The 112,437-nt window shown below is 73.9% G+C and carries 112 protein-coding genes, 1 pseudogene and 1 riboswitch (1 of these 114 only partly in view); of the genes and pseudogenes, 57 read left to right on the top strand and 56 right to left on the bottom strand.

Features of this window, described 5'->3' with window-relative positions; translation table 11 throughout:
- The 5 genes from BD833_RS07955 to BD833_RS07935 form a co-directional block, all read left to right on the top strand.
- Nucleotides 1-207: the final stretch of a glutamine synthetase family protein gene (locus BD833_RS07955; protein WP_166532594.1), read on the top strand. Its footprint begins 1,134 nt before the window's first position; the window shows 207 of its 1,341 coding nt (coding positions 1,135-1,341); the start codon falls outside the window, past its left edge; it ends in the stop codon at nt 205-207.
- A gap of 118 nt (nt 208-325) precedes the next feature.
- Nucleotides 326-1,066, top strand: coding sequence for a type 1 glutamine amidotransferase (locus BD833_RS07950; RefSeq protein ID WP_166532593.1), 741 nt, complete (start codon nt 326-328; stop codon nt 1,064-1,066).
- A complete protein-coding gene (locus BD833_RS07945; protein ID WP_166532592.1) occupies nt 1,063-4,197 on the top strand; it encodes a bifunctional [glutamine synthetase] adenylyltransferase/[glutamine synthetase]-adenylyl-L-tyrosine phosphorylase in 3,135 nt (1,044 codons plus the stop codon). The genes BD833_RS07950 and BD833_RS07945 overlap by 4 nt, the downstream gene beginning before the upstream one ends.
- A 94-nt stretch (nt 4,198-4,291) precedes the next feature.
- Entirely contained in the window at nt 4,292-5,386 is a 1,095-nt protein-coding gene (locus BD833_RS07940; protein ID WP_166532591.1) for an AMIN-like domain-containing (lipo)protein, read from the top strand.
- Nucleotides 5,387-5,434: 48 nt separating this feature from the next.
- Nucleotides 5,435-5,761 (top strand): CDGSH iron-sulfur domain-containing protein, encoded by a 327-nt coding sequence (locus BD833_RS07935; RefSeq protein ID WP_208092423.1) that lies wholly within the window; start codon nt 5,435-5,437, stop codon nt 5,759-5,761.
- A 20-nt stretch (nt 5,762-5,781) separates the two neighbouring features.
- Here the strand turns inward: BD833_RS07935 and BD833_RS07930 are convergent, their stop codons facing one another.
- Complete coding sequence (locus BD833_RS07930) at nt 5,782-7,329, bottom strand: methyl-accepting chemotaxis protein (protein ID WP_166532590.1); 1,548 nt, start codon at nt 7,327-7,329, stop codon at nt 5,782-5,784.
- 223 nt (nt 7,330-7,552) lie between these two features.
- Here BD833_RS07930 and BD833_RS07925 point away from each other — a divergent pair, with 223 nt between their 5' ends.
- The gene (locus BD833_RS07925) at nt 7,553-8,446 is read left to right on the top strand and encodes a bile acid:sodium symporter family protein (RefSeq protein ID WP_166532589.1); all 894 of its coding nucleotides are present in this window, start codon (nt 7,553-7,555) and stop codon (nt 8,444-8,446) included.
- 84 nt (nt 8,447-8,530) lie between these two features.
- Here the strand turns inward: BD833_RS07925 and BD833_RS07920 are convergent, their stop codons facing one another.
- Complete coding sequence (locus BD833_RS07920; protein WP_166532588.1) at nt 8,531-9,544, bottom strand: iron-containing redox enzyme family protein; 1,014 nt, start codon at nt 9,542-9,544, stop codon at nt 8,531-8,533.
- A 75-nt stretch (nt 9,545-9,619) separates the two neighbouring features.
- Between BD833_RS07920 and BD833_RS07915 the strand changes: the two genes are divergently transcribed.
- From BD833_RS07915 to BD833_RS07890, 6 genes are all read left to right on the top strand, one after another.
- Nucleotides 9,620-10,465, top strand: a complete 846-nt coding sequence (locus BD833_RS07915; protein WP_166532587.1) for an SDR family NAD(P)-dependent oxidoreductase — start codon at nt 9,620-9,622, stop codon at nt 10,463-10,465.
- Between the two features lie 125 nt (nt 10,466-10,590).
- Entirely contained in the window at nt 10,591-11,175 is a 585-nt protein-coding gene (locus BD833_RS07910; protein WP_166532586.1) for a hypothetical protein, read from the top strand.
- Nucleotides 11,176-11,251: 76 nt separating this feature from the next.
- On the top strand, nt 11,252-11,389 hold the full coding sequence (locus BD833_RS07905) for a hypothetical protein (RefSeq protein WP_166532585.1): 138 nt from the start codon (nt 11,252-11,254) through the stop codon (nt 11,387-11,389).
- A gap of 32 nt (nt 11,390-11,421) precedes the next feature.
- Nucleotides 11,422-11,961, top strand: a complete 540-nt coding sequence (locus BD833_RS07900; protein WP_166532584.1) for a DUF1353 domain-containing protein — start codon at nt 11,422-11,424, stop codon at nt 11,959-11,961.
- 86 nt (nt 11,962-12,047) lie between these two features.
- The gene (locus BD833_RS07895; RefSeq protein ID WP_166532583.1) at nt 12,048-13,607 is read left to right on the top strand and encodes an alpha/beta hydrolase fold domain-containing protein; all 1,560 of its coding nucleotides are present in this window, start codon (nt 12,048-12,050) and stop codon (nt 13,605-13,607) included.
- Nucleotides 13,604-14,713 (top strand): L-dopachrome tautomerase-related protein, encoded by a 1,110-nt coding sequence (locus tag BD833_RS07890; protein WP_166532582.1) that lies wholly within the window; start codon nt 13,604-13,606, stop codon nt 14,711-14,713. Before BD833_RS07895 ends, BD833_RS07890 begins: the two co-directional genes overlap by 4 nt.
- Before the next feature lie 77 nt (nt 14,714-14,790).
- Here the strand turns inward: BD833_RS07890 and BD833_RS07885 are convergent, their stop codons facing one another.
- Both BD833_RS07885 and BD833_RS07880 read right to left on the bottom strand, forming a co-directional pair.
- The gene (locus tag BD833_RS07885; RefSeq protein WP_166532581.1) at nt 14,791-15,933 is read right to left on the bottom strand and encodes a glutathione-independent formaldehyde dehydrogenase; all 1,143 of its coding nucleotides are present in this window, start codon (nt 15,931-15,933) and stop codon (nt 14,791-14,793) included.
- A 205-nt stretch (nt 15,934-16,138) separates the two neighbouring features.
- Nucleotides 16,139-18,307 (bottom strand): cutinase family protein, encoded by a 2,169-nt coding sequence (locus BD833_RS07880; protein ID WP_166532580.1) that lies wholly within the window; start codon nt 18,305-18,307, stop codon nt 16,139-16,141.
- A gap of 535 nt (nt 18,308-18,842) precedes the next feature.
- On the opposite strand from BD833_RS07880, the gene BD833_RS07875 reads away from it, so the two are divergent.
- The 4 genes from BD833_RS07875 to BD833_RS07860 all read left to right on the top strand — a co-directional run bounded on the left by BD833_RS07875 (nt 18,843) and on the right by BD833_RS07860 (nt 21,416).
- Complete coding sequence (locus BD833_RS07875; protein ID WP_166532579.1) at nt 18,843-19,100, top strand: hypothetical protein; 258 nt, start codon at nt 18,843-18,845, stop codon at nt 19,098-19,100.
- A gap of 86 nt (nt 19,101-19,186) precedes the next feature.
- Entirely contained in the window at nt 19,187-19,462 is a 276-nt protein-coding gene (locus BD833_RS07870) for a hypothetical protein (protein WP_166532578.1), read from the top strand.
- Complete coding sequence (locus BD833_RS22655; RefSeq protein WP_208092422.1) at nt 19,459-20,610, top strand: tyrosine-type recombinase/integrase; 1,152 nt, start codon at nt 19,459-19,461, stop codon at nt 20,608-20,610. Before BD833_RS07870 ends, BD833_RS22655 begins: the two co-directional genes overlap by 4 nt.
- Nucleotides 20,607-21,416, top strand: a complete 810-nt coding sequence (locus BD833_RS07860; RefSeq protein ID WP_166532577.1) for a hypothetical protein — start codon at nt 20,607-20,609, stop codon at nt 21,414-21,416. The genes BD833_RS22655 and BD833_RS07860 overlap by 4 nt, the downstream gene beginning before the upstream one ends.
- Before the next feature lie 294 nt (nt 21,417-21,710).
- Here BD833_RS07860 and BD833_RS07855 read toward each other — a convergent pair whose 3' ends face one another.
- Both BD833_RS07855 and BD833_RS07850 read right to left on the bottom strand, forming a co-directional pair.
- Complete coding sequence (locus BD833_RS07855; protein WP_166532576.1) at nt 21,711-22,226, bottom strand: type II toxin-antitoxin system VapC family toxin; 516 nt, start codon at nt 22,224-22,226, stop codon at nt 21,711-21,713.
- Between the two features lie 16 nt (nt 22,227-22,242).
- Complete coding sequence (locus BD833_RS07850) at nt 22,243-23,034, bottom strand: hypothetical protein (protein WP_166532575.1); 792 nt, start codon at nt 23,032-23,034, stop codon at nt 22,243-22,245.
- Between the two features lie 577 nt (nt 23,035-23,611).
- Between BD833_RS07850 and BD833_RS23210 the strand changes: the two genes are divergently transcribed.
- Complete coding sequence (locus BD833_RS23210) at nt 23,612-23,740, top strand: hypothetical protein (protein ID WP_279536005.1); 129 nt, start codon at nt 23,612-23,614, stop codon at nt 23,738-23,740.
- A gap of 14 nt (nt 23,741-23,754) precedes the next feature.
- On the opposite strand, the gene BD833_RS07845 is transcribed toward BD833_RS23210, so the two are convergent.
- On the bottom strand, nt 23,755-23,964 hold the full coding sequence (locus tag BD833_RS07845) for a hypothetical protein (protein ID WP_166532574.1): 210 nt from the start codon (nt 23,962-23,964) through the stop codon (nt 23,755-23,757).
- A gap of 390 nt (nt 23,965-24,354) precedes the next feature.
- Between BD833_RS07845 and BD833_RS07840 the strand changes: the two genes are divergently transcribed.
- Entirely contained in the window at nt 24,355-24,564 is a 210-nt protein-coding gene (locus BD833_RS07840; protein ID WP_166532573.1) for a hypothetical protein, read from the top strand.
- Between the two features lie 42 nt (nt 24,565-24,606).
- On the opposite strand, the gene BD833_RS07835 is transcribed toward BD833_RS07840, so the two are convergent.
- Nucleotides 24,607-25,035 carry a hypothetical protein gene (locus tag BD833_RS07835; RefSeq protein ID WP_166532572.1) on the bottom strand — a complete coding sequence of 143 codons (429 nt, stop codon included), beginning with the start codon at nt 25,033-25,035 and terminating at the stop codon, nt 24,607-24,609.
- Nucleotides 25,032-25,550 (bottom strand): ImmA/IrrE family metallo-endopeptidase, encoded by a 519-nt coding sequence (locus BD833_RS07830; RefSeq protein WP_166532571.1) that lies wholly within the window; start codon nt 25,548-25,550, stop codon nt 25,032-25,034. Before BD833_RS07830 ends, BD833_RS07835 begins: the two co-directional genes overlap by 4 nt.
- Before the next feature lie 129 nt (nt 25,551-25,679).
- On the opposite strand from BD833_RS07830, the gene BD833_RS07825 reads away from it, so the two are divergent.
- Complete coding sequence (locus BD833_RS07825; protein WP_166532570.1) at nt 25,680-25,979, top strand: hypothetical protein; 300 nt, start codon at nt 25,680-25,682, stop codon at nt 25,977-25,979.
- A gap of 219 nt (nt 25,980-26,198) precedes the next feature.
- Here BD833_RS07825 and BD833_RS07820 read toward each other — a convergent pair whose 3' ends face one another.
- The 7 genes from BD833_RS07820 to BD833_RS07790 all read right to left on the bottom strand — a co-directional run bounded on the left by BD833_RS07820 (nt 26,199) and on the right by BD833_RS07790 (nt 34,505).
- Nucleotides 26,199-27,572, bottom strand: coding sequence for an HNH endonuclease family protein (locus BD833_RS07820; RefSeq protein WP_243737521.1), 1,374 nt, complete (start codon nt 27,570-27,572; stop codon nt 26,199-26,201).
- 170 nt (nt 27,573-27,742) lie between these two features.
- Nucleotides 27,743-30,445, bottom strand: coding sequence for a hypothetical protein (locus tag BD833_RS07815; RefSeq protein ID WP_166532569.1), 2,703 nt, complete (start codon nt 30,443-30,445; stop codon nt 27,743-27,745).
- Nucleotides 30,446-30,963: 518 nt separating this feature from the next.
- Nucleotides 30,964-31,929 carry a coiled-coil domain-containing protein gene (locus BD833_RS07810; RefSeq protein ID WP_166532568.1) on the bottom strand — a complete coding sequence of 322 codons (966 nt, stop codon included), beginning with the start codon at nt 31,927-31,929 and terminating at the stop codon, nt 30,964-30,966.
- Nucleotides 31,926-32,411, bottom strand: coding sequence for a helix-turn-helix domain-containing protein (locus tag BD833_RS07805; protein WP_166532567.1), 486 nt, complete (start codon nt 32,409-32,411; stop codon nt 31,926-31,928). Before BD833_RS07805 ends, BD833_RS07810 begins: the two co-directional genes overlap by 4 nt.
- Complete coding sequence (locus tag BD833_RS07800; protein WP_481748695.1) at nt 32,411-32,926, bottom strand: phage terminase small subunit; 516 nt, start codon at nt 32,924-32,926, stop codon at nt 32,411-32,413. The genes BD833_RS07805 and BD833_RS07800 overlap by 1 nt, the downstream gene beginning before the upstream one ends.
- A gap of 199 nt (nt 32,927-33,125) precedes the next feature.
- Nucleotides 33,126-33,515 carry a hypothetical protein gene (locus tag BD833_RS07795; protein WP_166532566.1) on the bottom strand — a complete coding sequence of 130 codons (390 nt, stop codon included), beginning with the start codon at nt 33,513-33,515 and terminating at the stop codon, nt 33,126-33,128.
- Nucleotides 33,516-34,316: 801 nt separating this feature from the next.
- Nucleotides 34,317-34,505, bottom strand: a complete 189-nt coding sequence (locus BD833_RS07790) for a helix-turn-helix transcriptional regulator (protein ID WP_243737541.1) — start codon at nt 34,503-34,505, stop codon at nt 34,317-34,319.
- 122 nt (nt 34,506-34,627) lie between these two features.
- Between BD833_RS07790 and BD833_RS07785 the strand changes: the two genes are divergently transcribed.
- Together BD833_RS07785 and BD833_RS07780 are read left to right on the top strand one after the other, a co-directional pair.
- On the top strand, nt 34,628-35,290 hold the full coding sequence (locus BD833_RS07785) for a hypothetical protein (RefSeq protein WP_166532564.1): 663 nt from the start codon (nt 34,628-34,630) through the stop codon (nt 35,288-35,290).
- Nucleotides 35,290-36,393, top strand: a complete 1,104-nt coding sequence (locus tag BD833_RS07780; RefSeq protein WP_166532563.1) for a site-specific integrase — start codon at nt 35,290-35,292, stop codon at nt 36,391-36,393. The genes BD833_RS07785 and BD833_RS07780 overlap by 1 nt, the downstream gene beginning before the upstream one ends.
- Nucleotides 36,394-36,396: 3 nt before the next feature.
- On the opposite strand, the gene glnA is transcribed toward BD833_RS07780, so the two are convergent.
- Complete coding sequence (gene glnA / locus BD833_RS07775) at nt 36,397-37,830, bottom strand: type I glutamate--ammonia ligase (protein ID WP_166532562.1); 1,434 nt, start codon at nt 37,828-37,830, stop codon at nt 36,397-36,399.
- A gap of 190 nt (nt 37,831-38,020) precedes the next feature.
- Here glnA and BD833_RS07770 point away from each other — a divergent pair, with 190 nt between their 5' ends.
- Entirely contained in the window at nt 38,021-38,443 is a 423-nt protein-coding gene (locus BD833_RS07770) for an RDD family protein (RefSeq protein WP_166532561.1), read from the top strand.
- A 10-nt stretch (nt 38,444-38,453) separates the two neighbouring features.
- Nucleotides 38,454-39,032, top strand: a complete 579-nt coding sequence (locus BD833_RS07765; protein WP_166532560.1) for a GNAT family N-acetyltransferase — start codon at nt 38,454-38,456, stop codon at nt 39,030-39,032.
- Nucleotides 39,033-39,087: 55 nt separating this feature from the next.
- Here BD833_RS07765 and BD833_RS07760 read toward each other — a convergent pair whose 3' ends face one another.
- The 3 genes from BD833_RS07760 to BD833_RS07750 all read right to left on the bottom strand — a co-directional run bounded on the left by BD833_RS07760 (nt 39,088) and on the right by BD833_RS07750 (nt 42,173).
- Nucleotides 39,088-39,939: a DUF4191 domain-containing protein gene (locus BD833_RS07760; protein ID WP_208092420.1), complete on the bottom strand. Its 852-nt coding sequence runs from the start codon at nt 39,937-39,939 to the stop codon at nt 39,088-39,090.
- Nucleotides 39,940-40,001: 62 nt separating this feature from the next.
- Nucleotides 40,002-40,976 carry a lipoyl synthase gene (gene lipA / locus BD833_RS07755; protein WP_166532559.1) on the bottom strand — a complete coding sequence of 325 codons (975 nt, stop codon included), beginning with the start codon at nt 40,974-40,976 and terminating at the stop codon, nt 40,002-40,004.
- Nucleotides 40,977-41,078: 102 nt separating this feature from the next.
- Nucleotides 41,079-42,173 (bottom strand): hypothetical protein, encoded by a 1,095-nt coding sequence (locus BD833_RS07750; RefSeq protein WP_166532558.1) that lies wholly within the window; start codon nt 42,171-42,173, stop codon nt 41,079-41,081.
- 112 nt (nt 42,174-42,285) lie between these two features.
- On the opposite strand from BD833_RS07750, the gene BD833_RS07745 reads away from it, so the two are divergent.
- Nucleotides 42,286-43,215 (top strand): LLM class F420-dependent oxidoreductase, encoded by a 930-nt coding sequence (locus BD833_RS07745; RefSeq protein WP_166532557.1) that lies wholly within the window; start codon nt 42,286-42,288, stop codon nt 43,213-43,215.
- A gap of 48 nt (nt 43,216-43,263) precedes the next feature.
- Here the strand turns inward: BD833_RS07745 and BD833_RS07740 are convergent, their stop codons facing one another.
- Entirely contained in the window at nt 43,264-44,310 is a 1,047-nt protein-coding gene (locus BD833_RS07740; RefSeq protein ID WP_166532556.1) for a class I SAM-dependent methyltransferase, read from the bottom strand.
- A gap of 164 nt (nt 44,311-44,474) precedes the next feature.
- Between BD833_RS07740 and BD833_RS07735 the strand changes: the two genes are divergently transcribed.
- Together BD833_RS07735 and leuS are read left to right on the top strand one after the other, a co-directional pair.
- A complete protein-coding gene (locus BD833_RS07735) occupies nt 44,475-45,191 on the top strand; it encodes a winged helix-turn-helix transcriptional regulator (RefSeq protein ID WP_166532555.1) in 717 nt (238 codons plus the stop codon).
- Between the two features lie 258 nt (nt 45,192-45,449).
- Nucleotides 45,450-48,353, top strand: coding sequence for a leucine--tRNA ligase (gene leuS, locus BD833_RS07730; RefSeq protein ID WP_166532554.1), 2,904 nt, complete (start codon nt 45,450-45,452; stop codon nt 48,351-48,353).
- Between the two features lie 112 nt (nt 48,354-48,465).
- On the opposite strand, the gene BD833_RS07725 is transcribed toward leuS, so the two are convergent.
- The 4 genes from BD833_RS07725 to BD833_RS07710 are packed head-to-tail and all read right to left on the bottom strand — an operon-like array spanning nt 48,466 to nt 51,615.
- Complete coding sequence (locus tag BD833_RS07725; protein ID WP_166532553.1) at nt 48,466-48,849, bottom strand: PPOX class F420-dependent oxidoreductase; 384 nt, start codon at nt 48,847-48,849, stop codon at nt 48,466-48,468.
- Nucleotides 48,849-49,502, bottom strand: coding sequence for a lipoyl(octanoyl) transferase LipB (lipB, locus tag BD833_RS07720; protein ID WP_166532552.1), 654 nt, complete (start codon nt 49,500-49,502; stop codon nt 48,849-48,851). The genes BD833_RS07725 and lipB overlap by 1 nt, the downstream gene beginning before the upstream one ends.
- Nucleotides 49,503-49,522: 20 nt before the next feature.
- A complete protein-coding gene (locus BD833_RS07715; protein WP_166532551.1) occupies nt 49,523-50,257 on the bottom strand; it encodes a Type 1 glutamine amidotransferase-like domain-containing protein in 735 nt (244 codons plus the stop codon).
- The gene (locus tag BD833_RS07710; protein ID WP_166532757.1) at nt 50,257-51,615 is read right to left on the bottom strand and encodes an NAD(P)/FAD-dependent oxidoreductase; all 1,359 of its coding nucleotides are present in this window, start codon (nt 51,613-51,615) and stop codon (nt 50,257-50,259) included. Before BD833_RS07710 ends, BD833_RS07715 begins: the two co-directional genes overlap by 1 nt.
- 115 nt (nt 51,616-51,730) lie before the next feature.
- On the opposite strand from BD833_RS07710, the gene BD833_RS23205 reads away from it, so the two are divergent.
- Nucleotides 51,731-53,353: a serine/threonine-protein kinase gene (locus BD833_RS23205; protein ID WP_166532550.1), complete on the top strand. Its 1,623-nt coding sequence runs from the start codon at nt 51,731-51,733 to the stop codon at nt 53,351-53,353.
- 16 nt (nt 53,354-53,369) lie between these two features.
- On the opposite strand, the gene BD833_RS07700 is transcribed toward BD833_RS23205, so the two are convergent.
- The 3 genes from BD833_RS07700 to lpdA form a co-directional block, all read right to left on the bottom strand.
- Nucleotides 53,370-54,275: a TIGR01777 family oxidoreductase gene (locus BD833_RS07700; protein WP_166532549.1), complete on the bottom strand. Its 906-nt coding sequence runs from the start codon at nt 54,273-54,275 to the stop codon at nt 53,370-53,372.
- Between the two features lie 86 nt (nt 54,276-54,361).
- The gene (sucB, locus tag BD833_RS07695; protein ID WP_166532548.1) at nt 54,362-56,269 is read right to left on the bottom strand and encodes a 2-oxoglutarate dehydrogenase, E2 component, dihydrolipoamide succinyltransferase; all 1,908 of its coding nucleotides are present in this window, start codon (nt 56,267-56,269) and stop codon (nt 54,362-54,364) included.
- Between the two features lie 46 nt (nt 56,270-56,315).
- Complete coding sequence (gene lpdA, locus BD833_RS07690) at nt 56,316-57,695, bottom strand: dihydrolipoyl dehydrogenase (RefSeq protein WP_166532547.1); 1,380 nt, start codon at nt 57,693-57,695, stop codon at nt 56,316-56,318.
- A 156-nt stretch (nt 57,696-57,851) separates the two neighbouring features.
- Here lpdA and BD833_RS07685 point away from each other — a divergent pair, with 156 nt between their 5' ends.
- Nucleotides 57,852-58,184: an oxidoreductase gene (locus tag BD833_RS07685; RefSeq protein WP_166532546.1), complete on the top strand. Its 333-nt coding sequence runs from the start codon at nt 57,852-57,854 to the stop codon at nt 58,182-58,184.
- Between the two features lie 107 nt (nt 58,185-58,291).
- On the opposite strand, the gene BD833_RS07680 is transcribed toward BD833_RS07685, so the two are convergent.
- Nucleotides 58,292-59,803 carry a leucyl aminopeptidase gene (locus BD833_RS07680; RefSeq protein WP_166532545.1) on the bottom strand — a complete coding sequence of 504 codons (1,512 nt, stop codon included), beginning with the start codon at nt 59,801-59,803 and terminating at the stop codon, nt 58,292-58,294.
- A 155-nt stretch (nt 59,804-59,958) separates the two neighbouring features.
- Between BD833_RS07680 and gcvT the strand changes: the two genes are divergently transcribed.
- Nucleotides 59,959-61,077, top strand: coding sequence for a glycine cleavage system aminomethyltransferase GcvT (gene gcvT / locus BD833_RS07675; RefSeq protein ID WP_166532544.1), 1,119 nt, complete (start codon nt 59,959-59,961; stop codon nt 61,075-61,077).
- Between the two features lie 22 nt (nt 61,078-61,099).
- On the opposite strand, the gene BD833_RS07670 is transcribed toward gcvT, so the two are convergent.
- From BD833_RS07670 to BD833_RS07655, 4 genes are all read right to left on the bottom strand, one after another.
- Nucleotides 61,100-62,239 (bottom strand): YihY/virulence factor BrkB family protein, encoded by a 1,140-nt coding sequence (locus tag BD833_RS07670; protein ID WP_166532543.1) that lies wholly within the window; start codon nt 62,237-62,239, stop codon nt 61,100-61,102.
- Between the two features lie 102 nt (nt 62,240-62,341).
- Nucleotides 62,342-62,614 carry a DUF4235 domain-containing protein gene (locus BD833_RS07665; protein ID WP_166532542.1) on the bottom strand — a complete coding sequence of 91 codons (273 nt, stop codon included), beginning with the start codon at nt 62,612-62,614 and terminating at the stop codon, nt 62,342-62,344.
- Nucleotides 62,611-63,096 carry a DUF3618 domain-containing protein gene (locus tag BD833_RS07660; RefSeq protein WP_166532541.1) on the bottom strand — a complete coding sequence of 162 codons (486 nt, stop codon included), beginning with the start codon at nt 63,094-63,096 and terminating at the stop codon, nt 62,611-62,613. Before BD833_RS07660 ends, BD833_RS07665 begins: the two co-directional genes overlap by 4 nt.
- Nucleotides 63,093-63,527: a phage holin family protein gene (locus BD833_RS07655; protein ID WP_166532540.1), complete on the bottom strand. Its 435-nt coding sequence runs from the start codon at nt 63,525-63,527 to the stop codon at nt 63,093-63,095. The genes BD833_RS07660 and BD833_RS07655 overlap by 4 nt, the downstream gene beginning before the upstream one ends.
- A gap of 122 nt (nt 63,528-63,649) precedes the next feature.
- Between BD833_RS07655 and BD833_RS07650 the strand changes: the two genes are divergently transcribed.
- The gene (locus tag BD833_RS07650; RefSeq protein ID WP_166532539.1) at nt 63,650-63,862 is read left to right on the top strand and encodes a hypothetical protein; all 213 of its coding nucleotides are present in this window, start codon (nt 63,650-63,652) and stop codon (nt 63,860-63,862) included.
- A gap of 75 nt (nt 63,863-63,937) precedes the next feature.
- Here the strand turns inward: BD833_RS07650 and BD833_RS07645 are convergent, their stop codons facing one another.
- From BD833_RS07645 to BD833_RS07635, 3 genes are read right to left on the bottom strand one after another with little or no spacing between them, the layout of a single operon-like run.
- Nucleotides 63,938-64,921 carry an aldo/keto reductase family protein gene (locus tag BD833_RS07645; protein WP_166532538.1) on the bottom strand — a complete coding sequence of 328 codons (984 nt, stop codon included), beginning with the start codon at nt 64,919-64,921 and terminating at the stop codon, nt 63,938-63,940.
- Between the two features lie 11 nt (nt 64,922-64,932).
- Nucleotides 64,933-65,742 (bottom strand): MBL fold metallo-hydrolase, encoded by an 810-nt coding sequence (locus BD833_RS07640; RefSeq protein WP_166532537.1) that lies wholly within the window; start codon nt 65,740-65,742, stop codon nt 64,933-64,935.
- Nucleotides 65,743-65,782: 40 nt separating this feature from the next.
- The gene (locus tag BD833_RS07635; protein ID WP_166532536.1) at nt 65,783-66,400 is read right to left on the bottom strand and encodes a DUF3043 domain-containing protein; all 618 of its coding nucleotides are present in this window, start codon (nt 66,398-66,400) and stop codon (nt 65,783-65,785) included.
- A gap of 152 nt (nt 66,401-66,552) precedes the next feature.
- Here BD833_RS07635 and BD833_RS07630 point away from each other — a divergent pair, with 152 nt between their 5' ends.
- Nucleotides 66,553-66,900, top strand: coding sequence for a HesB/IscA family protein (locus BD833_RS07630; protein WP_166532535.1), 348 nt, complete (start codon nt 66,553-66,555; stop codon nt 66,898-66,900).
- A 252-nt stretch (nt 66,901-67,152) separates the two neighbouring features.
- Here the strand turns inward: BD833_RS07630 and asnB are convergent, their stop codons facing one another.
- Genes asnB through BD833_RS07615 form a run of 3 tightly spaced genes read right to left on the bottom strand, consistent with a single transcriptional unit; the run spans nt 67,153 to nt 69,835 of the window.
- Nucleotides 67,153-69,084 carry an asparagine synthase (glutamine-hydrolyzing) gene (gene asnB, locus BD833_RS07625; protein ID WP_166532534.1) on the bottom strand — a complete coding sequence of 644 codons (1,932 nt, stop codon included), beginning with the start codon at nt 69,082-69,084 and terminating at the stop codon, nt 67,153-67,155.
- 51 nt (nt 69,085-69,135) lie between these two features.
- Nucleotides 69,136-69,477: a DUF3817 domain-containing protein gene (locus tag BD833_RS07620; protein ID WP_243737520.1), complete on the bottom strand. Its 342-nt coding sequence runs from the start codon at nt 69,475-69,477 to the stop codon at nt 69,136-69,138.
- On the bottom strand, nt 69,467-69,835 hold the full coding sequence (locus BD833_RS07615; RefSeq protein WP_166532533.1) for a metalloprotease: 369 nt from the start codon (nt 69,833-69,835) through the stop codon (nt 69,467-69,469). Before BD833_RS07615 ends, BD833_RS07620 begins: the two co-directional genes overlap by 11 nt.
- A gap of 277 nt (nt 69,836-70,112) precedes the next feature.
- Here BD833_RS07615 and ctaC point away from each other — a divergent pair, with 277 nt between their 5' ends.
- From ctaC to BD833_RS07600, 3 genes are all read left to right on the top strand, one after another.
- A complete protein-coding gene (gene ctaC / locus BD833_RS07610) occupies nt 70,113-70,988 on the top strand; it encodes an aa3-type cytochrome oxidase subunit II (RefSeq protein WP_243737519.1) in 876 nt (291 codons plus the stop codon).
- Nucleotides 70,989-71,039: 51 nt separating this feature from the next.
- Nucleotides 71,040-71,444: a cytochrome c oxidase subunit 4 gene (locus tag BD833_RS07605; protein ID WP_166532531.1), complete on the top strand. Its 405-nt coding sequence runs from the start codon at nt 71,040-71,042 to the stop codon at nt 71,442-71,444.
- Nucleotides 71,445-71,567: 123 nt separating this feature from the next.
- On the top strand, nt 71,568-72,311 hold the full coding sequence (locus BD833_RS07600; protein WP_166532530.1) for an SDR family NAD(P)-dependent oxidoreductase: 744 nt from the start codon (nt 71,568-71,570) through the stop codon (nt 72,309-72,311).
- 115 nt (nt 72,312-72,426) lie between these two features.
- Here BD833_RS07600 and qcrB read toward each other — a convergent pair whose 3' ends face one another.
- The 4 genes from qcrB to ctaE all read right to left on the bottom strand — a co-directional run bounded on the left by qcrB (nt 72,427) and on the right by ctaE (nt 76,765).
- The gene (gene qcrB, locus BD833_RS07595) at nt 72,427-74,109 is read right to left on the bottom strand and encodes a cytochrome bc1 complex cytochrome b subunit (protein WP_166532529.1); all 1,683 of its coding nucleotides are present in this window, start codon (nt 74,107-74,109) and stop codon (nt 72,427-72,429) included.
- Entirely contained in the window at nt 74,109-75,221 is a 1,113-nt protein-coding gene (gene qcrA, locus BD833_RS07590) for a cytochrome bc1 complex Rieske iron-sulfur subunit (RefSeq protein ID WP_208092419.1), read from the bottom strand. The genes qcrB and qcrA overlap by 1 nt, the downstream gene beginning before the upstream one ends.
- Nucleotides 75,222-75,294: 73 nt before the next feature.
- Complete coding sequence (gene qcrC / locus BD833_RS07585; RefSeq protein WP_243737518.1) at nt 75,295-76,137, bottom strand: cytochrome bc1 complex diheme cytochrome c subunit; 843 nt, start codon at nt 76,135-76,137, stop codon at nt 75,295-75,297.
- A 7-nt stretch (nt 76,138-76,144) separates the two neighbouring features.
- The gene (gene ctaE / locus BD833_RS07580) at nt 76,145-76,765 is read right to left on the bottom strand and encodes an aa3-type cytochrome oxidase subunit III (RefSeq protein WP_166532528.1); all 621 of its coding nucleotides are present in this window, start codon (nt 76,763-76,765) and stop codon (nt 76,145-76,147) included.
- A 131-nt stretch (nt 76,766-76,896) separates the two neighbouring features.
- On the opposite strand from ctaE, the gene BD833_RS07575 reads away from it, so the two are divergent.
- Nucleotides 76,897-77,325 (top strand): response regulator, encoded by a 429-nt coding sequence (locus BD833_RS07575; protein WP_166532527.1) that lies wholly within the window; start codon nt 76,897-76,899, stop codon nt 77,323-77,325.
- Nucleotides 77,322-78,386 carry an anthranilate phosphoribosyltransferase gene (gene trpD / locus BD833_RS07570; protein WP_166532526.1) on the top strand — a complete coding sequence of 355 codons (1,065 nt, stop codon included), beginning with the start codon at nt 77,322-77,324 and terminating at the stop codon, nt 78,384-78,386. Before BD833_RS07575 ends, trpD begins: the two co-directional genes overlap by 4 nt.
- Before the next feature lie 47 nt (nt 78,387-78,433).
- Here trpD and BD833_RS07565 read toward each other — a convergent pair whose 3' ends face one another.
- A complete protein-coding gene (locus BD833_RS07565; RefSeq protein WP_166532525.1) occupies nt 78,434-78,721 on the bottom strand; it encodes an Lrp/AsnC family transcriptional regulator in 288 nt (95 codons plus the stop codon).
- Nucleotides 78,718-80,499, bottom strand: coding sequence for a DEDD exonuclease domain-containing protein (locus BD833_RS07560; protein ID WP_166532524.1), 1,782 nt, complete (start codon nt 80,497-80,499; stop codon nt 78,718-78,720). Before BD833_RS07560 ends, BD833_RS07565 begins: the two co-directional genes overlap by 4 nt.
- Before the next feature lie 168 nt (nt 80,500-80,667).
- Here BD833_RS07560 and BD833_RS07555 point away from each other — a divergent pair, with 168 nt between their 5' ends.
- From BD833_RS07555 to BD833_RS07540, 4 genes are all read left to right on the top strand, one after another.
- Nucleotides 80,668-80,976: a hypothetical protein gene (locus BD833_RS07555; protein WP_166532523.1), complete on the top strand. Its 309-nt coding sequence runs from the start codon at nt 80,668-80,670 to the stop codon at nt 80,974-80,976.
- Between the two features lie 199 nt (nt 80,977-81,175).
- A riboswitch (cyclic di-AMP (ydaO/yuaA leader) is annotated at nt 81,176-81,355 on the top strand.
- Nucleotides 81,356-81,455: 100 nt separating this feature from the next.
- Nucleotides 81,456-82,454, top strand: coding sequence for a C40 family peptidase (locus tag BD833_RS07550; RefSeq protein ID WP_243737517.1), 999 nt, complete (start codon nt 81,456-81,458; stop codon nt 82,452-82,454).
- Between the two features lie 154 nt (nt 82,455-82,608).
- The gene (locus BD833_RS07545; RefSeq protein WP_166532521.1) at nt 82,609-83,874 is read left to right on the top strand and encodes a M48 family metallopeptidase; all 1,266 of its coding nucleotides are present in this window, start codon (nt 82,609-82,611) and stop codon (nt 83,872-83,874) included.
- Entirely contained in the window at nt 83,871-84,992 is a 1,122-nt protein-coding gene (locus tag BD833_RS07540) for a glycosyltransferase family 4 protein (protein WP_166532520.1), read from the top strand. Before BD833_RS07545 ends, BD833_RS07540 begins: the two co-directional genes overlap by 4 nt.
- 34 nt (nt 84,993-85,026) lie before the next feature.
- Here the strand turns inward: BD833_RS07540 and BD833_RS07535 are convergent, their stop codons facing one another.
- Nucleotides 85,027-86,820 carry an AMP-dependent synthetase/ligase gene (locus BD833_RS07535; RefSeq protein WP_166532519.1) on the bottom strand — a complete coding sequence of 598 codons (1,794 nt, stop codon included), beginning with the start codon at nt 86,818-86,820 and terminating at the stop codon, nt 85,027-85,029.
- Between the two features lie 153 nt (nt 86,821-86,973).
- Between BD833_RS07535 and BD833_RS07530 the strand changes: the two genes are divergently transcribed.
- The 5 genes from BD833_RS07530 to BD833_RS07510 all read left to right on the top strand — a co-directional run bounded on the left by BD833_RS07530 (nt 86,974) and on the right by BD833_RS07510 (nt 90,390).
- Nucleotides 86,974-87,405 carry an SRPBCC family protein gene (locus BD833_RS07530; RefSeq protein WP_166532518.1) on the top strand — a complete coding sequence of 144 codons (432 nt, stop codon included), beginning with the start codon at nt 86,974-86,976 and terminating at the stop codon, nt 87,403-87,405.
- A gap of 5 nt (nt 87,406-87,410) precedes the next feature.
- Complete coding sequence (locus tag BD833_RS07525; RefSeq protein ID WP_166532517.1) at nt 87,411-88,559, top strand: ArsA family ATPase; 1,149 nt, start codon at nt 87,411-87,413, stop codon at nt 88,557-88,559.
- A complete protein-coding gene (locus BD833_RS07520; RefSeq protein WP_166532516.1) occupies nt 88,556-88,942 on the top strand; it encodes a hypothetical protein in 387 nt (128 codons plus the stop codon). Before BD833_RS07525 ends, BD833_RS07520 begins: the two co-directional genes overlap by 4 nt.
- The gene (locus BD833_RS07515) at nt 88,939-89,928 is read left to right on the top strand and encodes an ROK family glucokinase (protein WP_166532515.1); all 990 of its coding nucleotides are present in this window, start codon (nt 88,939-88,941) and stop codon (nt 89,926-89,928) included. Before BD833_RS07520 ends, BD833_RS07515 begins: the two co-directional genes overlap by 4 nt.
- Nucleotides 89,929-90,024: 96 nt before the next feature.
- The gene (locus tag BD833_RS07510) at nt 90,025-90,390 is read left to right on the top strand and encodes a YciI family protein (protein WP_166532514.1); all 366 of its coding nucleotides are present in this window, start codon (nt 90,025-90,027) and stop codon (nt 90,388-90,390) included.
- Nucleotides 90,391-90,414: 24 nt separating this feature from the next.
- Here BD833_RS07510 and BD833_RS07505 read toward each other — a convergent pair whose 3' ends face one another.
- The 3 genes from BD833_RS07505 to BD833_RS07495 are packed head-to-tail and all read right to left on the bottom strand — an operon-like array spanning nt 90,415 to nt 93,165.
- On the bottom strand, nt 90,415-91,659 hold the full coding sequence (locus BD833_RS07505) for an ornithine cyclodeaminase, nickel-pincer nucleotide-dependent (RefSeq protein WP_166532513.1): 1,245 nt from the start codon (nt 91,657-91,659) through the stop codon (nt 90,415-90,417).
- Nucleotides 91,660-91,675: 16 nt separating this feature from the next.
- On the bottom strand, nt 91,676-92,356 hold the full coding sequence (locus tag BD833_RS07500; RefSeq protein ID WP_166532512.1) for a hypothetical protein: 681 nt from the start codon (nt 92,354-92,356) through the stop codon (nt 91,676-91,678).
- The gene (locus BD833_RS07495; RefSeq protein WP_208092417.1) at nt 92,353-93,165 is read right to left on the bottom strand and encodes an alpha/beta hydrolase; all 813 of its coding nucleotides are present in this window, start codon (nt 93,163-93,165) and stop codon (nt 92,353-92,355) included. The genes BD833_RS07500 and BD833_RS07495 overlap by 4 nt, the downstream gene beginning before the upstream one ends.
- 109 nt (nt 93,166-93,274) lie before the next feature.
- Between BD833_RS07495 and BD833_RS07490 the strand changes: the two genes are divergently transcribed.
- The 5 genes from BD833_RS07490 (at nt 93,275) to BD833_RS07470 (ending at nt 96,854) form a co-directional block, all read left to right on the top strand.
- The gene (locus BD833_RS07490; protein ID WP_243737516.1) at nt 93,275-94,036 is read left to right on the top strand and encodes a lysophospholipid acyltransferase family protein; all 762 of its coding nucleotides are present in this window, start codon (nt 93,275-93,277) and stop codon (nt 94,034-94,036) included.
- 101 nt (nt 94,037-94,137) lie between these two features.
- Nucleotides 94,138-94,587, top strand: coding sequence for a RidA family protein (locus BD833_RS07485; RefSeq protein ID WP_208092415.1), 450 nt, complete (start codon nt 94,138-94,140; stop codon nt 94,585-94,587).
- Nucleotides 94,584-95,072: a polyadenylate-specific 3'-exoribonuclease AS gene (locus tag BD833_RS07480; protein WP_166532510.1), complete on the top strand. Its 489-nt coding sequence runs from the start codon at nt 94,584-94,586 to the stop codon at nt 95,070-95,072. The genes BD833_RS07485 and BD833_RS07480 overlap by 4 nt, the downstream gene beginning before the upstream one ends.
- A gap of 52 nt (nt 95,073-95,124) precedes the next feature.
- Complete coding sequence (locus BD833_RS07475; protein ID WP_208092414.1) at nt 95,125-96,336, top strand: PucR family transcriptional regulator; 1,212 nt, start codon at nt 95,125-95,127, stop codon at nt 96,334-96,336.
- 221 nt (nt 96,337-96,557) lie between these two features.
- Nucleotides 96,558-96,854, top strand: a complete 297-nt coding sequence (locus BD833_RS07470) for an STAS domain-containing protein (RefSeq protein ID WP_166532509.1) — start codon at nt 96,558-96,560, stop codon at nt 96,852-96,854.
- Nucleotides 96,855-96,959: 105 nt separating this feature from the next.
- On the opposite strand, the gene BD833_RS07465 is transcribed toward BD833_RS07470, so the two are convergent.
- Entirely contained in the window at nt 96,960-99,113 is a 2,154-nt protein-coding gene (locus BD833_RS07465) for a methyl-accepting chemotaxis protein (protein ID WP_243737515.1), read from the bottom strand.
- Nucleotides 99,114-99,571: 458 nt separating this feature from the next.
- On the opposite strand from BD833_RS07465, the gene BD833_RS07460 reads away from it, so the two are divergent.
- The 3 genes from BD833_RS07460 to BD833_RS07450 are packed head-to-tail and all read left to right on the top strand — an operon-like array spanning nt 99,572 to nt 102,491.
- On the top strand, nt 99,572-100,909 hold the full coding sequence (locus tag BD833_RS07460) for a class II 3-deoxy-7-phosphoheptulonate synthase (protein ID WP_166532508.1): 1,338 nt from the start codon (nt 99,572-99,574) through the stop codon (nt 100,907-100,909).
- The gene (locus BD833_RS07455; RefSeq protein WP_166532507.1) at nt 100,906-101,952 is read left to right on the top strand and encodes a threonine aldolase family protein; all 1,047 of its coding nucleotides are present in this window, start codon (nt 100,906-100,908) and stop codon (nt 101,950-101,952) included. Before BD833_RS07460 ends, BD833_RS07455 begins: the two co-directional genes overlap by 4 nt.
- A 29-nt stretch (nt 101,953-101,981) precedes the next feature.
- Nucleotides 101,982-102,491: a hypothetical protein gene (locus tag BD833_RS07450; RefSeq protein WP_166532506.1), complete on the top strand. Its 510-nt coding sequence runs from the start codon at nt 101,982-101,984 to the stop codon at nt 102,489-102,491.
- A gap of 18 nt (nt 102,492-102,509) precedes the next feature.
- Here the strand turns inward: BD833_RS07450 and BD833_RS07445 are convergent, their stop codons facing one another.
- From BD833_RS07445 to BD833_RS07435, 3 genes are all read right to left on the bottom strand, one after another.
- A complete protein-coding gene (locus BD833_RS07445; RefSeq protein ID WP_243737514.1) occupies nt 102,510-103,421 on the bottom strand; it encodes a deoxyribonuclease IV in 912 nt (303 codons plus the stop codon).
- Between the two features lie 13 nt (nt 103,422-103,434).
- The gene (pknB, locus tag BD833_RS07440; RefSeq protein WP_166532505.1) at nt 103,435-105,423 is read right to left on the bottom strand and encodes a Stk1 family PASTA domain-containing Ser/Thr kinase; all 1,989 of its coding nucleotides are present in this window, start codon (nt 105,421-105,423) and stop codon (nt 103,435-103,437) included.
- 82 nt (nt 105,424-105,505) lie between these two features.
- Nucleotides 105,506-106,657, bottom strand: a complete 1,152-nt coding sequence (locus BD833_RS07435) for an alpha-hydroxy acid oxidase (RefSeq protein ID WP_166532504.1) — start codon at nt 106,655-106,657, stop codon at nt 105,506-105,508.
- Between the two features lie 13 nt (nt 106,658-106,670).
- Here BD833_RS07435 and BD833_RS07430 point away from each other — a divergent pair, with 13 nt between their 5' ends.
- The 3 genes and pseudogenes from BD833_RS07430 to BD833_RS23395 form a co-directional block, all read left to right on the top strand.
- Complete coding sequence (locus tag BD833_RS07430) at nt 106,671-106,994, top strand: Rv2175c family DNA-binding protein (RefSeq protein ID WP_166532503.1); 324 nt, start codon at nt 106,671-106,673, stop codon at nt 106,992-106,994.
- Between the two features lie 43 nt (nt 106,995-107,037).
- Nucleotides 107,038-107,403 carry a lycopene cyclase domain-containing protein gene (locus tag BD833_RS07425; protein WP_166532502.1) on the top strand — a complete coding sequence of 122 codons (366 nt, stop codon included), beginning with the start codon at nt 107,038-107,040 and terminating at the stop codon, nt 107,401-107,403.
- Nucleotides 107,301-107,609 (top strand): annotated as a pseudogene (locus BD833_RS23395) (hypothetical protein); the annotation flags it as partial. The gene BD833_RS07425 and the pseudogene BD833_RS23395, both read left to right, overlap by 103 nt.
- Here BD833_RS23395 and BD833_RS07415 read toward each other — a convergent pair.
- The 3 genes from BD833_RS07415 to BD833_RS07405 are packed head-to-tail and all read right to left on the bottom strand — an operon-like array spanning nt 107,606 to nt 111,195.
- Nucleotides 107,606-108,559: a phytoene/squalene synthase family protein gene (locus tag BD833_RS07415; RefSeq protein ID WP_208092413.1), complete on the bottom strand. Its 954-nt coding sequence runs from the start codon at nt 108,557-108,559 to the stop codon at nt 107,606-107,608. The pseudogene BD833_RS23395 and the gene BD833_RS07415 sit on opposite strands and share 4 nt — an antisense overlap.
- Entirely contained in the window at nt 108,556-110,067 is a 1,512-nt protein-coding gene (gene crtI / locus BD833_RS07410) for a phytoene desaturase family protein (protein WP_243737513.1), read from the bottom strand. The genes BD833_RS07415 and crtI overlap by 4 nt, the downstream gene beginning before the upstream one ends.
- Nucleotides 110,068-111,195, bottom strand: a complete 1,128-nt coding sequence (locus BD833_RS07405; protein ID WP_208092412.1) for a polyprenyl synthetase family protein — start codon at nt 111,193-111,195, stop codon at nt 110,068-110,070.
- A gap of 203 nt (nt 111,196-111,398) precedes the next feature.
- Here BD833_RS07405 and metF point away from each other — a divergent pair, with 203 nt between their 5' ends.
- Nucleotides 111,399-112,310 carry a methylenetetrahydrofolate reductase [NAD(P)H] gene (metF, locus tag BD833_RS07400; RefSeq protein ID WP_166532500.1) on the top strand — a complete coding sequence of 304 codons (912 nt, stop codon included), beginning with the start codon at nt 111,399-111,401 and terminating at the stop codon, nt 112,308-112,310.
- The last annotated feature ends 127 nt before the right edge of the window (nt 112,311-112,437 follow it).

The raw sequence follows: 112,437 nt of genomic DNA, 5'->3' as shown, positions 1-112,437 counted from the left end.
GACACCGAGCGGCGCGCGGCCGGGTACGAGGACCTGCCGGTGTCGCTGGGCGAGGCGCTCACCGCGATGCAGGGCAGCGAGCTGGTCGCGGAGACCCTGGGCGAGCACGTGTTCTCGTTCTTCCTGCGCAACAAGTGGGAGGAGTTCAACTCCTACCGGCAGAACGTCACGCCCTTCGAGCTGCAGCGCTATCTCCCCGGCCTGTGATGACCCGCTCCCGGGGTGCTGCTCGTGCCCTCCGGGTGCTGCAGCGCCCCCGGAGCGCGGACAACACCCGGAGAGCGGGGGCGAGAGGGCTCGCCTCGCGGCCACTAACCTCGACCGCGTGACCTCCCGCGGCCGCCTGCTTGTCGTCGTCCCGAGCGAGACCGACCCGCCCGCGCGGCTGGGGGAGTGGCTGCGCGCGGCCGGCCTGGAGCTCGACGAGCGGCACCTCGGCACCGGCGACCCGCTGCCGGAGAGCCTGCAGGGGGTCGACGGCCTGCTCGTCCTCGGCGGCCCGCAGTCGTCAATGGACGACGAGGCCACCAGCCCGGAGCTCGTCGGCGTGCGCGCGCTGCTCCGCCAGGCGGTCGAGGCGGACCTGCCCACCCTGGCGATCTGCCTGGGCGCCCAGCTGCTGGCACAGGTGGGCGGCGGCAGCACCCGCGTGGGCGTCGACGGGCCCGAGGTGGGCGCCACGCTGGTGGCGAAGCGGGACGCCGCGGACGCCGACCCGGTGTTCGGCCCGCTGCCGCTGTCGCCCGACGTCATCCAGTGGCACCACGACGAGATCGACCGGCTCCCGCGCGGCGCGACCCTGCTGGCGAGCAACCCGCACTACCCGAACCAGGCCTTCCGGCTCGGCGCGCACGTCTACGCGCTGCAGTTCCACATCGAGACGACGCCCGAGATGGTGCGCGCCTGGGCCGCCAGCGACCCGGTCGGCGTCGCCGCGCACCCGCTGGACGTCGAGACCCTCTGCGCCCGTGCGACCGCCGCGCACGACGACGTCGCCCAGGCCTGGGAACCGTTCGCCGGGCGGTTCGCCGCCCTGGTCCGGTCGCGGGCCGAGGCCGCCGCGTGACGGTCCCGCAGGCGGAGATCCCGCGCCGGGCGGTCGTCCGGCTGGTCCGGTTCGGCTTCGAGGACGGCGAACGCGCGGCGCGCCTGCTCTCGGACCCCGCGCTCGGCCTGTGGGACCTCGAGCGCAACGAGCCGGCCGACCCCGAGGCCGGCCCTGTCGTCGCCGCCCTCGCCCGCGCCGGTGACCCCGACCTCGCGCTGCGCTCGCTGCACCGGGTGATCGAGGCCCTGGATGCCGAGGACGGCTCGGGGGGCGCGGCGGCCACGCTGCTGGCCCGGCTGCGCGGCTCCGGTCAGCTCCGGGGCCGGCTGCTGGCCGTCCTGGGTGCCAGCTCCGGGCTGGCCGACCACCTCGCCGCGTACCCGCTGGACTGGGAGGTCCTCGACGACGAGCACGGGCCGAACCGGCCCACCCCGCAGGCGCTGGAGCGGCAGCTGCTCGCAGCGGTCGGCGCCGATCCCGACGACCCCCCGTGGGGCGTCCGGCTCGGCAGGGGCGCGCCGGACGCCGGGCCCTCCCGGATCGCGGCCCTGCGGCACGCCTACCGCAGGGCGATCCTGTCCCTCGCCGGGCGGGACCTCGCCGACGGCGTCCCGGCCGAAGAGGCCGCCGCCGAGCTCGCCGACATCGCCGCCGCGGTGCTCACCGCCGGCCTCGCGCTCGCCGTCGCCGAGCAGCCCGACGACGCCCCCGCCTGCCGGCTGGCCGTCATCGCGCTGGGCAAGACCGGCGGCCGGGAGCTGAACTACGTGAGCGACGTCGACGTCGTCTTCGTCGCCGAGCCGGTCGATCCCGCCGGGCCGGACGGTTCGGAGGCCGATACCGGCCCAGCGATCACCAGCGCCACCCGGGTCGCCGCCGCACTGATGCGGATCTGCCGCGAGGCCGCCTGGGAGGTCGACGCCGCGCTGCGCCCGGAGGGCAAGGCGGGTGCGCTGGTGCGCACCGTCGCCGGGCACGCCGCCTACTACGAGCAGTGGGCCGACACGTGGGAGTTCCAGGCGCTGCTGAAGATGCGCCCGGTCGCCGGCGATCCCGACCTCGGCCGCGCCTACGTCGAGGCGCTGTGGCCCCTGGTGTGGAAGGCGGGGGACCGGCCCGGCTTCGTCGGCGAGGTGCAGGCCATGCGCCGCCGGGTGGAGGCCAACATCCCGCCGGCCCAGGCCGCCCGGGAGCTCAAGCTCGGCCGGGGCGGCCTGCGCGACGTGGAGTTCGCCGTCCAGCTGCTGCAGATGGTGCACGGCCGGGGCGACCCCAACCTCCGGGTGGGCGGGACGCTGCCGGCCCTCCTGGCGCTGTCGGCCGGCGGGTACGTCGGGCGGGAGGACGCCGCCACGCTGATCGCCTCCTACCGGTTCCTGCGCACCGTCGAGCACCGGCTGCAGCTGCTGCGGTTGCGCCGCACGCACCTGCTGCCCACCGACGAGCAGCAGCTGCACTGGCTGGCCCGCGCGCTGGGCTACAAGCCCGACCACCGCGGCGGCGCGGTCGAGGTGCTGCGCGCGGAGCTGGCGCTGCACACCCGCGAGGTGCGCCGGCTGCACGAGAAGCTCTTCTACCGGCCGCTGCTGTCCGCGGTCGCGCGCGTCCCCGGGGAGCAGCTGCACCTGGGCTCCAAGGCGGCCGGTGACTGGCTGCGGGCCCTCGGCTTCGTCGACCCCGACGGGGCGCTGCGGCACCTGGCCTCGCTCACCGGCGGCGTCTCCCGGTCGGCGTCGATGCAGAAGTACCTGCTGCCGGTGCTCCTGCAGGCGTTCGCCTCCTGCCCCAACCCCGACGCCGGACTGCTGGCCTACCGGCAAGTGAGCGAGGCCCTCGGCGGCAACCAGTGGTACCTGCGGCTGCTGCGCGACGAGGGGCAGGTCGCCGAGCGGCTGGCCCAGCTGCTCGGCTCCAGCCAGTACGTCGCCGCCCTGCTCACCCGGACGCCCGAGGCGCTGCGCCTGCTGTCCGACGACGCCGAGCTCGCGCCGCGATCGGCGGCCACCCTGGCCCACGCGTGGCGGCAGGCGGCCGGCCGGGCGTCGGATCCACCGGCCGGCATCCGGGTGATCAGGGGGCTGCGCCGGCAGGAGCTCCTGCGGATCGCCTCGGCCGACCTGCTGGGCCGGCTGGACGTGCACGAGGTGGGGCGGGCGCTCACCGACGTCGCCGTCGCCACGCTGCAGGCGGGGCTGGACACGGCGCTGCGGGCGCACGCCGAGGAGATCGGGGTTGACGTCGCCGACCTGCCCGCGGACCTCGCCGTCATCGGCATGGGCCGGCTGGGCGGGGGAGAGATGGGCTTCGGGTCCGACGCCGACGTCCTCTTCGTGCACCGGGCCCGGGCGGGCGCCGACGAGACGAGGGCCGCGGCCGCGGCGAACGCCGTGGCGCACACCCTGCAGCGGCTGCTCGCCGAGCCCGCGCCCGACCCGGCGTTCGAGATCGACGCCGACCTGCGGCCGGAGGGCCGGCAGGGCTCGCTGGTCCGCAGCCTCCCGGCGTTCCGGGAGTACTACGAGCGCTGGATGTCGGTGTGGGAGGTGCAGGCGCTGCTCCGGGCGGTTCCCGTGGCCGGCGACGAGGCCCTCGGTGCGGCGTTCGTCGAGCTCGTCGACCCGATCCGCTACCCGGCCGGCGGGCTGTCCGCCGAGCAAGTCGCGGAGATCCGCCGGATCAAGGCGCGGGTCGAGCGCGAGCGGCTGCCGCGCGGCGCCGATCCGGCCACGCACACCAAGCTGGGCCGGGGCGGCCTGGCCGACGTCGAGTGGACCGCCCAGCTGCTGCAGCTGCAGCACGCCGCGGAGGTCCCGGCGCTGCGGGTGACCGCGACCCCCGGTGCGCTGGACGCGCTGACCGCCGCCGGAGTGCTCGACGCCGAGGGGGCCGGTGCGCTCCGCGCCTCCTGGGAACTGGCCACCCGCGCCCGCAACGCCGTCTTCCTGGTGCGCGGCCGCCCCAGCGACCAGCTGCCCCGGCCGGGGCAGGAGCTCGCCGGGGTCGCGCGGGCCTGCGGGTACGGCCCGGACGACGACCCGGGGATGTTCCTGGAGGACTACCGCCGCACCACCCGGCACGCCCGGACGGTCGTCGAGCAGGTCTTCTACGGGCAGCCGCCGCAGGGCGGAGCGCCGACCGCCGGCGCATGACGATCCGGTGGCGTTCACCGGGGCGCGGTTCGGCCCGGCCGGGCCTGGCAAGGGGATGGGGAGCCCTGTCCCCGAGCCCATGTCAGGACGTGCGATGCGCCTCGCCGGTGCCGGAGTCTGCGCCGCTCTGCTCCTCCTCACGTCGTGCACGACGGACGACAGCACCTCGCCCGAGGCCGTCCCCACCCCGTCGTCGCCGACCGCGACCGAGCGGGAGGACGACCCGGCCGGCCCGACTCCGGACGACGGACCGGGTGCGGCGCAACCGGTGGGCGACGGGAGCACCGCCGAGGCCGACGTCCCGGGGAACGGGCCGCCGGTGGCGCTCACCGAGGTGGAGCTCGCTGCCCACGACGGCTTCGACCGGGTCGTCTTCCGGTTCGCCGGCGAGGGGGACCCCGGCTGGGAGGTCGGCTACACCGAGCAGCCGCGGTCGCAGGGGTCGGGAGGTCCGGTGGAGGTGCCCGGTGGGGCGGCCCTGGGCATCACGCTGACCAACATCGCGCTGCCGGGCGATGCCCCCGACGGCGTGCAGCCCTGGGAGGGCGGATCCCCGCTGACCGTGGCCGGTGCGAACGTGCTCGACACGCTGGTCGAGGACACCCTGGTGGAGGGCCGCTACACCTTCTTCGCCGGGCTGGACCGGGAGCGACCGTTCGCGGTGGGTGCGCTGAGCTCGCCGCAGCGGCTCGTGGTCGACCTGCTCGCGGAGGAGCCGGCTCCGGCCGCGGCGCTGTCGCAGCGCTGCGAGAGCCCGGCCGGCTTCTCGGTCGCCTATCCGGCGTCGTGGTCGGTCAACTCGGGGCTGACCGTGCCCGCGTGCACGCGGTTCGCCCCCGAGCCGTTCACCGTGCCGGCCGGCACCGACGCCCGGGTGGGAGCGATCACCGCCTCGGTCGAGTCGATCCCGTTCGAGGCCGTCGTGGCCCCGGGCGCCGCCGAGGAGCTGAGCCGGGAGGAGACCGTGGTCGACGGCCGCACCGCGGTGCGGATCGAGCGCGTCTCCGCGGGTGAGGGCCTGTGGCCTGAAGGGGTGCGGAGCACCAGCTACGTCGTCGACCTCGGTGGGGGCGAGGAGGGGCCGCGCACGCTGGTCGTCAACACCATCGACCTGCGCGAGTTCGACTACTCGGCCAGCGTCGAGGTCCTGGACCGCATGGTGCAGACCCTCGAGTTCACCGGGGCCTGACCCGGGGTGGCGGCGCGGGCCCCCGCGCCACCAGGGCATGCTGGGGGCGTGTCGGGATCACTGCCGGTCGGGCCGGAGCTGCCGGAGGACGTCGAGGCCGGGGGAGAAGCGCCCGCCGGGCGCGCCGACGGGGCCACCATCACGCCCTACCGGGACGGCCCGCTGCTGGTCCGGGGGAACTTCCGGCTGGTCGACCAGGACGGCGCCGAGATCGATCCGGGCCGGGAGACCATCGCCCTCTGCCGCTGCGGCAAGTCGGGCATCAAGCCGTTCTGCGACGGCTCGCACAAGCGCTCCGGGTTCTCCGCACCGAGCACCCCCAGCCGGCCGCGACCGGCGGCGCAGATCCTGCGGGAGGGCCGCCGGGAGGGCTGAGCCTCCCGGCGGCCGGTGGATCAGCGGGCGGCGTCGAACGCCTGCGCCATCCGGACCTGCTCCTCGAGGATCTCGCCCATGCGGGCCTGGACGGCGTCCAGCTGCTGGATGACCTGGCTGGTCGCGCTGATCCCGGAGGACACCGACTCGGTGCCGGCCTGGATCCCGGCGATCTGCTCGGAGACCTTGCTGGTCGCCGCCGCGGTCTCGCGCGCCAGCTCCTTGACCTCGTTGGCGACCACGGCGAAGCCCTTGCCCGACTCGCCGGCGCGGGCGGCCTCGATGGTGGCGTTGAGGGCCAGCAGGTTGGTCTGGTCGGCGATCGTGGAGATGATGCGGATGACGTCGCCGACGGCGGCCGAGGCGCTGGCCAGCCCCTCCACCTGGGTGGTCATCGACGACGCCTGCGTGACCGCGCTCTCGGCGACCCGGCCGGCGTCGTCGGCCGCCTCGCGCAGCCGGGAGACGGTCTCCAGCAGCGCGCGCGAGTTCGCCTGGTCGGCCGCCGCCCGGCGGAGCATGTCCAGCCGCTGGGAGACCAGCTGCTGCACGTTGCGCAGCGCGGAGGACCGCGACTCGGAGAGGTCGATCGTCTCGGTCACGAAGAAGTCCATGGTGCCCACGACCCGTCCCTCGCAGACGATCGGGAAGCAGACGCCCGAGCGCACGCCGGCCCGCTGCGCGGCCGGGGCCCGCACGCAGTCGGTGACCTCGGCCAGGTCGCGGACGAAGACCAGGTCGCGCTTGCGCCACGCGCGACCGGACAGGCCCACGCCCTCGGCGAAGCTGGCCGCGAGGGTGACCTGCCGGAACTCGTCGCCGGCGGATCCCGACTCGACCGAGAAGCGCAGCACCGCGGCCTCCTGGTCCAGTGCCCAGTAGGAGCCGTACGCCCAGCCGAAGGCGCTGCGCACCGTGTCCAGGGCGACCCGGATCGCCTCCGGCTCGTCGCGCGCCTCGCCGACCTTGCCGACGACGACGGTGACGGCCTCGCGGTCGTCGAGGGTCTCCCGCAGGGCGGCGGTGGTCAGCGCGCTGCGCCGGGCGTGCGAGATCAGCCGGCCGAGGACCTGCCACTTCTCGGCGCGGCCGCCGAAGAACGGCAGCTCGTCGCGGCTGTAGTACTCCAGGACGGCGGTGACGCGGTTGCCCTCCACCACCGGGAGGAAGCAGCCCTGCCGGGCGCCCGTGGCCTGGGCGGTGGCCCAGCGCACACAGGTCTCGGTGGAGGTGCCGGCGTCCATGAGCACCGGGGTGCGCCGGCGCAGGGCCTCGCCGCCGTAGCCGGCGTCCTCCGTCAGGGCGGCGTCGGCGGGGATCGTCGCGGCCATGGCGGGGGCGCCGGCGCCCTCGGCGACCCGCAGCGTGAAGCCGCCGCGGCCGTCGGGCAGCCAGGCCCCGCCGTAGCACAGGCCCAGGGCGTCGACCAGCACGGCCATGATCCGCTGGTGTGCCGCCAGCTCGGTGGAGACCTCCCCGTCGAGCGCGGCGATCACCCGCTCCAGCGCCTCGACGTCGCGTGGCTGCTCCACCGGTTCCGCCAGCCGCCGCATCTCGCGCTTGCGCATGCCGTCCCTCTCCCTCCCCCGGGGACCGGGCGCCCCGTGGTGCGCGGTCCGATCGCGGAAGAGGTTTCGGTCCGCAGCGGTGCATGTTGAGCCGGAACTCCATCGGACGCCCCTCCGGGTGGTCCCCGGCGCGGGGGGTGCCGGGATGTGACCTGGATCGCGCAGGATGCGGGGACCAGTTCCCCGCGGCGCGCCCGTGCGCCCGGTCCCGATCGGAGGTCCGGTGGACTCCTCGCTCAGCACCGTCGCGCTGCCCGTGGCGCTCGCCGTCGTCATGTTCGGCCTCGGGCTGGCCCTGACCCCGGCGGACTTCGTCCGCATCGGCCGGCAGCCCCGGGCCGTGGTCGTCGCCCTGGCCCTCCAGCTGCTGGTCCTGCCGGCGCTGTGCCTGGGGCTGGTCCTGGCCTTCGGCCTGCCGCCGCTGCTGGCGGTCGGCATGATGCTGCTCGCGGCGTCGCCCGGCGGCACCACCGCGAACCTGTTCAGCCACCTGTACCGGGGCGACGTCGCCCTGAACATCAGCCTCACGGCGATCAACTCGGTGATCGCGGTGGTCACCCTGCCCCTGGTCACGAACCTGGCGGTCGGCTTCTTCGACCCGCCGGACGCCGGCACGCTCGGGCTCCAGTTCGGCAAGACGCTGCAGGTGTTCGCGATCGTGCTCGTGCCGGTCGCCCTGGGCATGCTGGTGCGCCGGTCCGCCCCGGCCTTCGCCGACCGGATGGACAAGCCGGTGCGCATCCTGTCGGCGGTCGTCCTGGCGCTGGTGATCCTCGGGACGATCGTGGCGGAGCGGGAGAACGTGGGGTCCTACCTGGCCGACGTCGGGCTCCCGGCGCTGGTCTTCTGCCTGTGCAGCCTCACCCTGGGGTTCCTCGTGCCGCGGCTGCTCGGCATCGGGCGCGCGCAGGCGGTCGCCAGCTCCTTCGAGATCGGGGTCCACAACAGCACGCTGGCCATCGCCGTGGCGATCAGCGTCCTCGGCAGCGTCGAGCTCGCGGTGCCGGCCGCGGTCTACGGCGTGCTGATGTTCCCGGTCGCGGCGGTCTTCGGCTGGGCGATCACCCGCCGGAACGCGCCGGCGGGGGACCGGGAGGACCCGGTGCCCGCCGGCTGATCCCCAGGCGGCGGGAGCATCGGCCGCCTTCCAGCGCCTCGGTCCGCTCCTCGCTCGTTCCTCCCTGCGATGCTCCCGAGGCTGTCAGGCGGCCAGGTCGGCCTGCGGGCGCAGGGCCGAGCGGCCGGCCTGCCAGGCGCCCAGCAGGTGGGTGGCCGCCAGCCCGTCCAGGGCCAGGGAGGTGGCCGCGCCGAACAGCACGTCGGCGGCGAGCCCGGGCTCCTCGGCGACCAGCGAGCCGCACATGTCCACCGAGGCGATCTGCTCGTGCACGGCGTCGGCCTCCACGTGCTCGTCGTAGAAGACGGTCGTCCGCTCGTCGAAGCCCAGGCGGCGCAGCCCGGCCGAGTACCGGCGGCTGGGCTCCGACGAGGTCATCTCCACCGCGGTGAGGTGGCCCAGCGCCGCCCCGCGCCGACGGCGGTGCAGGCCGAACAGGGACATCGTGTTCACCGAGGCGAACGCGACCGCCGGGGCCTCGTCCCAGAGCGCGCCGTACCCGGCGTCCAGGTCGAGGTCGCGCATCAGGCCCGCGAACAACTCGCTGTGCATGCGCTCGGCGGACCCGCCGCCGTACTCGTCGGCCTGGATCTCCACCATCGCCGCCTTCGCCCGCCCGGACAGCCGCGGGATGGCGAACGTGTGCGGATCGGCCTCCTTGAGGTGGTACACCGACCGGAGGACCAGGTACTCCCGCCACTGCTCGAGCGAGCCCTGCTTGGACAGGTAGGACGACAGCGAGGGGCCGTCGTCGGCGGCGATCAGCGCCGTCAGCTGCTGGTCGATCGGCCCGTCGGTGACCGGCACGTCGCCCACCAGGTCCCGCAGCGCCGCCTCGTGCCGCCGCTCGAGGCCGGCCCGCGCCCCGATCAGCGCTGGGTTCCACTCCCAGTCGTCGGAGACGCCGTCGAAACCGCGGTAGTGCAGCTCGTAGCAGACGGCGAGGGCGAGCTGGAGGTCGTCGTCGGTCAGGGCCTCCGCCGGGCCGGCGGCCGCCCGCCGGGCCTGCTCCAGCGTCGCCGGCGACAGCTCGGTGCGGGTGGCGAGGTCGGAGACGAGGGCCTCGCTGAGCGGGCCCCGTGGCTCGGGAAGGCGCATGATCACCAGCATGCCCACCGGGCGCGCAAACGATGCGCCCGTGGATGGGATGTCGCCCACGGGTAGTAGCGGGGCATGACCCCTCTGCTCGATCGCGTCGTCCTGGTCACCGGTGGCAGCGCCGGCATCGGCCGTGCCACCGTCGTCCGGCTGGCGTCGGACGGGGCGCGGGTGGTGACCTGCGCCCGGAACGGGAACCGCCTGCGGGAGGCGTTCGGCAGCATGCCGGGGGTCAGCGCGACGGTGGCCGACGTGGCCGAGGCGGAGGGCCGGGCCGCGCTCCTCGAGCACGTCCTGGCCGAGCACGGCCGGCTGGACGCGATCGTGCACAACGCCGGGCAGGGCTGGGCCGGGCTGCTGGAGGACATGCCGGCCGACGCCGTGCAGCGCATCGTCGCGCTCAACCTCACGGGGGTGGTGGAGCTGACCAGGCTCGCGCTGCCGCACCTGCTCCGGTCCGCCGCCGAGCGCGGGCGGGCCGACGTCGTGCTCATGTCCTCGGTCGCCGCCTGGTCCCAGGTGCCACCGCTCACCGTCTACTCGGCCACCAAGGCCGGTGTGCAGGGCTTCGCCCGGGGGCTGCGCCGGGAGGTGGTCGCGCGCGGGGTGCGCGTGCACACGGTCAACCCGTTCTTCGTGGCCACCGAGTGGCTGGCCCGCGGGCACGGGCACCCGCCGCTCACCGACGCCGACGCCCGGGGCCGGCTCTCCCGCGGCATCGGTCCCGAGCGGGTGGCCGACCGGGTCGGCGAGGTGCTGCAGGCCTCGCGGTCGAGGACGGTCACCGTGCCGCGGTGGGCCGGGGTGGCCCGGCTCGGGGAGCTGCCGCCGGTGAACCGGGCGCTCGATGCCGGGCTCTCCTCGGCGGCCGGGCTGATCCGGGCCGGGGCGGCGCGCGCGGTCCGGAAACGGGTCCGCTGACCGGCCGCGGCGAGGCACCCGGACCGTCGCGGCCCTAGCTCGATCCGGTTCACGAGGTTCCGAATCCGGCGGAACTGGTTACCCCTCCTGCCGACCCGGTCCCCGTCAGGAAGCAGGTACGCAGCATGCGACACCTCCTCGCCGGCGTGACGTCCCTGCTGTTCCTGGCCGGCTGCGCCTCCACCGCGGGCGATCCCGCCGCCGTGGGCGCACCTCCGGCGCCCCAGGTGGCGGACGTGGGTGCGCTGGCCGACCAGGTGGCCACCGGGCGGACCGCCGGCTGCGAGAACCCGGCGGGCTTCGAGGTCGTCTACCCGGCGGACTGGTCGGTCAACTCCGGCGCGGTCGTGCCGCCGTGCAGCTGGTTCGACGCCGCGGCGTTCACCGTGCCCGAGGCCTCCGACGTGCGCACCGCCGCGATCACCTTCGCGGTGCGGCCCGCCGACGAGATGGTTCAGCCCTGGCCCGACGTGACGGCGTCCGACGCCGTGGACGTCGGCGGGCGGACGGCGGTCCGCGTCGAGCAGGTGAGCGGGCCGGGGCTCTACCCGGTGGGGACGCCGATCACCAGCTACGTCGTCGACCTCCCCTCCGGCGAGGTCCTCGTGGCCAGCACCGTGGGGCTGCCCGGGTCCGACCACGAGCGGGACGTCGCGGTGCTCGACGCGATGATGGACTCGCTGCGCTTCGCGGCCGCCCCGCTGGTCTGACACCTCCCGCGGCGCGTCGCCGGCCCGGTAACCGGCCGCTCCTGGGCGGGGACGGCGGGCCAGGCATGATCCGGGCGTGACCTCGTCGCGGCGCCGCGCCCACCTGCTCGCCCGCACCTGGTGGACGGTGCAGCTGTCCCGGTTCGTCGACCGCAGGCTGCCCAGCAGGGACCGGCCGCAGGCGGACGCGCCGGCCGACCGGGTGCTGCGCTGAGCGCGGGGCGAGGGCGACCGGAGCCGGCCGGGGTGCCGTTCGAGTCCGGGCCCGTCGTCGTCCGGCGGCTGGACGACGAGTGGTGGGCGGTCGTGGAGCCGCTGGTCTACCACGGAGCGCGGGACCGGTTCGTCGTGCCCGCCGGGTTCCCCACCGACTTCGCGACGGTGCCGCGGGTGGTGGTCTGGCTGGTGCCGCGGTTCGGCCGCTACACGGCCGCGGCGATCCTGCACGACTGGCTGTGCACGGTCGGGATCGCCAGCGGTGCGGTCACCGCCCGGGAGGCCGACGGCCTCTTCCGCCGGGTGATGCGGGAGAGCGGCGTGCCGGTGGTCCGCCGGTGGCTGATGTGGTGCGCGGTGCGCTGGGGCGCCTTCGGCGACCCGGTGCGCGGGGCGGGCTGGTGGCGCAGCGCGCCCGGGGTGCTCGCCATCTCGCTGCTGGCCGCCCCGGTGGTCCTGCCCCCGGCCCTGGTGATCACCGTGGCGCTCGCGGTGTACGGCGCCGTCGAGGCGGCCGTCGGGCTGGTCACCGGGTCCCGGCCGGAGGACGTCACGTCGTTCCGCACCTGAACATCGGGGGCGGTCGTGTTCGTGCCGGAGCGGGCGGGTAGGCGGTGGGGGACCAGACCGTGCGCGACCGGACTCCGGAGGCTCCCGTGGCCCTGACGTACCCGACCCAGCCCGGCGACATCGACCACCTCATCGCCGACGACCACGCCGCCGTCGAGCGGCAGTTCCAGCACCTGGAGGCCGGCCGCGGCAACCGGCGGGTGCTGGTCGACCAGATCTCGCTGCAGCTCGGGCTGCACGCGTTCGCCGAGGAGACGGTGCTCTACCCGATCTGGCCCGAGATCGGCATGACCGACGAGCACGAGGACGCCGAGCACGAGCACCAGCGGATCAAGGAGCTGCTGGTCGTCCTGGGCCGCACCGAGCCCGGGGAGACCGAGTTCGAGCAGGCGCTGAGCGACCTGATCGGCCTGGTCCGGCACCACGTCCAGGACGAGGAGGGCGAGGAGCTGCCGGAGTTCCGGTCCAAGGCCGGACCCGAGCGCATGGCGGAGCTGGGCAAGGAGTTCCTGGCGGCCAAGCGCCAGGCGCCCACCCGGCCGCACCCGCACGCCCCCGACGAGGGCATCGCCGAGCGGATCGCCGGCTTCCTCGCCAAGCCGGTGGACCAGGTCCGCGACATGCTGTCGGGGAAGCAGAAGGAGGGCGCCACCGACCCCTCCGGGCTGCTCGACCCGCAGGCGCAGGCGATCGTCGACGCGCACTCCTCGCTCGGCCCGCTGCCGTTCGAGATCCTCACCCCCGACCAGGCGCGCAAGCAGCCCGGCCCCAAGGCGGCCGTCCAGAAGGTCATGGCCGAGCGGGGGATCGAGGGCCCCGAGCCGGTCGGCTCCGTCGACGACGTGCTGATCCCCGACGGCGCGGGCGGCCAGCAGCGGCTGCGGGTCTACAAGCCCGCCGGCACCTGGCCCGGCGCGCTGCCGATCATCATGTGGATCCACGGCGGCGGCTGGGTGCTGTTCGACATCGACGACCACTACGACGACTCCTGCCGCGGACTGTGCAACAAGACCGGGGCGATCGTGGTCACCCCCGACTACCGGCGGGCCCCGGAGGCGGTCTTCCCGGCCTCGCACGACGACGTCCTGACCGCCTGGACCTGGGTCCGGGAGAACGCCGCGGTGCTCGGCGGCGACCCGGCCCGCATGGCCATCGGCGGCGAGTCCGTCGGCGGGAACATGGCGCCGGCGACCGCGCTGACGCTGGCGGCCAACGACCAGCCGGTGCCGCTCGCGCAGGTCTGCGTCTACCCGCTCACCACCGGCGAGCAGTTCGGCGAGTCGATGGAGGACGCCGCCGACGCCCGCCCGCTGAACCGGCCGCTGCTGTCGTGGATGGCGATGCACGCCTTCGAGGGCAAGCCGGAGGCGGCGCAGGACCCGCGGATCGCGCTGCTGGACTGGACGCCGGCGCAGCGGGCGCTCATGCCGCCCACGCTGGTCATCACCGACGAGCGCGACGTGCTGCGCAGCCAGGGCCAGCAGTTCGCCCGCGACCTGGAGGCCGCCGGCGTGCCCACCACGCACCGGTACTACGAGGGCGTCATGCACGAGTTCTTCGGCGCCGCCGCCGTGCTGGACAAGGCCGAGCAGGCCCAGCAGGAGGCGGCTCAGCACTTCCGGCGCGCCTTTGGCACGGCGGCATGAGCGCGGGCGGGCAGGTCCCTGCCGAGGAGACGCTGGGGTCGCTGGAGTTCGTGCACCTCTTCGAGGGGGCGATGCCGACCGGGGTGAGCGTCTCGCACACCGGCCGGGTGTTCATCTGCTACCCCAAGTGGGGCGACGACGTCGGGTTCACCGTCGGCGAGCTGCGGGACGGCGAGATGGTGGCCTTCCCCTCCCCGGAGCTCAACGACAACCGGTCCGATGCGGACGCCGAGCGGCTGGTGTCGGTGCAGAGCATCGTCGTCGACCCGGCCGACCGGCTGTGGCTGCTGGACACCGGCAGCCCGATGTTCCAGCCCACCGAGCACGGCGGGCCCAAGCTGGTCTGCGTCGACCTGGCGACCGACCAGGTGGTGCAGACCATCGTGTTCCCGACCGACGTCGCGCTGCCCACGACGTACCTCAACGACGTGCGGTTCGACCTGCGCCGGGGGGCGGCGGGGACGGCGTACATCACCGACTCCTCCGACCAGGGGCCGAACGCGATCATCGTGGTGGACCTGGCCACCGGGGAGAGCTGGCGGCGGCTGCACGAGCACCCCGCCACCAAGGCGGTGCCTCCGCCGGACCTGCGGATGGTCGTGGAGGGCCAGGAGTTCATCGAGCGGGCCGAGGACGGCAGCACCTCCCCGATCTGCATGGGCGCCGACGGCATCGCCATCACCGCCGACGGCAGCCGGTTGTTCTGGTGCCCGATGGCCGGCCGCCGCTGGTACAGCGTCTCGGTCGACGCGCTCACCGACCGGTCCGTCGACGACGACGCGGTCGCGGCCACCGTGGTGGACGAGGGCGACAAGGGGTGCGTCAGCGACGGCCTGGAGACCGACGACCAGGGCCGGCTCTACGTCACCGACGGCGAGCATGACGCCATCCACCGCCGGCTGCCCGACGGCAGCTGGGAGACCGTGGTGCACGACCCGCGGCTGCTGTGGCCGGACACGATGTCGGTGGCCGCCGACGGGCACCTGTACGTCACGGCCAACCAGCTGTACCGGCAGGACAAGTACCGCGGCGGGCAGGACCAGCGCCGCAAGCCCTACGTGCTCTTCCGCACCCCGATCGACGCGGGCCCGGTCCGGCTGCGCTGAACCGGTCCGCACGGACGACGACGCCGCCCCCTCAGGAGAGCATCCGGAGGGGGCGGCGTCGTCCGTACGGGAGGCGGTCAGCCGCCGGGGTGCAGCAGCACCTTGGTCCAGCCGCTGTCGCGGTCGTCGAAGTGCTGGTAGCCCTCGACGGCCTGGTCCAGGCCCAGCTCGTGGGAGGTGATGAGGCCGGGGTTGGCGCGGCCGGCGACGATCAGGTCGCGGAGCTGCCGGTTGTACCGCTTCACCGGTGCCTGTCCGGTGCCCATGGACTGCCCCTTGGTGAAGAAGGTGCCGAACTGCCAGGGGATCCGACCCTCCTTGGCCAGGTCGCTGGTCGCGCCCGGGTCCTGCGGCATGTAGACGCCGACGACGCCGATGCCGCCGGTGGAGCGGACCACCTGGGCCAGGTTGTCGAGCACCAGCTCGGGGTGCTCCTCGCCGGTGGCGTCGTGGGCCTGGTAGCCGACGGCCTCGACGCCCCGGTCGACGCCGCGGCCACCGGTGGCGTCCATCAGCTGCTCGACCGGGTCGGCGGCGCTGAAGTCGATCGGCGTGGCGCCGAACTTCTCCGCCAGGGCGAGCCGGTCGGTCTCCTTGTCGACCACGAAGACCTGCGAGGCGCCGCGGATCATCGCGCTGTGCGCGGCCATGAGCCCGACCGGTCCGCCGCCGAAGACGGCCACCCGGTCACCGACCTGGAATCCGGAGAGCTCCACGCCGTGCCAGCCGGTGGGGAAGATGTCCGACAGCATCGTGAAGTCGTTCTCGTGCTCGGTTCCCTCGGGCAGGTGCAGCAGGTTGACGTCCGCCCACGGCACCCGCAGGTACTCCGCCTGCCCGCCGTCGTAGGGGCCCATGTTGGCGTAGCCGTACGCGGCGCCGTCCATGCCCTCGGTGGGGTTGGCGCGCAGGCAGAACGACGTCCACCCGGTCGTGCAGTTGCGGCAGGTGCCGCAGGCGATGTTGAACGGCACCGACACCCGGTCGCCGACGGCGATCCGGTCCACGCCCTCGCCGACGGCCTCGACGACGCCCATGTTCTCGTGGCCGAGGACCTTGCCCTCCTCCACGGAGGTGCGGCCCTCGTACATGTGCAGGTCCGACCCGCAGATGTTGGTGGTGGTGATCCGGATGATCGCGTCGGTGGGGGACTGGATCGTGGGGTCCGGGACCTCCTCGACGGTGACGTTCTTCGGTCCGCGGTAGACGACGGCTCGCATGGTCGCTCCTGTCTGTCGGGCGGCCGGCTGCGCAGACGTGCAGGCGCGGACGGCGACCGGGGGGAGGGCTGCCGGAGGCGGGGTGGCGCCCGTCCGGGCGCGGCGCCCGACGGCGGCCTTCGAGACCCCCGGGCCCTACCCGGCGTCCGGTCGTGCACACCCGGATCGCGCGCGACCGTTCAGCCGCCCGGGTCGGGCCGGCGGGTCAGGCAGCGGCCAGGAAGCGGTCGATCGCCTCGGCGAGCTGGGTGTGCCCGGCCGCCGTCGGGTGCACGCGGTCGGCGGACATGCCGAAGTCCGGCAGCGCCGACAGATCGGCGAACGCGTGGCCCTGCGCGGCCGCGACGTCGGCCATGGTCTGCACGTAGGCCTGCCAGGCGGCGGCGGGCACATCGGTGCGCGGCGGGTACCCGACGATCAGCACCGACGGGTCGGGGCCGACCTCGGGGCTGCGGAGGTGGCCGATCGTCGCGGTGAGGTAGTCGCGGAACTGGGCCGCGGTGAACCCGGCGACGACGTCGTTGTAGCCCAGCGCCACCACGACCAGGTGCGGCGCGGCGTGCGCGACGGCCTGGCCGTGCTGCGCCGCGGTGGGCCGGTTGGCGTAGTCCTCGGCCTGCCACCCCGAGTGCGCGGCCTCCCACAGCCGGACGCCGGCGGCCTCGTCGCCGTCGTAGACGCTGATGCCCTCGACGAGCACCGTCCGGCCGCTGGTGTTGGTGAGCGTCACCGTGTGCGTGCCGCGCGGGAGCGCGGGGGACGTCCAGCTGCCCCCGTCGCTGGGGGTGCTGCCGCCGCCGGCGGTCGCGACCGGCGTGCCCGGGCCGCCGTCGACCGAGACGGTGATCGTCCCGGTGTTGAGGCTGCTGGCGTAGTGCAGCTCGAAGGAGGTGCCGGTGAAGCTGGTGGTCATGGAGTTGCCGGCGCCGGAGGGCATGTGGTTCGCGCGCATGCCGAGGCCGTACTGCGAGCCGAGCGTGGACGCCCCGGCGAGGGTGAAGCGGTCGACCATGCCCCCGGCGGCGTAGTAGGCCGGCACGTAGCCCTCGCCGCCGGCGACGCCGGCCGGCTGGTAGCGCTGCCGCAGGAGGCCCAGCAGCTTGTCGACCCACCGGTTGCCCTTGCCGACGTCCCGGCCCTCGGCGACCGAGTCGCCCACGACGACCACGTCGAGCGGGCCGCGCCCGGCGGCGCTGTCGGCGCGGGCCGCGCGGAAGGCGGCGAGCGCCGCCCCGTTCGCCGGGGGCGGGGTCGTGGTCGGGCTGGTCGTGGTCGGGCTGGTCGTGGTCGGGCTGGTCGTGGTCGGGCTGGTCGTGGTCGGGCTGGAGGTGGTGGTCGGCGTCGTGGTCGTCGGGCTCGTCGTGGTCGTCGGGCTCGTCGTGGTGGTCGGCGAGGTGGTGGTCGGCGAGGTGGTGGTCGGCGACGTGGTGGTCGGCGGCGTCGTGGTCGGCGACGTGGTGGTCGTGGGAGTGGTGGTCGTCGGGGTCGGCGTGGGGCCGACCTGGATCGAGGCGGCGATCTCCCGGGCGGTCTGCAGCAGGAGCGGTCGGTACCCGGTGCCGGTGTGCACCGCCGTCGCCTCCTTGAGCGCGGACAGCGACGGGCTGACGCCGCGCTGGAGGAGGCGCACCGGGTCGAAGTCGCAGCCGACGTCCCGGGTGAGGCACAGGTCGAACACCCGCGGCGCCGCCGCGACGTCGCGCCCCGGGGGCTGCAGGACCGTGCGCACCCCCTGGGCGCCCGGGAGCGCCGTCCCGAGGCGGGTGGCGGCGGTCTGGCCCACCCGGTCGCCGTCGGCGACGAGGACGGCGGCGGTGACCCGGTCGAGCAGCGCCGTGCGACCGTCGTCCGCGAGCCGGGCGAGCGCCCGGTGCAGCACCATGGCGCCCTGGGAGTAGCCGGCCAGGACGAACGTCGCGCCCGGGCACCGGGTGTGCAGTCCGACCATCTGGTCGACGGCCGACGACACGCCCGCGTCGACGCTGCGGCTGTACGCGCCGAGGCGTTCGGTCTCGTAGCGGTCCATCGCGGCGGCCCGCCGGGCGGGATCGGCGAGCGCGGTGAGCTCGCTCCGGGTCGGGGTGAGCACGCCGGCCGCCGTGGGGGAGTGGGTGACCGGCAGGTTCGCGATCGACAGCCCGCTGCCGTGCCTGGCCCGGAGCTCGCGCTCGAGCCCGTCGGCGAAGTAGTCGGTGTTCGTGCCCATCCCGCGGTTGGCCGTGGTGACGCTCTCCGCGGAGCCACGCGCACCGACGATCGCCACCGCCGGGCAGTCGCCGGGCTCCGCGCCGGCGGCGAGGGTCACCGCGGCGGACGAGGTGAGCAGCGCGACGACGCTCCCGACCGCCAGCGTGCTGCGACGTGCAAACCCCACGACACGACCCCCCGTGACCGGGACGGGCACCGCGCGGCGGGCGAGGGCCGCCGGGTGCGCATCCGCCTGAGGCCGCGGACGCTACGCCGCCGAGCGGTCCCCGGCTACGGCCCCGCGTCCGGCCCGGGCGATGCGCTGCCCGGACGCACCGCGGCCCCCGACCTCGGGAAGGTCGGGGGCCGCGGTGTCAGCGCTCGGGATCAGATGTCGTAGTACATCGCGAACTCGTGCCGTTCCGTTGGGGACCGTTGGGAAAAGGTGACGCAAGCCTTTGAGCTGCGGTTTCGTCCATCGGAACCGTTGGCGGCATGTGCTGGTGTGTGGCAAGTCTGCGGACTCTGTGCGGACTCGCTGCGGACCAGTGGACACCCCACCGCCGGCCGGACAAGATGCAAGACGGCCCCGCCTCGGTGTGGAAGACCGAGACGAGGCCTTGATCCCTCACCCTCCCTAGAAGGACGAGAGACCCATGGACGACGCTACTGAGGTCAGCGCTGCCCGTCGCCACCCTGACGAGCGACACAGCGACTGGTGCATGACCCGCGATCACCAGGGCGAGTGCGCCTGGATCGTCGGCTACGTGCCGGCGGCCGCCGGCGACTTGCTCGTTGAGCTCCGGCAGCAGCCCGGCTACGACGCCCGGATCGAGCTGGTGACCGCCACCGGGACGGTCACGCTGTCCTGGTCGGCCGCCGAGGCGCTGGCGCCGCTGCTGCTCGACGCAGCGGCCGAGAGCACCGGCGACATCGGCCCCGTGCCGTCCCTGCCGGCGCCTTCGGGCGGCGAGCGATGAGCCAGCCAGCTCCGGCGGATGCGCAGCCCGCGGACTGCCCGGCCTGGTGCGAGTACAGCGGCCACCACCTCGACGAGTGGGAGACCGTGATCGACACCGGCCTGCCGATCCGGTACCACGAGGCCACGGTCGCCCCGGCGCCGGATGCACCGGTCTGGGCCTACCTCCTGGCCGAGGAGGAGCTCCACGCCGACGGCCGCGTGCTCGGCCAGCTCTTCATCGATGCCGGGGTGAACGAGTTTCAGGACGGGAAGCGGCTGCACGGCCTCACTGCCGAGCAGGCGCGTGCCTTCGCAGCATTGCTGACGAGGGCGGCCGACCGGGCAGACGAGATCACCGGTGGCGGTGCGCCGTGTCGATGACCGCGAGGCCGCTCCCGGAGCGCTGGCGGGAGCCGATCGCGAGCTGGGAGGCCCGACTGCGCGCCGATGGGTTCGCGGACGGCACCATCCGCGACCGGATGCGCTCGGTCCGGCGCGCTGCCCACGCCTTCGCCGGCTGCCCGTGGGACGTGACCGCGGAGCGGCTGGAGGCCTACGCCGACCAGCAGCCGTGGTCGCGGCAGACCCGCGGCACGTGGCTGCGAACCCTCCGGCTGTTCTACGAGTTCGCCGTGACGAAAGGGTGGACGGACCGGACGCCCACCCCGGACCGGCACGCTGCTCTGGTGCGGCAGCCAGCGGCCACGATCTGGTCTGCAGAGCTGGCGTCGTGGGCGAGCTGGCTGGGCGCGTCCGGGCAGAGCCAGCAGACGATCCGGCAGCGGACCTATGTCCTGCGCCGGCTGGCCTGTGCGCACCCGCAGTGGGGGCCGTGGGATCTACAGCTGGACGACCTCGCCGGCTGGATGGGGTCACTCCGGGTTGGCCCTGCTGCGCTGCGGGTGGCCCGGCAGAGCCTGCGGGCCTTCTACCGGTGGGGCGTGGCCACCGGCCGCATCACCGCCGACCCGTCGGCGGAGCTGCCCGCGGTGCGCCACCCCCGGGCACTGCCCAGGCCGGTGCCGGATGCGGTGATCCTCGCCGCGCTGGACGGGGCCGAGGGGCGCCAGGCGGACGCCATCGAGCTCGGCGCCGTCGCTGGCCTGCGCCGGTCGGAGATCGCTCGCGTCCGCACCGAGGACCTGGTGCAGCGACCGGACGGATGGTGGCTGCGCGTCCTGGGGAAGGGAGGCGTCGCCCGGGACGTCCCGCTGCCGCTCGAGCTGGGCGAGCGGCTGGCGGCCCGGCCGCGGGGCTGGCTGTTCCCCAACGGCCGCGGCGGGCACGTCACGCCGGCGCACCTGGGCAAGGTCATGCGGGAGCGCCTGGCCGACCACTGGACGCCGCACACGCTGCGGCACCGGTTCGCCAGCACCGCCTACGCCGCCGAACGGGACTACCGGGCCGTCCAGGAGCTGCTTGGGCACGCCAACGTGAACACCACGATGATCTACACAGCGGTTCCGGGGGGCGCAAGACGAGCAGCGGTCACCGCCGCGGCCACGTTTCGAGGGAGGGAGAGCGCATGAGCCCGTGGGGTCCCGACTTCGCCGCCTGGACGCCGAACGACTGGGCCGCCTTCGGGACGAACGCCACGGCGCTGATCGCCCTCGCAGCCGGGTTCGTTGCCTGGCGTCAGCTCCGCGAGGCCCGGCGTCTGCGCCTGGAGCAGGCACAGCCCTACGTGGTCTGCTTCGCCGAACGCACACCCGGGCATGACCAGGGGCTGGACATCGTCGTCCGCAACTTCGGGACGACCGTCGCTCGTGACGTCACGCTGACGGTGACGCCACCACTGCTCCGGTCGGGCCGACCCGACGAGCCACCGGAGGAGGTGGCGCTGCCGAAGCAGCTGCCGGTGCTCGTGCCGGGGCAGGAGTGGAGGACCTTCTGGGATCTCGGCTCCAACCGCGCCCAGGCAGAGAAGCTGGTCAGCCGGCACGAGGCCGTGGTGAGCTACCGGGACAGCCAGGGAAAGTCCCTTCCGCCGACGCCGTCCGTGATCGACTGGGACGACTTCTCCGACAGCACGTGGCTGATCACCTACGGGATGCACGAGGCGGCCACCGCGCTGCGCGAGCTCAGCAAGACGGTGGCCAGCTTCAAGTACCGCGGCAACGGCGGGCTGGCGGCTTACGTGCGGGACGCTGACGCGATCGACCAGCGTCTGCTGCAGCAGCGCGAACAGCGCCGCCGCCAGCACGAGGAACTCGAGGCCGAGGTGAAGGAGGCCCAGGCACGCTGGCGCCAGGCGCAGGACGCACAACAGGCGGAAGGCTCAGGCGAGCAGGGCGGGGGCGGCGCAGCCCCATCTGGACTCGCAGGCCCCGGCTGACGCTTCTCGGTACGGTCAGGGGCATGGCGACGACGGAACCGGTGCGGGACGGACGCTGCCCCCAGTGCAACAGTCGGGTCCGGCCCCTGCACTCCGGTTCGGCTCCGGTGCTCGACAGCAGCTTCACTGCCCCCATGTGGGTGCCGAAGGTCTGCACCAACCAGCTGTGCGAGTGGGTGGAGCCAGAGCCGAACTGAGCCCCCGCCGGTCCCACGGTCCGGCGGGGACTCAGACGGCGGCGGGTCCCGGATTGACGACCGTAGACGTGCCGCGCCTCGGCCAAGCGCCGTAGCGCTATTGCCCCTCGCTCCCGTCCGGGCGCGGCGCGCCCTCGGACGTCTCCCGTGGCGAGAACAGCTCGCCCTGAACTGCTGTGAGCATCTGCGGTCGCTGGCAGTGCAGGGCACCTAGCACGTTGAGCTTGAGCAAGTCCTTGTCCCAGGTGTACAGCGTCGAGCAGCGCGTCGCCAGGCCCGCCGCTAGCACGCAGGCATCGCCGCCGCTCAACTGGTGCTGCTGCCCCAGCCGAGCTGCCTGGGTGGCCAGCCGCTGGTCGACGTCGACGACCAGGAAGCGGTTGTCGGTTACCCACTGTTCGAACCGAGCAATGCTGGCCGCCCGACGAGCAGCGTCAGCTTTGGCCGGCGGCCGCATGACCGGCGCTCCTCCGATCTCAGCGATCACGGATGCGGCGATGACAAGCTCATGCTGCCCCGCCTGGGCAGCCTCCAGCACCCACAGGCTCGGTTCCAGTCGCCCGGCCGGATCCGTCTCGCGCGCGAACACGGACAGGAAGACGGAGGTGTCCACGCAGACACGGCGGACGTCAGCCACCGCGCTGAAGCCGCAACCACTCGTCGTTGCTTATGCCGTCTGTCCAGTCGGGATCGAACATCCCGACGAGTGCTCGAGCAGGCTCAGGCGGGCGCCGCTCAACGAGCTCGAGATCCTCAGCGCGGATCGAGGTCTTGTGGCCAGCAGTGTTGCGACGCACCTCGCCCCAGATCACCACGTCCCGCTCGATGGCGGCCACCATCCGCGCCTGCAAGGACTCGGGATACCAGACCCGCACAGGGCGGCCACTGGACTCGTCGGTCAGGCCGACCTCACGCCGGTTTCCGCGAGAGAGATAGCGGTCGATGCGCCCCCGGACAGAGCCGAAGGACACTTCGGTTTCACTGAGCGACTCCCGAGCGTGGTTCAGCACCGAGCCACTCAAGGTGATCCAGTCGTCCGGGCGCTGCCGATCGATGATGATGTCCACAGCCTCGACGCCCTGCAGACCGACGATGTCACCGATCCTCAGCAGGTTGCGCAAATCCTCCTGATTCCACCCGGCCGGTGCGCCCGCTCGCTCGTGGAGCGAGCCGATACCGCGGCGGACCAGCTGGAGCCGCTCGACAGACTCGCGCGTGACCGCACCTCCAGGGCGGACGGCAACGTCCAGGCTGCCGGTCCGCAGGAGGCTGACCGCCCACACCGGGGCGGCGCTGTCCTCACCTGCTGCCGGCGGGTCGCCAAGGAGGCGCAGCAGGGCGGTCAGACCTGCTGCTAGTGCGGTGGCGTCGATGAAGCCCACGGCGCCCTTGATGTGCAGTCCCAGCTCGTCGTCAGCCACGTCGAGTCACCTCCCTCTCCCTGTCGTCTCGGCGGAGTCTCTGGCTTTCCAGTGACAAGTCTGGCCTGCTGAGGCCACTGTGGCGGCGCTTGGCCAAGCCGTCACCTGACCAGGCGACTACGTGAACTCGCCACAAGGGCGTCGGAGCCCATCGGGGCCCCCACGACGCCCTTCGACGACGCTCGCTCAGGTAAACGACCCCTCGCGTAAGCGCACCACGAAGCAGCCCACGTGAGCGACGTCGGTACCTGACCTGTAGGCAGCGATCTGTCGCACCTCGACTCCGGAGGTGTCCTGCACAGCGTCGCCGACTGCGGTTACGCACCATCCGGGCGAACTCGGCCCCGGAGTCGTCGAAGCGGTGCACGCGACGGGACGTCGACTCCCCCCGGCGGAGGACGGTGTGGATGACGTCGCCGCCGACAAGGGTCTTCAGACCTGAGTGACTGGTCGACGAACGCCCGGTTCCCGCGAATGGCCTTGGCCAGCTCGACCGAGCCGGCCGGCGCGGCACCGTCGGCGTGGAGGGCTGGGACAGGGCGGCGACCGCGCGGGGCACGTCGTCGCCGCCGTCGCCGTGACCGCGCAAGTCGCCGATGGCACGCTCGCAGCCGACCTCCCGGCCGGCACCTACGAGCTGGCCCTGTCCCTCAACACCGCCGACGGCGAGCGGGTCCGGCAGACAGAGACGGTGTCGCGGGAGTAGCCCGGAGGGGGTCATCAGGCTGGGCGGACGCCACCTGCGTGCAGTACCCGGTGGGCGGGGATTACCTCGACCGTCGGCTCGCCCTGTGGTCGGGTCTCCATGTACAGCCACCCTGGAGCGAAGCAGGCGCGAATGTGGCTGGACATGCGCATCCCGCTCGTCGTATCAACCTGCAGCGACTCGATGATCACGACCGGGCCCAGGCCGAGCTGTTCGAGGGTCATGCCCCCATCCTTGAGCGCGCCGCATCAGGCCGCCACCCGCCGAAGCGGAGTCGCCCTAAGGGGCCGCCAACGGCCATGCTGGCGGGATGCCAGCCGATTGCGCCGTCGACTTCCGCGGTGAGGCCTGCGGCGTGCTGGCCCTCGGCCGCTGCTCCACCTGTGGTCGCGCCTTCTGCATGACCCATCAGGGTCGCGAACCCACGGGGGCCGTGTTCATCGACACTTGCTCGTCCTGCGTCGAGTCGGGTGTCCGCCGCCGGCGCTTCTGACAGGCCACTACCCGCGTGCCCATGGTGGAGTGCGCACAAGAAGTGGACCTTGTGCCTCAAGCGGCCCCGTACGGCATCCTGACGTCACCCACGGAGGCCGGCCGCTAGCTAGCCTGCGGCCGTGACCGACAACACCTCATGGCAGTACCGCCTCAGCGAGTTGCGGTCACCAGAACCAGGAGTGATGCAGGCGCACCTCGACGAGTGGGCCGCGGCCGGGTGGGAGCTCCTGAGCGGTAGCACGGTGACCATGCTTTTCGAGAAGCCGGGATCACACCGCTGGACCGGGGTCGTCTACTCCATGTGGTGGCGTCGGCCAGTCGGTCCCTGACTCGCCCAGAGGGGGCGCTCCGAGCGACTACGGCGCGAACGGTCAGGCGCCCGGGCCCGCAGGCGTGACGAGCGGCCAGAGCGTCTTGAACGCGACTGCGAAGATGAAGAGCAGGATGAGCGCGACGACGATCACCCTCAGGGTCATGTCGGCGACGGTGCAGAAGCGGTACAGCCACTTGTGGTCGGTCTGCGCCTTCCGGACCTTCGGCTGAGAGTTCTTGCCCTCGTAACTGGCTTCCGCCACCTGGCAGAAGTAGTCGAAGAACGGTGACCGCTGCAGCAGGTGCCCGAGGAACCGAGCGCCGCCCGCGGTGGGGTCCTCGTAGTTGGGCGGCTCGACCACATCGCCCTTCTGCGGGGCCTTGGCCGCGGGGCTGACGTCACTGGCGTTCTTCGCGAGGCGGCGAGCACCGCCCGCGGGCGCCTCCTGCTCGTCGTCTCGCAACGGGTCGGGGAGGTCTTCCGTCATGCCTTCAGCAGCTGCCGCCGGTACTGCGCGGCGGCGAGAGATACCCCGAAGTGCGCGGCGATCTGCACGTCGTTCCGGCCACGCGCTCGCTCGGCGCGCAGTTCCGGCTCCGGCATCAGCAGGGCACCGGCGAAGTGGTTCGCGTAGACCTCCCGCGGGTTGCCCCGGTCGACGTCGGACCGACGGTCGACGTAGTCCATCTCGGCTGCGGTGCCCGGGCCCTCGGCGTGGTCGACGTAGTGTCCGAGCTCGTGGGCCGCGGTGAAGCGGTAGCGGGCGGCCGGCTGGTCTCGGTCGATATAGATCTGGGTGCCCTTGTCGCTGCCGAAGATCAGCCCGAGGACGTCGTTGCCCAGCTCCGCGGAGAAGACCTCCACCCCCATGTCGCGTGCGATCTGCACGGGGTCGACGGGGATGAAACGCTCGCGCCAGAACTCGTCGAGGACCTCCCGAGCCATCTCCTCGGCGGCGTCTCGGATCTCCTTGACGCTCATCTGCTCCAGCTCGGTGGGCATGGTCGGGCCTCCTCTCGCCGTCGCCGGGGATGCTAGTGGGAACGTCTGACCGAGGCTCAGCACTCCTACAGCGCTCCGCACGACCATTTCGGGCGACCCCGAGACGCCCCCGTCTCCTAAGGTCGAGGCATGGATCTCAGCAACCTGCAGCCCGGAGCGATCTACAACACCGGCCAGGTGTACATCGCCAACCCACTGTCCGATCGACCGATCGGCTACCAGTCGTGCCGGATCCGCCTCGAGGACGGCTGGTGCTACATCGAGCTCAACCACTCGGACGCCGAAGGCCCCGGTACGGACGTGTATCCCGCCAGCCAGATCGCTGGGATCCTCAACCTCTACGGGCCTATCGCGGGACCTGCCCGCCCTGAGGACGCACGCCCGTCCGGCGAGCACCTGATCCTGCGCCCGCCAACGCCCGGCGCCTGATCGAACGCGGGGGCTGCGCAAGCGCGCCGCCTGTGGACAAGCCGGTGCGCAACCCTCAGGGCCCGGCACGATGACATCGTCGGCGAGGTCACCCGCCCCGCGGCTACGTCACCCCCCCACGCAGGTCCGGTAGCCGCCGGCCGCAGCGCCACCGATAGCACGAACGCCCCACCCCCTGCTCGGGGGTGGGGCCCTTTCCGTGTTGGAGCAGTGCAGAGATCAGCCAAGGCTCTCGCAGGCCAGACCGTCCTGGTCGCTGCCGTCGAGGCCAGCCACATCCCCGTACGCCGGGAAGTAGGTCTCGTACCAGGCCTGGGCCTGGGCGTGGCTCGAGAAGTCGCTACAGTTCTTCGAGTCGCCCGGGTTGCCCACCGGGGCCGGAGCAGGCGGCGCTGGAGCGGGTGCGGGCACGGGAGCAGGAAGCGGGGCAGGCACCGGCGCGGGCTTCGGCGACGGCTTCGGTGCCGGTGCCGGGGCGGGCGCCGGCGGGGCCGCGGGCTGGCGCTCCGGCACATCGACGACGACCCCGGCCGGGAGCCGCTGCTCCGGGCACGACGACAGGACCGTCGCGATCGCGTTCTTCTCCGCCTGCGTCATCCACAGCGCATAGGTGGCCTTCACCGCCACCTGCCGGGCCACGTACTCGCACCGGTAGCCGCGCGCCGGCGGCAGCCACGTCGCCGCGTCACCGTCGCCCTTCTGCATGTTCAGCGGCCCGTCGACGGCGAGCAGGTTCAGCGGGTCGTTGGCGAACGCGCGTCGGCGGCTCTCGTCGAGCTGCTGCGCGCCCTTCTGCCAGGCGTCCGACAGCGCCACCACGTGGTCGATCTGCACGTCCGAGCTCGTGTCCTGCCCACGCTGGAAGGCGATGGTCTTCCCCGAGTACGGGTCGGCAAGGGTGCCGGTCAGCACCACGCAGCTGCGGGTGCCCGGCTTGAAGGTCTCGGCCTGGAGGTCGCGCTTCAGGACGTCGTTGCGGGTGTCGCAGCCGTTCCGGTCGGTGTCCAGCCACCCGGAGCCGAACAGGTCGCGGTCGTAACCCGTGCGGGGTGCGCGGCCTTTCACCTCGATCGCGGCGAGCGCGGCCAGCGCGGTGGTCTCGCCTGCGGAAGCAACTGCCTGCGCGGTCGCCTCATCGGCCAGGGACGCCCCTACGGCCACCCCACCGGTGTTGACCTGCTCGTCCTCTGCGGCTAGAGCAGCCTCAGCCGCCTGGATCGCCTCCTCCTCGGCCAGCTCCGCGGCGTCGGCCTGCGCCCTCGCCTCCGCAGCGGCCGACTTCTCGGCCGCCTTGGATGCGGTGCCGGCCGTGTCCGTCTCGGCTTCAGTCGGCGCCCCGATAGCCCCGCCCGCCAGGAGCACGACGACACCGATGGCCGCGATCCCCTTGACGGCCTGCCGAGGCTCGGCGACGAATGGGCCCCGCTTGAAGAAGAGCCCCGCCAGCGCAGCAAGCAGCATGACCAGGCCGATCATCACCAGCCCGCCCGACCATCCGCCTGAGATAAAGCCGACGACCACCAAGCCGAGAGAGATCAGCGACCCGATCCCCGGCCGTGGGCGGTCGCCCTGATTCAAGTCCTTGCTGACCACGTCATCCCCGCTCGTTGGAACCGAAACCGGAACGTAGCGCTATGGGGGCGGCGAATCACAGAACCGAGATGCGGACGGCCACTCCAGTCACTCGCGCCCGGCCAGCACCCACACCGGGGGCCCGACGGGGGGCAAGGCCCTGGGCGTTCGACTGGCGGGGCACGGTGGCGTCAGACGCGACCCGTCCGCGCCTGCATCTCCAGCCGGCGCACAGCAGCGTCCGCGAGCCGCTGCTCGTCCATCCCGGGAGACGGGTGGACGTGCTGGACCACTGGAGGCGGTGCCGCGGCCGCGACAGAGCCAGAGCGGGACGGCTGTGCGGCCACGTAGCCGCCGGCGGCGAACCGCCCGGCCGCGGCCGCGGCCCGAGAGCCGCCCTGAGCCACCGCCGTGAACCGGACCTGCCGCTCGGCCAGCTCGGTGAACCGCGCGGCCGCCGCGGCCCAGTCGCCGCGGTTCACCGCGTCCATGCCAGGCCGCCCCACCGCCGCGGTCATCATGGCGCGAGTGACGTACTCGCCGTTGGACAGCCAGGCGGGGATCGAGTCCGACGTCCCCGTGCCCGGCCCGCGGATGTACCCACCGGACGCGGCAGCAACGCCAGTGTGCCGGCCCGTGACCGCGACCTGTTCCCGCAGCACACGGACCCGCTGGGTCACCACCGACTCGCGGTTACGAGCGGTCTGGTTCAGCGCGTACTCGGCGGCCGCCGTCTCGGCGTGCAGGCGCACGTTGCCGTCCGGGAGATGCTCGATGCGGAAGCCCAGCCTCTCGAACTGGGCGATCTGCTCGGGCGCAGGCGAGCGGACGTCGACGTACTTGGAGTTCGGCACGCCGATCACCTCGGCGCCCAGCTGGCGGAACTGCGCCGACGCGACCGCCCCGGCGTCAGTGCTCTGCTGCAGCGCGGCGATGGTCGTGTGCAGCGACGCGGGGAAGCTGTCCCCCATCGTGTCCCGCAGCCGGAGGAGCTCGGCGAGCGTGCTGGCCTGGGCGGCGGCGTTCCGCTGCATCTCCGAGGTGTTCGCCGGAAGTGCGTCGGCAGCGGCCTGGCCGAACGCCTCGGCCTGCCGCAGCATCGCCTGCTCGACCTGGAGCGCGGCGTCGGCGGCCTCTTCGGATGCTGCGCCGTGCTCGCGGACGGCGGCGGCCAGCCCCGCCACGGCACCCTCGGTGGCGTCCACCGACATGCGGTAGGCCAGGTCGGAGTTGGCGGCCGCGAGCTGTTGCTCGGACTGGGCGATCATCGCCTGGGTGACGCCGTGGATGGCCCGCTCCACCTCGCCTTCGGCGGCCGCGAGGGAGCGCTGGGCTGCCTCCAGGGTCCGAGCGGCCCCCTCTGCCTCGTTGCTGGTCGGGCCGAACTCGTCGACGGCCCTTCGCAGCGCGTCGGTGGCGACCGTGACGTCCTCCTGGGCCCGGGCGCCGGCGTCCAGCGACTGGTACCACTGGTCGTAGGAGTCGGTGGCGCCCTCCACGGTGGGGATGAGATCACCGATCGTGTAGCCGAACGCGCCCATGTTCTGCACCCACCCGGGCAGGTCGACCAGGAGGCCACCTGTCCGCTCGTGGAATCGCTGCACGTAGGTGCCCGCGGCCTCGGCCTGGTCGCCGCCGGCCCGGAACGCGCGGCCCAGGGCACGGTTCGCTTCTTCGGCTGCCTGCCCGGCTTCCACCCACGCGACGAGGCCGGCGGCGGCGAACCCGATCCCGAGAGCGGCCGGCCCGGCGGCGCTTGCCACGCTCCCGAGGCCCCGAGACAGGTTCCCGGCCAGGCCTGCGGCCGCACCGCTCTTGGCGGCGTAATCGCCGAGCTTCACCGCGAGGGTGTCGAGCGTGGCGGCCGCTCCGCGGGCGGCCTTAAGCGCCAGCAGCCCGGTGGCGACGGCGGGGAGCAGAGGTCCCAGCGTCTTGAGCACGTCGACCGCGACTCCGGTGGCGTCGGCGAGAGCTGGCAGGACGTCAGCAGCCAGTTCCGCGCCTTGGCCGAGGATCTCTCCGAGTGCGGGGAGCATGTTCTCCAGGACCCGGCCCAGGGCGGCGAACGCCTCGCCAGCGGCGGGAGAGTGCTCGCTGATCGAGTCGAGGAAGCCGGTCACCCCGAGTCCCACGGAGCCGAGGAAGCTCTGCAGTCCCTCGAACACCGGCTCCGCGTCCGACACCGAGCGCACCAGGCCCGGCATAGCGTTCATCGCGAGCGCGATCACCCCGTCGGTGAGGTCCTCGACTAGGGGCGCGGACTCGGCGAAGGCAGTGCGCAGCTGGGGCCGCAGTCCGTCGACGGCAGCACCCATCCGATCGGCCATCCGCGTGTAGACGGGCACGAGCACTGCAGCGTCGGCGACCGCGCCGTCCCGGATGTCGGTCCCGAGCTGGCTCCACGCCTCACGGACCTCCAGGGTCTGAGCGGCCGCGACCGCGCCGATCCCGCCCATCAGCGTGCCGGCGGCCACGGTGACCGCCGGGGCGCCGGCGGCCAGTGCGGCACTCACGCCGGCAACGATGAGCGGCGAGTTGCGGGTCAGGCTCTGGTTGATGCCCTGCGCCAGCCGACCACCGGTCCGGCGGCCGGCGCCCTCGGCGACCGGGTCCAGCCCAGCGGCCGCGATCTCCATCGCCGAGGCGAACTGGCCGCGGGCGTTCCGCAGCCGACCGGCCGAGTCCCGCACCAGCCCATCGGCGTAGGCACGGCCCGCCGCGCGCCCCGCGGCGGCGGTCACATCGGCGGCGTCGGCCAGGCCCTTCTTCGTGCCGACGGTGAGGGCCGCGGCCCCGCTCTCGCCGGCGGACCGCATCTCGGCGGCCATCCGGCGCGGGAACGCGCGGAGGTCGGGCTCGACGAGGATCTCGATGCGACCACCGGGCGCGGTCACGGAGCACAGCCTTCCTGTGCTGCTCCGCACAGGTCACGGCCGCAGGGGCGCCTGTTCCGAGGGCGGCAGCCTCCGGGGCGGAAATGGGGGATCACGGGGCTGGTTCCTCCTGGTTGCGACGGTTGGCATCCTTCTCGGCTGGCAGGTCGTGGTCCCTGGCTGATCCACGTCGAGCACGCCGGCCGCGGCGAGTCCGTCGCGGCCTGGGGCTCGACTCCCTGGCCGGGATGTCGGCCGCGTTTACGGTGTGCTGGCGGTCCACCGGAGCGGTGTTCGTCGTGCCCGGTGCACCAGCTGTCGCGGTGTCGTCGCGGGTCACGACCTCTGGTCTGTCGACGATCACCGTGCGCTCCGGCGGCCGAGTGCACGTTCCATCTGCCGGATCGCGTCGGCCACGTCAGGACTGCGCTCGAGGGCGTCCTGTGGGCCCTTCGGCGCGGTGATGCGCCGGCCTCCTCGGCGCTCCATGTCGATGCGAGCCCGGTCGATGACCGTCCGGTCCGGACGGGATGTGTCGCTCACGGCTGGTCCACTACCGCGAGCCGACCGGGGGCGGGGTCCCGGTACGGAAACGGTTCCGGTGCGCCGGTCCCGAACGGCGCAGCGCGGGAACCGACGGCTCGCGGCGATCCTGCTGTCGGGCGGATCACTGGCCCGGTGTCGAAAACATAGTCGGGCTTCGGAGGTGGCGCCTGCTCGGTGGGCGAGCTCTCCAGTCCGACCAGGCGTCGCAGGCGCTCCCGTTCCGACTCTGCGTGCCTGGCGGCCTGGCGGCCGAGGTCGTCGCGCAGTTCGTCGACGCGCAGAGCGGCTCGAGCGGCGTTGCCCCTGCTCGACGCGGCGAGTTCAGCGGCCTGAGTCGCCTTGTCCGCCGCGGATGCCGCCGCCGCCGCCGCGGCATCCGCCGCCGCCTTGGCCGCCGATGCTGCCTCCGCGTCCCGGGAGGCCCGTCCCTCGACGCGGGAAGCTTCGGCTTCGGCGCGGCCCAGCTGCAGGCGTGCGAGGCGCTCCTTGGCCTCGGCCAGCCGGGTCGGGACGACGACCTCGGCCTCCGGACGCAACTGCAGGAACCGCTCGGTGTCGGCTCGGGTGATCGCCTCGTGCAGGGCCGCGAGGATGTTCTTCTGCAGCGACTCCATCTCCTGAACGGCCTGCTCGGCGCCGGCCAGCTGGTCATCGTCCTTGAACTCCGTGGTGGCGGTGTCCAGCGCGAGGCACAGGGCTGCCCGGCGGACCCTGGCCTGACGGACCGCCATCGCGCGGTTGAACTGGGTGGCGTACTGGGCGAAGGTCGTCTCCAGCGAGCGCGCTTCCGACTGGATGGCCTCGAGATGGTCGGCGTGGACCCTGCCACGGGTTGCTCGCTCGAACTGGGTCAGCGCCTTCGACAGGTCGATCGGGCCCTCGGTGTCGAGCTGCTCGTCGACGGCCGCCAGGAAGCGCTCACTGGCGTTGAGGTGGTCGGTCTGCGGCTGTCCGCTCATGCTGCACATCCCTTCGTGGCCGGAAGGCCGGCGATGTAGGTGTCCAGGTCCTGCACACGAACTCGGGTGGCGCCGAGCAACTTCACGGCCGGCAGGACGCCGTCGGCGATGAGGCGCTTCACGGTGCGTTCGCTGCAGCCGAGCGCTGTCGCGGTGTCGTCGAGGGACAGGAGTTTCGGTGCCATGGCGGGAGCGTGACGGACCGTCCACAAGTCGCGCAGCGGTGTCCCGTCCTGGCCCGCGGTGGCCCGATCCGCGAAGAGCTGCCGCATCGCTTGCAGGGCGTGCAGTACGCCGGGCTGCGGAGCGACGGAGCGGCCTTGCTCGGTCCTCGTGAGCCAGTTGAGGTGGACACCGAGCGCGGTGCCGAGATGCCCGGCGAGTTCGGCCGGCACGTCGAAGACCAGCGGATGAGTGACCGCGGGCTTCCGTCTCACCGAATCGGGGGCGGTGCGGGAGTCGTCATCGAGTGACCGGTGCATCAGTCGTCCTCCGCCCGGTCGCCAAGCGGCGAAGGACGTCGGCGGGGCCCCAGCGCTTCCCGCGGATCCGCTGATGCCGGGTCGACAGCACGCAGGTGGCCGTACCGGTGTCGAGCTCCCTCTCCAGGCCTGCCGCTGTCGGCGGCGCCGTCCTCGCCGGGGTCGGTGAACTGGATTCGCAGGCGCTGGCGGTCCTCGGGCGTGGAGCCGTACTTCGCGACGCGCAGCCGGATCTCTGCGGCCCACTTCATCTCGCCCTCCGACCACATGCGGTGATGCATCAGGGCGGTGTCGAGTAGGAAGCTCCAGTCCGAGGCGGTGAACGTGTGGGCCAGCGGCCAGCTCTTCCAGTCTCGCCACCAGGCCCGTGTGCGCGGATGCCAGTCGACGTCCCGCGGCAGGGCCGGCTGCCTTGCAGGCTTGGCGGCCACCTCCTGCACCCCGCCCCGACGCCGGGCATCGCGTGGACGGGACAGGCGCCCCGGATCCTTGGGTGGGAACCCTCGACCGGCCATCACCGACCGCCCCCGGAGGGGTGTCCCGGAGCCACCGCCGGCTGGGGCAGGGCGAAAGTCCCAGAGTTGCGCGGCCCACCTTCCGCAGAACCGGCGGTCAAGGGATCGGCGGGGTGGGGGAGGGGGTGCCCCCCCACCCCCTGCGCCGCCCTCAACTCGCCCAGGGGCGCGTCAGCTGGCCGACGGCTACCCGAGCAGCTCACTGCTGACCTCCTTCAGATGCGGCGCGGGTCAGCTGCTCGCGCACGGGGATTCCTTCTGCCTCCGCCAGCACGATCAGCGGCTGCACGACGTCCGTCGCGATGCGTTGCAGGGCGGCGATGGCGATGTAGCTGAGCTCGTGCACACCGACTTCGCCGATCAACTCGCAGGCCAGCCGGTCCAGCTCTGCCGGGTCGTTGCTCGCGACCGCGAGTGCGTAGCTCAGCCGTGCCGCTCGTCTTCGCACGATGTCGAGGTTCATGACGCCGAACGGCTCGCCGTTGCTGTCGGCCAGGAGGTGGTGATGCAGGTGCATGAGGTTCTCCCGCTGGAGGTGTGCGCCGGGCTCGGTGAGCAGGGATCGGTCAGGGGACAGGGGGCAGATCACGCCGGCCTCCGGTGAAGCGCGGCACGGATCTCTCGCATCGCGGCCGCACGTGCTTGCTCGTCCGCCAAGCGGGGCACCTGCTTCCGAGCGCGTTGCTCGATCTGTATGCGGACATGCGGTCGACAGACCAGGCAGGGACGTGCCCGGCCGTCGACGGTGTCGGGCAGCCAGCCGTTGCGACAGAGTGCGTCGTGGGGCTCTGCCGGCGCCTGGGCGTCGTCTTCCACGAGTTCGCCGGTTCGGTCGTGACGGCTCATGCGGTCGCTGCCTTGGCGTCAGCGGCGCATCCGCGACACGGACGCAGGAGGGCGTGCACGGCGCATCGGCCCGATGCTGGAACTGTCCCCCGGGGGACAACTCCCAGGGACACCCCCGGGGGACTACCCGACGGGACCCGGGACGGGACGGGATTCCCGAGAGAACAGCCATCCGCGCATGACTCATGATGCTCGCCGCGAGCGTGTGCACGCTGCCTCGCCTTCTTCGCGGTCTCTCGGGCGCGGCTGCGCTCGACCTGGTCGCGCTCGAGCTGCCACTCCGGGAAGCGCAGACCCACGAACCAGACATCCCCCCGCTCTTCCCACCAGCCAGCGCCGACCAGCTCGGCGACAACCGGGCAGTCATCCGGTGCCGAGACGTCGACGGCCGGCGAGAAGGCGAAGCGGCGCAGATCCCGCTTCGGGACCAGAAGATCGAGCAGGCGGCGGTTCGACCAGCCAAGCGCGTCGACGTGGGTGCGGACTGCGGCATCCGAGAGGTCAGCGACGGCGTCGCCGAACTCGTCGCCCAGCTTGGTCCACATCAGACAGCCGGGGCGCCGCCGGCGGACGTGGCAGCCTTCTGGGCCCGGAGCCAGGACTCCACGTCGCTCCGCTCGTACACCACGGACCTCCCGATCTTGAACGAGGTCGGCCCCTCGCCACGCCACCGCCAGTAGCGCAGGGTCTCGATCGGTCGCTGGATCAGCTCAGCGACCTGAGCTGTCGTCATGAGGTCGTTCATGCCTCATCCCTTCTGTCTCGACGGGATCCCCCGTCACCGTTGACAGCTTGGGGTCGTTGTGGTGAGGTTGTCCTCGTCAAGAACGAACCACTATTTACGGTGAGGCTGCAATGGCGTTGACCGGTCACGAGCGGGTGGCCTTCCGACTTCGCGGACTGCCAATCTCTGACCAGCCGACCGAGTGGCAGAGCGGGCCCGTCACGTGGCAGGGCAGGCACGACATCGAACCGCTGGCTGGCGACGTCCCCTACGGGGAGCACATGGTGATGCCAGCCAGCGTCGCGTTCCGCTTCCGTGGTCAGCGAGGAGCGCCGACGATCGAAGCCCGCGTCGAGGTGGTCCACGGCGTCCCCGAGCTCAGCCACTTCGCCATGACGTCGACGGCGACCGGCGGACTGCGAAGTAGTGACCTGCGGAACGTGTTCGTCGACGGTCTCGTGCTGGGGGTGGCCGAGATGACGGCCCAGCACGTCGAGGAAGTGGCCGACGGGGTGTACGGCATCCGTGACCCCGAGCCCCGGCAAGCCTCCAAGGCAGCCGAACGAGCACGTCGGGGGAGAGGCGCCACAGCGGCGAGGACCGGCCGGCGCCCCGTGCCCACCGATCGGATTCGCTACACCGCCGAGGTCTACCGCGACCACCTCCAGTCGGGCCCCCGACAGGCCGTGATCGACCACCTCGGAGTGACCGGCAGTACTGCAGACCGGTACATCGCCCGGGCTCGAGCGGCCGGCTTCCTTCCGGCCACGACGCCTGGCAAGGCAAAGGGCTGATGGCCAGCATCGCGCGCCGGCCCGACGGCACGTACCGGCCCCGCTTCCGGGATGCGACGGGCAAGGAACACGCTCGCCACTTCAAGCGGAAGGTCGATGCGCAGCGCTGGCTCGACGAGCAGACCGCGGCGCTCGTCACCGGCACCTACGTGGACCCGAGGACGGCGAAGACCACCGTCGCGGACTGGTGTGACACCTGGTTGGCCGGCTACGCCACGCGGCGGCCGCGGACGGTCCGGCAGGCGGAGGTGCACGTTGCGCAGATCAAGGCCGCGTTCGGGCGCCAGCAGCTGGCTGCGGTCCGGCCGTCGGCCGTGCGGTCGTGGACGGCAAAGCTGAAGGCGGACGGCCTGGCCGACAGCTACGTCTACGCCCTGCACGCCCGGCTGTCGCAGGTCATGAGCGACGCCGTGCACGACGGAATCCTGGCCCGGAACCCGTGCTCGCGGCGGACGTCGCCGGGCGCCGGGAAGCAGCGGCCCTACGTGGCCACGACGGAGCAGGTGTGGGCACTGCACGACGCGGTCGCGGAGCACCTCCGACCGGCGATCTTGCTCGGCGCGTTCGTCGGGCTCCGCACCGCTGAGGCGGTGGGTCTGCGGGTGGCCGACGTCGACTTCATGCGGGCCGTCGTCCACCCGACCGTGCAGGGCGCCGGGGAGCCGCTGAAGACCGAGACCTCCCGCACGCCGCTGCCGATCCCGCAGGAGCTCGCGCTCGAGCTGTCGGCAGCCGTGGCGCGCTGGGGCGGGGACCGGGTCGTCACCGATGGACTGGGCCGGCCGACGTCGACGTGGGCGATCGAGCGCGCCGTGCGCTCGGCCCGGCCGAAGATCGAAGGCCTGCCCGAGGGCTTCCGGTTCCACGACCTGCGGCACTACCTGGCGTCACTGCTGATCGCGAGCGGCGCCGACGTGAAGGTGGTCCAGCACCGACTCCGGCACGGGAGCGCGAAGACGACGCTGGACACCTACGGGCACATGTGGCCCGACAGCGACGAGTCCGCACGAGCCGCCGTCGGTGCGGTCCTGGCGGCTCGTGCGGACTCTGTGCGGACTACGACGCTGACCTACGGGCAAACCCGCAGGTCAGCGGGGAAGTGAGGCTCAGATGTCGTAGTACATCGCGAACTCGTGCGGGTGCGGGCGGAGGCGGATCGGGTCGATCTCGAACTCGCGCTTGTACTCGATCCACGTCTCGATCAGGTCGGGGGTGAACACCCCGCCGTCGATCAGGTAGTCGTGGTCGACCTCGAGCCGGTCGAGGACGGCGTCCAGCGACGCGGGCACCTTCTCGATGCCCAGGGCCTCCTCGGGCGGCAGCTCGTAGAGGTCCTTGTCCACCGGCGCCGGCGGCTCGATCTTGTTCTTCACGCCGTCGAGACCGGCCATCAGCATCGCCGAGAAGGCGAGGTAGGGGTTGGCCGACGGGTCGGGCACCCGGAACTCGATGCGCTTGGCCTTGGGGCTGTCACCCGAGATCGGGATGCGGGTGCACGCCGAGCGGTTGCGCGCGGAGTAGACGAGGTTGATCGGCGCCTCGTAGCCGGGCACCAGGCGGTGGTAGCTGTTGACCGTCGGGTTGGTGAACGCCAGCAGCGACGGCGCGTGCTTGAGCAGGCCACCGATGTAGTGCCGCGCCATGTCGGACAGGCCCGCGTAACCGGTCTCGGCGTGGAAGAGCGGCTCGCCGTCCATCCAGAGGCTCTGGTGGCAGTGCATCCCGGAGCCGTTGTCGCCGAACAGCGGCTTGGGCATGAACGTGACGCTCTTGCCCTCGGCCCAGGCGGTGTTCTTGATGATGTACTTGAACAGCATCAGGCTGTCGGCCGACCGCAGTAGCGTGTCGAACTTGTAGTTGATCTCCGCCTGCCCGCCGGTGCCGACCTCGTGGTGGCCGCGCTCGAGTTCCAGGCCCGCCTTGGTCAGGTTGCTCATCATGGTCGAGCGCAGGTCGCTCTGGTGGTCGTAGGGCTCCACCGGGAAGTAGCCGCCCTTGGGCCGGGTCTTGTAGCCCAGGTTGGGGCCGCCGTTCTCGCCAGTCACGGCGCCCGTGTTCCACGAGCCCTCGACCGCGTCGATGTGGTAGTAGCCCTCGTTGATCCCGGTGCCGTGCCGGATCGAGTCGAAGATGTAGAACTCGGCCTCGGCGCCGAAGTACGCGGTGTCGGCGATGCCGCTGGAGGCGAGGTAGGCCTCGGCCTTCTTCGCGACGTTGCGCGGGTCGCGGCTGTAGGCCTCACGCGTGATCGGGTCGTGGATGAAGAAGTTGACGTTCAGCGTCTTGTGCCGGCGGAACGGGTCGAGGAAGGCGCTGTTGGCGTCGGGCAGCAGCAGCATGTCCGACTCGTTGATCGCCTGGAAGCCACGGATCGACGAACCGTCGAAGCCCAGGCCCTCGGTGAACGTGTCCTCGCCGAACGACGACGCCGGGATGGTGAAGTGCTGCATGACGCCGGGCAGGTCGCAGAAACGGACGTCGACGTACTCGACGTCGTTGTCGCGGATGTAGGCGGCGACCTCGTCGGGGCTGGTGAACATCGATCCTCCGGGTGTTGGCGGATTGCCGAACGGCACGCTACGAGCGGGGAGTTGCCCGGCCGTGTCCCGAGTGTTTCGGGGCGGTAACAACGGCCTGGGCGTGTCGCCCGTCACGGCTACCCATCACGGCCCCACGCTGCGCGGAGCGAGGCGTGGGGAGAGGGGTGGCCCTGTCACTACGCTTGCTGTCATGGTCGGGAACGTCGGACAACCCTCTCAGGCACCGGACCGTGGCGCCTCCCTGGGGTTGCCCGCCTCAGGACCGGGGTCGCTGGCGCCGTTCAGCCGGCGGGTCGGCGGGTACGCCGTCGACGCCGCCGTCTCGCTGCTCATCGCCTGGGCGTTCACCGCCCCGGCGCTGCCGGGCAACTGGAGCCTGCTGGTGTTCGGCGTCCTCACCGTGGGAACGCTCGCGGTGTTCGGCCAGACGCCGGGGCACCGGGTGCTGGGCATGCGGCTGGCGCACCCCACGCCGGGTGCGCGCCTGGCGCCCTGGCGCGCCGTCGTCCGCACCGCGCTGCTGATCCTGCTGGTCCCGGCGCTCATCGTCGACGCCGACGGGCGCGGCCTGCACGACCGGCTGACCGGTACCGCCGTCGTCCTCGACCGGTGACGGGCCGCCGGTGATCGTCCGGCGCGAGCGCCCCGCCGACCACGCCGCCGTGGGCTCCCTGCACATGGCCGCGTTCGCCCGCGATCCCGCCACCGGTGCGGTCCGTGCAGCCGACGACGTCCCCGAGGCCCGGCTGGTCGAGCAGCTGCGGAACGACCCCGGGTTCCTGCCCCACCTGTCGCTGGTCGCCGTGGACGGGGGCGATGTGGACGGGGGCGATGTGGACGGGGGCGGTGTGGACGGGGGCGGGGTGGCGGGCCACGTGATCGCCACCCGCGGCTGGCTCGAGCCGTTCGGGACCGCGGTGCTGGGGCTCGGCCCCCTCGCCGTGCGCCCCGACCGGCAGGGCCACGGCATCGGCACGGTGCTCGTGCACGCGCTCGTGGCCGTCGCCGAGGCGGCGGGCGAACGGCTCGTCGCGCTCCTCGGCTCGCCGGACTACTACCGGCGGTTCGGCTTCGTCCCGGCCGACATATTCGGCGTCAGCGCCCCCGACCCCCGGTGGGCCCGGCATTTCCAGGCCCGGCTCCTCGACGGCCCGGCGCTGCAGGGCACGTTCCGCTACGCGGACCCGTTCACCCGCCTCTGACGACGCGAGGGCCCCGACCGCGGTGCGGTCGGGGCCCTCGTCGGCCGGGAGGCCGTCAGCGGCGGCGGACCTGCCGCTGGCTGACCGACATCTGCCGCCCGCCGGGCAGCGGACCACCGGGCACCGGCATGCGCGGACCGCCGAGCGCGCCCATCCGGCGGCCCAGCGAGTTCACCTCGGCGGCGCTGAGGTTGCGGGGCAGCTTCATGACGTGGGTGCTGAGCTTCTTCAGCGGCACCTGGCCCTCGTCGTCCCCGACCGTGATGTCGTAGATCGGGGTGTCGCCGACGACGCGGGCGATCTTCTTCTTCTCCTGCGCGATGAGACCGCGGACCCGGCCGGGCACGCCCTCGCCGACCAGGATGATCCCCGGCCGGCCGAGCACCCGGTGGACGGCGTCCATCTGCGGGGTGCCCGCGACGCCGGAGGTCACCCGCCAGTCACCGCGCATGCCCTCGAGCACCCACGCGGCGGCGCCGGGCTGGCCCTCCACCTGCCGGTACGCCGAGCCCTGGGCGCGGCGGCCGAACACGATCAGCGCGGCGAGGGCACCGAACAGCAGCGCCAGCGGCAGGAAGAGGAACGGCGAGTCCAGCAGGATGCCGATCAGCTCGATCACCGCGGCGACCGACACGAACCAGATCAGCATGATCCAGGGCAGCTTCGGGTCGTTCTTCCGCGTCAGGCTGTAGGCCTGCTTGATCATGCTGCCCTGGCCGCGGAGCTTCTTCAGCCGACCGACCTTGGGCTGGCCGTTCTTGTCGAGCTTCGGCGCCTTGCCGGCCCTGCCGGAGGCGGTGGCGCCGGAGGCGGTGGCACCCGAGGTCCGGCCGCGCCCACCGTCCTTCGGGGCGCGCCCGGCGTTGCCGCCCGGGGCGGTGGGGTCAGAGGACCTGCTGCGTGCCATGGCCCCAGGATAAGGCCGCCGCGCGAGCCGATCGGCGGACCCGCCGCCGCAGGGCCGCCGGGTCAGCCCTGGTGGGCCAGCCCGCGGGCCTCGATCGCCTGCTGGTAGAGCCGCCCGGCGCGGTAGGAGCTGCGCACCAGCGGCCCGGCCAGGACGCCGGGGAAGCCGATCGCCTCCGCGTCCTTCTGGAACTGCACGAACTCGTCGGGCTTCACCCAGCGGACCACGGGGTGGTGCCGCGGCGACGGGCGCAGGTACTGGGTGATGGTCAGCAGGTCGCACCCGGCGTCGTGCAGGGCCTGCATGGCCTCGACGACCTCGTGCGGCTCCTCACCCATGCCGAGGATCAGGTTCGACTTGGTCACCAGGCCGGCCTCGCGGGCGGCCGTGATCACCGATAGCGACCGCTCGAACCGGAAGCCGGGGCGGATGCGCTTGAAGATGCGGGGGACCGTCTCGACGTTGTGCGCGAGCACCTCGGGGCGGGAGGAGAACACCTCGGCCAGCTGGGCGGGGTCGGCGTTGAAGTCGGGGATCAGCAGCTCGACGCCGCAGCCGGGGAGCTGCGCGTGGATCTGGCGGACCGTCTCGGCGTAGAGCCAGGCGCCGCCGTCGGGCAGGTCGTCGCGGGCGACGCCGGTGATCGTGGCGTACTTCAGGCCCATCGTGGCGACGCTCTCGGCGACCCGGCGTGGCTCGTCGGCGTCGAAGTCGGCGGGCTTGCCGGTGTCGATCTGGCAGAAGTCGCAGCGCCGGGTGCACTGGTCGCCGCCGATGAGGAACGTCGCCTCCCGGTCCTCCCAGCACTCGTAGATGTTGGGGCAGCCGGCCTCTTCGCAGACGGTGTGCAGGCCTTCGCGGCGGACCAGCGACTTCAGCTCGGTGTACTCCGGGCCGGTCTTGAGCCGGGTCTTGATCCAGTCGGGCTTGCGCTCGATCGGCACCTGGCTGTTGCGGACCTCCAGGCGCAGGAGTTTGCGTCCGGCCGGCTCGATCCCGGAGCCCGAGGATGGGGTCTGGGCGGCCGTCTCACTCATGATCCCCAGGGTACTCGCCGGTGCGACCCGGCCCCGGACGCACGACGCCCCCGCTGCCTGGGGCAGCGGGGGCGTCGGACGGTGGAACGAGCGAGCGGTGGATCAGACCTGCTTGTCGGCGGGGCCGGCGGTCGGGCCCTCGTCGGCGCCACCACCGGAGCTGAACGGCTCCGGCGCCTGCTGGATGTTCTCCTCGGCGTCGGTGGGGCCGTCACCGGAGACGAACTGGGCGTCCCGGACGCCCATGTCGGACTCCGCCGGGGCGGAGTCGCTCGTGGTGTCCGCGGTGGACACGGTCTTGCCGGCGAAGTCGTCGGAACTGGGCACGGGGTCCTCTCGGTAGCTGGGCACCGGGCCGTCGCCGGCCGGGGCGGGGTTCCACCCGTCGGCCTTGTTGCGCCGCAGGAAGACGAACAGCGCCGTACCCACGGCGAGGAGGGCGAACACCCACGGCCAGCGCCTCGGCTCCGGCTCCGGGCTGGTGCGCCGCTTGACCGTCTTCGCCGTGGCCAGCGCCGCCTTCTCGAACTCGCGGTGCTTCTTGCCGGCCTGCTTGCGGGCCTTCTTCGCCGCCTTGCGCGCCCGCCGCGTGGACTCCGCGGCGGCGGCAGCCATCTCGGCCCGGCGGGCGTCGAGCTCGCTGCGGGCGCTGTCGACCCCGGCCAGCAGGGTGCCGCGGGCGCTCTCCAGCGCCGGCGACACCGCCTCGCGGGCGGCGACGACGCGCGGCGTCGCGTAGGCCAGCGCCGCGGTCTGGGCCGCGGTCAGCCGGGGGCTGACGTCCTCCGCGAGCGCCCGGCGCGAGGCCTCACGGGCCGCCTCGACCCGGGGGGCCACGCCGGCGGCGGCCCGTGCGGCGGCCAGCTGGGCCGCGGTCACCCGCGGCGCCGCGGCCACCCGGGCGGCGTCCACCCGCGGGCCGATGGCCTCGCGGGCGGCGTCCATCCGGTCGCCGAGGGTGTCGCGGGCGCTGGCCACGGCGGGCGCGGCCACCGCGACGGCGGCGGCGACCTTGGGCACGACGGCCCGCTGGGCCGCGTCCAGGGCCGGGCCGGCGGCCTCGCGGGCCGCCTCGACCCGTGGGACGAGTTGTTCGGCGGCGGCGCGACCGGCTTCGGTCACCGCCGTCCCGAGGTGGGCCAGGCCTTCCTGCACTTCGGCGCTGATGATCTCGCCGCGCGTCTTCTTGCGGAACACTGCATACCTCCGAGTTGACGTCTGGCGATCATCCTGCCCGGTCCGGGCCCGGCGCACACCCCGAGGGGCGGCCGGATGAGCGGCGGGCGCCCTCGGTGGTTACCGTCCGGCGGTGCAGCTGCGCATCTTCACCGAACCCCAGATGGGCGCCACCTACGACGAGCTGCTGGCCGTCGCCCGGCGCACGGAGGAGACCGGCTTCGACGCCTTCTTCCGTTCCGACCACTACCTGACCATGGGAGGCGACGGCCTCCCCGGCCCCACCGACGCGTGGATCACCCTGGCCGGCCTGGCCCGCGAGACCAGCCGGATCCGGCTCGGCACGCTCATGACGGCCGGCACCTTCCGGCTTCCCGGGCCGCTGGCGATCTCGGTGGCCCAGGTCGACCAGATGAGCGGTGGCCGGGTGGAGCTGGGCATCGGCTCTGGCTGGTTCGAGGCGGAGCACACCGCCTACGGCATCCCGTTCCCGCCGCTGGGCGAGCGCTTCGACCGGTACGAGGAGCAGCTGGCGGTGATCAGCGGGCTCTGGGCGACGCCGGTGGGGGAGACCTTCGGCTTCGAGGGGCGCCACTACCGGCTGGCGGACTCCCCGGCGCTGCCCAAGCCGGTGCAGCCCGGTGGCGTGCCGATCCTGGTCGGCGGCAGGGGAGCGAAGCGGACGCCGCGGCTGGCCGCCCGCTACGCGGCCGAGTTCAACGTGCCCTTCATGTCGGCGGCGGAGAACGCGCGACTGTTCACCGGGGTGCGGGAGGCCTGCGACGAGGCCGGCCGCGACCCGGCGTCCCTGGTGCGCAGCTCGGCGCTGGTGCTGTGCGTCGGGAAGGACGAGGCAGAGCTGGCCCGCCGGGCGGCCGCGATCGGGCGGGACGTCGACGAGCTGCGCGAGAACGGCGTCGCCGGCACGCCGGCCGAAGCCGTCGACACCCTCGGCCGGTACGCCGAGGCGGGTGCGCAGCGGATCTACCTGCAGGTGCTGGACCTCGCCGACCTCGACCACCTCGACCTGGTCGCCGCCGAGGTGGCCCCGCAGCTGCGCTGAGCGGCCGGCGGCCGCGCCCCGCGGGTGCGGCCGCCGGCCGGCGGGCCGTCAGCCCCGGGCCGGGCGCCGGCCCCAGGTCAGCGCGTGCATCGGCGTCAGCTGCGCCGACCCCAGGTCGGTGAACCCGTGGCGGGTCAGCAGCTCGTCGTAGGCCCGCCGGGGGAGCAGCTGGTCGTCGATCTGCGCCTCGAAGAACTGGATGCCGCTCATGATCCGGCCGGGGACGGTGCGCAGCCCCTCGTCGGTGTCGGGGAACGGGAAGTCCGAGATCACGAACCAGCCGCCCGGCTCGAGGGCGGCGGTCACGTTCTCGGTGACCCGGTCGATGTCGCGGCACTCGTGCATCGAGATGTTGTTGACGACGGCGCGCGCCGGGGTCGTGATCTCCATGTCCTCGAGGGCGCTGTGCACGAGCTCGACCCGGTCGCCGAGCCCGGCCTCCGCGAGCCGGGCCCGCGCGCGCTCGATCGAGTGCCGGTCGCCGTCGACGCCGACGACGGTGCAGCGCGGGTACGTGGTGGCCAGGCGGACCAGGCCGACGCCGGCGCCGCACGCGGTGTCGACGACGCGGCACCCGGCCGCCAGCGCCTCCGCGAGGCCGGGCACGCGGTCGAGCCCGCCGGGGACCAGCCGGGTGTAGAACGGCGTCCCGGTGCCCGACACGGCGGCGATCCACTCGGGGCTGGTGTCCTCCCACCACATGCGCTCGCCGCTGGCGAAGGCCTCCTCGAAGCGCCCGAACACCTCCGGCGCCTCGAGAACGCCGAAGACGCCGCCGGCGTAGGCGGGGGACGACGTGTCGAGCAGCAGCGTGTCCATGTGCGGGGCCAGCCGGAAGCCGCTCGCCGCGCGCTCGAGGATCCCGGCGCCGACGGCGGCACGGCACCAGACGGAGACGTAGAACCCGTCGAGGTCGAGCGCCTCGGCGAGCTCGTCGGCGGTGGACTTGGGAGCCGCGGCGAGCTGGCGCAGCAGACCCGCGCGGAGCCCGATGGCCACGGTCCGGTGGCCGACGTAGCCGGCGATGAGGGCGAGCACCGAGGGTGCGGTGTCGGCGAGGGTGGGCTCGGTGCGGGTGGGGACGGTCGCGGTCATGGTGACCTCCTGCGGGTGTGGGGGGACGACGTCGTCACCGTCCCGCCGTCGGCACCGGCGTCCCCAGTCCTGCATCTGAACCGAACCGGTACTGCTCCTGTACTACCGCCCACCGGCGCGTGGTCCTACCGTCGTTCCGCACGGGGTTGTCGGGAGGGGTCGCCATGCCCTCGCAGTACGGCCAGTTCTGCCCGGTGGCCAAGGCGATGGAGCTGCTCGACGAGCGGTGGACCCTGCTCGTCGTCCGCGAGCTCATGCTGGGCAGCCGGCACTTCAACGCGCTCCGCCGGGGTCTGCCCCGGATGTCACCGGCGCTGCTGTCCAAGCGGCTGCACACGCTGGTCCGCGCCGGTGTGGTGGAACGGTGGGCGGACGGCAACCGGGTCACCTACCGGCTCACCGAGGCCGGCCGGGAGCTGGAACCGATCGTCGACGCGCTCGGCCGCTGGGGCATCCGCTGGATCCCCGAGCTCGGCGACGCGGACCTGGACCCGCACCTGCTGATGTGGGAGATCCACCGCAACGTCGACACCGAGGCGGTGCCCGACGGCCGCACGGTGATCCAGTTCTGCCTTCCGGAGCCGGCGACCGCCCGGCGCTGGTGGCTGGTGATCGCTCCCGACGGGGTGGACGTGTGCGACGTGGACCCGGGCTTCCCGGTGCGCGTGACGGTGGAGTCCGACCTCCGGACGCTCACCCGGCTCTGGCGGGGGGACGTCGGGTGGGCCGAGGTGCTCCGCTCCGGGGCGGTCGTGCTGCGGGGGGAGCCGCAGGCCTGCCGCGCGCTCCCGCGCTGGCTGCGGCTCATCCCGGTCGCCCTGACGCCGCGTCCGGGCAGCCCACCGCTGGTCGCGACCGCGGCGCTCGCCCAGCCCGGCTGAGCCGGCCGCGACCTGGCCCGCGCGCCTCCGGTGGGCCGGACCGGGGCGCGCCGTCCGCCCGAACGGGCGAGGCCCGGGGCACGGCCGGAATCCGCGACGGCGGCAGCGCACCCAGACGGTAGGCTCGGACCCGTGACCAGGCGGCTCCTGCTCGTCCGGCCGTGCTGATCCGGGCCATCCCGGAGAGCACGGCGACCCCTCCTGCGTGAGGAGTTTTTTGATGTCCGCCGCCGGCACGAGGAACCAGGAGCGCACCAGATGAGCCAGACCGCCAGCCAGACCGGCGCCGAGCCCACCCGCGACGGGGTGGGCGGGGACATCCCTCAGCACCGGTACACCCCTGCGCTGGCCCAGCGCATCGAGCTGGCCTGGCAGGACCGCTGGGAGGCCGAGGGCACGTTCCACACGCCCAACCCGACCGGCCGGCTGAGCGCGGGCTTCGAGCGGGTCGGCGACCGGCCCAAGTACTTCTTGATGGACATGTTCCCGTACCCCTCGGGGGCCGGGCTGCACGTCGGGCACCCGCTGGGGTACCTGGGCACCGACGTCACCAGCCGCTTCCGCCGGATGGACGGCGACAACGTGCTGCACCCGATGGGCTACGACGCCTTCGGGCTGCCCGCCGAGCAGTACGCCGTCCAGACGGGTCAGCACCCGCGGATCACCACCGAGGCCAACATCAAGGCCATCAAGGCGCAGCTGCGCCGCCTGGGCGTCGACCACGACGACCGCCGCAGCTTCGCCACGATCGACCCGGGCTACTACAAGTGGACCCAGTGGATCTTCCTGCAGCTGTTCGGCGCCTGGTTCGACGACACCGCCGGCAAGGCCCGCCCGATCGAGGACCTGGTCGCCGAGCTGGACGCCGGGACCCGCGAGCCGGCGCCGGGGACCAACCCGTCGGGCCTGCGGTGGACCGAGCTGGACGACATCGCCCGCCGCAAGGTCGTCGACGCGCACCGGCTGGCCTACCTGAACGAGGCCCCGGTGAACTGGTGCCCCGGCCTGGGCACCGTGCTGTCCAACGAGGAGGTCACCGCCGACGGTCGCTCCGAGCGCGGCAACTTCCCGGTGTTCCGGCGTCCGCTGAAGCAGTGGATGATGCGGATCACCGCCTACGCCGATCGGCTGATCGACGACCTGGACCGCATGGACTGGTCGGACTCGCTGAAGCTGATGCAGCGCAACTGGATCGGCCGCTCGACCGGCGCGAAGGTCCGCTTCGGGTGCGGCAGCGAGACGATCGAGGTCTTCACCACCCGGCCGGACACGCTGTTCGGCGCCACCTACATGGTGTTGGCGCCCGAGCACCCGCTGGTGGCGACGCTGACGGCCGACGCCTGGCCGGACGGCACGGATGCGCGGTGGACCGGGGGAGCGGCCACGCCCACCGAGGCGGTGCGGGAGTACCAGCGGCAGGCATCGCGGCGTTCGGAGCTGGACCGCCAGGACACCGGGCGCGAGAAGACCGGCGTGTGGCTGGGCGTCACCGCGGTGAACCCGGTGAACGGCCGCGAGCTGCCCGTCTTCATCGCCGACTACGTGCTGACCGGTTACGGCACCGGCGCGATCATGGCCGTGCCCGGTGAGGACACCCGCGACTGGGACTTCGCCGAGGCGTTCGGCCTGCCGGTGGTCCGGACCGTGCAGCCGACCGAGGGCTTCGAGGGCGGTGCCTTCACCGGCGCCGGTCCGATGATCAACTCCGCCAACGACGAGATCTCGCTGGACGGCCTGGACAAGGCGTCGGCGATCGCGCGGATCACCGACTGGCTCGTGGCGAAGGGCGCCGGCGAGACGACCACCACGTACAAGCTGCGCGACTGGCTGTTCAGCCGGCAGCGCTACTGGGGCGAGCCGTTCCCGATCGTCTACGACGAGGACGACCTGCCGGTCGCCGTGCCGACGTCGATGCTGCCGGTGCTGCTGCCCGAGGTCGACGACTACTCGCCGAAGACCTTCGCCGACGACGACGCCGACTCGGCACCCGAGCCGCCGCTGTCGCGGGCGACGGAGTGGACGACGGTCGAGCTGGACCTGGGCGACGGGCCGAAGAAGTACCGCCGCGAGACCAACACGATGCCCAACTGGGCGGGCTCGTGCTGGTACTACCTGCGCTACCTGGACCCCGCCGACGACGAGCGCATGGTCGACCCGGAGCTGGAGAAGTACTGGCTGGGCCCGCGCGAGCCCGGTGACGTCGGCGGCGTGGACCTGTACGTCGGCGGTGTCGAGCACGCCGTCCTGCACCTGCTGTACGCCCGGTTCTGGCACAAGGTGCTGCACGACCTGGGCCACGTCTCCAGCGAGGAGCCCTTCCGCCGGCTGGTCAACCAGGGCTACATCTCCGCCTTCGCCTACACCGACGCGCGCGGCTTCTACGTGCCCGCGGCCGACGTCGTGGAGAAGGACGGACGGTTCTTCTACGAGGGCGAGCCGGTCAACCGCGAGTACGGGAAGATCGGCAAGAGCCTGAAGAACATGGTCACGCCCGACGAGATGATCGGCGCGTACGGCGCGGACACGTTCCGGGTCTACGAGATGTCGACCGGCCCGCTGGACCAGTCGCGCCCGTGGGAGACCAAGGCCGTCGTCGGTTCGCAGCGGCTGCTGCAGCGGATCTGGCGGGTCGTCGTCGACGAGCAGACCGGCGCGGTCCGGGCGGCCGACGACGTCGAGCCGGCCGAGCAGACGCTGCGCGCGCTGCACCGGACCATCGCGGGAGTGCGCGACGGGTTCTCGACGCTGCGGTTCAACATCGCGATCGCCCGCATCACCGAGCTGACCAACCACCTGACGCAGACCTACGGCGCCACGTCGCCGGTCCCGCGGCCGGTGGCCGAGGCGCTCGTGCTCATGGTCGCCCCGCTGGCGCCGCACCTGGCCGACGAGCTGTGGACCCGGCTGGGCCACGACGGCTCCTCGGCATGGACGCCGTTCCCGGTGGCCGACGAGCGCTGGCTGGTCGAGGACACCGTGCAGGTCGCCGTCCAGGTCAACGGCAAGGTGCGCGCGCAGGTGAGCGTGCCGGCCGATGCCGACGCGGCGGCCCTGGAGGCGGCGGCGCGGGCCGACGAGCGGATCGCCGGCTACCTCGACGGCGCGACGGTGCGCCGCGTGGTCGCCGTCCCCGGCCGGCTGGTCAACTTCGTGCTGAGCTAGTACATCGCGATCCTCCGGACCGCACCGCGTCCACGTGCCGTACCCCGGCACGTGGAGCCCTGTCGTCGCGCCTGCGCGGACCCCTCCGGGGCCCACTCGGCACGACCAGGGGTCAGCGGGCGCTGAGGCGAATGAGTTCGTGCCGCTCGCCCTCCCGGCGGAGCACCCGGTGCCACAGCCGGGAGGTGGCGTTGCCGAGGGTGAACTTCAGGCCGTAGGCCCGGCGGAGCGCCGACAGCGCTCCGGGACGTCCTCCCGGCGGCACGAACTCGGCGACCGCCTCCACGGCCGGTCCCCGCACCCGGCCCCGGACGTCGCACGGGGCGACGGTGACCCGGCTGGTGTGGCGGAGGCGCTTCACCTTGCCGGAGTCGGCGCGGGTCCAGACCACCAGCGAGTCCCCGTCGGCCGCCGCCCACACCGGCGTCGCCACCGGGACCCCGGTGCGGCGGAAGGTGGTCAGGCTGACGTACTCGCTGTCGGGGAGCGCGGGCATCAGGAGGCCGGCACCGCGGTCAGGACCGCGCGCATGGCCTGCTCGACGGGGCCCAGCGCGTCGGCGACGGGCACGTCGCGGCCCAGCTCGGCCGACAGCGAGGTGACCCCGGCGTCGGGGATGCCGCACGGGATCATGTTGCCGAAGAACGCCAGGTCGGGGTCGCAGTTGAGTGCGAAGCCGTGCATCGTCACGCCGCGGGCCACCCGGATGCCGATGGCGGCGATCTTGCGCTCCACGCGGTGGCCGGTGCCCGGGGCGTCGGCCGGCAGCCAGACCCCGCTGCGTCCCTCGACGCGGCCGGCGTCCACCCCGAACCCGGCGCAGACGTCGATCAGCGCACCCTCCAGCCGCCGCACGTAGGCCACCACGTCGACCGGGTCGGGCAGCGCGACGATCGGGTAGCCGACGAGCTGGCCCGGGCCGTGCCAAGTGATCTTGCCGCCGCGGTCGACGTCGATCACGGGGGTGCCGTCGAACGGCCGCTCGTGCGGCTCGGTGCGGCGGCCGGCCGTGTACACCGACGGGTGCTCCAGGAGCAGCATCGTGTCGGGGATCTCGCCGGCGACCCGCTGGGCGTGCAGCTCGCGCTGCGTCTCCCAGGCCTCCTCGTAGGGCACGGTCCCGGCGCGCACAACCCTGAGCTCGGTCACGGCACCAGCCTAGGCCCGCGTCACCCGAGGCGGCGCGGCTCGACCCGGGTCTCCACCGCGGTCCCGTCCGGCCCGCGCTCGACGCGGTAGGCCGCCGCACCCGGGCGGTCGGACACCGCCTCCACCAGGTCGGTGCCGCGGTAGACCAGGCCCGCCCCGTCGTCGGTGGCGTGCCCGCCGGGGAGCGTGCCGTCGGCGACCAGCCGGTGGTAGAGCGGGCGGCGCTGCGGCTCGGAGTCGTAGTGGACGCCGTTGGAGGTCGGGATCAGCCCGAGGCCGTTGACGACCGGCCGCAGGTCGGGGCCGTAGGAGTCGGTGGTGCCGCCGACGTGCCAGCACAGCGATCCGGCCGAGACACCGGCGAGCACGACCCCGGCCGCCCACGCCTCGCGGAACACCTCGTCCAGCCCGTGCACCCGCCAGACCGCCAGCAGGTTGGCCACGCTCCCTCCGCCGACCCAGACCACGTCCTGCGCCAGCAGATGGGCCCGCAGGTCGGGAACCGTGGGCATCGGGAAGAGGCTGAGGTGGCTGACCCGGACGGCGCTGCCGGCGAACGCGCCGTACACGCCGGCCAGCCGCGCCGGGTCGTCCCCGGTCGCCGTCCCCAGGTAGCACAGCCGCGGCTGCGCGGGCGCCCCGGCGAGCTGGATCGCGAGGTCGAACACCGGCCCCGGCGCCCAGTCGGAGGGGCCGCGGCCACGGGCGGCGAAGCCCATGCTCGTGGCGAGGATCGTGGGTGCGGTGGCGGGCATCAGCCGGCGCCCTGCACGTCGGCGCCCTGCACGTCGGCGCCCTGCACGTCGGCGGAACCGGCCGGCCGCAGCGCGCGGAGGACGGCGCGGGCCGCCCGCGCACCGCTGGCCATCGCGCCCTGCACGTCGGCGGAACCGGCCGGCCGCAGCGCGCGGAGGACGGCGCGGGCCGCCCGCGCACCGCTGGCCATCGCGCCCTGGATGGACGGGGTGTCGCGGTGGTCGCCGCAGACGTACAGGCCGTCGCCCAGGGCCACGGGGCGGCGCAGCTGCAGGGGCGGCAGGGCGGCCGGTTGGGCGCCCTGGACGGTGACCGAGGTCAGGTGCTCGAGGTCCGACGGCGCCACCCCGTGCAGCGCCGCGATCTCCGCGCGCAGCTCCTCCTCCCGCGTGGGCACCAGGGTGGAGCTGGCGACCAGCGCCCGGCCGTCGGGGCTGTACCGGGGCTGGGCGTCGGACACCACGGCGCTGTTGACCACCGGGCTCCCGGGGCGGCCCAGCACGATCAGCGGGGTGGACCACGGCGACCCGGGCAGCACGTGCAGGTGGGTGGTGACCTGCCGCGGCGCGGCGGCCTCCACCGCGGGGAGGAGCCCGGTCGCCGTCGCCGGGTCGGTGGCGACGACGACGGCGTCGGCGGACCAGGTACCGCCGTCGGTGCGCACGGTGCCGGGGGAGACCGCGCGGGCCGGCGTGTGCAGGTGCACCCGCCCGGCGGGGAGGCGGGCGGCGAGCTGCTCGCCGATGGCCTGCATGCCCTCGGCGGGCAGCCCGGTGGAGCCGCGGACGAAGCTGCGCCACAGCAGGTCGACGTACCGGCTGGAGGTGGCGAGCTCCTCCTCGAGGAGGACGCCGGCGAGGAACGGCCGCAGGAACAGCTCCAGGGCCGCCTCCCCGATGCCCGCGGCGCGGAGGGCCTGCTCCGCGGACTGCTCCGGCGCGCCCAGCAGGCGGCCGACGGGGGTGTAGCCGGCGCGCAGCGAGAAGGCCACCAGGGCAGCCTTCTCCCGGAGGGAGCCCAGCGGTGCCGTCGCCGTCGCCGGCACCGCGGACGGCCGGCGGCGGGGATCGACGACCCGGTGCGCACGCCCGTCCACCCGGAGGACCGCACCGCGCTCGAACCAGCCGAGCCGGAGGTCCGGGAGGTCGAGGTCGGCCGCGCGCGGATAGCCGGTGTTGAACACCTGGAAGCCCCGGTCGACGAGGAAGCCGTCGATCCGCTCGGTGGCCAGCCGGCCGCCGGCGTGGCCGCCGGCCTCCAGCACGTGCACGTCCAGCCCGGCGTCGGCGAGCCGGGTGGCCGCGGAGAGCCCGGCCAGACCTGCACCGACGACGAGGACCTCGGCGCGCGACGGCATCGACACGGCCCGACGGTAGCCGGACCGCACCGCGGCGGCCGGGCGGACGCCGTACCGACGCCGGGCCTGTGGACAACGCGGGCGGCGGTCGCGCGATCCGGCCTACGGTCCCGGCATGTCCGCCGTCGTCCCGCCCGGGGAACCCGCCGCCCAGCCGCCCGCGGTGCCCGGCTACACGCTCGAGGCGCTGCTCGGCCGCGGCGCATCGGGGGAGGTGTGGCGGGCCGTCGCCCGCGAGGGTGGCGAACCGGTCGCGGTCAAGGTGCTGGTGGCGGGCGACCCGGCGCGGCAGGCCCGCGAGGCGGCGCTGCTCGGCGAGCTGGACCACCCGCACCTGGTGCGCCTGCACGAGGTGGTGCACCAGCCCCGGAGGGGCGGCGCCCCGCGGGTCGCCCTGGTGCTCGACCTGCTCGACGGTGGCAGCCTCGCCGACCTCCTGGCCCGGCGCGGCCGGCTGCGGCCGGGGGAGGTGGTGACGGCGATCGCGCCCGTGGCTGCCGCGCTGTCGCACGCGCACGGGCACGGCGTCGTCCACGGTGACCTGTCGCCGGGCAACATCGTCTTCACCGCGGAGGGGCGCCCGGTGCTCACCGACCTGGGTGTCGCACGGGTGCTGGGGGAGACGGCTGCTGCGGAGGTCACCCCTGCCTACGTCGATCCCGTGGTCGCCCGCGGCGGCACGCCCGGCCCGGCGTCGGACGTGTTCGGGGTGGCGGCGGCCGCGTTCCACGCGCTGACCGGCATCGCCCCGTGGAACGCGGCCCGTCCGGCCGACACCCTCGGGGTCGCCGCCGGCGGCGAGCTGCCGGACCTTCCCGAGCTGGCGCCCGAGGCGCCGCCGGAGCTGATCGCCGTCATCAGCCGCGGGCTGGCCGCGAACCCGCACGAGCGGGGCAGCGCGGCGGCCTTCGCCCTCGACCTGAGGCGCGCCTGCCGGCCGGAGCCGGTGGGGCTGCGCGCGGCCCCCCGGGCGGCCGGCTCCGGCCGGCCGGACGCGCGCACCGAGCTGACCCATGTGGTGCCCGGTCGCCGGCCCCGGCCGGCGCCGGTCGTCGTCGACCCGGACGCGCGCCGGCGCGGCCGGCTCCGGGCCGCCGCGGCCTCCGGACCACTGGCGCGGGGGCTGCTGGTGGCGGCGATCGTCCTCGCCGCGCTCGCGGTCACCGCCTGGGCCGGCACCCGCTGGGGAGGAGGCGGGGGCACCCCCGCCACCTCCGCCGTCGCGGCCACCTCCCCGGCACCGGCGCCCGCGGTACCCACGTCAGCGGCCGAGGAGCCGCTGCCCGGAGAGGCGGCGCCGGCCGAGGAGCTGGAACCGGACGCTCCGGACCTGGCCCGGCCGGTCACCGAGGAGGAGTGGACGGCGGTCGTGGCGCGGCTGTACGAACGGCGGGCCGCCGGGCTGAGCGGAGATCCAGCGGTGCTCGACGAGGTGTACGCACCCGGCAACGCCCTGCAGGCGGCCGACGCGGAGCACGCCCGTGCGCTGGCCGCCGCCGGTGAGCAGCTGCGGGGGTTCGCGCCGGCCGTCGTCGACCTCTCCGTCGTCGACGCCACCGCGGACCGGGCCGAGCTCCTGCTCACCGATCGCTGGCCGGACTACGACGTCGTGCGCTCCGGGGACCCGGACGGCGACGCGCTGCGCACGGTGGCCGGCCGACCGGACACGGCGGTGCGGATGGTCGTGGTCCGCACCCCCGAGGGCTGGCGGATCGGCTCGGCGGAGCGGGTGGGCTGAGCGGCTCGGAGACCTCTCAGCCGCGGGCCACCGCAGCGCGGAGAGCCGCCTCGACGTCGGCATGGGCGAAGCGGAAACCCGCCTCTTCGAGCTTCGCGGGCACGGCGCGCTGACCGGCCAGCACCCCGACCCGGGCGAACTCGCCGAGGACCACCCACAGCGCGGGGGGCGGGACGGCGAGGACGGCCGGCCGGTGCACGACGCGGCCCAGCGCGGCGGTGAACTCGGTGTTCGTGACCGGGGCCGGACCGCACAGGTTGACCGGCCCGGGCACGGGGTGGTCCAGCAGGAACCCGATCGCCCCGATCTCGTCGGTCTGGCTGATCCAGGGGACGTACTGCCCGCCGCTACCCAGCCGCCCGCCGAGACCGGCCTTGAAGATCGGCAGCAGCCGGGACAGCAGCCCGCCCCGCCCGAGCACCAGCCCGGTCCGCAGCGTGGTCACCCGAACGCCGGCGGCCTCCGCCGGTGCGGTCGCCCCTTCCCAGGCCACGCAGACGCGGGCCAGGAAGTCGTCTCCGGCGGGATCGGACTCGTCGACCACGCGGTCGCCGGTGTCCCCGTACCAGCCGACCGCGGAGGCGTTGAGCAGCACCCGCGGCCGGTCCCCGTCCGCGGTGGCGGCATCGGCCAGGGCCTCGCTGATCGTGGCCGTCGCATCCACCCGGCTGGTGAGCACCGCCTGCTTGTGGCGCTCGCTCCACCGCCGGTCACCGACGCCCACCCCGGCGAGGTTGACCACCGCGTCGACGTCCCGGAGCACGGCCGGGTCGATCCGCCGGTGCTGCGGGTCCCAGCGGTGCTCGTCGGCGGTACGCGGCGTGCGGCGCACGAGCTGCAGCACCTCGTGGCCGTCGTCGCGCAGGGCGGGCACCAGCGCGCCGCCGATCATCCCGGAGGCACCGGCCACGGCGATCTTCACGGACGCTCCTCAGGGGTGCAGGCCACGGCGGGCCCCGGGAGGGGGCCCGCCGTGGGCTCGCGAGTGGTACGGGCCGGCGTCCTCGCTCAGCCGAGGCCGAGCTCGCCGTGGAACTGGCCGGCCTCCAGCCGCTCCTTGACCGTGGTGAGGAAGCGGGCGGCGTCGGCGCCGTCGACGATCCGGTGGTCGTAGGTGAGCGCCAGGTAGACCATCGACCGCACCGCGATGACCTCGCCGAGATCCGCGTCCTGCACCACGACGGGCCGCTTCACCACCGAGCCGACGCCCAGGATCGCCACCTGCGGCTGGTTGATGATCGGGGTGTCGAACAGCGCGCCCCGGCTGCCGGTGTTGGTCAGCGTGAAGGTGCCGCCACCCAGCTCGTCCGGCGTCACCTTGTTCGTGCGTGTCCGCTCCGCCAGGTCCGCGATCTTTCGCGCGATCCCGCCGATGCTCAGGTCACCGGCGTCGTGGATCACCGGGACGAGCAGGCCGCGCTCGGTGTCGACGGCGATGCCGAGGTTCTCCGCGTCGTGGTAGGTGACCGTGCCGGCCGCCTGGTCGATCGAGGAGTTCACCGACGGGTGCTGCTTGAGCGCCTCCACCGCCGCCTTGGCGAAGAACGGCAGGAAGGAGAGCTTCACGCCCTCACGGGCCTCGAAGCCGGCCTTGGCCTGCTGCCGCAGCTGGGCGATGCGGGTGACGTCGGCCTCGAGGACCGTGGTCAGCTGGGCGCTGACCTGCAGCGACTCCACCATCCGCTTGGCGATGACCGTGCGCAGGCGGGACATCTTCTCGGTGCGCCCACGCAGCGACGTGTCCGGCGTCGCGGCCGGGGACGGGGTGCGCGGGGCGGACCCACCGGCGGCGGGGGCGGAGGCCGCCGGAGCGGCCGGCTTGTCGGCGGCGGCGAGGACGTCCTGCTTGCGGATGCGGCCGCCCACGCCGGTGCCGGACACCGACGCGAGGTCGACGCCGCGCTCGGCGGCCAGGCGGCGCACCAGCGGGGTGACGTACTGGCCGCCGCCGTCACCCGACGGCGCCGGAGCCGAGGCGGCCGGGGCCTGCGGGGCCACCTGGGGCGGGGGCGCGTCGGTCGGCGACTCGGAGGGCTGGGCGCCGCTGGCGCCGTAGTCGCCGCCCGGCTGGGTGCTGGCCGGGTCGGCCTGCTTGGCCTGCGGGGCAGCCTGGGGCTCCGGCTCGGCCGGGGCCTCCTGCTTGGGTGCCTCCTGCTTCGGTGCCTCCTGCTTCGGGGCCTCCTGCTTCGGGGCCTCCTGCTGGGGCGCCGGGGCGGGAGCGGAGCCGCCGCCCGAGGCGCCGGTGCCGATGACGGCCAGCTGCGCGCCGACGTCGACGGTCTCGTCCTCGTTGACGGTGATCTCCAGCAGCGTGCCGCCGACCGGCGCCGGGATCTCGGTGTCGACCTTGTCGGTGGAGACCTCCAGCAGCGGCTCGTCGGCGGTCACCTCGTCGCCCACGGCCTTGAGCCAGCGGGTGACCGTGCCCTCGGTGACGCTCTCGCCGAGCGCCGGCATGGTCACCGGAGTGCCCTCGCCGCCACCGCCACCGCCACCGCCACCACCGGAGGCCTGGGCCGGCTCGGGCTCGGGCTCCGGCTCGGCGGCCGGCTGCTCGTCACCGGAGGGGCCGGCGTCCTCGACCTGCTGGTCGGGGGACTGGGGAGTGGTGTCGGCGTCCTCGGCGGAGGCCGGCGGCGCGGACTCGCCGCCCTCGTCGCCACCTCCGTCGCCGTCGCCGTCCCCACCGATGACGGCCAGCTCGGCGCCGACGTCGACGGTCTCGTCCTCGGCGACGAGGATCTTGGTCAGCACGCCGGCGGCGGGCGAGGGGATCTCGGTGTCGACCTTGTCGGTCGACACCTCGAGGAGGGGCTCGTCGACCTCGACCTGCTCACCCTCCTGCTTGAGCCAGCGGGTGACCGTGCCCTCGGTGACGCTCTCGCCCAGGGCGGGCATGGTGACGGACGTCGGCATCGGGGGAGGACTCCTTCTGGCGGTGCGGGATGGGGGAGGGGATCGATCAGCCGTGCACGTGCAGGGGCTTGCCGGCCAGCGCCAGGTGCGCCTCGCCGAGTGCCTCGCTCTGGGTCGGGTGGGGGTGGATGAGGCTCGCGACGTCGTCGGCCTCGGCCTCCCAGTTGTAGATCAGCTGGGCCTCGGCGATGAGCTCGCCGACGCGGCTGCCGACCATGTGGATGCCCACGACCGGGCCGTCGGGCGCCTGGATGAGCTTGACCGCGCCGGTCGTCTTCAGGATCTGGCTGCGCCCGTTGCCGGCGAGGTCGTAGGTGAGGGTCTTGACCTCGCCGTAGCGCTCCTTCGCCTGCGCCTCGGTCAACCCGACGGAGGCGACCTCGGGGTCGGAGTAGGTGATCCGCGGGACCCCGGCGTAGTCGATCGGCGCCGGCTCGAGCCCGGCGACCCGCTCGGCGACGAGGATCCCCTCGCCGAAGCCGACGTGCGCCAGCTGCAGGGTCGGGACGAGGTCGCCGACGGCGGAGATCGTCGGGATGTTGGTGCGCATGTACTCGTCGACGAGGACGTAGCCGCGCTCCATGGCCACGCCGACCTCCTCGTAGCCGATGCCCGAGCTGACCGGGCCGCGACCGACGGCGACGAGCAGCAGCTCGGCCTCGATCTCCTTGCCGTTCTCGAGGGAGACCTTGACGCCGTTCTCGGTGGTCTGCACGCCGGAGAAGCGGCTGCTGAGCTCGAAGGCGATCTTGCGCCGCCGGAACGCGCGCTCCAGCAGCTTCGAGGCGGACTCGTCCTCGAGCGGGACCAGGTGCGGGAGGCCCTCGACGATGGTGACGTCGACGCCGAAGGACTTCCAGGCGCTGGCGAACTCGCACCCGATGACGCCGCCGCCGAGGATGATCGCCGAGCTCGGTACCCGGTCCAGGTCGAGCGCGTGGTCGCTGGTGATGACCTTGGTGCCGTCGATCTCCAGGCCCGGCAGCGAGCGGGGGTAGGAGCCGGTGGCCAGCAGGACGTGCTTGCCCTCGTAGGTCTGGCCGTTCACCTCGACGGCCGTGGGGGAGACCAGCCGGCCCTCGCCCTCCACGTAGGTGATCTTGCGGGCCTTCACCAGGCCCTGCAGGCCCTTGTAGAGCTTGGAGATGACGCCGTTCTTGTAGTTGTTGACGCCGTCCATGTCGATGCCGGCCAGCGAGGTCTTGACGCCGAACTGCTCGCCCTCGCGGGCCAGGTCGGCGACCTCACCGGCGTGCAGCAGGGCCTTGGTCGGGATGCAGCCGCGGTGCAGGCAGGTGCCGCCGACCTTGTCCTTCTCGATCAGGACGACGTTCAGGCCGAGCTCCGCTGCCCGGAAGGCTGCGGCGTAACCGCCCGAACCACCCCCGAGGATGACCAGGTCGGCGGGGGAGGCGGGTGCGCTCACGGGTGCTCCTCAGGTGCGTAGGACGGCGTCCCCGCTCGAGCGGGCGGGGGCTGGACCCCATCCTGCCACTCCGGGAACGACCTGGCCGGGACCACCGTTGCTTCCCCTGCGTCGCGGTGATCACCGCGGGCTCGGGTCGAGGACGGGGAGACGGCGATGGGTCTGTTCGACCGGTGGCGCAGCCGCCGCGGCCGGAGCGGCGACGGGCGCCGCGCCACGCTGGACCGTGGGTCGCAGCGGACCGATCTCCGGCACCTGGAGGAGTTCGTGGCCACCCGCCGCGGCGTCGAGGGCTACGTCGAGCCGCGGACGGCGGTCACCGAGGCGACGATCGTGCTGGTCGCCTCGGACGGGGAGTGGACCCGGCGCCGCATCGGCGGCCCGGAGGTGGCCCGCCGGCTCTCCCGCGAGCTGGCCATCCCCGTGTACGACGCCCAGGTCACCGGCTATCCCCAGCGCATGCGCGACTGGAGCGCCCGCCACAAATGAGTGGGGGCGCCGGCAACCGGCGTCCTGGCTCACCTCCGGTGGTCCTGGCTCACCGCTGACGGTGAGCCAGGACCCGGAACGATCAGGTCACCTGATCATCAGGGGGGTCAGCCGGCGATGAGGTCCTCGATCGTGGCCAGCAGCGTCCGGACCGGGACGCCGGTGCCGCCCTTGACCGTGTAGCCCCACGGCGCCGAGGTGTTGTAGCTCGGGCCCGCGATGTCGATGTGCGCCCACGGCAGCCCGGCCGGCACGAACTCCGACAGGAAGTGCCCGCCGACCAGCATGCCGCCGAGCCGGTCGGTGTTCGCGTTGACGAAGTCCGCGACCGTCGAGTCCAGCCCCTTGCGGAGCTCGGGCGGGAGCGGCATCGGCCAGACGGCCTCGCCGCTGCGCCGGGCCGCGGTGACGACGGCCTCGCGCAGGTCGTCGCTGCCCATCACACCGGACGTCCGGGCGCCGAGGGCGACCATCTGGGCACCGGTCAGGGTCGAGGTCTCCAGCAGGACGTCGGGTGCGTCCTCGGCGGCGCGGGCGATGGCGTCGGCGAGGACGACGCGCCCCTCGGCGTCGGTGTTGGTGATCTCGGCCTTCTTGCCGTTGCGGAAGGTCACCACGTCCGCGGGGCGGTAGGCGGTGCCGCTGGGCAGGTTCTCGGCCATGGGGACCGTGGCGGTCACCTCGACGGGCAGCCCGAGCTGGGCGACGAGGCACACGGTGGCGATCACGGCGGCGGCGCCGCCCATGTCGCTCTTCATGTCCTCCATCTTGGCGGCGGGCTTGATCGAGATGCCGCCGCTGTCGAAGGTGATCCCCTTGCCGACCAGGGCGATCTTCTTCCGGGCGCCGGGCCCGGTGTAGGACAGCCGGAGCAGCCGCGGCTTGCGCGCGGAGCCACCGCCGACGGCCAGGATGCCGCCGTAGCCGCCCGCGGCGAGCGCGTCCTCGTCGAGGATCTCGGTGGTCAGGCCCAGCTTCTCGCCGGCCGCCGCGCCGCGCGCCGCGAACTCGGCGGGGTACAGGTCGTTCGGCGGGGTGTTGACCAGGTCGCGCACCAGCCAGACCGCGTCGGCCACCGCGCGCACCCGGCGCAGCGCCGCCTCCGCCGCCCCGGCGCCCGGGACGACGATGGTGAACTCGCTCGGCGGCGTCGGCCGGTCGGCGGGCAGCTGGGACTTGTAGGCGGTGAACTCGTACGCGCCCAGCAGGGAGCCCTCGCCGACCGCGTGCAGGCGGTCGGCGTCCGGGGTGCCTCCGACGGCGGCCAGCAGGCTCACCACCGAGCGGCGTCCCTTGAGCGCCCGGCTCGCCGAGCCGGCGGCGCGGCGCAGCGCCTCGGGCAGGTAGCCGCCGGCGGCCTCGGGCGCGCCCAGCCCGACGACGGCGACCACCGGGAAGGGGCCCTGCCCGAACGCGGGGAGCCGGGTGACCTCGTCCTGCGCGCCGGTGGCGCCCAGGTCGGCCAGGGCGGGGAACAGGCGCCCGCCGAGCAGTCGGTCGACGGCTTCGGCGCCGGGTGTCGGCAGCGGCCCCTCGGGGCCCTTGCCGACGGCGACGACGACGGCGTCGCCGGTCAGCTTCTCGAGCGGGTGGTCGGTGGCAGAGATCGTCGGCGGCACCGGTCGATCGTAGAAGGACCCCCCGCTCCCCACCCCTCGCAGGCTCGGTGCGGGTCGCTGCGGGGGGCCGTTCCAGCAGGTCACCTGCTCGCGTGGCATCCCTGCGACAGGCCCGTTCCGATCGGTCGGGGCCCGCCCCGGCTAGCGTGACCGCCGTGAGCCCGCTGACCTCGCCCCTCCACGACCGGCACCTCTCGGCCGGGGCCAAGCTCGCCGACTTCAGCGGCTGGTCGATGCCGATCGAGTACGCCGGGGGCGGGGTCCTGGCCGAGCACACCGCGGTGCGCACCGGCGTGGGGCTCTTCGACGTCTCCCACCTGGGCACCGGCACGGTGCGCGGGCCGGGGGCCGCGGCCTTCGTCGACGCGTGCCTGACCAACGACCTGAGCCGCATCGGGCCCGGGCAGGCGCAGTACACGCTGTGCTGCGTGCCCGACGGGGAAGAGCACGCCGGGGGAGTGGTCGACGACCTGATCGCCTACCTGCACGGCGACGACGACGTCCTGCTGGTGCCCAACGCCGCCAACGCCGGCGAGGTGCTCGGCCGGCTGGCCGACGCGGCGCCGGCCGGCGTCACCGTGCAGGACCGGCACACCGAGGTCGCCGTCCTGGCCGTGCAGGGGCCGCGCTCGCTGCAGGTGCTGGAGCTGCTCGGGCTGCCCGGGGAGATCGGCTACATGTCCTTCGTGACCGGCACCGGGGGAGCCGGCGCGGAGGTGACGGTCTGCCGGACCGGCTACACCGGTGAGCACGGCTACGAGCTGCTGGTCGCCGCCGACCGGGCCGGGGAGCTGTGGGACGCGCTGCTGGAGGCCGGCCAGGACGTCGGCATCCGGCCGTGCGGGCTGGGCGCCCGCGACACGCTGCGCACCGAGATGGGTTACCCGCTGCACGGGCACGAGCTCTCCCGGGAGATCACGCCGGTGCAGGCCCGCGCCGGCTGGGCGGTCGGCTGGGGGAAGGCCGCGTTCTGGGGCAGCGAGGCGCTGCGCGCCGAGAAGCAGGCCGGCCCGGCCCGGCAGCTGCGCGGCGTGCGCGCCACCGGCCGCGGCATCCCGCGCCCGGGCATGGCGGTGCTCGACGGCGCGGGGCGAGCGGTCGGCGAGGTCACCAGCGGCACGTTCTCCCCGACCCTCAAGACCGGCATCGGGCTGGCGCTGCTCGACACGGCGGCCGGGGTGGCGGACGGCGCGGAGCTCGCCGTCGACGTCCGCGGTCGCCCGCAGGCGGTCGAGGTCGTGCGACCGCCGTTCGTCCCCTCGCACGTCCGCTGAGCCCGGGCGCCGGGGGAGCCGGCTAGGGCGCGGCCTTGCGCGTGGGGTCGCTGTCGCCCTTGTCCGGCTCGGCCTTCGCCGGCAGCGTGTCGGCCTTCACCGCATCGCGCTCACCCATCGGCATGGGCTCGCCGTCGGTGGTGTCGAGGCCGGTCTGGTGCTCGGCCTCGGAGTTGATCTCCGCCCCGAGGAGCACCAGGTAGCAGGTGAGGTACAGCCACAGCATCAGCACGATCACGCCGGCGATCGCGCCATAGGTCTTGTTGTACGAGCCGAAGTTGTTGACGTAGAAGGTGAAGCCGAGGCTGACCACCGCCCAGACGACTGTGACGACGAGCGAACCCAGGCTGACCCAGCGGAGCTTCGGGGCGTCCCGGTCCGGCGCGAGCCGGTAGAGGACGGCGAGCGACCCCGCGACGACGATCAGCAGCAGCACCCAGCGGCCGATCTCCGCCAGCACGGTGCCGACCGAGCCCAGCGGCAGCGCGTCGAGGACCACCGGGAGGACGGCGACCAGGCCGATGGTCAGCACGACGAACACGATGGCGCCGAGGGTGAGGGCCAGCGAGAGCGCGCGGAGCTTGACGAAGTTGCGGGTCTCCACCTCGTCGTAGGCGATGTTGACCGCCTTCACCAGGTTGTTCACGCCGCCCGAGACGCTCCACAGCGCACCGAGGATCGACAGCACGAGGCCCCACGTGAGGGCGCTCTCGGCCTCGGTGATGTTCGCGACCTGGGTCCCGATCAGCGTCCGGGCGTCCTCGGGCAGCCCGGTGGTGAACGACTCCACCTGGGCGGCCGCCTGCTCGCGGGAGACGATCAGGCCGTAGATCGAGATCAGCGCCAGGAGCGCCGGGAAGATCGCCAGGAAGCCGAAGAACGCCACCCCGCCGGCGATGATCGGCATGTTGTCGGCGTTGTTCTCCGCCCAGGCGCGCTTGAGGACCTGCTTCCAGCCGCGGGCGGGGATCTGCGTCGGCGCCGCGGCGTGGATGCCGGGGAGCTCGTCCTGGCCGGGGGCGCCCGCCGGCAGCCGGTTCGGGTCGTGCGCCGGCCCACCGGCCGCCGTCGTCCGCGCGGCCGCGGCACGCCGGGCGGCCTTCTCCTCGACGCGCTGGCGGATGCGGTCGACCGCGCTCTCGCGGGGGCGGGTGCCGGTCACTGCGTCTCCCTGGGGCTGGGCCGTCGTCTGCTGGGCCGTCCGGCCGCGAGGTGGGTGTGGCGTGCCGGTGGCCGGGACCGGGGTCCCGGCCACCGCCGGGTGTCAGTCGCCCGGCCACGCCCCGGTGAGCTTGGTGAAGCCCTCCGCGCCCAGCCGGTCGATGGTCGCCTTGGTGGCCGCGAAGATCGCGCCCTGGAGCGCCGCGGAGACGATGATCTCCCACATCGGGTACTCGCTCTGCAGCGCGTCCGGTGCGTCGTCCTCGCCGCTGATGCGCTTCCACACCTGCTTGAAGACCGCTCCGGACACGGCACCGGCCGCGATACCCGCGGCCAGGCCGATCGGCCGGTAGGCGAGCTTGGCTCCCTTGCTCAACGCTTCCTCCTCGTTCTGCGGCGGGCCTGCTTCTCGGCCTGCCTCGTGGCCTTCCGCGCATCCTTCTCCACCTTCTTGGCGGCCTTCTGCGCGGCGATCCGCCGAGTGGCCAGCTCCTTGCGGGCCCGCTTCGCCTGGCGCTTGCGGCCCGTTCCCGCCCCGACGACGACGAGCTCCTCGGTGCTGGCCCGCCGGCGGGCGCGCCGACGGCGCCACAGCACCAGGCCGACCAGCCCGGCCAGCGCGGCGCCGGCCCCGGCGACCGCCGGCGGGCTCTCGCGGTAGGTCTCCACCGCGGTGTCCTTGGCGCGCGCCGCGCTCTCCTTCGCCCGTGCGGGGACGTCGAGGCGCTGGCTGAGCTCGTCCACCGTGCGGCCGAGCTGTTCGCGCGTGGCCTCGATGTCGGCCCGGATCTGGTCGGGGTCCGTGGGACCGGCGGCGGACTGCCCGTCGTCCGGTCCCGAGCCGCTGGGGGTGCTCATCGGTGTGCGCTCTCCTTCACGGTCGCGATGTCGGTCTTGACGCTGGAGATGGCCTCGGTCGGCACCGGCGGGGACCCCTTCTGCACGTCCTTCTTGCCGACGAGGGCCAGCACACCGGCGACGGCGAAGAGGGCCACGGCGACGATCAACGCGGCCAGCCAGGCGGGGAGCACCAGGGCCAGGGCGAGGATCGCCGCGGTGATGAGGGCGGCGAGGCCGAAGAAGGCGACGAGGCCGGCGCCCCCGAAGAGGCCGGCGCCGACGCCGAGCTTCTTCGCCTTCTGGGTCACCTCGGCCTGCGCGAGACGCGCCTCGTCGCGGACGAGGCGGCTGATCTGCTCGGTGAGCTGGCCGATCAGCTGCCCGGTCGAGGCGTTCTCGGGCACGGGGGAAACATCTGCGCGGGTGGCGCCGGGGCGGGGTGCGGTCATCGGTCCTCCGGTTGGGCGGGTCGATGCAGGTCCATGCCCCCGGCGGCGCAGCCGTAACCGGAGGGGGCGCGCGCACGGGCGCGGCGGTGCCCGAGGTCACCGCCGCCACTAGCCTTCGGCGCATGAGCTGGCACTGGCGTCTCGAGGACCCCGCTGGATCCGCCCTCGACCCGGCCTCGGTCGGGGTCGAGGTCCCGGAGGAGGACAACCAGGGTGACGCGGAGTCCTGGCTGGGGGAGAACTGGCGCGAGCTGCTCGACCGCGGGGTCGCCGCGGTCACCCTGCTCGAGGGCGAGCGCAAGGTCTACGGGCCCATGGGCCTCGACGAGACCTGACCCTCGGGTAGAGGTTCATGGTCGGCGTGCCGGCCTCCCCGGTCCTCCCGCGGAGGGCGGGGAGGCCGGCAGGCCTCAGCCGCGCGCGGTCTTCGCCGGGTCCCGCTCCACGACGTCCCCCAGGACGTCGTCGATCCGCGTCATGACGTCGGCCTCGAGGGTGACGCCGGCGGCCGCGACGTTGTCCCGGACCTGCTCCGGACGCGTCGCGCCGATGATCGCGGCGGCGACGTTGCGGTTCTGGAGCACCCAGGCCAGTGCGAGCTGCGCCATCGACAGGCCCAGGTCGTCGGCGATCGGCCGGAGCTGCTGCACCCGGCCGAGGATGTCGTCGGTCATGAACCCCTGCATCGACTGGCCGGCCTGGGCGTGACCGGCGCGGCTGTCGGCCGGCGGCTGCTCGCCCGGCCGGTACTTGCCGGTGAGGATGCCCTGCGCCAGCGGCGACCAGACGATCTGGGAGACGCCTTCCTTCTCCGATGTCGGCACGACCTCGGACTCGATCACCCGCCAGAGCATCGAGTACTGCGGCTGGTTGCTGATCAGCTGGATGCCGAGCTCCCGCGCGAGCGCGGACCCGGAGGCGATCTGCTCGGCGTTCCACTCCGAGACGCCGATGTAGAGGGCCTTGCCCGAGCGGACCAGGTCGGCGAACGCCGTCATGGTCTCCGCGAGCGGGACGGAGGGGTCGTAGCGGTGGGCCTGGTACAGGTCGACGTAGTCGGTCTGCAGCCGGCGCAGCGACGCGTGGCAGCTCTCGATGACGTGCTTGCGACCGAGCCCGCGGTCGTTCCGTCCCGGTCCGGTCGGCCAGTACACCTTGGTGAACAGCTCGATCGACTCGCGCCGGTGGCCCGCGAGGGCCGTGCCCAGGACGGTCTCGGCCCGGGTGCCGGCGTAGACGTCGGCGGTGTCGAAGGTGGTGATGCCGGCGTCCAGGGCGGCCCGCACGCACGCGTGCGCGGCATCCTCCTCGACCTGGCCGCCGTGGGTGAGCCAGTTGCCGTATGCGATCTCGGAGATGGTCAGGCCGGAGCGGCCGAGGCGTCGGAATTCCACGTCCGCGGACGCTAGCCGCCGGCCGGGGCGGGCGCCCGGTCGGGCCCGCACTCCAGCACCGCACCGTCGTCGGCCAGCCGCGCGCCGCAGTCGCGGAGCCGCCCGGCCAGGAGCGCGGCCGGCGGGTTGTGGTGGCTGAGGTGCACGGCGACGACGTCGGTCGCGGGGGTGACCGCACCCACCGCCCGCAGCCGATCCAGCTGGACGGGGAACGTCGCGAGATCGAGGTGCCCGGTGCCGTGGTCGGCCAGGTCGCCGAAGGTCTGCTCCAGCAGCAGCACGTCGTAGGCGGCGTCGCGGGTGGCGGCCACCGTCGACTCGGGCAGCGGCCCGGTGTCGGTGGCGTACAGCAGCCGCACCCCGTCGGGGCCGGTGACGTCGTACAGCGCTGTCGGCACCTCGTGCGCCCCGGCGAGGACGCGGACGCCGTACCCGGCCCGGGTCAGCGACGTGCCGGGCTCGACGGGCACCAGCTCCACCGGGTCGGCCGGGGCCAGCCAGGGCCGGACCGCCGCCAGCACCGGGGGAGGGCCCACGACCGTGAGGGGTTCGGACCGGCGCACCCACTGGCGGGCCAGCAGGACCAGCGGCGCGCAGTGGTCGGGGTGGTCGTGGGTGACCAGCACGGTGCGCACCCCGGCCAGCGAGACGCCCTCCGGTGGCGGGGCCGGCGAGAGGTCCAGCAGCAGCACGCCGTCGACCAGCGCGGACGTCGGCCGGCGCAGCTGCCCGCTGCGGCGGGCGTCGGCGCACGACGCGCACGTGCACCAGGGGTTGGGCCAGCAGTCGGCGGCGCCCGTGCCCAGCAGGGTGACCCGCATCAGCCGCGCGGAGCGCCGCGCCGTCCGGCCGGGACGGCGCTCAGACCTCGGCGCCGAGCGGGACCTCGGGCTTGGGGAACCGCCACCGGCGGATCATGGTCGACCGGCTGATGCCGTACCAGACCAGGCCGCGCGTCTTGTGGTTCCCGTCGGGGAACCGCTGGGCGACGGCGCTCTTGATCTTCCGGCTGAGCACCACCGAGTCGATGATGAGGAGCAGGAAGAAGCCGAGGAGCACGAAGCTCGAGTAGCTCTTGACCGCCATGCTCGGGACGAGCGTGCCCACGAGGGCCACCGCGGCGACCGCCAGGAAGAAGCTGCCGACGTTCCGCCGGCTGTCGACGACGTCCCGCACCAGCTTGCGGACCGGGCCGCGGTCCCGTGCGGGCAGATAGGCCTCGTCACCGCGCGCCATGCCCTGCCGGGACTGCGCGCGCTGGGCGGCCTGCTGCTCGCGCATGCGGCGGTAGGCCTCCTTGCGCGTGGTGGGCGGAGGCGGCGGCGGCCCCGGCCGCCGGCCCTGTGCGACGGTGCGCTTGGGGGTCGGGCGGCCCTTGCCGCCGGCCTTCACCAGCTGGTCGTCCAGCTCGCCGGTGGACGCGGACGTGGCGTCGGTCGTCTCGGCGTGGTCACGGCGGCCGGGCAGGCGGAGCTTCACGGCCAGGAAGTCTACGTGTGTGAGCAACGCGGCCCCGGAGGTCGAGCTGCGAGCCGTACAGTGGGTGCGCACGGGAAGAAGGAGCCGTTCCGACGGCGTTCGTCCGCGGTAGGACCGCCTACGCGGACACCCCGGAGGGAGAGGACAGGAATATGACGGTGCAGGACACCACGGCCACCGGCGTCGTGCTCAGCGACCCCGCGGCCGCCAAGGTCAAGGCGTTGCTGAACCAGGAGGGCCGCGACGACCTGCGGCTGCGCATCGCCGTCCAGCCCGGTGGCTGCTCCGGCCTGCGGTACCAGCTCTTCTTCGACGAGCGGTTCCTCGACGGCGACCAGACCTACGACTTCGACGGTGTCGAGGTGATCGTCGACCGGATGAGCGGCCCGTACCTCGGCGGCGCGGTCATCGACTTCGTCGACAGCATCGAGAAGCAGGGCTTCACGATCGACAACCCCAACGCGCAGGGCTCCTGCGCGTGCGGTGACTCCTTCAACTGAGCCGCCCGCACGACAGAGGCCCGGTCCCCGAGGGGGACCGGGCCTCTGACGTTTGCAGGGTCGCGCCGAGTGGGCCCGGAGGGTCCGCACAGGCGTGACGAAACAGCTCCTTGGATCAGGGGAACGGCACCCGGTCTGGTCACGACGAGTGGAGGCCCGGAGGGTCTCCGCGAGGAGTGACGGACGGGCTCCGCGTCCCAGGGGAACGGCACGTGGCCGCCGTGCGATCCGGAGGATCGCCGTGTCAGGGCGTCACAACCGGACGGGGTAGACCGTCGCCGGGATCTCCGGCGTGATCCGCTCCTCGACGAAGATCCCGTGCCAGACCATGAAGACCAGCAGCGTCCAGAGCTTGCGCGAGTGGTCGACCGGTGAGCCGGCCCGCTGGTTCTGCCGGTGCGCGGTGAGCATCGCCAGCACCTGTTGCTTGTCCAGCCACTGATCGGTCTGGCTGTCCTCGATCACCTGCCGTGCCCAGTCGTGCAGGTCCTCGGCCAGCCAGTGCCGGGTGGGCACGGGGAAGCCGAGCTTCCGCCGGTCGAGCACGTGCGGCGGCACGATCTGCTCGAGGGCCCGGCGGAGGGCGTACTTGGTGGTCTCCTTCGTGACCCGCTGGCCGACCGGGATGGTGGACGCCACCCGGAACACCTCCGGGTCCAGGAACGGGACCCGGAGCTCCAGCGAGTTCGCCATGGTCATCTTGTCGGCCTTGACCAGGATGTCGCCGCGCAGCCAGGTGAACAGGTCCACGTACTGCATCGCGGTGACGTCGTCGTAGCCCGCCGCCCGGGTGCGGGCGTAGAGCTCGCGCGTGACGGCGACGTGCGAGAGGTCCGGGTCCCGCTGCTCGAGGAAGGTCAGCTCCTCGTCGCGGAAGATGCGGGCGTTGCCGTAGTACCGCTGCTCGAGCGGGATGGCGCCGCGCCGGAGCAGGTCCTTGCCGCGCATGCCGTCGGGGAGCTTGGTCGACAGCGTGCCCAGCGCCCGGCGGATGCCGCCGGGGAGCTTGTCGAACGCGGCCAGGGACAGCGGCTCGCGGTAGATGTTGTAGCCGCCGAACAGCTCGTCGGCGCCCTCGCCGGAGAGCACCACCTTGACGTGCTTGCGCGCCTCGCGGGCCACGAAGTACAGCGGCACGAGCGCGGGGTCGGCGACCGGGTCGTCCAGGTACCAGACCACGAGCGGGATCGACTCGGCGAACTCCTCGGCGGTGACCACCTTGGTCACGTGCTCGACGCCGATCGCCGCCGCGGACTCCGCGGCGACGTCGATCTCGGAGAAGCCCTGCCGCTCGAAGCCGACCGTGAAGGTCATGAGGTCGGGGTTGTACCGCTTGGCCAGCGCCGCGATGGCGGTGGAGTCGATGCCACCGGAGAGGAACGAGCCGACGGTGACGTCGGCGCGCATGTGCACCCGGACCGAGTCGTCGAGGACCTCGGCGATCCGGTCGTAGAGACCCTGCTCCTCGTCCTTCGCGACCGGCTGGACCGGGAAGGCCGGGTGGAAGTAGCGACGGGTGGTCAGCTCGCCGTCCGCCACGGTGAAGCACGTCCCGCTCTCGATCCGGCGGATCGCCCGGTGCAGGGTCGCCGGCTCGGGGACGTACTGCAGGGTCAGGTAGTGCTGCAGCGAGGCGCCGTCCACGCCGCCGGCCGCGGTGCTGCCGCCGAGCAGCTGGAGCAGCGCCTTCTTCTCCGAGGAGAAGGCGAGCGCACCGTCGGCCAGCCGGGTCGTGAACAGCGGCTTGATGCCGAAGGGGTCGCGGGCGCCGAAGACCGTCTGCCGCTCGGCGTCCCAGATCAGGAAGGCGAACATGCCGCGCAGCCGGTGGACGACGTCCTCGCCCCACAGGTGGTATCCCGCGACGATCGCCTCGGTGTCACCCTGCGTCGCGAACTCCGCGCCGGCGGCGGCGAGCTCCTCGCGCAGCTCCAGGTAGTTGTAGATCTCCCCGTTGAAGACGATCCGGTAGCGGCCGTCGGCGTAGGGCATGGGCTGGTGGCTGTGCTCGATGTCGATGAAGGACAGCCGGTTGAAGCCGTACACGACGCGGTCGTCGGACCAGACCTCGGTCTCGTCGGGGCCCCGGTGCCGCAGGCAGGGCAGCGCGGCCCGGACGTCGGAGACGACGCCGTCGGTCACGCGCGGCGCGTCGGTCGAGAAGTAGGCGAGCAGGCCACACATCAGGCGCAGGTCTCCGGGGATCGGTGGGGCGTGGCGGCGGGGCCGCGGTGGTCAGACGCGCACGCCGGCGCGGGTCTTGCGGGTGGCCGTCCGCTCGGCGAAGAAGGACAGCACCGGCACGGTGCCGGCCACGAGCGTCAGCACGGTGCCCTTGAGCGTCCACCGGGCGCGCAGCGCCAGGTCGACGGCGGACAGAAAGAACAGGCCGTAGAGCCAGCCGTGCGCGGTCCCCAGGACCGCCACCGGGCCGTCGATGCCGCCCAGGTGCTTGAGCGGGACCGCGACGAAGATCAGGGCGATGAGGAGCACCCCGACGACGTTGGCCATGACGCGGTAACGGGTGAGGGCCGTCGGCACGTCGCGGCCGGACGCCGTCGTCCGCTCAGTGGCCACGGCTGGCGCTCCGCTGGCCCAGAGCGCGCTCGTTGAGCTCGGCGAGGTAGGCGTTGTAGGCGGCCAGCTCCGGGTCGCCGGAGGTGTCGATGCGCGGCCGCTGGTAGAGCACCACGGCGTTGCCGGGCTCGTCCTCGTCGGGATCGCGGTGCAACTCGACCTTCAGCATCCGGACGTAGAACCACAGGCCCATGAAGCCGTAGAGCGGCCACTGCATCGCGTAGCTCCAGTTGACGGCGCCCCCGCCGGCCTCGGCCTTGCTCAGCTGCCAGTAGCCCAGGAAGAACGTGGCGACGAAGAGGGCGGCCACGAGCAGGTGCAGGAGCACCCATTTCGGGGTCAGGAGCCGGGTCCACACGCCCCCGACTCTACGTGCCGCCCGACGGCACGGGCCCGGTCCGCCGGGCGGCGTGGCCGGAGCCACTCGACCCGGCGCCGGCCCCGGGCGGCACGACCCGCCCGACCGTCTCCGGTGGTCACCCCCTGAGGCGGGTCGGCTAGTCTCGGCCCACACTGTGATCGGCGGTAGGGACTTCCGCCGGGAACCGGTGGAGACCCACTGGGAGGACCGCCCGAGTGCCGGGCGGAGGACGAGGAGGCAGCGAGCAGTGGCTCGAGGCAGCAGGCTCACGCGGGTGGCCGCGCTAGGTCTCCTGGGGGCGCTGACCCTCACCGGGTGCGACGTCACCGACCGGGAGTTCTGGGTCGAGAACTTCGTCCGCTGGGGATGGCCCGAGGGCATCACCGACGAAGCCGAAGCCATGCAGAACCTGTGGATCGGCTCCACGATGGCTGCCCTGATCATCGGGCTCGTGGTGTGGGCGCTGATCGCCTACTCGATCATCGCCCACCGCAAGAAGGGCGACGAGCTGCCGCGGCAGACGGCGTACAACCTGCCCCTGGAGATCGCGTACACGATCGCGCCGTTCCTCATCATCGCCGGGCTGTTCTTCTTCACCGCGGTCACCCAGAACGAGGTGCTCGACCGCGAGGAGGAGCCCGACGTCACCATCGCGGTCAACGCGTTCAAGTGGAACTGGCAGTTCGTCTACCCGGAGACCACGGGCGCGGACGGCGAGCCGGTCGACACCGTAGGTACCAGCACCGAGATCCCGATCCTCGTGCTCCCGGTCGACCGCACCATCCAGTTCGAGCTCGCCTCCGCCGACGTCATCCACTCCTTCTGGGTGCCCGAGTTCCTCTTCAAGCTCGACGTGATCCCGGGCAACGAGAACGGCCGGGACAACGTCTTCCAGGTGACCGTCCGCGAGGAGGGCGCCTACGTCGGCCGGTGCGCCGAGCTGTGCGGGACCTACCACGCGTACATGAACTTCGAGGTCCGGTCGGTCAGCCCCGACGAGTACGACGACTACATCGCCGCCCGCGAAGAAGGCCTGAGCACCTACGAGGCGCTCGAGCTGATCGATCAGCCCGGTGAGGCGACCACGACCACTCCGCTGGACCTCGTCCAGACCAAGGTCGTCGAGCAGCTCCAGCCCGCCGGTGACTGACGCGCCCGGCACCCAGCACCGGACCGCATCGACGTACGAGGAGGCACGGCCGTGAAGGTCGAGGCACTGATCTTCAACCTGATCTCGGTGTTCCTGTTCGTGACCGCGATCGTCTACGGCGTCTGGTCGCGGGAGCCCATCGGCACCACGGCCCTGGCCCTGTCCGGTGGCCTCACCGTGCTGATCGGCGGGTTCTTCTGGTTCGTCTCGCGGCGGATCGACGCCCGTCCCGAGGACCGCAAGGACGCCGAGATCGCCGACGGCGCCGGTGAGCTCGGCTTCTTCAGCCCGGCCAGCTACTGGCCCCTCGGGCTGGGCCTCTCCTGCGCGCTCATGGGTCTGGCCCTGGCGTTCTTCTACTACTGGCTGATCCTGATGGCAGGCGTCGCCATCATCATCACCGTCGGTGGCCTGCTGTTCGAGTACTACACCGGGCAGAACGCCCAGCAGAGCTGACCCGGCGAACCGTGCACGTCGCAGGGCCCTCCACCGGCTGGTGGAGGGCCCTGCGTCGTCGTGACCCCGGGCCGACGTCGTGTGCGTCCGCTGTCCGCGTCCCTGGGCGGGCGAGGGGGTGAAATGACCAGGGAGGCGGCATTCGTCGTCACGGGCGGCGCGCAGGGGATCGGATGGGCCGTCGCCGAGCGCCTCGCCGAGGAAGGCCCCGTCGTCGTCATCGACCTCGCGGAGGACCCGGGCCGCACCGACGGGCGCATCGAGTTCGTCATCGGTGACGCCGGCGACCCGGCCGTCACGTCCGAGGCCGCCCGTCGCGCGGAGGCAGCGGGCCGGCTGACCGGCTGGGTGAACAACGCCGCCGTCTTCCGCGACGCCGACCTCAGGTCGTCATCGGCCGCCGAGGTGGTCGGACTCGTCACCGCCAACCTGGCACTGGCCGTCACCGGTTGCCACACCGCGGTGAACCACTACCTGGCCCATGGCCGTCCCGGGGCGATCGTCAACGTCTCCTCGCACCAGGCACAGCGTCCGGTGCGCGGCGCCCTTCCCTACGCCACGGCCAAGGCGGCGATCGAGGGCCTGACCCGAGCCGTCGCAGTGGACCACGGTCCGCAGGGCATCCGGACCAACGCTGTCGCCCTGGGCTCGGTCACCACCGCGCGCTACGAGGCCTACCGGGCCGAGCACCCCGACGTGGAGCGGCAGATGGCCGAGCTGCACCCACTCGGGCGGATCGGGCGACCGGGGGAGGTGGCGGGGGCCATCGCCTTCCTGCTCTCCCCGGCCGCCGCCTTCGTCAACGGGGCGGTCCTCCCCGTCGACGGTGGTCGCGCCGCCCAGGGGGCCGATCCGGAGGCCAGCTGAGGCCTCGGCTCGCCATCGCTACCGGTGGCCATCGCATCGGTGGCCATCGCACCGGCCCGCAGCATGCAGAAGGGCCCCGGTGGAATCCACCGGGGCCCTTCTGCTGTCGTGCTGATCAGTCGCGCGGGTCCTGCGGACGACCGCCGTCGGACGGGCGCCCGCCCTCGGAGGGCCGCCCCGACGTGGTGAGCTCGCGGCTCTCGCCGGCCGAGAGACCCCGGCCCTCGGCCTGCTGCTCCAGCTCGACCGCCGAGGGCGACTCGACGGGGGAGAAGAAGCCGCGGATCGCCCGGCGGGCGGCGCCCGCGTGGTTCATCCGCTTGGGCACCGGAGCGCCACCGTAGGCCAGCTGGCCGTGGCCGTGCTCGTCGACCGGGCCGAGCGGCTGGTGCACCTCGATGAACTCGCCGTGCGGCAGCCGGCGGATGACACCGGTCTCGATGCCGTGCTCGAGCACCTCGCGGTCGTGCTGCTGGAGGCCCAGGCAGATCCGGTAGGTGATCACGTAGACGATCGGCGGGAGGACGACGAGCCCGATGCGGCCGGCCCACGTCATCGCGTTCAGGCTGATGTCGAACTTGTCCGCCACCACGTCGTTGCCACCGGAGATCAGCAGCACGAGGTAGAAGGTGATCGCCATCGTGCCGAGCGACGTCCGGACCGGGACGTCGCGCGGGCGCTGCAGCAGGTGGTGCGACGCGGTGTCGCCGGTCAGCTTCCGCTCGATCATCGGGTAGAGCGCCAGCAGGGTGAACAGGATCCCGGGCAGCACCAGCGTGGGCCAGAACAGCGCCGGGATGGTGTAGTCGCCGGGCAGGTTGATGTCCCACGCCGGGAACAGGCGCGTGGAGCCGTCCAGGAACATGACGTACCAGTCCGGCTGGGACGCGGCCGAGACCATGGCCGGGTTGTACGGGCCCCACAACCAGACGGGGTTGATCTGCACCAGACCGCCGAGCGCGGCGCAGACACCGAACACGACGAACAGCAGGCCGGTGGCCTTCCCGGCGAAGGTCGGGAAGAGCCGGTTGCCGACCACGTTGTGCTCGGTGCGGCCCGGCCCGGGGAACTGGGTGTGCTTCTGCTTGACCAGGATCAGCAGGTGCGCCGCGATCAGCGCCAGCAGGATCGCCGGGATGAGCAGCACGTGGACGATGTAGAAGCGGCCGATGATCTCGGTGCCCACGAAGTCGCCGTTGAAGACCGCCCAGTGCGCCCACGTCCCGATGACCGGGATGGCCAGGATGATGGCGCTGATGATGCGCAGCCCGGTTCCCGACAGCAGGTCGTCGGGGAGGGTGTACCCGGTCGCGCCCTCGAGGAGCGCCAGCACCATGAGCGCGACGCCGATCAGCCAGTTCGTCTCGCGGGGCCGCCGGAACGCGCCGGTGAAGAAGATGCGCAGCAGGTGGACGATGATCGAGGCCACGAAGAGCAGTGCGGCCCAGTGGTGCAGCTGGCGCATGAAGAGCCCGCCGCGGACGTCGAAGGAGATGTCCAGCGTCGAGGCGTAGGCGATCGACATGTCCAGGCCGCGCAGCGGGTCGTAGGACCCGTCGTAGACGACCTCGGTCATCGACGCCTGGAAGAAGAACGTCAGGTAGGTACCCGACAGCAACAGGATGATGAAGCAGTACAGGGCGATCTCGCCGAGCAGGAACGACCAGTGGTCGGGGAAGACCTTGTTGAGCGTCCGCCGGACCGGGCCGGCGACGATCAGCCGGTCGTCGATCTCGAGCGCGGCCTTGCCGAGCTTCGTGGTCGGGGCGCCCGGCGCCGTGGCGGTGCGAGCTGCCATCAGATGCGCTCCCGGTTCCAGTAGGTCGGGCCGACAGCCTCAATGTAGTCGCTGCGGGCGACGAAGAAGCCTTCGTCGTCGACAGTGATCGGGAGCTGCGGCAGCGAGCGGGTGGCCGGCCCGAAGATCGGCTTGGCGCCCTGGGTGACGTCGAACTGCGACTGGTGGCAGGGGCAGAGCAGGCGGCTGGTCTCCTGCTCGTAGAGGGAGACCGGGCAGCCGGCGTGGGTGCAGATCTTCGAGTAGGCGACGTAGTCGCCGTAGCCGAAGTCCGCCTGGCCCTCCCGCGGCCGGTCCTCGTCGACCTGCTCGGGCCGCAGCCGGATGAGCATGGTGGCCGCGTCGGACTCCAAGTTGCCGCCGGGCACGGCCGGGAAGACCGTCTCGAGCGAGCCCGGCTGCTGGTCGCCGGGCCGTACCGGGGAGCCGTCGATGCGGACCAGCCGGATGCCCTCGGCCCACGACGTGCGACCGAGCGGGTTGCCGGTGTTCGGGTTCTTGATGAGCCCGCCGAGCGGGGCGATGAGCATGACGCCGACGGCAGCGCCCATGAAGCCCAGGGAGCGGGTGATCAACTTGCGCCGGGGGAGGCCGCTGTTGTGGTAGCCGCCGACGAGGGTGGCGCCGGTCGTGACCCGGTCGAAGTGCGACCCGTCGTGCTTGTCCTGGACAGCGGTCTCGTGCGGCAGGAGCTTCTTGGTGTACAGCACCAGCCCGACCCCGACCAGGGTCAGCGACAGGCCCATGAACAGGCCGAGGAGCGGGGTGAACATCGCGCTCCAGGCGGAGCCCTCATCGGCCCACTGCCACTCGGGGAGGAACCAGCCGGAGCCGACGTAGACCACCAGGAACAGGAAGGCGCAGACGCCGGCGAGGAAGAAGGTCCAGCCGACCTGGCGGACCGCGCGCTGCTCGAGGCGGGAGCCGGGTTCGGGGCCCGGGTCGACGTGGAGGACCTCCACGCCGTCGTACCGGGCGCCCAGCAGGTCGAGCTCCTCGCGGCGCATGGCGGCGAGCTGCTCGGGGGTGTAGTCGTCGTCCGGGCCGCCGTGCAGGGGGCCGGGGGTGTCCACGCCACCGGCCGAGCCGGGGCGGGTGTCGCGCGTGCTCACGCTTCCTCCTCGCCGGCGGTCGTGAACAGCGACCGCGCAGCTGCCGTGTTGATCGTCGAGCCCGCGAGCGTGCTCACGCCTTGCTCCCCATCCAGAAGATGCCGAACATCAGGGCGCTGACGCCGACGACCCAGATGACCAGGCCCTCGGCCACCGGACCCATCCGGCCGACACCTGCGCCGCCCGGGTCGGCCATGTTGTCGATGGTCTGGACGTAGGTGATGATCGACCGCTTCTCCTCGGGGGTCAGCTGGTTGTCCCCGAAGACGGGCATGTTCTCCGGCCCGGTCAGCATCGCGGTGTAGATCTCGAGATCGGTCGAGCTCTCCAGGCTGGGAGCCGCCTTGCCCGAGGACAGGGCCCCGCCCTCGCCGACGAAGTTGTGGCACGAGGCGCAGTTGAGCCGGAAGAGCTCGCCACCCTCCGCCAGGTCGCCGCCGCGCAGGTCACCCGACGGCAGGGTGGGCCCGCCGCCGTTGGCCTGGATGTAGGCCATCAGCTGGTCGATCTCCTCGTCGGAGAAGACGGCCGGCTTGTCGGGGGCGTCGGCCTCCTGGCGGACCAGCGGCATGCGGCCGGTGTGCACCTGGAAGTAGACGGAGGCCTCACCGACACCGATGAGCGACGGCCCGCGGTTGGGCACGCCCTCGAGGTTCTCGCCGTGGCAGCTGATGCAGCTGCGCTCGTACAGCTCGCGGCCGGCGGCCTCGGCCGCCGACTCGCTGGTGGTCTCCTCGGCGGCCTGGGCCGGCGCGAAGACCGAGTACAGCGCACCGGTCAGGACGAGCGAGGCCATGAGCCCGGCGACGTTGGCCAGGCGGCGGCGCTGCTTGGAGCGGCGCCGCGCGCGGGCCCGGCCCACGGGGGAGCCGGCGTCGTCGAGCGGGGCGTCGGACTGCGGGTTCGTGGTGGACACCGGTTCCCTAGCGGATCAGGTAGATCGTGGCGAAGAGCCCGACCCACACGACGTCGACGAAGTGCCAGTAGTAGGAGACCACGATGGCCGAGGTCGCCTGTGCCGGCGTGAAGCGGCCCATGGTGGACCGGATGAGCACGTAGACGAAGGCGACCAGCCCGCCGATCACGTGCAGGGCGTGGAAGCCGGTCGTGATGTAGAAGACCGAGCCGTAGGTGGACGACGAGATCGTCGTGCCGTGCTCGGTCACCAGGACGCGGTACTCGTTCGCCTGGGCGAGGACGAAGACCAGCCCCATCACGAAGGTGATGGTGAACCAGCGCCGCAGCCCGTAGACGTTCCCGTTCTCGGCCGCGAAGACACCGAACTGACAGGTGACCGACGACAGGACCAGGATCACGGTGAAGAACGTGGCGTACGGCAGGTTCAGCTCGGTGGGCTCCGGCGGCCAGCCCAGCTCGGCGCCGGCCCGTGCACGGGCGGTGAAGTACATGGCGAACAGGCCGGCGAAGAACATCAGCTCGCTGGAGAGCCAGATGATCGTGCCGACGCTGACCATGTTCGGTCGGGTCAGCGAGTGCACCCGCGAGGTGTCGAAGGTGCTGCTCGCCACGGGGGCCGTTGTCACCGGCCCATCATGGCACCGGCACGACCTCGTCACGACTGCGGGTACGCGGGCGTGGCGTCACCGTGACCGGCTCGAGACCGACTCGCCGGAGTTGGCCTGCGCGGATGCCCCCGGGCACTAGGCTCGGCCGCGTGAGCGCTGCCGAGACGTCCGCCGCACCGGCCACCGTCCTGCTCTACAGCCACCGCCCGGAGGTCCGCGACGCGGTCCGCACGGCCGTCGGCCGCCGGCCGGCGGCCGACGTCGGCCCGATCACCTGGCTCGAGTGCTCGACGGGCGACGAGGTGGTGGCCGCCGTCGACGCCGGCGGGGTCGACCTGTGCATCCTCGACGGGGAGGCCCAGCCCACCGGGGGGCTCGCGCTCACCCGGCAGCTGGAGGTCGAGGTCGCCGACCGGCCGGCGGTCTGCGTCCTCATCGCCCGCCAGCCCGATCGCTGGCTGGCGCACTGGTCGCGCGCCGAGGCCACGCTCAGCCTGCCCGTGGACCCGCTGGTCGCACCGGGCGCGGTGGCCGACCTGCTCCGCGCCGCGGCCGCCCGGTCGACGGTGGGCCGGTGACGCGGTCCCCGTCGGCGGAGACGCCCACCTGGCCCGGACTGCTCAACCGGCTGCTCGCCGGGCACGACCTCACCGCCGAGGACACCCGCTGGGCGATGCGCGAGGTCATGACCGGGGAGGCGACACCGGCCCAGGTGGCGGGCTTCACCGTCGCACTGCGCGCGAAGGGGGAGGCGCCCCAGGAGGTGGCCGGCCTGGCCGCCGAGATGCTCGCCCAGGCCACCCCGGTGGAGCTGCCGCTGGACTGCGTCGACATCGTCGGCACGGGCGGCGACGGCGCGCACACCGTGAACATCTCCACGATGGCCGCGGTGGTCACGGCGGCGGCCGGGGCGCCCGTGGCCAAGCACGGCAACCGGGCGGCGTCGTCGTCCTCGGGGGCCGCCGACGTGCTGGAGGCGCTCGGGGTGGTCATCGACCTCCCGGCGGAGGCGGTGGCGCACTGCGTGCGCGAGGCGGGCATCGGGTTCTTCTTCGCGCCGGTCTTCCACCCGGGCATGCGCTTCGCCGGACCGGCGCGGCGGGAGATGGGCATCGCGACGGTCTTCAACTTCCTCGGCCCGCTGACCAACCCCGCGCGGCCGGTCGCGGCCGCGATCGGCTGCGCCAATCAGCGCATGGCCCCGGTCCTCGCCGAGGTGCTGGCCGCCCGGGGCACCCGGGCCCTCGTCTTCCGCGGCGACGACGGCCTCGACGAGCTGACGACGTCGACGACGTCGTCGGTCTGGACGGTCCGCGACGGCGCCGTGGAGGCCGAGCGGCTGGATCCCTCGGCGCTCGGCATCGAGTCGCCGGGCCCGGACGCCCTGCGCGGGGGCGACGCGCGCGTCAACGCGGACGTCTTCCGCCGGGTCGTGGACGGCGAGCGCGGTCCGGTGCGCGACGCGGTCCTGCTCAACGCGGCGGCGGCGCTGGTCGCGTTCGACGAGCGCCCCGCCCGGCTGCACGACGCGCTGGCGGCAGGGCTGGGCCGGGCCGCGGCCGCGGTGGACGACGGGCGGGCCGCCGCGCTGCTGGACCGGTGGATCGCGGTCAGCCGCGAGGCGGCCGCGCCGCGCTGAGGGGCTAGCGCCCCCGCGGGCGAGCGCGCGGAGGGCGGGGCCCTCCGTCAGCCGGCGTCGTCGAAGCCGATCGAGAACGCCGCCTCCAGGTCGTGCCGGGAGTAGGCGCGGAAGGCGATGTGGGTGTCGGTGTCGATCACGCCCGGCACCTTGTTGATGCGGCCGGCGATGACCTCGGCGACCTGCTCGAACTCCCGGACGCGGACGATCGCGATCAGGTCGGCCTCCCCGGCGACGGAGTAGACCTCGCTGACCCCGTCGAGCTCGGCGACGGCCTGCGCGACCTCGGCGATCGAGTCGGTGGCCGCGTCGATCATCACGATGGCGGTGATCACGCCGGCGATGCTATCCGCTCCGGCCGGGCGCGGGTGCCCAGCGACCGGCCGTCGGCGAACGGGTCGCGCACGTCGCGGCCGGTGTCCACCCGGGCCAGGAAGCCGCTGTAGGCCCCCGTGCCGGGCGCCGGGCTGGCCAGGGTCCCCGACAGCTGCACCAGGCGGGTGCCCGGCTTCTCGAGCCAGCGCAGGACGAGCTCGGTCTCGTCGACCGACGTGGTCAGCTCGCCGTCGGCGCCCGCCACGGTCTCCGCCGTGGCGAGCAGGTCGGTCAGGACGCTGCGGACCGTGGTGCCCCGCGGGGCGATGCCGGCGGCGGCGAGCCGGCCGAGCCGGACGACCGACAGCTCCCAGCCGCCCGCGCCGTCGGGGCGGGCGAGCACCATCTCCGGCACCGCGGCGAGCGACTCCAGCCGCTGCCTCCGCCGGACCGCGCGCACGAGCACGGCCACCCGGTCGCGGAGGACCGCGGCGTCCTCGTACCGCTCCTCGGCGGCCAGCCGGTCCACCCGCTCGAGCAGCGGCGCGAGCACCGGCCGGGGGTCGTGGGTCACGGCGGTGGCGAACACCGCGGCGACGTCGGCGTAGTCGGCCACCGACTGCGCCCCGGTGCACGGAGCGCCGCAGCGCCCCATGCCGGCCAGCGCGCAGGCGCTGACCGGGGTGCGGGGGGAGAGCCGGGCGGTGCACTGCCGCAGGGGCAGGGCCTCGTGCACCGCGGCGACGGCCGCGTCGGCGGCCCGGCGGTCGGGGAAGGGGCCGAGGAAGACACCGGCCCCGGGGCGTACGCGGCGGACGACCGACAGCCGCGGGAAGGGCTCCTCGGTGAGCCGCACCCACAGCGCCCGCTCCGGGAAGCGCGAGCGCCGGTTGTAGCGGGGCTTGTGCTCGGCGATCAGCCGGAGCTCGCGGACCGCCGCCTCCAGCGCGTGGGCGCACGGGATCGCGTCGACCCGCTGGGCGAGGGCCACCATCTCGGTGATCCGGCTGCGCTGCTCGCCGGAGGTGAAGTAGCTGCGGACCCGGGTGCGCAGGTCGGTGGACGTGCCGACGTAGAGCGGTTCGTCCCGGGGGCCGCGGAAGAGGTAGACGCCGGGGCCGTGCGGGACGTCGTCGGCGAGGTGCCGCTTGCGGCGCCGCTCGGGATCGATCTGCCGGGTGAGCCCGGACAGCTCCTCGAGCGTCGTGACGCCGAGCGGCCCGAGCCGCTCGAACAGCCCGTGCAGGACGTCGACGGTGGCGCGCGCGTCGTCGAGGGCGCGGTGCGTGGGAGAGGTGGTGGCCGAGAAGTACGGGGCGAGCGTGGCGAGCTTGCAGTTGGGCACCTCGTCGCGGGTGAGCAGCCGGCGGGCCAGCACGGCGGTGTCGACCGAGGCGGCGGCCGGCCAGGCCACCCCGTTCTCGGCGCAGGCGGCCTTGAGGAACCCGAGGTCGAACGGGGCGTTGTGCGCCACCAGGACCGCGCCGCGGGCGAACTCGAGGAAGGCCGGGAGCACCGCCCCGATCCGGGGCGCGGCGGACACCATCGCGGTGGTGATCCCGGTGAGCACGCTGATGTAGGGCGGGATCTCGTGGCCCGGGTCGACCAGCGTCTGGAACTCGCCGAGCACCTGCCCGCCGCGGATCTTCACCGCGCCGATCTCGGTGATCGCGCTGTCCCTGGGCGATCCACCGGTGGTCTCGAGGTCGACGACGACGAAGGTGACCTGCGCCAGCGGCGTGCCGACGTCCTCGATGGTGACCTGCTCGTAGCGCGGGGATGCAGCGGTGGGTGGCACGGGGCGGACGCTAGGTCGGGGTGCTGACAGTCGTGGGGACGCGCGCCGCCGCATGCGCCGACCGCACCGGGGCCGCGGCCGCACCGGGAGCCGGGCCGGCGCCGACGACGGCGGAAATGTCGGTGGCTGCTCCTAGCGTCCGCGTCGACTCACGGAGGAGAACACGCGATGCTCATCGACTGCGACACCTGCACCGCCCGCGGGACCGGCTGCGCCGACTGCGTGGTCACCGTCCTGCTCGGGGCCCCACCCGGCTGGCAGGGGGTCGACCCCGTGGTCGTGCCGATGGCCGGCCGGCCGGCCGCCGTGCCGGCGGCGGAGGACGTCGTCCTCCCGCCGCCCGGTGTGGTGGTGGAGTTCGACGACGTCGAGCGCCGTGCGGTCCGGGCGCTGGCCGACGGCGGCCTGGTCCCGCCGCTCCGGCACCGGGACGGTCCGGGCGGGCGCGGCGGAGCCCGCGGTCGCCGTACGGGCTGACGGCGCCGTCGGCGCGTCGCCGGCAGGGCGCGGGCGTGTCGCCCTACACCACGCTGCGGGCATCACGCAGGAGGCGCGCGCCGTCACGGTGTGTGCAGATCTCACGTGACTCGTCCCTCACATTTGTCACGACAACGTCACGGTGGTTAGGGTCGTCGCCGTTCGGCCGGGTGGTCGTCATCCGTCGAGGGATGGCCCCGTCCGGACACCGCCTAATCACCGAGGGCGCGCAGCACCGGCGCCCGAGGTGAACCGGGGACCCACCGCAGTCTTGGGGTGAGTTCCCCTCCGTGCCGGCTCGCCGGGGTGGAGGGGATAGGGCCAGTCTTCCCAGCCCGAACCCGTCAGCTAACTCGGTCGGCGGTCGCAGAGGAAGAAACGGAGAGCCGCCGCACGTGGCGACCCCACACGCATTGCTGACGCACGCCCCCGCACACCTCCACACCGAGCGACCGACCGGCTCCGCGCCGGGCCGCCGCGTGACCGGACTGCGCGCGGGCCTGCTGGTCGGCGCCGCAACCGCCCTGACCGTGACGGTCCTGCCCGGCACCGCGTCCGCCGTCCCCGGCGGGACCACCGCCGACGAGGTCGCCGCGCAGGTCGCCGAGGCCAGCCACGAGCTCGAGGTCGTCTCCGAGCAGCTCAACGAGGCGAAGGTCGTCCTCGCCGAGCAGGAGAGCGCGGTGGAGGCCGCCGGCGCGGAGGCCGCCGCCGCCGAGGAGCAGCTCTCGGCGCTGGACGGGCAGATCCGCCGGCTGGCCCGCAGCGCCTACACCGGCAGCGGCCTGTCCCAGCTCGACCTGCTCCTGACCAGCGACTCCGCCGACGACCTGGTGTCCTCCCTGGGCACGCTCGACGTCATCGCCGGGCACACCAACGAGGTCCTCACCGAGGTCGCGCAGGCGGCCGAGCAGGCCGACGAGTCCCGCGAGGCCGCTGCCGCGGCCGCCGCCGAGGCGCAGCGCGCCGTCGACGACATCGCCGCCAAGCAGGAGGACCTCGAGGCCCGGATCGCCGACTACCAGGAGCGGTACGCGGCGCTCACCGCCCCGCAGCAGGAGGAGGTGGCCCGCGCGCACGGGGGCGCCAGCCTCCCGGCACCCAGCGGTGTCACCGCATCCAGCGCCGCGGCGCAGGTGGCCGTGGACACCGCGCTCGCCCAGATCGGTGACCCGTACGTGTGGGGCGCCGGCGGGCCGAACGCCTTCGACTGCTCCGGGCTCACCTCGTACGCCTACGCCGCGGCCGGTGTGATGCTCCCGCACTCCAGCCGGTCGCAGTCGCAGATGGGCCGGCCGGTCTCCCGTGGCGAGCTGCAGCCCGGTGACCTGCTGTTCTTCTACAGCCCGGTCAGCCACGTCGCGATGTACATCGGCAACGGCCAGATGGTGCACGCCTCCACCTCGGGCCAGCCGGTCAAGGTGGCCAGCATCGACGCGATGGGCAGCTTCAGCGGCGCCCGGCGGATCGCCGGCTGACGAGCACCCCCGGCCGAGGGCCGGTGACCCCGTCCGGGGTCACCGGCCCTCGTCGTCTGCACCGGCCGTCGGCGCCGGTCGCCGCCTCCTCCAGGGGCCGGCGGACGCCCGCGGGCGCCGGAGGGCCGGGCGGCCGCTCACTAGGATCGGCCGGGTGAACGCTCGCCGGGCCGCCCTGGTGGCCGCGGCCGTCCTCGGGATCGTCGTCGTCGTGGTCATCGTCGTCCGGACGCCGTGGGAGATTCTGCCGGAGCCGGCGGGCGGCCACACGCCGGTCGACCCCACCGCGGGGCTCAGCGCCGACCGGATCGAGCGTGCGGAGGCCTTCGCCGCGGCGGTCCGCCCGGCGTCGCTGGTCTCGATCGCCCTCGGGCTGCTGGTCTCGGGGATCCTCGGGCTCACCCCGCTGGGCGGGCGGCTGATGCGCGCGGTCGGGTCCCGGTCCGGCGGCCGCTGGCCGGTGCAGGTGCTGCTGGGCGTCCCGGCGCTGGTCCTGGTCGGCCGGCTGGTGACCCTCCCGGTGTCGGCCTACGCCGAGTCGGTGCGGCGCCGGTACGGCCTGTCGACGCGGGGCTGGGACCTCTGGCTCCGCGACGTCGCCGTCTCCCTGGCCATCAGCGCGGCGCTGACGACGGTGGTGGTGCTGGCCTTCCTGTGGCTGGTCCGCCGGGCCCCCCGGACCTGGTGGGCCTGGGCCGGCGGCACCGCGGCCGCCCTGGTGGTGATCGGCTCGTTCCTGTACCCGGTGGTCATCGAGCCCGCCTTCAACGACTTCCGGTCCCTCCCGGCCGGTGAGCTGCGCACCGACCTGCTGGCGCTGGCCGAGGAGAACGGCACCCCGGTGCAGGACGTGCTGGTGTCCGACGCCTCACGGCGGACCACGGCCCTCAACGCCTACGTCTCCGGCTTCGGCTCGACCCGGCGGATCGTCGTGTACGACACCGTCCTGGCCGAGCTCCCGACGGCGGAGATCGAGTCGATCGTGGCCCACGAGCTGGGCCACGTCGCCGCCGACGACGTCCTGACCGGCACCCTGATGGGCGCCCTCGGCGCCGGGGCGGCCACCGCGCTGGCCGGCTGGCTCCTGACCTGGACGCCGCTGCTGCGCCGGACGGGGGCGCAGTCGGCCGGTGACCCCCGGGTGGTGCCCCTGCTGCTGTTCCTCGTGACGGTCGGCGGGCTCGTGGGCACCCCGGCGCAGAACCTGGTGTCCCGCCAGATCGAGGCCCGGGCCGACCTGCGGGCGCTGGAGCTCACCGGCGACGCCGAGGCGTTCCTCGGCATGCAGCGGCGGCTCGCGGCCACCAACCTCGGCGACCCCGACCCTCCGGCGGCGTGGCACTGGTACTTCGGCAGCCACCCGACCGCCGCGCAGCGGATCGCGATGGCCGAGGACTGGCTGCGGCTGGAGGGCCCGTGAGCCGCACGCTCGTCGTCACCAACGACTTCCCGCCGCGCCAGGGGGGCATCCAGACCTTCGTCGCCGCGCTGCTCGACCGGCGCCCGCCGGACTCCCTGGTGGTGCTCGCCTCGGACCACCCGGGATCGGCGGAGCACGACGCCGCGCTGCGCTACCCCGTGGTGCGACGGCCCACGGGCATGCTGCTGCCCACCCGGGCGACCGCCAGGGCCGCGCTGGAGCTGGTCGACCGGTACGGGTGCGACACCGCCTTCTTCGGCGCGGCCGCGCCGCTGGGGCTGCTCGCCCCCACCCTCCGTGCGGCCGGCGTGCGGCACCTCGTGGGCGCCACCCACGGCCACGAGACGGGCTGGGTGGCCCTCCCCGGCAGCCGGCAGCTGATGCAGCGGATCGCGTCGGGCCTCGACGTCGTCACCTACATCAGCGAGTACACCCGCGACCGGCTGGCGCCCGCGCTGGCCGGCCGTACCCGGCTGGCACAGCTCTCGCCGGGGGTCGACGTCGACCGGTTCACCCCGCGGGCCGACGGCGCCGCCGTCCGACAGCGGTACGGGCTGGGGGAGGCGCCGGTCGTCGTCTGCGTCTCGCGGCTGGTCGCCCGCAAGGGGCAGGACGTGCTCGTGGCCGGCTGGCCGGAGGTCCTGGCCCGGCACCCCGGCGCGCGGCTGCTCCTGGTCGGCGGCGGGCCGGCCGAGGCCGGACTGCGCCGGGCGGTGGCCGCCCGGGGGCTGCAGGAGTCGGTGGTGCTGACCGGTCCGGTGGGTCACGACGAGCTGCCGGCCCACTACGCGGCCGGGGACGTGTTCGCAATGCCCTGCCGCACCCGCCGGGGCGGGCTGGACGTCGAGGGCCTGGGGATGGTGTTCCTGGAGGCCGCGGCGTGCGGCCGGCCGGTGGTCGCCGGAACCTCCGGAGGCGCGCCGGAGGCGGTCCGGGACGGCGTCACCGGGCACGTGGTCGACCCGCGTTGGCCTCACGCGGTGGCGGCCGCGCTCACCGGGCTGCTCGACGACCCCGCACGGGCCCGGGAGATGGGCGCGGCCGGCCGGGCGTGGGTGGAGCAGCGCTGGGCGTGGCCCACGATCGCGGCCGACCTGGCCCGGCTGCTCGAACCCTGAGGACCCGCCGCCCCGAGGGTCGGCGGGTCCTGCGTCAGCGGGTGTAGAGGGCGTCCACCTCGGAGCCGAACTCCTTCATGACGACGTTGCGCTTCAGCTTGAGGCTGGGCGTCAGCATCCCGTTGTCCTCGGTGAAGTCGATGCTCAGCACGGTGAACTTCTTGATCGCCTCGGCCTGGGACACGGCCTTGTTGGCCTCCTTGACGGCCGCGTCCAGCTCGGCGAGCACCTCCGCGTCCTCGCGGAGCTGCTCGGCGGTGAGCCCGGCGTCCTTGCCCTTCGACGCCAGCCGCTGCGGCAGCGCCTCCTCGTCGAGGGTGACCAGCGCCGCGATGAACGGCCGCTGGTCGCCGACGACGATGCACTGGCTGACCAGCCGGTGCGCCCGCAGCCGGTCCTCGAGCACGGCCGGGGCGACGTTCTTGCCGCCGGCGGTCACCAGGATCTCCTTCTTGCGCCCGGTGATCTTCAGGAAGCCGTCGCCGTCGAGCTCGCCGATGTCGCCGGTGCGGAAGAAGCCCTCGGGATCGATGGCCTCCTTCGTCGCCTCCTCGTTGCGCCAGTACCCGCGCATCACGATGCCGCCCCGGATGAGCACCTCGCCGTCCTCGCCGATCCGGAACTCCACCCCCGGCAGCGGCTGGCCGACGGTGCCGATCCGCAGCGCCTCGTCGTGGTTGACCGACGCGGCCGCGGTGGTCTCGGTCAGGCCGTAGCCCTCGAAGACGGTGACGCCGATGCCCCGGTAGAAGTGGCCGAGCCGCTCGCCGAGGGGCGCGCCGCCGGAGATCGCGCCCTCGCAGCGGCCGCCGAGCGCGGCCCGCAGCTTGCCGTAGACGAGCCGGTCGAACAGCGCGTGCTGGACGCGCAGCGCGAGCCCCGGACCGCCGGTGTCCTGCGCGCGGGACCAGTCGATGGCCACCTGCGCGGCCTTGTCGAAGATCTTGCCCTTGCCGTCGCCCTCCGCCTTGGCCTTGGCCTGGTTGTAGACCTTCTCGAAGACGCGGGGGACGGCGAGCACGAAGGTCGGCTTGAAGGCGCCGAGGTCCTCGACCAGGTTCTTCACGTCCGCGGTGTGCCCGATGACGGTGCGGTTCTTGACGGCGCCGACCTGCAGGACGCGGGCCAGCACGTGCGCCAGCGGGATGAACAGCAGCAGCGAGCCCTGGTGACCCATGAAGCGGTCCAGCAGCGTGATCCCGTTGCCGATCTCGAACAGGAAGTTCGCGTGCGTCAGCTCGCAGCCCTTGGGCCGGCCGGTGGTGCCGCTGGTGTAGATCAGCGTCGCGACGCTCTCGGCGTCCAGAGTCGCGCGGCGGGCGTCCAGCTCGCTGTCGGGCACGTCGGCGCCCGCGGCCGTCAGCTGGTCCAGGGCGCCGTCGTCGATGACGTGGACGGTCCCCAGGTCCGGCGCCTGGTCGCGCACCGAGGCGATCGCCTCGGCGTGCTCGTCGCGCTCGACGACGGCGGCGGTGGCGCCGGAGTCGGCGAGGATCCAGGCCACCTGGTCGGCGCTGGAGGTCTCGTAGACCGGGACGACGACCGCACCGGCGGTCCAGATGGCGAAGTCCAGGACCGTCCACTCGTACCGGGTCCTGGCCTGCAGTGCGACCCGGTCACCGGCGGCCACACCCGAGGCGATCAGCCCCTTGGCGACCCCGCGGACCTCCGCACCGAACTGCTTCCAGGTGACGTCGGTCCACCGGCCGTCGACCTGGCGGCGCAGGCCGACCTCGTCGCCGTGCTGGGCCACGTTGGCGGTGAGCATGTCCGTCAGGGCCTCGTCGGGCCCCACGTGGTAGGTCGCTGGAACGCTGAACTCGCGCACGCCCGGTCCTCTCCTCCCGGGCCGTCGCAGGGCACCGTCGCCCGCGACCCGACCTGGGACGTCCTGGATGAATCTAGCGGCTGCCGCTACCCATGAGTAGGGATGCGTCCGGTCCCCGGGTCCGGAGCGGCGGGGAACGGCTAGCCTGCTGCCATGGCCGACCAGTCCACCCAGTCGATCGTCGTCGAGGCGCCTGCGGCCGAGGTCATGGCGGTCATCGCCGACTTCCCCTCGTACCCGCAGTGGGTCGCCGCCGCCAAGAAGGTCGAGGTCCTCGAGACCGGTCCGGACGGCCGCGCCCGCCGGGTGCACTTCGTCCTCGACGCCGGCGCGGTCAAGGACGACTACGTCCTGGAGTACACCTGGGACGGGAACCGCCGGGTCTCCTGGACCCTCGTCCAGGGGCAGATGCAGAAGCGCCAGGAGGGCTCCTACACCCTTGCCGAGGACGGCGGGCGCACCGAGGTGACGTACTCCATCACCATCGACCTCTCGATCCCGATGCTCGGCATGATCAAGCGCAAGGCGGAGAAGGTCATCCTGGACACCGCGCTCAAGGAGCTCAAGAAGCGCGTCGAGGCCTGAGCCGGGTGCGCACGCTGCTGGTCACCGGCCCGGGCGGGGCCGGGACCTCGACCGTGGCGACGGCGGCCGCCGCCCGGTTCGCCCGCGAGGGCCGGCGCACCGCGCTGCTGACCCGCCGGCCCCTCCCGGTCCCCGGTGCGGAGCAGGTGCCGGGGCTCCGCGTGGAGCGGGTCAGCGGCGCGCGGGCGGCCGAGGAGCTGTGGGCCGGGCAGGCCGGCGTGCTCGGCGGGCTGCTGCCGCACCTGACGCTCCCGCCGGCCACCTCCGTGGTGCCGCTGCCGGGCGCGGACGACCTCGCCCTGCTGGCGGCCCTCGGCCGGGCGGACGAGGACGTCGTGGTCGTCGACGCCGGGCCGTTGCGCGACGGCGTGGCGTTCGCCGCCCTGCCCGGAGTGCTGCGCTGGTGGCTGGCCCAGGTGCTGCCCCCGACGGCGCGCGCCCTGGCCGCCGTCCGGACGGCCACCGTGGCGGCCGGCGCGGCGCGGCGCGGGCCGCTCGACGCCCTGCTCGGCGTCGTTCCCCAGGTGGAGCGGCTGCTGGCCGCCGACCGGCTGGCCGACCCGACGACGACGGCGCTCTGGCTCGTCGCCGGGGCCCGGGCCGCCGCGGTTCCCGCGCTCCGGGACGCGGCGCCGGTGCTGGCCTTGCACGGGCTGCGGCCGGCGGCCCTCCTCGCCCGGACCCTGCCCGACGGTGGCACGGGGGAGTGGTGGGCGGCCCGCGCGGCGGAGCAGGGCGCCGCGCTCGACGCGCTCGCGGAGCTCGGCCCGGTGCACGCCGTCCCCGAGCTGGCCGGGGCGCCCGCCGACGTCGCCGCGGCCGTGCGGCTGCTACCGGACGTCCCCCTGCCCACCACCGGTGGGCCGCCGCCCCCCGCTCCGCGGCGACAGGACGGGGGCTGGGAGCTGACGGTCCCCCTGCCGTTCGCCGAGCGCGCCGAGGTGGGCCTGACCCGGTGGGGCGATGACCTCGTGATCGGCGTGGGGGAGGATCGGCGTTCGCTGCGCCTGGACTCGTTGCTGCGCCGGTGCGAGGTGACGGGGGGCCGGCTGGCCGATCCCCGCACCGCCGACGCGCGGCTCGAGATCAGCTTCCGCCCGGATCCGCAGCAGTGGCCGGCCGACCTCCTGGCGGCCGAGGGGAGGAACGCATGACCACCGGAGCCGACTGGCTCGACCAGGCGCGCCGTCTGGTCGACGCCGTCCAGGCCGGGGCCGGCCCGCGCCCGGAGCCGGCCGGGGACGCCCACGGCGACGACTGCCGCTGGTGCCCGGTCTGCCAGCTGGCGGCGGTGCTCCGTGGCGAGCGCCCCGAGGTGACCGCGGCGCTGGCCGACGTGCTCACCACGACGGCTGCCGCGCTGCGGACGTTCGCCGAGAGCCCGACCCCGGCCGACGCCCCGCCCGCCGCCGACGCCCCGCCCGCCGCCGACGCCCCGCCCGCCGCCGACGCCCCGCCCCCCGCCGACGCCCCGGCCGCCGCCGAGCGGCCGCGCGGGGACGAGCAGCTCCCGGTCCAGCGGATCGACATCGCGTGAGCACGCCGGACGCGGCCCTGCTGCCGGCGCTCGGGATCGACATCGGTGGCACCAAGGTCGCCGGCGGGCTGGTGGCCCCGGACGGGAAGATCCTCGCCACCGCGCGCCGCGCCACCCCGGGTGCCTCGGTCACCGACACCGAGGACGCCATCGTCGCCGTCGTCGAGGAACTGGCCGGCGGGCACGCGGGCGAGCTCGTCGGGGTGGGCGTGGGCGCGGCCGGCTGGTTCGACCGCACCGGCGACACGGTGCTGTTCAGCCCGCACCTGGCCTGGCGCAACTCGACCCTGCGCAAGGACCTCGGCGCCCGCCTGCAGCGCCCGCTGTGGGTGGGCAACGACGCCGACGCGGCGGCCTGGGCGGAGTACCGCTACGGCGCCGCGCAGGGCGCCGACCTCGCCCTGATGGTCACGCTGGGCACCGGCATCGGCGGCGGGATCGTCCTCGACGGCCGGCTGCGCCGCGGCTCGCACGGCGTCGCGGGCGAGTGGGGGCACATGCGCGTGGTGCCCGACGGACGGCTCTGCGCCTGCGGCAACCGCGGCTGCTGGGAGCAGTACGCCAGCGGCACCGCGCTGGGGCAGACGGCGCGCGAGGTGGCCCGCACGTCACCGGCGGCCGCGGCCCTGCTGCTGGAGCGGGTGGACTGCGAGCCCGACCGGCTCACCGGCGAGCACGTCGCCCGCGCCGCATACGACGGCGACCCGTTGGCCCTGGAGCTGGTCACCGAGGTGGGCTACTGGCTGGGCCAGGGCATCGCCGACCTGGCCGCGGTGCTCGACCCGGAGGTCGTGGTGATCGGCGGCGGGGTGAGCGTGCTGGGGGAGATGGTGCTGCGCCCCGCGCGGGAGCGGCTGGAACGGGCGCTGCCCGGGCGCGGCTTCCGGCCGGGCCCGCGGATCGTGGCGGCGGGCCTGGGCGCCCAGGCCGGCATCGTCGGCGCCGCCGACCTGGTCAGGAGGGCCGTCGCCGAGGGCGACGCCTGATCCTCGGGCACGACCGATGAGATCGGGCGGCGGTGGGGGTCATCAGCGCGGAGGCGGAGCCGGAGCGGCCCGCCGCGACGACCTCGGAGGACCACCGTGACCCAGTACCTGCTGTCCATGCCGCACGACTCGGCCGAGGAGCCGACGATGGCGACGATGGAGCCGGCCGAGCTCGAGGCCGCGCTGGCCGCAGCCGGCGCGTTCATCGAGGAGCTGACGGCTTCGGGCGCCCTCGTCTTCGCCGGAGGCCTGCACCCGCCGTCGACGGCGGTCACCGTCGACAACACCGGTGAGCACCTCGCCCTCGCCGACGAGCCGTTCACCCGGGCACCGGAGTACCTCGGCGGGTTCTGGGTCATCGAGGCACCCGACCAGGAGGTCGCCGTCCACTGGGCTGCGAAGGCGTCGAAGGCGCTCGGTGCCCGGATCGAGGTCCGCACGTTCCAGGAGGTGCCGGCCTAGCCGCACCCGGCGGGACGGGCCCGGTCACTCCGGGGCGAGCTCGCGGGCCAGCTGCTCCAGGAACAGGCCGATGTCGGTGACGATGCCCATGGCCTGGGCGCTCCCGCGGTCGGCCAGCTTGGTCACCGTCGCCGGGTTGATGTCCACGCAGACCAGCGGGATCGACGCCGGCAGCAGGTTCCCGGTGGCGATGGAGTGCAGCATCGTCGCGACCATGATCGCGAAGCCCACGTCGTGCAGCTCGGCGCGCATCGCGCGCTGGCCCTCGATCACGTCGGTGTGCACGTCGGGCAGCGGACCGTCGTCGCGGACCGACCCGACCAGCACGAACGGCTTGCCCGCCGCCACCATCGCGTACATCACCCCGCCGGTGAGCACCCCGGTCTCGACGGCGGCGGCGATGGAGCCGGCCCGGCGGATCGTGTTGATGGCCCGGATGTGGTGCTCGTGGCCGTGCGGCACACCCGAGCCCTTGGCCAGGTCGACGCCCAGGGACGTGCCGAAGAGCGCCGACTCGATGTCGTGGGTGGCCAGCGCGTTGCCGGCGAAGAGGACGTCGACGTACCCGGCCCGGACCAGCCGGACCATGGCGGGCGCGGCCCCGGTGTGCACGACCGCCGGCCCACCCACCCACAGCACGCGCTTGCCGGCCGCCTTGACCTCCCGCAGCCGCTCGGCGATCTGCCGCACCAGCAGCGCCTGGGGCTTCTCGCTGGACACCGCGGACGACATGAACCCGAAGTCGTCCTCCTCGCCGCGGGCCGGCGTCGGCGGCAGCTCCACCCGGACGCCGGCGGCCCCGCAGACCACCGCGTCCCCGGCGCGGACGTCGCTCACCGGGACGGTGCGCACGACGGCGTCCCCGCCGTCCCCGCGGGTGACCACCAGGCCGCAGTCCATCTCGGGATTGCCCACCCGCAGCCACTCCCGGTCCAGCCGGACGAGGGTGTCGAGGTTGGTCGTGGAGTAGAAGTCGTCGGGGAACACCCCGTCCGCCGGCGCCGGACGGGTCGTCGCGGTGCCCGGGTCGACCGGGTTCGCCCCGTGCACCTGCACCCGCATGAGGATCCGGTCGAGCTTCTCGGCCCCGTCGGCCCGCACCTCGATCAGCGCGGTCGACTCGTCCTCGTGCTCGCGGCCGAGGTCAAGCCGGGTGATCCGGTAGTCGCCGCCGTACTCCAGGACGTCGTCCAGGACCCGCGCCAGGACGCCGGTGTCCATGAGGTGCCCGGTCACGGTGACGGTGGCCGTGGAGGTGACGCTGCTCACCCGGGCGACGCTACCGCTAGACGACGGCGCCGTCGTCGCCGTCGTCGGACCGGTCGCGCATGCGCGAGACCAGCACGGCCACGCCGCCGACGACGACCGCGAGGCCCAGCACCAGCCCGACGTCGTCCGAGAGCCCCAGCGCGCTCGGGGCGCCGATGAGCAGGATGCCCGCGGCCACGAGCAGCACGGCGTAGAGCGCGGCCGGTGCCGGCACGGGCAGGGGCGGCGGGGGCGGGGGCTCGTAGTGCTCCTCGGGCCGGTCGAGGATCGGTACCTCCGCAGGGGCCGGCGGGAGCACCTCGGCGGGGGACGCACCGACGGCGGGCCGCCCGTGCTCGGCCTCGAACGCGGCCACGATGCGCCGCCACTCGGCGTCCTCGTCCAGCGCCGGGCCGGGAGGGCGGCGCACGACCCGGGGCTCGGCGGGGTGCTCGTCGGCGTACTGGTCGACCAGCCCGCGGGCCTCCGCCGAGCGCGTGCGGTCGACGAACAGCCGGTCCGAGGGCGGGCTGGGCAGGAAGACCGACCGGGTGTACGGCGCGACGTCGGCGGCCGGCTCCAGGTAGGCGGGGATGCCCGCGGCCTGGAGCACGTCCAGGAGGTGTTCGCCGACGCGGGGGTCGACGTCGCGCAGCGGGCTCCACAGCGTCGCGTCCAGGCCGTTGTCCCGGCGCCCGCGCCCGCGTCGTTCGGTCATCGGGAACCGGCCGGGCCGGGCTTCCCGGCGGGCACGCGCTCGCGGATCCACGCCACCGAGCGATCGAAGATCATCGGGGCGTCGTTGTCCAGCGTGGCCACGTGGTAGCTGTCCTCCAGCAGGACCTCGCTGGTGTCGGTGCTGCCGACCCCGGTCAGCAGGATCGTGCTGTTGACCGGCTCGACGACGTGGTCCTCGACGCTGTGGAAGACGATCACCGGCGCGGTCACCCGCCAGAGGTCGGCCCGGGTCGCCACCCACAGGCGGCGCAGCTGCAGCATCGCCCGGGTCGGCAGCTTGGGATAGGCCAGCTCGGTGACGCCGGGCTTCTTGATGTCGCTGGCGATCGGCGCCCAGCTGGGGGTCAGCCGGGCCAGCAGCGGGAGCAGCTTGGCGTCCAGGCGCTGGGTCATCAGCGCCGGGTTGACCAGCAGCAGGCCGGCCACCTCGCCGGGCCGGACCTCGGCCAGCCGGGTGGCCAGCGTCCCGCCCATCGACAGGCCCGCCACGAACACCCGGTCGCACCGCGCGGCGAGGTCGTCGAAGGCCTCCTCGACCGTCGCCGTCCACTGGTCGGAGGTGCTGGTGTTGCACTCCTGCCAGCAGGTGCCGTGGCCGGGCAGCAGGGGGCACCGGACGGCGAAGCCCTGGCCGGCCAGGTGCTCGCCCCAGGCGCGCACGCTCATCGGCGTCCCGGTGAAGCCGTGCACGAGCAGGACACCGGTGCGGCCCTCGGGGCCCTCGCCCCCCGGGAAGTCGAACGGCTCGGCACCGGCCATGACCTCGGCAGCGGGGGTCGGTCCGGGCACGTGTCCTCCTCGGAGTCCGGCGACGGCGCCGGTGTCAGCTAGCTCACGATGGGGCTCCGATTGTGATTCGGGCCCCAGGCTCCCTAGTCTGGCAGTCCCCGAGGGAGGCGTGTTGTTCTACTGGTTCCTCAAGTTCGTCGCGATCGGCCCGCCGGCGCGGGTCGTCTTCCGCCCGAAGGTGGAGGGCATCGAGCACGTGCCCGCGACGGGCGCCGCGATCCTGGCGAGCAACCACCTGTCCGCGGCGGACTGGATCTTCATGCCGCTGCAGCTCAAGCGACGCGTCACCTTCCTCGCGAAGGCCGAGTACTTCACCGGCACCGGGGTGAAGGGCTTCCTGCAGCGGGCGTTCTTCTCCGGCGCCGGGCAGGTGCCGATCGACCGGTCCAGCGCGTCGGCGGCCGAGAACGCGATCCAGACCGGCATCCGCATCCTCCGCCAGGGCAAGGTCCTGGGCATCTACCCCGAGGGCACCCGCTCGCCCGACGGGCGGCTCTACCGCGGCAAGATCGGCGTCGCGCGCATGGCGCTGGAGACCGGTGCGCCCGTCGTCCCGCTGGCCATGGTCTACACCACCCGGCGGCTGCCGTTCGGCAAGGAGCTCACCCAGGTGCGGGTGCGGATCGGGAAGCCGCTGGACTTCAGCCGGTACGAGGGTCTGGCCGGTGATCGCTTCGTCGAGCGCTCGATCACCGACGAGGTCATGTACGAGATCATGACGCTGTCGAGCCAGGAGTACGTCGACGTCTACGGCGCCGCGGTGAAGAAGTCGATGGACGCGACCGGCGCCAGCGCCAGCGAGGTCATCGCCACGCTCCAGCCGCCGGCCACCGAGGCCGCGGACCGCGCACCCACCTCGCTCGCCGGCTAGCGCGGCAGCAGCCGGTCGCGCCCGTCCCGGCCGGTGTGCAGCCGCCGGGTGGCCTGCCGCCCGGCAGGCGTCCGCCGCGCCGGTGACCCATGATCGGCTCCGTGAGCCACGGCATCGAGTTCGTCCGTCCCGCCGGTCTCGCCGGGAGCGTGCCGTACGCGTACGCGTCGGTCACCGACCCCGGGCGCATGGTCTTCACCGCCGGCGCCTGCCCGCTGGACGGCGACGGGGCCACCGTGGCCGTCGGCGACGTCGCGGGTCAGGCCCGACAGGTGATGACCAATCTCGCGGCCGCCCTGGAGGGGGCCGGCGCCGGGCTGGGCGACGTCCTGAAGACGACCGTGTACGTCGTGACCACCGACCGCGACGACCTCGTCGCCGCCTGGGACGTCGTCCGCGCGGCCTTCGGCGACCACGACGCCCCCAGCACGCTGGTCGGCGTGACGGTGCTCGGCCATCCCGACCAGCTCGTCGAGGTGGAGGCGATCGCCGTCCGCGACTCGTGGCAGGAGCCGGCGCCCCCGCACGACGGATCTACGGTGGGCGCGTGACGCGGCGCTACTTCTACGACACCGAGTTCATCGAGGACGGGACCACCATCGACCTGGTGTCGATCGGGGTCGTCGACGAGACCGGCCGGGAGTTCTACGCCGTCAGCACCGGGTTCGACGAACGCCGGGCCATCCCGTGGGTGCGGCGGAACGTGCTCGACCAGCTGCCCCCGCCGGCGGACAAGGCCTGGCGCAGCCGGGAGCGGATCCGCGACGACCTGCTCTCCTTCCTGACCGCCCCGGGGGAGGAGATCGAGCTCTGGGCCTGGTTCGCCGCCTACGACCACGTGGTCCTGTGCCAGCTGTGGGGCGCGATGCCCGCGCTGCCCCGGTCGATCCCGCGGTTCACCCGCGAGCTGCGCCAGCGCTGGGACGACCGCGGGCAGCCGCCGCTGCCGCCCAAGCCGGCCGGCACCCACGACGCCCTGGTCGACGCCCGCTACAACCTCGCCCGCTGGAGGGCGATGGAGGCGGCCCCGGCGTGAGCCGCGAGCCGGGACGGGCTGCTCCCCTCCGGGCGGCGGGAGAGTGGGACGGGTGAGCCGGGCGGTCGAGGAGTCGGCGTCCGCGGCGGTCGCCGAGGTCGGTGCGGCGGCGGGCCGCGAGCACGGGCTGCCGACGTCCCTGGTGGAGGGGTACCTGACCACCCTCGTCGAGGTGGCCGTGCACGGCCGGCGCCTGACGGACGACGAGGTGGCCCACTGCCGGCACCTCGGCGCCGAGGCCGCGCAGCAGGGGGTGGCGCTGCCGGCGTTGGTGGACCTGTACATGAGCGCTTCGCGCCGGCTGTGGCCGCGGCTGCCCGGCCTCGTCGCGCAGGCGCGCGGCCGGCCGGTGGGCTCCGCGGCCCTCGTGGCGGTGGGGGAGGCGGTGTGGCAGGGGGCCGACACCGCACTCGCGGCCCTCGCGGCCGGGCACGAGGAGGCCCAGCGGGAAGTGGTCCGCCGGGAGGAGGCCTTCCGGCGGGAGTTCGTCGACGACCTGCTCACCGGCCGGTCGGAGGTCGGCTCGCTGGTGGAGCGCGCCGAACGCCTGGGCATGGCCCTGGCCGGCAGCCACACCGTCACGGTGGCGGCCACGGACCGGCCGGCCGACTCGGGGATGCATCTCACGAGGTGGCTGGAGGACGCGGCGCGCGCCCGGTTCGGCGACCGGGACCTGCTCGTGGAGGCCAGGGACGGCCGGCTGGTGAGCGTCCTCTCCGGCGGCCCGGCGCAGCCCGGTCGCGAGGGCGACGGCCAGGCCCTCGCGGAGGCCGCGGGGCCGGCCGTGGCGCGGCTGACCCGCCGGCCGGACTGGCGCGTCGGCGTGGGGCGCACCCATGCCGGCCCGAGGGGCGTGCTGAGGTCCTACCGCGAGGCGGTGGACGCGCTGGAGGTCGCCGAGCGGCTCGGCCTCCCCGACCGGGTGGTCCACGCGCGCGACATGCTCGTCTACCGCGTGCTGCTGCGGGACGAGGCCGCCATCTCCGACCTGGTCGGCACGGTGCTCGGCCCGCTCACCGGGGCCCGCGGTGGCGCCGAGCCGCTGGTGGCGACCGTGGAGGCGTACTTCGCCGACGGGCGCAACGCGGCGTCGGCCGGACGCCGGCTGCACCTCAGCGTCCGGGCGGTCACCTACCGCCTCCAGCGGGTGCGCGAGCTCACCGGCTACGACCCCGCCGACCCGGCCGACCAGCTCGCGCTCATGGTGGCCGTGACCGGGGCGCGACTGCTGGACTGGCCCGCCACACCGCTGGTCTCGGAGTGAGGCGCGGCGGTGGAACTGCCGGGTCACGGCAACGACCGCGGGCAGTAGTCGTCCGGCCGTGGACCTGCCGCACGGCGCGGAATCCCACCTAGCGTCGGAGCATGACACGGCCCGCCCACCCGCTCCCGCCGTTCCGTGACCGCTCCGCCGCCGCGCCCTCGCGCCGGCCGGACCCCGCCCGCCGACGGCGCCGGACCGGCCCGCTGCCGCACGCTGGCCGGGTGCCCGGTGCAGATGCCACGGCGCTGTCGGTCGAGGTGCGGCGCGACGGCGACCGGCCGGTGGTCGCCGCCTCCGGTGAGCTGGACGTCCTCGGCCGGGAGCTGCTCGATGCGGTCCTGAGCCACGTGCGCGAGACCCACTCGGGGGTCGTCGCCGTCGACCTGTCCGGGGTGTCCTTCGTCGACTCGCACGGCCTGGCGCCGGCCCTCGGCGCGGACGTCGTCCTGGTGGCCGCCTCCCCGCCGGTGTGCCGGCTGCTGCGGCTCATGGGGCTCCCGGTCCCCGCCATGCGTTGACGTCCCCGCCATGCCCTGACGTCCGGGGCGGCCGACGTCGCCCCGGTGCGCGAGAGCCCCCCTCCCGGTTCCGGGAGAGGGGCTCTCGTGCGTGCACGGGAGTGCTCAGACGGTGAAGACCCCCAGCAGGCGGTTCAGCTCGCGGGACAGGGCGTCGAGCTCCTGCGCGGCGGCCCGGGCCCGCTCCACGTCGGCGGCGCTGTCGTCGGCGTCCCGGCTGACCGTGGTCAGCGTGGTGGTCACCGTGCCGGCGCCCTCGGCGGCCGTGGCCACGCTGCGGGTCAGCTCACGGGTGGTGGCGGTCTGCTCCTCCACGGCGCTGGCGATCGTCGTCTGGTGGTCGTTGATCGATCGGACCACCTCGGCGATCCGGGAGATCGACCCGACGGCGGCGGTGGTCTCGGACTGGATGCCCTGGACCCGCTGCGCGATCTCCTCGCTGGCCTTGGCCGCCTCCTGGGCCAGCTCCTTGACCTCGTTGGCGACGACGGCGAAGCCCTTGCCCGCGTCGCCGGCCCGCGCGGCCTCGATGGTGGCGTTGAGGGCCAGCAGGTTGGTCTGCTCCGCGACCCCGGAGATCACCTTGACGACGTCGCCGATCTCCGCCGAGCTGGCGCCGAGCGCGGCGATGGTCGTCTCGGTCTGCTCCGCCAGCGAGGCGGCCATGCGGCCGACCTCGGCCGCCTCGGCGGCGCTGCGGGCGATCTCGGTGATCGAGGCGCCCATCTCCTCGGCGCCGGCCGCGGCCGAGGAGACGCTGCTGCTGATCTCGGCGGCGACGCCGTGCGCGCCCTGCGCCTGGTCACGGCTGCGGGCGGCCCGCGTGGCGAGGCCGTCGGCGACGGTCGAGACACCGGCGGCGGAGCCGGCGACCTGCTGGGCGCACCGGTGGATGTCGCGGACGGTGCCGGCGACTTTGTCCACGAAGCGGTTGAACGCCCCGGACAGCTGGCCGACCTCGTCGTCGCGAGAGTCGTCCATGCGCTGGGTCAGGTCGCCCTCGCCGTCGGCGATCTCGGCCATGCGGTCGCGCAGGCAGACCAGCGGCTGGGTCAGTCGGCGGCCGACCCAGAGCGCGATCAGCCCACCCAGCACGGCGATCACGACGGCGGCGAGCACCAGGGCCCAGACCATCGCGGTCCGGCCCTCGTCCAGCGCGTCCTTGGCGCCGGCGAAGTCGGCGTCCCGGGTGACGGCGGTGATCACCCAGTCCCACGGCGCGTAGTAGGAGACCCGCGCGGTCGTCGGGCCGGCCTCGGGGTCGACGTAGCGCACGGTGGCCTGCTCGCCCTCCCCGAGCTGCACCGCGGCGTCGACGATCTGCTGCACGTAGGGGTCGCCGTCGGCGTCGGTCGCCTCGAGCAGCTGCTCGCCGTCACGGGCGCCGTCGGGGCTGATCAGCACGGTGCCGGCGCGGTCGCCGGTCCCGCCGTAGACCTCGATGTGGCCGTTCTCGCCGATGGTGGTCGCCTCGAGGCCCTGGCGGAGGGCGGGCAGGTTGGTCTGCTTCACGCCGACGTAGAGGACGCCGATCACGTCACCGGCGGGGCCGAGGATCGGCTCGTAGGCCGACACCAGCCAGGAGTCCACCACGAAGGCGTTGCCGCGGAAGGTCTGCCCGTTGCTCACGGCGGCGGCGACCGGGTTGGGCTTGCCGTCGGGGTTGACGGCCGGGATGTACGTGCCGATGGCGCGGGACCCGTTGGCGGCCTGCACGTTCGTCGCCACGCGGAGGAAGTTGCCCTCGGGGGTCTTCTGGAAGATCGTCACGGTGGCGCCGACCATCTGCATGATCGGGTCGACCACGGGGGTGGGGACGGCGGCGTCGCTGTTCTGGCCCAGCCACTGGCCGCCGATCAGCACCCGCGGCAGCAGCACCGGGGTGACCTCTCCGGTCATCTGGTTCTTGGCGTCCCAGGCGACCGGGTCCTTCCCGGATCCGTCGATCGCGAAGCCGCCGGACTGCTGCAGGACGTACCGGGCCGCGTTGAGGTCGTAGTCGACCTTCATCGCCGTCGAGGCGCCCTGGGTGGAGACGAGGTCGTAGGCGCCACGGGCGGCGCGGCTGATGTCCTCGGCCACCAGGGCGTCCATGTCACGGGCGGCGGCGTCGGCGAAGTCGCTGCTCTGCCAGGCGCTGACGCCACCCATCGCGACGCCGGTAACCACGACGCTGCTCACCGCCAGCGCCACCACCTTGGCGCGGATGCCCCAGGAGGAAGGGCGGGCCCAGGGGGGCGGGGTCGTCCTGCGCATCATCGGCCTTCCGGTCATCAGTGGTGGCCACGTGCCACCTCCGTTCCCTGTCTCGGCACGCCGGAGCCGATGCCGCACCGGAATGGCCGCTCGTGATTTCTTCGTCATCGAATGTGACTGGTGGGACCGGTGGTGTGTACTCGCTACAGCTCCGGAATTGGTCGAGAGGGGCCACCGGTCGGAGCAGATGCCGCGGGATCCCGGGCCATCCGGCGTCCTCAGACCTGTCCGGGAATGCCTGCGCCATTCGCGTTGGGGCCATTCGGTGGGCCACCACAGAATTGTCGTCGCCGACCATTTCCCGTGCCGGCGACCGCCCCGCCGGCCGGCCGCGGGCGCGGTGCGGCTCCGGGCCCGGTGGACCGCCGGGGCGCGGCCGGTGCCGGCCGCGGGGCCCGCACAGCGGGAATGGGACGGCGCTCTCGTCGAGCGGGACGACGGTCGCCCGTACCCTGAGCGGTGTGAGTCTCCCCGAATCGGTCCCGACGGTGCCCGGCCTGGACAGGTGGCGGGAGCTGCCCGCCGCCCAGCAGCCGCGGTGGCCCGACCGGGCCGCCCTCGACGCTGTGCTGGAGACGCTGTCCACGGTGCCGCCGATCGTCGCCCCCAGCGAGGTCGACACGCTGCGCGCGCAGCTGGCCGACGTCGCCCAGGGCAAGGCGTTCCTGCTGCAGGGCGGTGACTGCGCCGAGACCTTCGACCTCAACACCGAGCCGCACCTGCAGGCCACCACGCGGACGATGCTGCAGATGGCCGTCGTCCTCACCTACGGCGCGAGCGTGCCGGTGGTCAAGGTCGGCCGGGTGGCCGGGCAGTACGCCAAGCCGCGCTCGTCGGACACCGACGCCCTGGGCCTGCCGTCCTACCGCGGCGACATGGTGAACTCGCTGGAGCCGGTGCTGGAGAAGCGGATCCCCGACCCGAACCGGCTGGTGCGGGCGTACGCGAACTCCGCGGCCGCGATGAACATGATCCGGGCCTACGCCCGCGGCGGCCTCGCCGACCTGCACGCCGTCCACGACTGGAACCGCGACTTCGTCGCGAGCTCCCCGGCCGGCGTGCGCTACGAGGTGATCGCCCGGGAGATCGACCGCGCGCTGGCGTTCATGCGGGCCTGTGGCATCGAGTCCGACGCACTGCGCGGCGTGGAGCTGTTCAACTCGCACGAGGCGCTGATCCTCGACTACGAGCGCGCGCTGCTGCGCATGCACGAGGGCCGCCCCTACGCCCTGTCGGCCCACTTCGTGTGGGTGGGGGAGCGGACCCGGCAGATGGACGGCGCGCACATCGAGTTCGTCTCGAAGCTGGCCAACCCGATCGGCGTGAAGATCGGCCCGACGACGACGCCGGAGCAGGCCACCGAGCTGGTCGAGCGGCTGGACCCCGACGGCGTCCCCGGCAAGCTGACCCTGATCAGCCGCATGGGCAACGGCAAGATCCGCGACGTCCTCCCCGGCATCGTCGAGAAGGTCACCGCCTCCGGCCACCAGGTGGTGTGGCAGTGCGACCCGATGCACGGCAACACCCACGAGTCGCCGACCGGCTACAAGACCCGGCACTTCGACCGCGTCGTCGACGAGGTGCTCGGCTTCTTCGACGTCCACCGGGCGCTGGGCACCTGGCCGGGCGGGATCCACGTCGAGCTGACCGGTGAGGACGTCACGGAGTGCCTCGGCGGCGCCATGGAGATCAGCGACGAGGACCTCAACAGCCGGTACGAGACCGCCTGCGACCCGCGCCTGAACACCGGGCAGTCGCTGGAGCTGGCCTTCCTCGTCGCGGAGATGCTGCGGGGATGAGCGACGCCGCCGACCTGATCGACCTCCGGTCCGACACGGTCACCAGGCCCACCCCCGGCATGCGCCGGGCCATGGCCGAGGCCGAGGTCGGCGACGACGTCTACGTCGAGGACCCCACCGTCCGGGCCCTGGAGGAGCGGACCGCGGAGCTGTTCGGCCACGAGGCCGCGATGTTCGTGCCGTCGGGGACGATGGGCAACCAGATCGGCATGCGCCTGGTCTGCGAGCCGGGCCAGGAGGTCCTCTGCGACGCCGACGCGCACGTCGTCACCTACGAGATGGGCGCCGCGGCGGCCATCTTCGGGATCTCCACGCGCACGGTCGTCTCGGGGCTGTCGGGGCGGGATGGTGGGAGAGGGCATGGCCGGCTGGACGCGCAGCAGCTGATCGAGCAGGTGCGGCCGAAGGACAACTGGCACCTGACCGCCACGGCCGCGATCGCGGTGGAGAACTCGCACAACCGCGGCGGTGGCCTGGTGCAGCCGCTGGACCAGCTGCAGCAGCTGTGGGACTGGTCGCGCACGGCGGATGTCGCCGTCCACCTCGACGGGGCCCGCATCTGGAACGCGCACGCCTCCTCCGGCGTGCCGCTGTCCACCTACGGCGGGCTGGCCGACACCGCGTCGGTCTGCTTCTCCAAGGGCCTCGGGACGCCGGTCGGCTCGGTGCTGGTCGCCTCGGCGGAGCGGATCGCGACCGCGCGGCTGTGGCGGAAGCGGCTGGGCGGCGGCATGCGGCAGGTCGGCGTCCTGGCGGCGGCCTGCACCTACGCGCTGGACCACCACCTGCCGCGGCTGGGGGAGGACCACGAGCACGCGCGGCTGCTGGCCAAGCGGCTCGGGGTCGACCCGGCGACGGTCGAGACCAACATGGTGGTGCTCGAGGGCGTCGAGGCGCCGATGGTCGCCGAGGCGGCCAAGGCCCGCGGTGTGCTGGTCAGCCAGGTGAGCGCCTCGCGGATCCGCCTGGTCACCCACCTGGACGTCGATCGGGCCGCCGTCGATCGGGCCGGCGACGTCCTCGCGGAGCTGCTCGGCCGCTGAGCCGGGTGTGGACCAGGGGGAGTGGCCGTGTGATCCGGATGCTCCGTGCGCCGGTCGTGCTCCTCTGGGTCGCAGCCGGGGTGACAGCCGGGTGCGGATCGGCCGGCGAGCCCGCGATCGCGACAACCCCGTCGACGACCTCGGCCGGCACGGCCGACTGCGACACCACGCCCCGGCTGGCCGACGATCCACCGGCCGAGCTCGTCGAGCAGCTGGGCGGGGCCGGCGATCCGCAGGTCGTCGGCACGGGCCGGCTGTTCGTCCTCGTGCCGGTGGAGGGCACCTGGGGAGACGCCGCCGAACGGCGCCGCGACGAGTTCTACGTCAAGCTCGGCGTCTGGGTAGGAGCGGATGCCCAGCCGGAGATCGAGGTCCGATCCACGGACGGCGATGCCCGGGGCCGGGCCGAGCCGGCGCCGACGGCCGCAGGTCTCCCGGGGTTCCTGCCCACCGGGGTGCACCTGCCGACCGCGGGTTGCTGGCGCGTCACCGCCCGGCTCGCCGACGACGTCGCCGTGATCCACATCCGCGTCGGGTGAGTCATCGGACCCGGCGGCTCAGCCGGCCGCTGGGTCGCCGATCAGCGAGTTCAGCAGCTTGATGTCGGCGGCGTGGCCGCCGCACGGGTCGCCGTCGCGCAGGCTGGGGGTCTCCACGACCATCGGGACGCCGGCGGTGGTGCGGTGCCGCACGAGCTCGGCGAACGGGCCGGTGCCGTAGGGCCCCGCCCCGATGGTGCCCGTGCCGATGGTCGTGTGCCGGTCGCGCTTGGAGCCGCACTCGTCGAGGGAGTCGTTGACGTGCACCAGCCCCAGCCGGCCGGCGCCCACGGTGGCCTCCAGGGCATCCAGGGTCGCGGCCATCCCGCCCGGGACGGCGAGGTCGTGCCCGGCGGCCCAGGCGTGGCAGGTGTCGAAGCAGACGCCGAGCAGCGGGTGGTGCTCCAGCGCGGCGAAGTACGGGCCGAGGTCCTCGACCGTGGCGGCCAGCGCCTTGCCGCCGCCCGCGGTGGGCTCGATCAGCAGCCGGGGCCCGGCGGGGTCGGCCGCCTCGAGCACCGGCAGCAGCCGTTCGCGCAGCTGGCGCAGGGCCGCCTCGTACCGGTCCTCGCCGACGGCCGACCCGGCGTGCACGACGACGCCCTGGCAGCCCAGCTGGGCGCCGCGGCGCAGGTTGTGCGCGATCGAGGCGACCGACTGCCCGACGGTCGCCTCGGTGGGCGAGCCGACGTTCACCAGGAACGGCGTGTGGATGAACGACGGCACGCCGCGCTCGGTGCAGCCGGCGGTGAACAGCGCGTCCTGCTCGGGGTCGCCGTCGGTCAGCTTCCAGCCGCGCGGGTTGCCCACGAAGACCTGCACCGCGCGGGCGCCGACGGCGTCGGTGTAGGCGAGCCCGCCCTTGGCCAGGCCGCCCTTGATCTGGATGTGCGCGCCGACGGGCGGCACACCGGGGGAGGTGTTCGTCACGGGGGAGGGCTGCCTATCCGAAGCTGAGCAGGATGGTGACCGGCGTGCCGCGCTCGACCGTCTCCCCGGCCGCCGGGCTCTGCCGCAGGACGCTGTTGCCGAAGAAGCGGGTGGCCTCCACCTGGAGGCCCGCGGCCTGCAGGATCGCGGTCGCCTCGTCACCGGACTTGCCGACGACGTCGGGCACGGCGACCAGCGGGACGCCGGCGGAGACCTGGATGCGGACCGTGCTGCCGAAGGGCACCGGGCCGGCCGCCGGGCCGGGGTCGACGGCCATGACCTCGCCGACGTCGACGGCGTCGCTGCGGCCGTCCTCGATCCGCTCGACGAGGAAGCCCTGCGACTGCAGGTTGCTGGTCGCCTGCTCCGGCGTCTGGCCGGTGACGTCGGGCACCGCCACGGGGGCGCGGCCCTGGCTGACGAACGCGGTGACCACCTGGTCGCGCTTGAGGTCGGCGCCGGCCGGCGGGTCGAACCGGACGACCGACCCGGCCGGGACGTCGTCGTCGTACTCCTCGGCCCGGGTGAGCTGCACCGGGACGTCGTTCTGGATGGTCGCCTCGACCTCGTCGATGGGCCGGCCGACCAGCTCCGGCGGGATCGTGTACCGCTCCTGGCCCTTGGAGACGACGACGCGCACGTCGGTGCCGCGGATGAACTCGCCTCGGGCCGGGTCGGTGGAGATGACCACCCCGTCGGGGACGGTCTCGCTCCACTCCTGGACCACCGGGTCGGGGTCCAGGCCGGCGCTCTGCAGGAGGTCGATGGCGGCGGCCTCCTCCTTGCCCACGAGCGACGGGACGTCGGTCCAGCGGCCCTCGCCCAGCCACCAGCCGACGGCGCCGATGGTGATGGCCAGCAGCACCACGACGGCCACCGCGAGCCGGGCGCGGCGCCGGCGGATGTGGTCGGGGACCCCCGGGCGCGGCCGGGCCGGGCCGGGCCGGCGGCCGTGCACGTCGGTGGTCGGGCCGGCGCCCATGCCCGGCAGCGTGCTGGTCTGCCCGTTGCGGGTGGCGCGGTTGCCGAGCACCTCGGTGCGCGGGGTGCCCGGCGAGCTGGGGTGGCGGGGACGGCTGGGCCGGTTGGTGGGGCGCAGCGTGTCGGGGCGGGCGGCGCTGCGGCCGGTCGGCACGGGCACCGGCTCGATCCCGAGGTCGCGGCGCGCGTCGGCGAGCTCGGCGAGGAACGCCCCGGCGTCCACGGGCCGGCCGGCGGGGTCGCGCCGCGTGGTGCGGGCGACCAGCTCGTCGACCTGCCAGGGCAGCCCGGGGACCTCCGCCGACGGCGCCGGCACGTCGTGGTGCACGTGCTGGTACGCCACGGCCAGCGGGGTGTCGCCGCCGAAGGGCGGGTGCCCGGTGAGCATCTCGAACAGCACGATCCCGGCGGCGTAGATGTCGCTGCGGGCGTCGGCGCGGCCGCGCTCGAGCTGCTCGGGGGAGAGGTAGGCGACCGTGCCGATGAGCACGCCGCCGGTCTGGCTGGTCTGCCCGGTGCCGACGACGGCGCGGGCCAGGCCGAAGTCGGCCACCTTCACCACGCCGTCGACGCCGATCAGCACGTTCTCGGGCTTGATGTCGCGGTGCACGATGCCGGCGCGGTGCGCGGCGGTGAGCCCGGCCAGCACCGGCTCGAGGACGGCGAAGGCCTCGGCGACGGTGAGCCGGCCGCGGGCGCTGAGCAGGTCGCGCAGCGTGCGGCCGCGCACCAGCTCCATCACCAGGAAGACCAGCCCCTGGTCGCTGCCCTGGTCGCTGACGCCCACCACGTTGACGTGGCTGAGCATGGCCGCGGCCCGCGCCTCGCGGGTGAACCGGTCGACGAACGTGGGGTCGTGGGCCAGGTGCTCGGCCATGACCTTCACCGCGACGGTCTTGTGCAGCCGCAGGTCGGTGGCGGCGTAGACCGTGGACATGCCGCCGCGCGCCAGCCGCTCCTCGAGGCGGTAGCGCCCCTCGAGAACGAGGCCGACCACGGGGTCGGTCACGGCGGTGTCCACCCTGCCGAGTGTAGGAGGGGTAGCCGTTCCCCGGGCCCAACCACGCGGGTCGGGAGGCCCCTGGTACGGCTGGTGCGCGTGGTCAGGTGCGCCGGATCACGCCGGCCGGGGTCACGGTGTCCCGGGGGAGCGCACGGACGTCGGGCAGCCCGCAGAGGACCATGGCGTGCGCCAGCTCGGCGGTCAGCCCGTCGATCACGCCGGCGACGCCGCGCTCGCCGCCGGTCGTGAGCCCCCAGGCGATCGGCCGGCCCAGGAAGACAGCCGAGGCGCCCAGCGCCAGCGCGGTGAGCACGTCGGAGCCCGAGCGGATGCCGCCGTCGGCGTAGACCTCGGCGTCGTCGCCCACCGCGTCGACCACCTCCGGGAGGGCGTGCGCGCTGGCGACGCACGGATCGGCCTGGCGTCCGCCGTGCGTGGTCACCCAGACCGCGGCGGCGCCGGCCTGCACGCAGCGGACGGCGTCGTCGCCCCGGAGGATGCCCTTGACGACCACCGGCAGCCCCGACACCTCGCCGAAGCGGGCGATCGCGTCGAAGGTCCAGGTGCCGGTGGCCAGGCCGTCCAGCGTCGGCTCCTCGCCCTCGGGCGGCCGGTTGGCCATCCGGACGCCGGCGCGGTGCACGAAGTCGTGCCCCATGTCGCGGCGGCGGCGGCCGAGCACCGGGACGTCGACGGTGAGGACCAGCGCCTGGTAGCCGGCGTCCCCGGCGCGCCGGGCGAGGTCCTCGGTGTGCCGGTCGGAGTGCAGCCGGTACAGCTGGAACCACCGCGGGCTGCCCGGGGCGGCCTCGGCGACCTCTTCCAGGCTGTTGTTGGCGCTGGTCGACACGGTCATGAGCGCGCCCGAGGCCGCGGCGGCGCGGGCGGTGGCCAGCTCGCCGTCGGGATGGGCCATCGCCTGGTAGGCCCACGGGGCGATGCCGATCGGCGTGCCCACCGCCGCCCCGAGCAGCTCGGTGGCCAGGGACGCCTCGGTGACCCCGCGCAGGACCCGGGGCCGCAGCCGCCACGAGCGCCACGCCGCGGTGGCCTCGCGCATGGTCGTCTCGGTCTCCGCGCCACCGGCGTAGTAGTCGTAGGTGGGCTGGGGGAGCAGCTCCCGCGACCGGGCCTCCAGGGCCTCCAGGTCGAGGTACGGGGGCTCCAGGCCGGGGTCCTCGGCGACCTCCGCGCCGCCGTCGGGCTGCGGCTGTCCCGGCACCGGGCTGTCGGCTGGTCCGATGGTCGCCATAGGCTCGCATCCTATGGACACGTTCACCCCCGCCGAGGTCGCCCAGCTGCTGGGCACGTCGCCGAACCGGGTCCGGCAGCTGCTGCGCGACCGGAAGCTGATGGCCGTCCCCGGCAGCGGGAACGGGAAGATCCCCGCGGCATTCGTCCAGGACGGGGTGATCCTCAAGCACCTGCCAGGCCTGCTGACCGTGCTGAAGGACGGCGGCTTCAGCGACGAGGAGGCATTCGACTGGCTGTTCCGCGAGGACGAGTCGCTCCCCGGCACCCCGGTGCAGGCGCTCCGGGACGACCGGCACACCGAGGTCACCCGCCGGGCGCAGGCGCTGGCCCTCTGAGCCGGGTGCATCCGGGCGTGCGGCGGGGACGGAAGCCGGTTCCGTGGAGCAGCTGACCTACCTGGCCCTGCTGGCCGGCTGCCTCCTGGTCACCGCGCCGCTGGAGCTGGTCCTCGGGGTGCGGGTCTACGCCCGCTGGCGGCGGCTGTTGGTGGCCGTCGTGCCGGAGTTCGTGGTCTTCGTCGTCTGGGTGCTCTACGCGATCGCGCAGGGGCACTGGGACTACTCGGCCACCCGCACCCTCGACGTCCGGCTGCCCGGGGGGATCCCGCTGGAGGAGGTGCTGTTCTTCCTCGTCGTCCCGCTGTGCTCGGTGCTCGCGCTGGAGGCGGTGCGCAAGGTGACCCGCTGGGACGCCGGGTACCCGGCCGAGGAAGCGCTGCCACCCGGGGAGCGGGTGGGCCGGTGAGCTACTCGGCGCTGGCCGTGCTCGCGGTCGTCGGCGTGCTGGTCGTCGACCTGGCCGTCTACCGCACCCGCATGGTCACCCGGAAGGTGTTCTGGACCGCCTACGCGATCGTCATCACCTTCCAGCTGCTGATGAACGGCGTGCTGACCGGCCTGGACGTCGTCACCTACGACCCGGGCACCATCTGGGGCCCGCGGATCGCCTACGCGCCGGTGGAAGACCTGCTCTTCGGGTTCGCCATGGTGACCCTGACCCTGGCCAGCTGGGCGGCGGTCAACCGGCGGGCGAACACCGCCAGGCGGCGCGGCCTGGACACCGACACCCGCCCGTCCAGCACCCGGTAGTCCGCGCGCTCGATCTCGGTGAGGATGCCGCCGTAGAGGTCGGTGGCGGCGCGCACGCAGTCACGGGACTCCGGTGCGAGCAGCGGCGTCCCGGGGGCGGCGTCGTCGTACCGCCGCCGGACGATCGCAACCATCTCGCGCATGAGCGCGGCGAACCGGGCGTCGTGCCGCCGCTCGACCAGCTGCTCGCGGGTCACCCCGTGCGCGGCCATGAGGTCGGCGGGGAGGTAGACCCGCCCGCGGTCGGCGTCCTCGGCGACGTCGCGGAGGAAGTTGGTCAGCTGGAACGCCTCGCCGAGGGCGATCGCGTGCGGCGCGGCCTCCTCGCGGGCCACCCCGGGGGCGGTGCCCAGCACCGGGAGGACCTGCAGCCCGATCACCGACGCCGAGCCCCACATGTACCGGTCCAGCGCGGCCAGGTCGGCGTAGCCGGTGACCTCCAGGTCGCTGGTCATCGCGGCCAGGAAGTCGACGAGGTGCTCGACGGGGATGTCGTACCGGCGGTAGGTGTGCACCAGGGCGAGCCGGACCGGGTCGTCGGACCAGCCGGTGTCCAGCTCGGCGAGGACGGCGCGGGACCACTCCGCCAGGTCGCCCTCGGGGTCCGCGCCGGGCACGTCCACCAGGTCGTCGGCGACCCGGGCGGCGGCGTAGAGCGCGTGCACCGCCGGGCGCCGGTCGGGGGTGAGCAGGCGCGTGGCCAGGTGGTAGCTCTTGCCGTGCTCGGCGGCGATGGCCGCGCAGTGCCGGTACGCGGCGCGCAGCCGCTCCTGCCGGTGCGCCTGGGTGCCCGGGGGCCGCAGGGCGGTCACCGGCGGACCTGCCCGGTGATGCGCTCGGCTGCCAGCCGGCCGCTGATCAGCACCATCGGGACGCCGACCCCGGGCTGCACCGAGGAGCCGGCCAGCACCACGTTCTCCGGACCCCGGCGGGGGAGCGTCGGCGTGCGGAACGGCCCGGTCTGGCCGAACGTGTGCGCCAGCGCGAACGGGGTGCCGGCGGCCATCCCCTGCGCGGCCCAGCTCAGCGGGGTGTCCATGTGCTCCACCTCGATCGCGTCGGTGACCCCGCTGAACCCGCGGCTCTCCAGCGTGGCCAGCAGCTCCTCGCGGTACCGGGGGCCCAGCGCCGTCCAGTCCAGCTCGGGGTTGCCGCCGCTGTGCGGGTCCAGGTTGGGCGTCGGCGCCACCACGCTCAGCACCTGGCCGCCCTCGGGCGCCAGGCTCCGGTCGGTGACCGAGGGCATGCTGATCAGCAGGCTCGGGTCGCTCATGGGGCGGCCGTCGCGGGTCAGCTCGTCGAACACCTGCTCCCAGGCGTGGCCGAAGCTGATCGTGTGGTGCGCCTGGCCCGGGAGCTCGGCCCGGACGCCCAGGTGCAGGGCGACGCAGGAGGGCGAGTAGACCGGCCGCCGCGGTCCGCGCAGGCCGGGCACCAGGGTGTGCGGGGCGTCGGTGGTGACGACGACGGCGTCGGCGGGCAGCCGCTCACCGTCGGCCAGGACCACGGCGTCCACCCGGTTGCCGGACGTCGACAGCTCGGCCACCGACGCGCCGTACCGGACGGCCACCCCGGCGTCGGCGGCCGCCGCGGCCAGGGCGCGGGGCACCGCCGCGATCCCGCCGGCCGGATGCCACACGCCGGCGCCGATGTCGAGCTGGGCGATGACGGCGTAGGCCGCGATCGCCCGGAACGGGCTGACCCCGGCGTAGAGGGCCTGGAAGCTGAACAGCCGGCGCAGCCGGTCGTCGGCGAAGTACCGCCCGACGTGCCGGGAGAGCCGGCCGAAACCGCCCCGCCGGGCGAGCGCGACGAGCTCGGGGCCGAGGAGGTCCAGCGGGGAGTCGAGGTTGCGGTCGATGAAGGTGTCCAGCTGCAGCCGGTACAGCTCGGCCAGATCGGCCAGGTACCGGCGCAGGGCGTCGGCCTCGACCGGCCCGCAGAGCGCGGCGACCTCCGCGGCGAACGCGTCGGGGTCGGCGTGCACGTCGAGGTGGGTGCCGTCGGCGAACTGCGCCCGGTAGCTGGTGTCCAGGCGGCGGAGGGGGAGCCGGTCCTCGAGCCGCTCGCCCACCGCGGCCAGGGTGTCGGCGACGATCTCGGGAGCGGTGAAGACCGAGGGGCCGGTGTCTAGGGCGTACCCCGACTGCTCCACGCGACCGGCCCGCCCGCCGGGGCCGGCGGCGCGCTCGACGAGCGTCACCTCGCGGCCGGCGCCGCGCAGCCGGAGGGCGGCGGCCAGCCCGGCCAGGCCGGCGCCGACGACGACGACGTGGTCGGTGCGGCCGGGAACGCGGCGCATCGTCTGGCGGAGCCCCATCTAGGCGGTGCGGCTGGTGGCGGCGACCGCGAGCGCGTCGAGGGCGGCGCGGGCGTCGTCGGCGATGGGCGCCTCGGCGATGGCCTCCCGGGCGAGGGCGGTGCGCCGGGTGATGCGCTCCTCCACCCGGTCGCGGGCGCCGGTGGACACCAGCAGCTCGCGCAGGGCCTCGAACTCGTCGGCGCCGGCGTCGGGGTTGCCCAGCAGCTGGTGCAGCAGGCGCCGGCCGGCGTCGTCCGCGGCCTCCTCGGCGAGGGCCACCAGCAGGGTCTGCTTGCCCTCGCGCAGGTCGTCATCGGCGGACTTGCCGGTGACCTCGGGATCGCCGAACACGCCGAGCAGGTCGTCGCGCAGCTGGAACGCCTCACCGAGCGGGAGGCCGATGGCGGCGCACGCCTCCACGACCGCGGGGCCGGCGCCGGCGATGGCCACGCCCAGCTGCAGCGGGCGCTGCACGGTGTACCCGGCGCTCTTGTAGCGGGCGACGGTGAGCGCGCCGTCGGGGCCCGGGAGCCCGCCGGCGGCGCGGAGCAGGTCGAGGTACTGCCCGGCGGTCACCTCGGTGCGCATGGTGTCCCAGACGGCGCGGGCGCGGCCCAGCGCCGCCTCGGAGATGCCCGAGCAGCGGAGCATCTCGTCGGACCACACCAGCGCCAGGTCGCCCACCAGGATCGCCGCGCCGACGCCGAACAGGTCCTGGTCGCCGGAGAAGTTGTGCGTGGTGTGCCGGTCGGCGAAGCCGATGTGCGTCGTGGGCCGCCCCCGGCGCGTGCCGGCGGCGTCCATGACGTCGTCGTGCACCAGGGCGCTGGCGTGCACGAACTCCAGCGCGGCGACGGCGCGGAGCACGGCGTCCTCGTCCTCACCGCCGCCCGGTCCCTGACCCCGGGCGCCGCGCCAGCCCCAGTAGGCGAACGACGGGCGCAGCTTCTTGCCGCCCTCGGCGACGGCGCAGACCTCGTCGACCACCGGGACCAGGCTGGGGTCCATGCCGGCCAGTGTGGCGCGCTGCTGGTCGAGGAAGTCGGTGAGCGAGCCGGCCACGGCGGCGCGGATCCGGTCGAGGTCGGCGGCGGCCACCGGGGACACGGGGCGGACGGACTCGCGCTCCTGCGCCCCGGCGATCATGGGGCCAGTATCGCCCAACCCGGTGGGGCACGGCTGCACGAGCAGGACTCCCGGGGTGCTCCGCTGCATCGTTCCTCCACTCGGTCGGTCTCGGGTCACGGGACTCTTCGTCTCCCGGTCCGGTCCCGGATGCACCCGTGCGGGGTCGGTCGGTGGGGACCGGCGCCGGGCCGGGTCCGCCCGCGCCCGTACCCTGGGCTGCCGTGACCCCGACCGTGCGCGAGCTGCTCGCCACCGAGCGCCCGACCTGGTCGTTCGAGTTCTTCCCGCCGAAGACGACGGCCGGGGAGGAGCAGCTCTGGACGGCGCTGCGCCGGCTCGAGCAGCTGCGCCCCTCCTTCGTGTCGGTGACCTACGGCGCGGGCGGGTCGACCCGCGAGGGCACGGTCTCGATGACCGAGCGGATCGCCGCCGAGACGACGATGACCCCGCTGGCGCACCTGACCGCCGTCGACCACAGCGTCGCCGAGCTGCGGCACGTGGTCAGCCGGCTGGCCGCGGCCGGCGTCCGCAACCTGCTGGCGCTGCGCGGCGACCCGCCGGGCGCGGACCCGCAGGCCGAGTGGGTGCCGCACCCCGAGGGCCTGCGGTACGCCGCGGAGCTGGTCGAGCTGATCCGCTCGATGGGCGACTTCTCCGTGGGCGTCGCGGCCTTCCCCGAGCGGCACCCGCGCTCGCCGGACCTCGACTCCGACATCGACATGTTCGTGGCCAAGTGCCGGGCCGGGGCCGACTTCGCGATCAGCCAGATGTTCTTCCGCGCCGAGGACTACCTGCGGCTGCGCGACCGGGTGGCCGCCCGGGGCTGCGACGTGCCGGTGATCGCCGGGGTGATGCCGGTGACCGACGTCCGGCAGATCACCCGCATCGTGCAGCTGTCCGGCCAGGCGTTCCCCGCCGACCTCGCCGACCGCTTCGCGGCGCTGGACGGCGACCGCCCGGAGGACAAGGCCGCCGTGCGGGCGTTCGGGGTGGAGGTGGCCACCGAGCTGTGCTCGCGGCTGCTGGACGAGGGCGTGCCCGGCATCCACTTCATCACCATGAACCGGTCGACGGCGACGCGTGAGGTGTTCACGAACCTCGCCGCCGGCCGGTCTCCCGACCTCACGGACTGACCGGGCCCTCCAGCAGGTCCGCGGCCCGCCCGGCGGCCCGGCGGAGCGCCACCCGCTCGGCGGCGTAGCCACCGACCACGCCGACGACCGGCAGGTTGGACAGCCCGCGGGCCAGTAGCCTCCCTTC

Origin of the sequence: Blastococcus xanthinilyticus (assembly GCF_008124835.1) — a bacterium.
Taxonomy (GTDB): domain Bacteria; phylum Actinomycetota; class Actinomycetes; order Mycobacteriales; family Geodermatophilaceae; genus Blastococcus; species Blastococcus xanthinilyticus.
This window is presented reverse-complemented; position numbering and strand designations above follow the sequence as displayed.

Excerpts from the sequence above, each read along its gene's own strand:
- BD833_RS07940 (WP_166532591.1), top strand. The coding sequence starts at position 4,292 with ATGCGCCTCGCCGGTGCCGGAGTCTGCGCCGCTCTGCTCCTCCTCACG.
- BD833_RS07930 (WP_166532590.1), bottom strand. The coding sequence starts at position 7,329 with ATGCGCAAGCGCGAGATGCGGCGGCTGGCGGAACCGGTGGAGCAGCCA.
- BD833_RS07920 (WP_166532588.1), bottom strand. The coding sequence starts at position 9,544 with ATGCGCCTTCCCGAGCCACGGGGCCCGCTCAGCGAGGCCCTCGTCTCC.
- BD833_RS07915 (WP_166532587.1), top strand. The coding sequence starts at position 9,620 with ATGACCCCTCTGCTCGATCGCGTCGTCCTGGTCACCGGTGGCAGCGCC.
- BD833_RS07910 (WP_166532586.1), top strand. The coding sequence starts at position 10,591 with ATGCGACACCTCCTCGCCGGCGTGACGTCCCTGCTGTTCCTGGCCGGC.
- BD833_RS07890 (WP_166532582.1), top strand. The coding sequence starts at position 13,604 with ATGAGCGCGGGCGGGCAGGTCCCTGCCGAGGAGACGCTGGGGTCGCTG.
- BD833_RS07885 (WP_166532581.1), bottom strand. The coding sequence starts at position 15,933 with ATGCGAGCCGTCGTCTACCGCGGACCGAAGAACGTCACCGTCGAGGAG.
- BD833_RS07875 (WP_166532579.1), top strand. The coding sequence starts at position 18,843 with ATGACCCGCGATCACCAGGGCGAGTGCGCCTGGATCGTCGGCTACGTG.
- BD833_RS22655 (WP_208092422.1), top strand. The coding sequence starts at position 19,459 with ATGACCGCGAGGCCGCTCCCGGAGCGCTGGCGGGAGCCGATCGCGAGC.
- BD833_RS07860 (WP_166532577.1), top strand. The coding sequence starts at position 20,607 with ATGAGCCCGTGGGGTCCCGACTTCGCCGCCTGGACGCCGAACGACTGG.
- BD833_RS07845 (WP_166532574.1), bottom strand. The coding sequence starts at position 23,964 with ATGACCCTCGAACAGCTCGGCCTGGGCCCGGTCGTGATCATCGAGTCG.
- BD833_RS07835 (WP_166532572.1), bottom strand. The coding sequence starts at position 25,035 with ATGACGGAAGACCTCCCCGACCCGTTGCGAGACGACGAGCAGGAGGCG.
- BD833_RS07830 (WP_166532571.1), bottom strand. The coding sequence starts at position 25,550 with ATGCCCACCGAGCTGGAGCAGATGAGCGTCAAGGAGATCCGAGACGCC.
- BD833_RS07825 (WP_166532570.1), top strand. The coding sequence starts at position 25,680 with ATGGATCTCAGCAACCTGCAGCCCGGAGCGATCTACAACACCGGCCAG.
- BD833_RS07810 (WP_166532568.1), bottom strand. The coding sequence starts at position 31,929 with ATGAGCGGACAGCCGCAGACCGACCACCTCAACGCCAGTGAGCGCTTC.
- BD833_RS07805 (WP_166532567.1), bottom strand. The coding sequence starts at position 32,411 with ATGCACCGGTCACTCGATGACGACTCCCGCACCGCCCCCGATTCGGTG.
- BD833_RS07800 (WP_481748695.1), bottom strand. The coding sequence starts at position 32,926 with ATGGCCGGTCGAGGGTTCCCACCCAAGGATCCGGGGCGCCTGTCCCGT.
- BD833_RS07790 (WP_243737541.1), bottom strand. The coding sequence starts at position 34,505 with ATGACGACAGCTCAGGTCGCTGAGCTGATCCAGCGACCGATCGAGACC.
- BD833_RS07785 (WP_166532564.1), top strand. The coding sequence starts at position 34,628 with ATGGCGTTGACCGGTCACGAGCGGGTGGCCTTCCGACTTCGCGGACTG.
- BD833_RS07780 (WP_166532563.1), top strand. The coding sequence starts at position 35,290 with ATGGCCAGCATCGCGCGCCGGCCCGACGGCACGTACCGGCCCCGCTTC.
- glnA (WP_166532562.1), bottom strand. The coding sequence starts at position 37,830 with ATGTTCACCAGCCCCGACGAGGTCGCCGCCTACATCCGCGACAACGAC.
- BD833_RS07770 (WP_166532561.1), top strand. The coding sequence starts at position 38,021 with ATGGTCGGGAACGTCGGACAACCCTCTCAGGCACCGGACCGTGGCGCC.
- BD833_RS07760 (WP_208092420.1), bottom strand. The coding sequence starts at position 39,939 with ATGGCACGCAGCAGGTCCTCTGACCCCACCGCCCCGGGCGGCAACGCC.
- lipA (WP_166532559.1), bottom strand. The coding sequence starts at position 40,976 with ATGAGTGAGACGGCCGCCCAGACCCCATCCTCGGGCTCCGGGATCGAG.
- BD833_RS07740 (WP_166532556.1), bottom strand. The coding sequence starts at position 44,310 with ATGACCGCGACCGTCCCCACCCGCACCGAGCCCACCCTCGCCGACACC.
- BD833_RS07735 (WP_166532555.1), top strand. The coding sequence starts at position 44,475 with ATGCCCTCGCAGTACGGCCAGTTCTGCCCGGTGGCCAAGGCGATGGAG.
- leuS (WP_166532554.1), top strand. The coding sequence starts at position 45,450 with ATGAGCCAGACCGCCAGCCAGACCGGCGCCGAGCCCACCCGCGACGGG.
- BD833_RS07725 (WP_166532553.1), bottom strand. The coding sequence starts at position 48,849 with ATGCCCGCGCTCCCCGACAGCGAGTACGTCAGCCTGACCACCTTCCGC.
- BD833_RS07715 (WP_166532551.1), bottom strand. The coding sequence starts at position 50,257 with ATGCCCGCCACCGCACCCACGATCCTCGCCACGAGCATGGGCTTCGCC.
- BD833_RS07710 (WP_166532757.1), bottom strand. The coding sequence starts at position 51,615 with ATGCCGTCGCGCGCCGAGGTCCTCGTCGTCGGTGCAGGTCTGGCCGGG.
- BD833_RS23205 (WP_166532550.1), top strand. The coding sequence starts at position 51,731 with ATGTCCGCCGTCGTCCCGCCCGGGGAACCCGCCGCCCAGCCGCCCGCG.
- sucB (WP_166532548.1), bottom strand. The coding sequence starts at position 56,269 with ATGCCGACGTCCGTCACCATGCCCGCCCTGGGCGAGAGCGTCACCGAG.
- BD833_RS07685 (WP_166532546.1), top strand. The coding sequence starts at position 57,852 with ATGGGTCTGTTCGACCGGTGGCGCAGCCGCCGCGGCCGGAGCGGCGAC.
- BD833_RS07660 (WP_166532541.1), bottom strand. The coding sequence starts at position 63,096 with ATGAGCACCCCCAGCGGCTCGGGACCGGACGACGGGCAGTCCGCCGCC.
- BD833_RS07655 (WP_166532540.1), bottom strand. The coding sequence starts at position 63,527 with ATGACCGCACCCCGCCCCGGCGCCACCCGCGCAGATGTTTCCCCCGTG.
- BD833_RS07650 (WP_166532539.1), top strand. The coding sequence starts at position 63,650 with ATGAGCTGGCACTGGCGTCTCGAGGACCCCGCTGGATCCGCCCTCGAC.
- BD833_RS07640 (WP_166532537.1), bottom strand. The coding sequence starts at position 65,742 with ATGCGGGTCACCCTGCTGGGCACGGGCGCCGCCGACTGCTGGCCCAAC.
- BD833_RS07630 (WP_166532535.1), top strand. The coding sequence starts at position 66,553 with ATGACGGTGCAGGACACCACGGCCACCGGCGTCGTGCTCAGCGACCCC.
- asnB (WP_166532534.1), bottom strand. The coding sequence starts at position 69,084 with ATGTGTGGCCTGCTCGCCTACTTCTCGACCGACGCGCCGCGCGTGACC.
- BD833_RS07600 (WP_166532530.1), top strand. The coding sequence starts at position 71,568 with ATGACCAGGGAGGCGGCATTCGTCGTCACGGGCGGCGCGCAGGGGATC.
- qcrB (WP_166532529.1), bottom strand. The coding sequence starts at position 74,109 with ATGGCAGCTCGCACCGCCACGGCGCCGGGCGCCCCGACCACGAAGCTC.
- BD833_RS07555 (WP_166532523.1), top strand. The coding sequence starts at position 80,668 with ATGCTCATCGACTGCGACACCTGCACCGCCCGCGGGACCGGCTGCGCC.
- BD833_RS07530 (WP_166532518.1), top strand. The coding sequence starts at position 86,974 with ATGGCCGACCAGTCCACCCAGTCGATCGTCGTCGAGGCGCCTGCGGCC.
- BD833_RS07520 (WP_166532516.1), top strand. The coding sequence starts at position 88,556 with ATGACCACCGGAGCCGACTGGCTCGACCAGGCGCGCCGTCTGGTCGAC.
- BD833_RS07500 (WP_166532512.1), bottom strand. The coding sequence starts at position 92,356 with ATGACCGAACGACGCGGGCGCGGGCGCCGGGACAACGGCCTGGACGCG.
- BD833_RS07465 (WP_243737515.1), bottom strand. The coding sequence starts at position 99,113 with ATGATGCGCAGGACGACCCCGCCCCCCTGGGCCCGCCCTTCCTCCTGG.
- BD833_RS07455 (WP_166532507.1), top strand. The coding sequence starts at position 100,906 with ATGAGCGACGCCGCCGACCTGATCGACCTCCGGTCCGACACGGTCACC.
- BD833_RS07435 (WP_166532504.1), bottom strand. The coding sequence starts at position 106,657 with ATGGCGACCATCGGACCAGCCGACAGCCCGGTGCCGGGACAGCCGCAG.
- BD833_RS07430 (WP_166532503.1), top strand. The coding sequence starts at position 106,671 with ATGGACACGTTCACCCCCGCCGAGGTCGCCCAGCTGCTGGGCACGTCG.
- crtI (WP_243737513.1), bottom strand. The coding sequence starts at position 110,067 with ATGGGGCTCCGCCAGACGATGCGCCGCGTTCCCGGCCGCACCGACCAC.
- BD833_RS07405 (WP_208092412.1), bottom strand. The coding sequence starts at position 111,195 with ATGATCGCCGGGGCGCAGGAGCGCGAGTCCGTCCGCCCCGTGTCCCCG.